The 111,811-nt window shown below is 62.8% G+C and carries 111 protein-coding genes, 1 tRNA gene and 1 riboswitch (2 of these 113 only partly in view); of the genes, 58 read left to right on the top strand and 54 right to left on the bottom strand.

The features are described 5' to 3' along the window. Positions 1-167, bottom strand: partial view of an ACT domain-containing protein gene (locus V7S54_RS10700; protein ID WP_065375646.1) — the 5' end (the start) only. 235 nt of this gene lie to the left of the window's left edge; the window shows 167 of its 402 coding nt (coding positions 1-167); it begins with the start codon at positions 165-167; the stop codon falls past the left edge of the window. Positions 168-319: 152 nt separating this feature from the next. Here V7S54_RS10700 and msrA point away from each other — a divergent pair, with 152 nt between their 5' ends. Continuing rightward, positions 320-1,042, top strand: coding sequence for a peptide-methionine (S)-S-oxide reductase MsrA (gene msrA, locus V7S54_RS10695; protein ID WP_419178171.1), 723 nt, complete (start codon positions 320-322; stop codon positions 1,040-1,042). 54 nt (positions 1,043-1,096) lie between these two features. On the opposite strand, the gene V7S54_RS10690 is transcribed toward msrA, so the two are convergent. Next, positions 1,097-2,011 carry an alpha/beta hydrolase gene (locus V7S54_RS10690; protein WP_065375737.1) on the bottom strand — a complete coding sequence of 305 codons (915 nt, stop codon included), beginning with the start codon at positions 2,009-2,011 and terminating at the stop codon, positions 1,097-1,099. A 159-nt stretch (positions 2,012-2,170) separates the two neighbouring features. Between V7S54_RS10690 and V7S54_RS10685 the strand changes: the two genes are divergently transcribed. The 10 genes from V7S54_RS10685 (at position 2,171) to V7S54_RS10640 (ending at position 12,220) form a co-directional block, all read left to right on the top strand. Next, a complete protein-coding gene (locus tag V7S54_RS10685) occupies positions 2,171-3,079 on the top strand; it encodes a LysR family transcriptional regulator (protein WP_029742595.1) in 909 nt (302 codons plus the stop codon). A 160-nt stretch (positions 3,080-3,239) separates the two neighbouring features. Then, a complete protein-coding gene (locus V7S54_RS10680) occupies positions 3,240-4,400 on the top strand; it encodes an ABC transporter substrate-binding protein (RefSeq protein ID WP_065375647.1) in 1,161 nt (386 codons plus the stop codon). Positions 4,401-4,620: 220 nt separating this feature from the next. Next, positions 4,621-5,619 (top strand): ABC transporter ATP-binding protein, encoded by a 999-nt coding sequence (locus V7S54_RS10675; RefSeq protein ID WP_065375648.1) that lies wholly within the window; start codon positions 4,621-4,623, stop codon positions 5,617-5,619. Then, positions 5,616-6,566 (top strand): ABC transporter permease, encoded by a 951-nt coding sequence (locus V7S54_RS10670; RefSeq protein ID WP_065375649.1) that lies wholly within the window; start codon positions 5,616-5,618, stop codon positions 6,564-6,566. The genes V7S54_RS10675 and V7S54_RS10670 overlap by 4 nt, the downstream gene beginning before the upstream one ends. Next, the gene (locus V7S54_RS10665; protein WP_065375650.1) at positions 6,556-7,371 is read left to right on the top strand and encodes an ABC transporter permease; all 816 of its coding nucleotides are present in this window, start codon (positions 6,556-6,558) and stop codon (positions 7,369-7,371) included. Before V7S54_RS10670 ends, V7S54_RS10665 begins: the two co-directional genes overlap by 11 nt. A 24-nt stretch (positions 7,372-7,395) precedes the next feature. Beyond that, positions 7,396-8,823 (top strand): gamma-aminobutyraldehyde dehydrogenase, encoded by a 1,428-nt coding sequence (locus tag V7S54_RS10660; protein WP_065375651.1) that lies wholly within the window; start codon positions 7,396-7,398, stop codon positions 8,821-8,823. 31 nt (positions 8,824-8,854) lie between these two features. Further along, complete coding sequence (locus V7S54_RS10655) at positions 8,855-9,346, top strand: ester cyclase (protein ID WP_065375652.1); 492 nt, start codon at positions 8,855-8,857, stop codon at positions 9,344-9,346. A 243-nt stretch (positions 9,347-9,589) separates the two neighbouring features. After that, positions 9,590-10,345: a siderophore-iron reductase FhuF gene (gene fhuF / locus V7S54_RS10650; RefSeq protein WP_065375653.1), complete on the top strand. Its 756-nt coding sequence runs from the start codon at positions 9,590-9,592 to the stop codon at positions 10,343-10,345. Positions 10,346-10,362: 17 nt separating this feature from the next. Continuing rightward, the gene (locus V7S54_RS10645; RefSeq protein ID WP_442892555.1) at positions 10,363-11,487 is read left to right on the top strand and encodes an ABC transporter substrate-binding protein; all 1,125 of its coding nucleotides are present in this window, start codon (positions 10,363-10,365) and stop codon (positions 11,485-11,487) included. Positions 11,488-11,695: 208 nt separating this feature from the next. After that, entirely contained in the window at positions 11,696-12,220 is a 525-nt protein-coding gene (locus tag V7S54_RS10640) for a hypothetical protein (protein ID WP_065375654.1), read from the top strand. Positions 12,221-12,337: 117 nt separating this feature from the next. Here the strand turns inward: V7S54_RS10640 and V7S54_RS10635 are convergent, their stop codons facing one another. Continuing rightward, positions 12,338-12,922: a cysteine hydrolase family protein gene (locus V7S54_RS10635; protein ID WP_058321558.1), complete on the bottom strand. Its 585-nt coding sequence runs from the start codon at positions 12,920-12,922 to the stop codon at positions 12,338-12,340. Positions 12,923-13,036: 114 nt separating this feature from the next. Here V7S54_RS10635 and V7S54_RS10630 point away from each other — a divergent pair, with 114 nt between their 5' ends. Beyond that, positions 13,037-13,480 carry an Lrp/AsnC family transcriptional regulator gene (locus tag V7S54_RS10630; protein WP_234793130.1) on the top strand — a complete coding sequence of 148 codons (444 nt, stop codon included), beginning with the start codon at positions 13,037-13,039 and terminating at the stop codon, positions 13,478-13,480. Positions 13,481-13,522: 42 nt separating this feature from the next. On the opposite strand, the gene V7S54_RS10625 is transcribed toward V7S54_RS10630, so the two are convergent. The 4 genes from V7S54_RS10625 to V7S54_RS10610 form a co-directional block, all read right to left on the bottom strand. Then, a complete protein-coding gene (locus V7S54_RS10625; protein ID WP_336408372.1) occupies positions 13,523-14,755 on the bottom strand; it encodes an aromatic ring-hydroxylating oxygenase subunit alpha in 1,233 nt (410 codons plus the stop codon). Between the two features lie 503 nt (positions 14,756-15,258). Further along, positions 15,259-16,803: a trimethylamine methyltransferase family protein gene (locus V7S54_RS10620; protein ID WP_336408373.1), complete on the bottom strand. Its 1,545-nt coding sequence runs from the start codon at positions 16,801-16,803 to the stop codon at positions 15,259-15,261. A 111-nt stretch (positions 16,804-16,914) separates the two neighbouring features. Further along, entirely contained in the window at positions 16,915-19,362 is a 2,448-nt protein-coding gene (locus V7S54_RS10615; protein ID WP_336408374.1) for a GcvT family protein, read from the bottom strand. Continuing rightward, complete coding sequence (locus tag V7S54_RS10610; protein WP_065375659.1) at positions 19,359-21,806, bottom strand: GcvT family protein; 2,448 nt, start codon at positions 21,804-21,806, stop codon at positions 19,359-19,361. Before V7S54_RS10610 ends, V7S54_RS10615 begins: the two co-directional genes overlap by 4 nt. A 123-nt stretch (positions 21,807-21,929) precedes the next feature. On the opposite strand from V7S54_RS10610, the gene V7S54_RS10605 reads away from it, so the two are divergent. Next, positions 21,930-22,811, top strand: a complete 882-nt coding sequence (locus tag V7S54_RS10605; RefSeq protein ID WP_065375660.1) for a LysR family transcriptional regulator — start codon at positions 21,930-21,932, stop codon at positions 22,809-22,811. Here V7S54_RS10605 and V7S54_RS10600 read toward each other — a convergent pair. The 3 genes from V7S54_RS10600 to V7S54_RS10590 form a co-directional block, all read right to left on the bottom strand. Then, positions 22,795-24,480: an alpha/beta hydrolase gene (locus V7S54_RS10600; RefSeq protein ID WP_065375661.1), complete on the bottom strand. Its 1,686-nt coding sequence runs from the start codon at positions 24,478-24,480 to the stop codon at positions 22,795-22,797. The two genes, V7S54_RS10605 and V7S54_RS10600, sit on opposite strands and share 17 nt — an antisense overlap. 146 nt (positions 24,481-24,626) lie before the next feature. Then, complete coding sequence (locus tag V7S54_RS10595) at positions 24,627-25,916, bottom strand: mechanosensitive ion channel family protein (protein WP_065375662.1); 1,290 nt, start codon at positions 25,914-25,916, stop codon at positions 24,627-24,629. A 203-nt stretch (positions 25,917-26,119) separates the two neighbouring features. Continuing rightward, on the bottom strand, positions 26,120-26,578 hold the full coding sequence (locus V7S54_RS10590) for an Lrp/AsnC family transcriptional regulator (RefSeq protein ID WP_065375663.1): 459 nt from the start codon (positions 26,576-26,578) through the stop codon (positions 26,120-26,122). A 126-nt stretch (positions 26,579-26,704) separates the two neighbouring features. On the opposite strand from V7S54_RS10590, the gene V7S54_RS10585 reads away from it, so the two are divergent. Then, a complete protein-coding gene (locus V7S54_RS10585) occupies positions 26,705-27,988 on the top strand; it encodes a cystathionine gamma-synthase family protein (RefSeq protein ID WP_065375664.1) in 1,284 nt (427 codons plus the stop codon). A gap of 46 nt (positions 27,989-28,034) precedes the next feature. On the opposite strand, the gene V7S54_RS10580 is transcribed toward V7S54_RS10585, so the two are convergent. Beyond that, positions 28,035-28,385, bottom strand: coding sequence for a VOC family protein (locus tag V7S54_RS10580; RefSeq protein WP_065375665.1), 351 nt, complete (start codon positions 28,383-28,385; stop codon positions 28,035-28,037). A 124-nt stretch (positions 28,386-28,509) separates the two neighbouring features. Continuing rightward, positions 28,510-29,124 (bottom strand): TetR/AcrR family transcriptional regulator, encoded by a 615-nt coding sequence (locus V7S54_RS10575; RefSeq protein ID WP_065375666.1) that lies wholly within the window; start codon positions 29,122-29,124, stop codon positions 28,510-28,512. An 83-nt stretch (positions 29,125-29,207) separates the two neighbouring features. Between V7S54_RS10575 and V7S54_RS10570 the strand changes: the two genes are divergently transcribed. Genes V7S54_RS10570 through V7S54_RS10560 form a run of 3 tightly spaced genes read left to right on the top strand, consistent with a single transcriptional unit; the run spans position 29,208 to position 30,999 of the window. Next, entirely contained in the window at positions 29,208-30,023 is an 816-nt protein-coding gene (locus V7S54_RS10570) for a crotonase/enoyl-CoA hydratase family protein (RefSeq protein WP_065375667.1), read from the top strand. A 50-nt stretch (positions 30,024-30,073) separates the two neighbouring features. Next, complete coding sequence (locus V7S54_RS10565) at positions 30,074-30,436, top strand: ArsR/SmtB family transcription factor (protein ID WP_065375739.1); 363 nt, start codon at positions 30,074-30,076, stop codon at positions 30,434-30,436. Further along, positions 30,433-30,999, top strand: coding sequence for an SRPBCC family protein (locus tag V7S54_RS10560; protein ID WP_065375668.1), 567 nt, complete (start codon positions 30,433-30,435; stop codon positions 30,997-30,999). The genes V7S54_RS10565 and V7S54_RS10560 overlap by 4 nt, the downstream gene beginning before the upstream one ends. Before the next feature lie 68 nt (positions 31,000-31,067). Here the strand turns inward: V7S54_RS10560 and V7S54_RS10555 are convergent, their stop codons facing one another. Next, positions 31,068-31,547, bottom strand: a complete 480-nt coding sequence (locus V7S54_RS10555) for an anthrone oxygenase family protein (protein ID WP_065375669.1) — start codon at positions 31,545-31,547, stop codon at positions 31,068-31,070. Continuing rightward, complete coding sequence (locus V7S54_RS10550) at positions 31,544-32,374, bottom strand: NAD(P)H-binding protein (protein ID WP_141679479.1); 831 nt, start codon at positions 32,372-32,374, stop codon at positions 31,544-31,546. The genes V7S54_RS10555 and V7S54_RS10550 overlap by 4 nt, the downstream gene beginning before the upstream one ends. A 103-nt stretch (positions 32,375-32,477) precedes the next feature. Here V7S54_RS10550 and V7S54_RS10545 point away from each other — a divergent pair, with 103 nt between their 5' ends. The 3 genes from V7S54_RS10545 (at position 32,478) to V7S54_RS10535 (ending at position 34,645) form a co-directional block, all read left to right on the top strand. Then, positions 32,478-33,170: a TetR/AcrR family transcriptional regulator gene (locus V7S54_RS10545; RefSeq protein WP_065375671.1), complete on the top strand. Its 693-nt coding sequence runs from the start codon at positions 32,478-32,480 to the stop codon at positions 33,168-33,170. Next, positions 33,169-33,431, top strand: a riboswitch (cobalamin riboswitch). It overlaps the preceding gene by 2 nt. A 42-nt stretch (positions 33,432-33,473) precedes the next feature. Further along, positions 33,474-33,650, top strand: coding sequence for a CbtB domain-containing protein (locus tag V7S54_RS10540; RefSeq protein WP_057253219.1), 177 nt, complete (start codon positions 33,474-33,476; stop codon positions 33,648-33,650). Between the two features lie 197 nt (positions 33,651-33,847). Continuing rightward, a complete protein-coding gene (locus tag V7S54_RS10535; protein WP_065375672.1) occupies positions 33,848-34,645 on the top strand; it encodes a CbtA family protein in 798 nt (265 codons plus the stop codon). Positions 34,646-34,696: 51 nt separating this feature from the next. Here V7S54_RS10535 and V7S54_RS10530 read toward each other — a convergent pair whose 3' ends face one another. Beyond that, positions 34,697-35,521 carry a (2Fe-2S)-binding protein gene (locus tag V7S54_RS10530; RefSeq protein ID WP_065375673.1) on the bottom strand — a complete coding sequence of 275 codons (825 nt, stop codon included), beginning with the start codon at positions 35,519-35,521 and terminating at the stop codon, positions 34,697-34,699. Positions 35,522-35,541: 20 nt separating this feature from the next. Then, complete coding sequence (locus V7S54_RS10525) at positions 35,542-36,855, bottom strand: glucoamylase family protein (protein WP_065375674.1); 1,314 nt, start codon at positions 36,853-36,855, stop codon at positions 35,542-35,544. Positions 36,856-37,013: 158 nt separating this feature from the next. Here V7S54_RS10525 and V7S54_RS10520 point away from each other — a divergent pair, with 158 nt between their 5' ends. The 3 genes from V7S54_RS10520 (at position 37,014) to V7S54_RS10510 (ending at position 39,102) form a co-directional block, all read left to right on the top strand. After that, positions 37,014-37,808 carry a DUF1194 domain-containing protein gene (locus tag V7S54_RS10520; RefSeq protein ID WP_065375675.1) on the top strand — a complete coding sequence of 265 codons (795 nt, stop codon included), beginning with the start codon at positions 37,014-37,016 and terminating at the stop codon, positions 37,806-37,808. A 202-nt stretch (positions 37,809-38,010) separates the two neighbouring features. Further along, positions 38,011-38,733 (top strand): GntR family transcriptional regulator, encoded by a 723-nt coding sequence (locus tag V7S54_RS10515; protein ID WP_083203743.1) that lies wholly within the window; start codon positions 38,011-38,013, stop codon positions 38,731-38,733. A 129-nt stretch (positions 38,734-38,862) separates the two neighbouring features. Then, a complete protein-coding gene (locus V7S54_RS10510) occupies positions 38,863-39,102 on the top strand; it encodes a DUF982 domain-containing protein (RefSeq protein WP_057253209.1) in 240 nt (79 codons plus the stop codon). Positions 39,103-39,205: 103 nt separating this feature from the next. Here the strand turns inward: V7S54_RS10510 and V7S54_RS10505 are convergent, their stop codons facing one another. Both V7S54_RS10505 and V7S54_RS10500 read right to left on the bottom strand, forming a co-directional pair. Continuing rightward, positions 39,206-40,234 (bottom strand): glycoside hydrolase family 26 protein, encoded by a 1,029-nt coding sequence (locus V7S54_RS10505; RefSeq protein WP_336408375.1) that lies wholly within the window; start codon positions 40,232-40,234, stop codon positions 39,206-39,208. A gap of 168 nt (positions 40,235-40,402) precedes the next feature. Next, on the bottom strand, positions 40,403-40,756 hold the full coding sequence (locus tag V7S54_RS10500; protein WP_083203737.1) for a hypothetical protein: 354 nt from the start codon (positions 40,754-40,756) through the stop codon (positions 40,403-40,405). Between the two features lie 1,637 nt (positions 40,757-42,393). Between V7S54_RS10500 and V7S54_RS10495 the strand changes: the two genes are divergently transcribed. Beyond that, the gene (locus V7S54_RS10495; RefSeq protein WP_210183810.1) at positions 42,394-44,031 is read left to right on the top strand and encodes a lytic transglycosylase F; all 1,638 of its coding nucleotides are present in this window, start codon (positions 42,394-42,396) and stop codon (positions 44,029-44,031) included. A 258-nt stretch (positions 44,032-44,289) separates the two neighbouring features. On the opposite strand, the gene V7S54_RS10490 is transcribed toward V7S54_RS10495, so the two are convergent. Beyond that, positions 44,290-44,365: transfer RNA gene (locus V7S54_RS10490), tRNA-Ile, on the bottom strand. 257 nt (positions 44,366-44,622) lie between these two features. Between V7S54_RS10490 and V7S54_RS10485 the strand changes: the two genes are divergently transcribed. After that, positions 44,623-45,363 carry an SIMPL domain-containing protein gene (locus V7S54_RS10485; RefSeq protein ID WP_065375678.1) on the top strand — a complete coding sequence of 247 codons (741 nt, stop codon included), beginning with the start codon at positions 44,623-44,625 and terminating at the stop codon, positions 45,361-45,363. A 467-nt stretch (positions 45,364-45,830) separates the two neighbouring features. On the opposite strand, the gene V7S54_RS10480 is transcribed toward V7S54_RS10485, so the two are convergent. The 5 genes from V7S54_RS10480 to V7S54_RS10460 form a co-directional block, all read right to left on the bottom strand. After that, a complete protein-coding gene (locus V7S54_RS10480; RefSeq protein ID WP_065375679.1) occupies positions 45,831-46,223 on the bottom strand; it encodes a hypothetical protein in 393 nt (130 codons plus the stop codon). Between the two features lie 366 nt (positions 46,224-46,589). Further along, complete coding sequence (locus V7S54_RS10475) at positions 46,590-46,895, bottom strand: hypothetical protein (protein ID WP_065375680.1); 306 nt, start codon at positions 46,893-46,895, stop codon at positions 46,590-46,592. 126 nt (positions 46,896-47,021) lie between these two features. Further along, entirely contained in the window at positions 47,022-47,426 is a 405-nt protein-coding gene (locus tag V7S54_RS10470; protein WP_065375681.1) for a ketosteroid isomerase-related protein, read from the bottom strand. Between the two features lie 105 nt (positions 47,427-47,531). Then, positions 47,532-47,954 (bottom strand): secondary thiamine-phosphate synthase enzyme YjbQ, encoded by a 423-nt coding sequence (locus V7S54_RS10465; RefSeq protein WP_065375682.1) that lies wholly within the window; start codon positions 47,952-47,954, stop codon positions 47,532-47,534. 115 nt (positions 47,955-48,069) lie between these two features. Then, positions 48,070-48,423: a DUF1428 domain-containing protein gene (locus tag V7S54_RS10460; protein ID WP_057254348.1), complete on the bottom strand. Its 354-nt coding sequence runs from the start codon at positions 48,421-48,423 to the stop codon at positions 48,070-48,072. Between the two features lie 150 nt (positions 48,424-48,573). On the opposite strand from V7S54_RS10460, the gene V7S54_RS10455 reads away from it, so the two are divergent. Further along, entirely contained in the window at positions 48,574-49,026 is a 453-nt protein-coding gene (locus V7S54_RS10455) for a VOC family protein (protein ID WP_065375683.1), read from the top strand. A 96-nt stretch (positions 49,027-49,122) separates the two neighbouring features. Here the strand turns inward: V7S54_RS10455 and V7S54_RS10450 are convergent, their stop codons facing one another. After that, positions 49,123-49,692: a transglycosylase SLT domain-containing protein gene (locus V7S54_RS10450; RefSeq protein ID WP_065375684.1), complete on the bottom strand. Its 570-nt coding sequence runs from the start codon at positions 49,690-49,692 to the stop codon at positions 49,123-49,125. 87 nt (positions 49,693-49,779) lie between these two features. On the opposite strand from V7S54_RS10450, the gene V7S54_RS10445 reads away from it, so the two are divergent. Further along, complete coding sequence (locus V7S54_RS10445) at positions 49,780-50,595, top strand: DUF2066 domain-containing protein (protein WP_141679481.1); 816 nt, start codon at positions 49,780-49,782, stop codon at positions 50,593-50,595. Between the two features lie 28 nt (positions 50,596-50,623). Here the strand turns inward: V7S54_RS10445 and V7S54_RS10440 are convergent, their stop codons facing one another. The 4 genes from V7S54_RS10440 to V7S54_RS10425 all read right to left on the bottom strand — a co-directional run bounded on the left by V7S54_RS10440 (position 50,624) and on the right by V7S54_RS10425 (position 54,113). Next, entirely contained in the window at positions 50,624-50,917 is a 294-nt protein-coding gene (locus V7S54_RS10440; protein WP_065375685.1) for a GYD domain-containing protein, read from the bottom strand. A 332-nt stretch (positions 50,918-51,249) separates the two neighbouring features. Beyond that, a complete protein-coding gene (rpoD, locus tag V7S54_RS10435) occupies positions 51,250-53,307 on the bottom strand; it encodes an RNA polymerase sigma factor RpoD (protein ID WP_065375686.1) in 2,058 nt (685 codons plus the stop codon). 89 nt (positions 53,308-53,396) lie between these two features. Continuing rightward, on the bottom strand, positions 53,397-53,621 hold the full coding sequence (locus V7S54_RS10430; protein ID WP_141679482.1) for a hypothetical protein: 225 nt from the start codon (positions 53,619-53,621) through the stop codon (positions 53,397-53,399). Positions 53,622-53,768: 147 nt separating this feature from the next. Continuing rightward, complete coding sequence (locus V7S54_RS10425) at positions 53,769-54,113, bottom strand: GFA family protein (RefSeq protein WP_065375687.1); 345 nt, start codon at positions 54,111-54,113, stop codon at positions 53,769-53,771. Positions 54,114-54,331: 218 nt separating this feature from the next. Here V7S54_RS10425 and V7S54_RS10420 point away from each other — a divergent pair, with 218 nt between their 5' ends. Next, a complete protein-coding gene (locus V7S54_RS10420) occupies positions 54,332-54,790 on the top strand; it encodes a hypothetical protein (RefSeq protein WP_065375744.1) in 459 nt (152 codons plus the stop codon). Between the two features lie 36 nt (positions 54,791-54,826). Here the strand turns inward: V7S54_RS10420 and tdh are convergent, their stop codons facing one another. From tdh to recQ, 3 genes are all read right to left on the bottom strand, one after another. Then, positions 54,827-55,861 carry an L-threonine 3-dehydrogenase gene (gene tdh / locus V7S54_RS10415; RefSeq protein ID WP_065375688.1) on the bottom strand — a complete coding sequence of 345 codons (1,035 nt, stop codon included), beginning with the start codon at positions 55,859-55,861 and terminating at the stop codon, positions 54,827-54,829. Positions 55,862-55,872: 11 nt separating this feature from the next. Further along, positions 55,873-57,060: a glycine C-acetyltransferase gene (locus tag V7S54_RS10410; protein WP_065375689.1), complete on the bottom strand. Its 1,188-nt coding sequence runs from the start codon at positions 57,058-57,060 to the stop codon at positions 55,873-55,875. A gap of 216 nt (positions 57,061-57,276) precedes the next feature. Further along, positions 57,277-59,154, bottom strand: coding sequence for a DNA helicase RecQ (gene recQ, locus V7S54_RS10405; protein ID WP_065375690.1), 1,878 nt, complete (start codon positions 59,152-59,154; stop codon positions 57,277-57,279). 201 nt (positions 59,155-59,355) lie between these two features. On the opposite strand from recQ, the gene V7S54_RS10400 reads away from it, so the two are divergent. Then, the gene (locus V7S54_RS10400) at positions 59,356-60,195 is read left to right on the top strand and encodes a glycosyl transferase (RefSeq protein WP_141679484.1); all 840 of its coding nucleotides are present in this window, start codon (positions 59,356-59,358) and stop codon (positions 60,193-60,195) included. A 55-nt stretch (positions 60,196-60,250) separates the two neighbouring features. Here V7S54_RS10400 and dnaG read toward each other — a convergent pair whose 3' ends face one another. Next, positions 60,251-62,275, bottom strand: coding sequence for a DNA primase (gene dnaG, locus V7S54_RS10395; protein ID WP_336408376.1), 2,025 nt, complete (start codon positions 62,273-62,275; stop codon positions 60,251-60,253). 213 nt (positions 62,276-62,488) lie between these two features. Between dnaG and V7S54_RS10390 the strand changes: the two genes are divergently transcribed. Then, positions 62,489-63,394, top strand: coding sequence for a hypothetical protein (locus V7S54_RS10390; protein ID WP_065375691.1), 906 nt, complete (start codon positions 62,489-62,491; stop codon positions 63,392-63,394). Between the two features lie 8 nt (positions 63,395-63,402). Here the strand turns inward: V7S54_RS10390 and V7S54_RS10385 are convergent, their stop codons facing one another. Then, positions 63,403-63,852, bottom strand: a complete 450-nt coding sequence (locus V7S54_RS10385) for a GatB/YqeY domain-containing protein (RefSeq protein WP_336408377.1) — start codon at positions 63,850-63,852, stop codon at positions 63,403-63,405. A 325-nt stretch (positions 63,853-64,177) separates the two neighbouring features. On the opposite strand from V7S54_RS10385, the gene carA reads away from it, so the two are divergent. Next, a complete protein-coding gene (carA, locus tag V7S54_RS10380; protein WP_065375693.1) occupies positions 64,178-65,383 on the top strand; it encodes a glutamine-hydrolyzing carbamoyl-phosphate synthase small subunit in 1,206 nt (401 codons plus the stop codon). Positions 65,384-65,505: 122 nt separating this feature from the next. Here carA and V7S54_RS10375 read toward each other — a convergent pair whose 3' ends face one another. Next, complete coding sequence (locus V7S54_RS10375; protein WP_065375694.1) at positions 65,506-66,396, bottom strand: LysR substrate-binding domain-containing protein; 891 nt, start codon at positions 66,394-66,396, stop codon at positions 65,506-65,508. Positions 66,397-66,619: 223 nt separating this feature from the next. On the opposite strand from V7S54_RS10375, the gene V7S54_RS10370 reads away from it, so the two are divergent. After that, a complete protein-coding gene (locus V7S54_RS10370) occupies positions 66,620-66,925 on the top strand; it encodes an XRE family transcriptional regulator (protein WP_336408378.1) in 306 nt (101 codons plus the stop codon). Between the two features lie 125 nt (positions 66,926-67,050). Here the strand turns inward: V7S54_RS10370 and V7S54_RS10365 are convergent, their stop codons facing one another. Next, the gene (locus tag V7S54_RS10365) at positions 67,051-68,253 is read right to left on the bottom strand and encodes a pyridoxal phosphate-dependent aminotransferase (protein ID WP_057253175.1); all 1,203 of its coding nucleotides are present in this window, start codon (positions 68,251-68,253) and stop codon (positions 67,051-67,053) included. Between the two features lie 461 nt (positions 68,254-68,714). Between V7S54_RS10365 and V7S54_RS10360 the strand changes: the two genes are divergently transcribed. The 3 genes from V7S54_RS10360 to V7S54_RS10350 all read left to right on the top strand — a co-directional run bounded on the left by V7S54_RS10360 (position 68,715) and on the right by V7S54_RS10350 (position 72,996). After that, positions 68,715-71,069 carry a marine proteobacterial sortase target protein gene (locus V7S54_RS10360; RefSeq protein WP_442892552.1) on the top strand — a complete coding sequence of 785 codons (2,355 nt, stop codon included), beginning with the start codon at positions 68,715-68,717 and terminating at the stop codon, positions 71,067-71,069. Then, on the top strand, positions 71,041-71,727 hold the full coding sequence (locus V7S54_RS10355) for a class GN sortase (protein ID WP_065375697.1): 687 nt from the start codon (positions 71,041-71,043) through the stop codon (positions 71,725-71,727). The genes V7S54_RS10360 and V7S54_RS10355 overlap by 29 nt, the downstream gene beginning before the upstream one ends. A 78-nt stretch (positions 71,728-71,805) precedes the next feature. Beyond that, positions 71,806-72,996 (top strand): PQQ-dependent sugar dehydrogenase, encoded by a 1,191-nt coding sequence (locus V7S54_RS10350; protein WP_083203739.1) that lies wholly within the window; start codon positions 71,806-71,808, stop codon positions 72,994-72,996. A gap of 25 nt (positions 72,997-73,021) precedes the next feature. On the opposite strand, the gene V7S54_RS10345 is transcribed toward V7S54_RS10350, so the two are convergent. Continuing rightward, on the bottom strand, positions 73,022-73,453 hold the full coding sequence (locus V7S54_RS10345; protein ID WP_065375698.1) for a hypothetical protein: 432 nt from the start codon (positions 73,451-73,453) through the stop codon (positions 73,022-73,024). Between the two features lie 88 nt (positions 73,454-73,541). Between V7S54_RS10345 and V7S54_RS10340 the strand changes: the two genes are divergently transcribed. The 3 genes from V7S54_RS10340 (at position 73,542) to V7S54_RS10330 (ending at position 75,944) form a co-directional block, all read left to right on the top strand. Further along, positions 73,542-74,438, top strand: coding sequence for a DMT family transporter (locus tag V7S54_RS10340; protein ID WP_065375699.1), 897 nt, complete (start codon positions 73,542-73,544; stop codon positions 74,436-74,438). Positions 74,439-75,140: 702 nt separating this feature from the next. Next, positions 75,141-75,356 carry a cold-shock protein gene (locus V7S54_RS10335; protein WP_057253168.1) on the top strand — a complete coding sequence of 72 codons (216 nt, stop codon included), beginning with the start codon at positions 75,141-75,143 and terminating at the stop codon, positions 75,354-75,356. 144 nt (positions 75,357-75,500) lie between these two features. Further along, positions 75,501-75,944: a BA14K family protein gene (locus tag V7S54_RS10330; RefSeq protein WP_065375700.1), complete on the top strand. Its 444-nt coding sequence runs from the start codon at positions 75,501-75,503 to the stop codon at positions 75,942-75,944. Positions 75,945-76,049: 105 nt separating this feature from the next. Here the strand turns inward: V7S54_RS10330 and V7S54_RS10325 are convergent, their stop codons facing one another. After that, on the bottom strand, positions 76,050-76,691 hold the full coding sequence (locus tag V7S54_RS10325; RefSeq protein WP_043618056.1) for an MBL fold metallo-hydrolase: 642 nt from the start codon (positions 76,689-76,691) through the stop codon (positions 76,050-76,052). A 169-nt stretch (positions 76,692-76,860) separates the two neighbouring features. Next, positions 76,861-77,025 carry a hypothetical protein gene (locus tag V7S54_RS10320; protein WP_176707586.1) on the bottom strand — a complete coding sequence of 55 codons (165 nt, stop codon included), beginning with the start codon at positions 77,023-77,025 and terminating at the stop codon, positions 76,861-76,863. A 149-nt stretch (positions 77,026-77,174) separates the two neighbouring features. On the opposite strand from V7S54_RS10320, the gene V7S54_RS10315 reads away from it, so the two are divergent. Both V7S54_RS10315 and V7S54_RS10310 read left to right on the top strand, forming a co-directional pair. Then, positions 77,175-77,798, top strand: a complete 624-nt coding sequence (locus V7S54_RS10315; protein WP_336408379.1) for a DUF1236 domain-containing protein — start codon at positions 77,175-77,177, stop codon at positions 77,796-77,798. Positions 77,799-78,127: 329 nt separating this feature from the next. Then, positions 78,128-78,394, top strand: coding sequence for a hypothetical protein (locus tag V7S54_RS10310; protein ID WP_034788698.1), 267 nt, complete (start codon positions 78,128-78,130; stop codon positions 78,392-78,394). Positions 78,395-78,472: 78 nt separating this feature from the next. On the opposite strand, the gene V7S54_RS10305 is transcribed toward V7S54_RS10310, so the two are convergent. Then, positions 78,473-79,363, bottom strand: coding sequence for a branched-chain amino acid aminotransferase (locus V7S54_RS10305; RefSeq protein ID WP_065375702.1), 891 nt, complete (start codon positions 79,361-79,363; stop codon positions 78,473-78,475). Positions 79,364-79,735: 372 nt separating this feature from the next. Between V7S54_RS10305 and V7S54_RS10300 the strand changes: the two genes are divergently transcribed. From V7S54_RS10300 to V7S54_RS10285, 4 genes are read left to right on the top strand one after another with little or no spacing between them, the layout of a single operon-like run. Further along, a complete protein-coding gene (locus tag V7S54_RS10300) occupies positions 79,736-80,212 on the top strand; it encodes a MarR family winged helix-turn-helix transcriptional regulator (RefSeq protein WP_065375703.1) in 477 nt (158 codons plus the stop codon). A 55-nt stretch (positions 80,213-80,267) separates the two neighbouring features. After that, a complete protein-coding gene (locus tag V7S54_RS10295; protein WP_065375704.1) occupies positions 80,268-80,969 on the top strand; it encodes a response regulator in 702 nt (233 codons plus the stop codon). A gap of 32 nt (positions 80,970-81,001) precedes the next feature. Beyond that, entirely contained in the window at positions 81,002-82,384 is a 1,383-nt protein-coding gene (locus tag V7S54_RS10290) for an ATP-binding protein (RefSeq protein ID WP_065375705.1), read from the top strand. Positions 82,385-82,439: 55 nt separating this feature from the next. Then, entirely contained in the window at positions 82,440-82,943 is a 504-nt protein-coding gene (locus V7S54_RS10285) for a tetratricopeptide repeat protein (protein ID WP_210183811.1), read from the top strand. Positions 82,944-82,946: 3 nt separating this feature from the next. Here the strand turns inward: V7S54_RS10285 and V7S54_RS10280 are convergent, their stop codons facing one another. From V7S54_RS10280 to V7S54_RS10255, 6 genes are all read right to left on the bottom strand, one after another. Further along, entirely contained in the window at positions 82,947-83,510 is a 564-nt protein-coding gene (locus V7S54_RS10280) for a dual specificity protein phosphatase family protein (RefSeq protein WP_065375706.1), read from the bottom strand. A gap of 5 nt (positions 83,511-83,515) precedes the next feature. Then, the gene (locus V7S54_RS10275) at positions 83,516-83,857 is read right to left on the bottom strand and encodes a tRNA-binding protein (protein ID WP_065375707.1); all 342 of its coding nucleotides are present in this window, start codon (positions 83,855-83,857) and stop codon (positions 83,516-83,518) included. A 36-nt stretch (positions 83,858-83,893) separates the two neighbouring features. Then, positions 83,894-84,853 carry a LysR family transcriptional regulator gene (locus V7S54_RS10270; RefSeq protein WP_065375708.1) on the bottom strand — a complete coding sequence of 320 codons (960 nt, stop codon included), beginning with the start codon at positions 84,851-84,853 and terminating at the stop codon, positions 83,894-83,896. A 340-nt stretch (positions 84,854-85,193) separates the two neighbouring features. Beyond that, positions 85,194-86,012, bottom strand: a complete 819-nt coding sequence (proC, locus tag V7S54_RS10265; protein WP_065375709.1) for a pyrroline-5-carboxylate reductase — start codon at positions 86,010-86,012, stop codon at positions 85,194-85,196. A 2-nt stretch (positions 86,013-86,014) separates the two neighbouring features. Further along, positions 86,015-86,515 carry a YbjN domain-containing protein gene (locus tag V7S54_RS10260; RefSeq protein ID WP_043618087.1) on the bottom strand — a complete coding sequence of 167 codons (501 nt, stop codon included), beginning with the start codon at positions 86,513-86,515 and terminating at the stop codon, positions 86,015-86,017. A gap of 448 nt (positions 86,516-86,963) precedes the next feature. Then, entirely contained in the window at positions 86,964-87,224 is a 261-nt protein-coding gene (locus V7S54_RS10255; RefSeq protein ID WP_065375749.1) for an accessory factor UbiK family protein, read from the bottom strand. A gap of 215 nt (positions 87,225-87,439) precedes the next feature. Here V7S54_RS10255 and lgt point away from each other — a divergent pair, with 215 nt between their 5' ends. Together lgt and V7S54_RS10245 are read left to right on the top strand one after the other, a co-directional pair. Beyond that, positions 87,440-88,276: a prolipoprotein diacylglyceryl transferase gene (gene lgt / locus V7S54_RS10250; protein WP_065375710.1), complete on the top strand. Its 837-nt coding sequence runs from the start codon at positions 87,440-87,442 to the stop codon at positions 88,274-88,276. Positions 88,277-88,334: 58 nt separating this feature from the next. Further along, entirely contained in the window at positions 88,335-89,438 is a 1,104-nt protein-coding gene (locus V7S54_RS10245; protein WP_065375711.1) for a class I SAM-dependent methyltransferase, read from the top strand. Positions 89,439-89,561: 123 nt separating this feature from the next. Here the strand turns inward: V7S54_RS10245 and V7S54_RS10240 are convergent, their stop codons facing one another. The 3 genes from V7S54_RS10240 to V7S54_RS10230 all read right to left on the bottom strand — a co-directional run bounded on the left by V7S54_RS10240 (position 89,562) and on the right by V7S54_RS10230 (position 93,290). Beyond that, on the bottom strand, positions 89,562-91,304 hold the full coding sequence (locus tag V7S54_RS10240; RefSeq protein WP_065375712.1) for a TRAP transporter large permease: 1,743 nt from the start codon (positions 91,302-91,304) through the stop codon (positions 89,562-89,564). After that, positions 91,301-91,969: a TRAP transporter small permease subunit gene (locus tag V7S54_RS10235; protein WP_057253142.1), complete on the bottom strand. Its 669-nt coding sequence runs from the start codon at positions 91,967-91,969 to the stop codon at positions 91,301-91,303. The genes V7S54_RS10240 and V7S54_RS10235 overlap by 4 nt, the downstream gene beginning before the upstream one ends. 178 nt (positions 91,970-92,147) lie before the next feature. Continuing rightward, positions 92,148-93,290: a TRAP transporter substrate-binding protein gene (locus V7S54_RS10230; RefSeq protein ID WP_065375713.1), complete on the bottom strand. Its 1,143-nt coding sequence runs from the start codon at positions 93,288-93,290 to the stop codon at positions 92,148-92,150. 371 nt (positions 93,291-93,661) lie between these two features. Here V7S54_RS10230 and pgeF point away from each other — a divergent pair, with 371 nt between their 5' ends. The 5 genes from pgeF to V7S54_RS10205 all read left to right on the top strand — a co-directional run bounded on the left by pgeF (position 93,662) and on the right by V7S54_RS10205 (position 98,184). Beyond that, complete coding sequence (pgeF, locus tag V7S54_RS10225) at positions 93,662-94,456, top strand: peptidoglycan editing factor PgeF (RefSeq protein ID WP_065375714.1); 795 nt, start codon at positions 93,662-93,664, stop codon at positions 94,454-94,456. Position 94,457: 1 nt separating this feature from the next. Then, positions 94,458-95,609 carry a M24 family metallopeptidase gene (locus V7S54_RS10220; protein ID WP_065375715.1) on the top strand — a complete coding sequence of 384 codons (1,152 nt, stop codon included), beginning with the start codon at positions 94,458-94,460 and terminating at the stop codon, positions 95,607-95,609. Positions 95,610-95,693: 84 nt separating this feature from the next. Further along, positions 95,694-96,518 (top strand): hypothetical protein, encoded by an 825-nt coding sequence (locus V7S54_RS10215; protein ID WP_065375750.1) that lies wholly within the window; start codon positions 95,694-95,696, stop codon positions 96,516-96,518. 207 nt (positions 96,519-96,725) lie between these two features. After that, a complete protein-coding gene (locus V7S54_RS10210) occupies positions 96,726-97,658 on the top strand; it encodes a ribose-phosphate pyrophosphokinase (protein ID WP_057253136.1) in 933 nt (310 codons plus the stop codon). Between the two features lie 94 nt (positions 97,659-97,752). Continuing rightward, entirely contained in the window at positions 97,753-98,184 is a 432-nt protein-coding gene (locus V7S54_RS10205; protein WP_141679485.1) for a hypothetical protein, read from the top strand. 73 nt (positions 98,185-98,257) lie between these two features. On the opposite strand, the gene V7S54_RS10200 is transcribed toward V7S54_RS10205, so the two are convergent. After that, entirely contained in the window at positions 98,258-99,286 is a 1,029-nt protein-coding gene (locus V7S54_RS10200; RefSeq protein WP_065375716.1) for an aldo/keto reductase, read from the bottom strand. A gap of 105 nt (positions 99,287-99,391) precedes the next feature. Between V7S54_RS10200 and V7S54_RS10195 the strand changes: the two genes are divergently transcribed. After that, positions 99,392-100,303 carry a LysR family transcriptional regulator gene (locus V7S54_RS10195; protein WP_234793133.1) on the top strand — a complete coding sequence of 304 codons (912 nt, stop codon included), beginning with the start codon at positions 99,392-99,394 and terminating at the stop codon, positions 100,301-100,303. Between the two features lie 6 nt (positions 100,304-100,309). Here the strand turns inward: V7S54_RS10195 and V7S54_RS10190 are convergent, their stop codons facing one another. The 3 genes from V7S54_RS10190 to V7S54_RS10180 form a co-directional block, all read right to left on the bottom strand. Next, positions 100,310-100,687 carry a DUF779 domain-containing protein gene (locus V7S54_RS10190; RefSeq protein WP_065375717.1) on the bottom strand — a complete coding sequence of 126 codons (378 nt, stop codon included), beginning with the start codon at positions 100,685-100,687 and terminating at the stop codon, positions 100,310-100,312. A 176-nt stretch (positions 100,688-100,863) separates the two neighbouring features. Continuing rightward, complete coding sequence (adh, locus tag V7S54_RS10185) at positions 100,864-102,372, bottom strand: aldehyde dehydrogenase (RefSeq protein WP_065375718.1); 1,509 nt, start codon at positions 102,370-102,372, stop codon at positions 100,864-100,866. A 396-nt stretch (positions 102,373-102,768) separates the two neighbouring features. After that, positions 102,769-103,725 (bottom strand): helix-turn-helix domain-containing protein, encoded by a 957-nt coding sequence (locus tag V7S54_RS10180; protein WP_065375719.1) that lies wholly within the window; start codon positions 103,723-103,725, stop codon positions 102,769-102,771. 248 nt (positions 103,726-103,973) lie between these two features. Here V7S54_RS10180 and V7S54_RS10175 point away from each other — a divergent pair, with 248 nt between their 5' ends. The 6 genes from V7S54_RS10175 to V7S54_RS10150 all read left to right on the top strand — a co-directional run bounded on the left by V7S54_RS10175 (position 103,974) and on the right by V7S54_RS10150 (position 111,243). Then, positions 103,974-105,155, top strand: a complete 1,182-nt coding sequence (locus tag V7S54_RS10175; RefSeq protein ID WP_065375720.1) for a benzoate/H(+) symporter BenE family transporter — start codon at positions 103,974-103,976, stop codon at positions 105,153-105,155. 156 nt (positions 105,156-105,311) lie between these two features. Then, on the top strand, positions 105,312-105,926 hold the full coding sequence (locus tag V7S54_RS10170; RefSeq protein WP_065375721.1) for a 50S ribosomal protein L25/general stress protein Ctc: 615 nt from the start codon (positions 105,312-105,314) through the stop codon (positions 105,924-105,926). 261 nt (positions 105,927-106,187) lie between these two features. After that, entirely contained in the window at positions 106,188-108,572 is a 2,385-nt protein-coding gene (locus tag V7S54_RS10165; protein WP_065375722.1) for a putative bifunctional diguanylate cyclase/phosphodiesterase, read from the top strand. 95 nt (positions 108,573-108,667) lie between these two features. After that, positions 108,668-109,402 (top strand): substrate-binding periplasmic protein, encoded by a 735-nt coding sequence (locus V7S54_RS10160; protein ID WP_065375723.1) that lies wholly within the window; start codon positions 108,668-108,670, stop codon positions 109,400-109,402. A 67-nt stretch (positions 109,403-109,469) separates the two neighbouring features. Then, positions 109,470-110,189: an aminoacyl-tRNA hydrolase gene (pth, locus tag V7S54_RS10155; RefSeq protein WP_065375724.1), complete on the top strand. Its 720-nt coding sequence runs from the start codon at positions 109,470-109,472 to the stop codon at positions 110,187-110,189. Between the two features lie 70 nt (positions 110,190-110,259). Beyond that, positions 110,260-111,243, top strand: a complete 984-nt coding sequence (locus V7S54_RS10150) for a squalene cyclase (RefSeq protein ID WP_065375725.1) — start codon at positions 110,260-110,262, stop codon at positions 111,241-111,243. 50 nt (positions 111,244-111,293) lie between these two features. On the opposite strand, the gene V7S54_RS10145 is transcribed toward V7S54_RS10150, so the two are convergent. Then, positions 111,294-111,811, bottom strand: the 3' portion of a protein-coding gene (locus tag V7S54_RS10145) for a TetR/AcrR family transcriptional regulator (RefSeq protein ID WP_234793134.1). The gene runs 112 nt beyond the window's last position; the window shows 518 of its 630 coding nt (coding positions 113-630); its start codon lies off the right edge, out of view; the stop codon is at positions 111,294-111,296.

Genomic DNA, 111,811 nt, shown 5'->3' with positions numbered 1-111,811 from the left:
GCAAGGACCAGCGTGAGCCCCTCATCCTCGCGATAGGTGGCAAGCGGCTCCAGCGCCTCGTAGCGCGCCTGATCGCGGTAGGCGACGGTGCAGTAGACATAGGTCTGCGGAAACAGCACCGGGTTCATCGTCGCCAGCAGTTTTGCGAGATCCGTTTCGCCGGCCATGACATTCCCTTTCGAACCGCTTCTTCTGCAGGGAGTGGTAGCGGATCGTCACGTTGGCGTGAAGCACGCGATCGCGATTTGACCATTGTCATTCCCGTGAAAACATGAGGTCATCAAGCGCCCGGAGTGGAAACCGGCTGGTGGAGGAAATGATGGCGTTGAGCAGCAAGCCGGCACATGCCTCTTACAGACCCCTCGGGATGCTGACGGCTACCTTCGCCGCGCTGCTGGCCGCGGTACCGCTCGCCGCCGCCCAGGAACCGGCCGTCGTCATCCCGCCGCCCTCGCTCGACGAGAAAGTGTCCGGCACGACGGAAATCGCCGTCTTTGCCGGCGGCTGCTTCTGGGGCGTTCAGGGCGTTTTCCAGCATGTCAAAGGCGTGAAAAAAGCCGTTTCGGGCTACTCCGGCGGCAGCGCCGCGACCGCCGACTACGAGACGGTCAGCGGCGGCAAGACCGGCCACGCGGAATCAGTGGAGGTCACCTACGATCCGCGCGAGGTGACCTATGGAGGACTGTTGCAGGTCTTCTTCTCCGTCGCCCACAACCCGACACAGCTCAATTACCAGGGCCCTGACCATGGCACCCAATACCGATCGGCGCTCTTTGCCGTCACGGATGAGCAGAAGCGCATCGCCGACGCCTATATCGCCGAACTCGGCAAATCACGAGCCTTCCCCGCCGCGATCGTTACGGAAGTCTCACCCTTTAGGGGATTCTACGCCGCCGAGGACTATCATCAGGATTTCCTGACGCGCAACCCGACCCATCCCTATATCGTCTACAACGACATGCCGAAGATCGAGAACTTGCGGGCGCTCTTTCCGCAGGCCTTCCGGGCAAACCCCGTGCTGGTGTTCAAGGCGAAAAGCTAGATCATAGAAATAGCGTGACGCAGCCTTCCGCCCGGAACGGCATCGCAGCAATTGTCAGCGGGTTCCTGCAAGCACCGCCACGCCCTCGGCCAGCCGCCGAAACCCTTCCCGCGCGCCCTCGCTCATGTGCCGTGCCCGCAGCCAGGCATGGATCATCTGCGGCTCCTCGCGGAAGGTGACGTTGACCCCGGCCATGGCAAGGCGCGCCGCATAGAGGCGCGCGTCATCGCGCAACGGATCGAAGAAGGCACCGGTGATATAGGTCGGCGGCAAGCCCGAGAGATCCTTTTCCGCCAAGGGCGCTGCGAAGGGATTGTCGACAGGCGCCTGCAGCATCTCGCGATAATAGCTGGTGTCGGCGGTCGTCAGCCCCGGCGCCTCGGCCATTTCGACATAGGAACCCGAGACCAGATCGCCGCCGAGACCCGGATAGATCAGCACCTGGCCGACGATGCCGGTGAGCCCCTCCGCCCGCGCCTTGAGCACGATGCCCGCCGTGAGGTTGCCGCCGGCGCTGTCGCCGGCAATGACGACCGGGCGAGCGTCGGCAAGCAACTCCTGCAGCACCGCATAACAATCCTCGAAGGCCGCTGGCCAGACATGCTCGGGCGCCAGGCGATAATCGACCGATACCAGCTCAGCCCCAGCAAAATCCGCCAGCTCGGCGCAGATCGCATCATGGCTGTTAAGCGAACCGACGACGAAGCCGCCGCCATGGATGTAGTAGATGCGGGTCTTCGTCGAAACCGTTGCGGGCCGGTAGCGCCGGACCGGAATGCGACCGTCAACAAGCGCATCTTCACGGGTGAGGCCGGCCGAGCTCGGCGCATCGAATTCGGCGCAAAGCGCGTCGTACCATTGGCGCTGCTGCTCGATCGAGGCATCGACCGCATCGGCCGGATAGAACGCCTCGCAGCGGCGGTGAAAGGCGAGGATCCCCTCCTCCGTCGGTATCGGCCGCTTCGTCATCTGGTCCACATCGTCCTCCTCTCATCCCGCTTTCGCGCCAGCTTAGCATCGGCACGCCCGCTCCCTGTTCGAAAATCGACATGACAGGAAAAAATCACCGACCGATCCGCTTGCGTTTCGGCGCTTGCCAGCCCTGCCCCGCACCTATTAACTCGCGCCATGGCCTTCACATTCCGCCAGTTGCAGTATTTCGTCGCCGTCGCCGAGCAGGGTTCGATCACCCGCGCGGCGCAGAACCTTTCGATCTCGCAGTCCTCGATCACCGAGGCGATCAAGGAGCTCGAAGGCGATCTCGGCGTCGAGCTCTTCGACCGGCATCCGCGTGGCCTGTCGATCACCCACAACGGCCACCAGTTCCTGCGCCACGCCACAAAGATCCTCTCCAATGTCTCCGACGCCAGACGCAGCTTTTCAGACAGCCGCGAGGAAACCGGCGGCAAGCTCAATCTTGGGGTCACTTCGCTCGTTGCCGGCTACGTGCTCTCCGATCTGCTTGCCCGCTATCGCCGCGCCTGCCCCGGCGTCGAGGTCAGCGCCATCGAGGACAACGGCTCCTATCTCGAACACCTGTTGATCGGCGGCGAACTCGATGTCGCCGTCATGGTCATCTCCAACCTGCGCGACCGCATGGCGCTGCAGGCCGAAATCCTCGAGACCTCGCCCTACCGCCTCTGGCTGCCGATCGGCCATCCGCTTGTCAGCGCCGATATCATCTCCGTCAGCGATATCGCCAAGGAGCCGCTGATCATGCTGACGGTGGATGAAATCGAGGAAAACACCGGCAAATTGCTGTCGGCGCTCGGCGCCCGCCCGCATGTCGCCTTCCGCACCCGCTCGGTGGAAGCGGTGCGCAGCCTGGTCGCAACCGGCGCCGGCATCGCGCTACTGCCCGATCTCGTCTACCGCCCCTGGTCGCTTGAAGGCGACCGCATCGAAAGCCGCGACGTCTCCGGCGCGCTTCCCGTCGTGCAGGTCGGCATGGTCTGGCGAAAGGGCTCTGGCCTGCCGCAATCGGCGCGCGATTTCGTCGGTATCGCCGAGGCGCTCAGAAGCGCCCGCCCGCGTTAACCCACTGGTTTTGCTTGCTTTCAGGCGGTTTCGGAGAGTTGATATCGGAAAAACCGAAAGCGACATTCTGTTTAATGAATTTGCGAATGCGGAGAAATCAAGGCACGCTTCAACCTGGGAACGAAGCCGCAAAACGCGGCTCAAAACTGGGAGAATTCAGATGAAGCAGATGCTCAAATCCTGCACGGCATTGACCTTGTCGCTCGGCCTTGTTGCCCCGGCATTCGCGCAGGAGCCGCTGAAGGAACTCGGCAAGGGTGAAGGCGAACTCTCCATCGTCGCTTGGGCCGGCTACATCGAGCGCGGCGACACCGACAAGAACTACGACTGGGTCACGGATTTCGAAAAGCAGACCGGCTGCAAGGTCTCGGTCAAGACGGCCGCCACCTCGGACGAAATGGTCGCGCTGATGAATGAAGGCGGCTTCGACCTCGTCACCGCCTCGGGAGACGCGTCGCTGCGCCTCGTTGCCGGCAAGCGCGTCCAGCCTGTTAACACCGACCTGATTCCCAGCTGGAAGACGATCGACGAGCGCATGCAGAATGCGCCCTGGCACACGGTCAACGGCGTCCACTACGGTACGCCTTATGTCTGGGGCCCGAACGTGCTGATGTACAACAAGGATGCCTTCAAGGGCGAAGCGCCGAAGAGCTGGAACGTCGTCTTCGAGGAAATGTCCCTGCCCGACGGCAAGTCCAACAAGGGCCGCGTCCAGGCCTATGATGGCCCGATCCATGTGGCCGACGCCGCCAACTACCTGATGACCCACAAGCCCGATCTCGGCATCAAGAATCCTTATGAGCTGAACGAGGACCAGTACAAGGCGGCCCTCGACCTGCTTCGCGGCCAGCGCAAGCTGGTCGGCCGCTACTGGCACGACGCGATGATCCAGATCGACGACTTCAAGAACGAAGGGGTGGTGGCCTCCGGCTCCTGGCCGTTCCAGGTCAACCTGATGGAAGCCGAGAAGCTGCCGATCTCTTCGACCATTCCGGAAGAAGGCGTCACCGGATGGGCGGATACCACCATGCTGCATGCTGAAAGCGCCCATCCGAACTGCGCCTATATGTGGATGGAGCATTCGTTGTCGCCGAAGGTGCAGGGCGACGTTTCCGCCTGGTTCGGCGCCAACCCGTCGGTCGGTGCGGCCTGCAAGGGCAACGAACTCCTGACCGACGCCGGCTGCAAGACCAACGGCTACGAGGACTTCGACAAGGTCAAGTTCTGGAAGACGCCCGTGACGAAGTGCGAAAGCCAGGGCGAATGCGTGCCCTATCACCGCTGGGTCTCCGACTACATTGGCGTGATTGGCGGCCGCTGAGCCGCAACCGCATAGCAAGCATTTGCCCCTCACCCTGACCCTCTCCCCGCACGCGGGGAGAGGGAACGCCCCCGGCCAAGCCTCGGGCGTGACCTTTGAGGCAAGCCGCCCGCCGCACGTCCCCTTCGCCCCGCCTGCGGGAGAAGGTGCCCGGCAGAGCGGATGAGGGGCGCTTTCCCTCACCGCGGGGATGAGGGGCCACATTTTCCGGAGTATCTCGATGACCACCGCCGTTCTCTTCGACAATGTTTCCCGCCACTTCGGCGCCGTGCGCGCCGTCGATGGCGTGAACCTCGAAATCGCCGAGGGCGAGTTCTTCGCCATGCTCGGCCCCTCCGGCTCGGGCAAAACCACGTGCCTGCGCCTGATGGCCGGGTTCGAGCAGCCGACTGGCGGCCATATCGAGATCTTCGGCGAGACGGCCGAGGGCGTGCCGCCCTACCGCCGCAGCGTCAACACGGTGTTCCAGGACTACGCCCTCTTCCCGCATCTCTCGATCCTCGACAACGTCGCCTACGGGCTGATGGTCAAGGGCGTCGGCCGCGAGGAACGCCGCAAGGCTGCCGAGGACGCGCTCGCCATGGTCAAGCTGCCGGGCTATGGCACCCGCCGCCCGGGCCAGCTCTCCGGCGGCCAGCGCCAGCGCGTGGCGCTCGCCCGCGCCCTTGTCAACAAGCCCAAGGTTCTGCTGCTCGACGAACCGCTCGGCGCGCTTGACCTGAAGCTGCGCGAGCAGATGCAGGAGGAACTGAAGAGCCTGCAGAAGTCGCTGGGCATTACCTTCGTCTTCGTCACCCACGACCAGGGCGAGGCGCTGTCGATGGCCGACCGCATCGCCGTCTTCAACGATGGCCGCATCCAGCAGCTCGGCAGCCCCGAAGACGTCTACAAGCAGCCGAAGACCCGCTTCGTTGCCGATTTCGTCGGCTCGTCCAACGTGCTGCCGGCGAAACTTTGCCAGCGGCTCGGCCTGAAGGCACCCTCCGCCAGCCTGCGCCCGGAGGCGATCTCCATCTCCACCCCGTGGACCGGCGCGCTCAGCCTCTCGGGCACCGTCTCGGCCCATAGTTTCCTCGGCGCCGTCAACCGCGTCGTCGTCGACGTCGATGGCGCCCGTGTCGCCGTCGCCAGCCCCGCAGCGCTCACCGTGCCTGCGGTCGGCAGCCCCGTCACCATCAGCTTCGCCGCCGACGAGCTGCACCCGATGGAGGACGCATGACCGCCTTTGCCGAACCCATCGTCTTGGCCGAACGCCGCGGCCCCGCCGGTCGCCTGTCGGACTTCTTCTGGAAGCACCCGCATCTGCTTCTGATGATAATGCTCGCGCCGCCGCTGCTCTGGCTCGGCGTCGTCTATCTGGGATCGCTCTTTGCGCTGTTGCTGCAGAGCTTCTTCTCGATCGACGATTTCTCGGGTCTCATCAACTACGAGTTCACGCTGGCGACCTATCGCCAGCTGCTCAGCGAAACCAATCTCGACATCATCCTGCGCACCGTGCTGATGGCGGCGACCGTCACGCTCGCCTCCGCCGTCATCGCCTTCCCGATCGCCTACTACGCGGCGCGCTACGCGCAGGGAAAATGGAAGGTGCTGTTCTATCTCGGCGTCATGCTGCCGCTCTGGTCGAGCTACCTCGTCAAGATCTATGCCTGGAAGCTGATCCTCGCCAAGGAAGGCATTCTCACCTGGATCTTCGAAAAGCTGCACCTGCTCTGGCTGCTCGACGCCTGGCTGGCGCTTCCCGTCGTCGGCGGCAACTCGCTCTCGGTCAGCTATACCGGCACCTTCATCGTCTTCGTCTATGTCTGGCTGCCCTTCATGATCCTGCCGATCCAGGCAGCGCTCGAGCGCGTGCCGGGCAACCTGATCGAGGCTTCGTCCGATCTCGGCGGCACGCCGGCCCAGACCTTCCGTCATGTGCTCTTTCCCTTAGCGCTGCCCGGCATCGTCGCCGGCTCGATCTTCACCTTCTCGCTGACGCTCGGCGATTACATCATTCCGCAGATCGTCGGCTCGTCCCGCCTCTTCATCGGCCAGGCGGTCTATGCCCAGCAGGGCACGGCCGGCAACATTCCGCTCGCCGCCGCCTTCACGGTGGTGCCGATCGTCATCATGGGCGCCTACCTGTTCATGGCCAAACGCATGGGGGCTTTCGATGCGCTCTGATCGCCTCAACCGCTCGCCAATGGGCCTGAAGATCGCCGCTGCCGCCGGCCTCGCCTTCCTGCACCTGCCGATCCTGCTGATCTTCCTCTACGCCTTTACGACCGAGGAAAAGAGCTACCAGTTCCCGCCGCCGGGGCTGACGACGCAATGGTTCGCCGTCGCCTGGAACAGGCCCGACGTCTGGGCGGCGCTGACGCTCTCGGTCAAGGTCGCCTCGATCGCGACCGCGGTCGCGCTGGTACTCGGCACGCTCTGTGCGGCCGCCGTCAGCCAGACGCGCTTCTTCGGCCGCGAGACGATTTCGCTGCTCGTCATCCTGCCGATTGCGCTGCCAGGCATCATCACCGGCATTGCGCTGCGCTCCGCCTTCTCGATGGCCGACATTCCCTTCTCCTTCTGGACCATCGTGCTCGGCCACGCGACCTTCTGCATCGTCGTCGTCTACAACAATGCGGTCGCCCGTTTCCGGCGGGTTTCCGGCTCGCTGATCGAAGCCTCGATGGATCTCGGCGCCGACGGTTTCCAGACCTTCCGCCACATCATCCTGCCGAATATCGGCACGGCGCTCTTGGCCGGCGGCATGCTCGCCTTCGCGCTGTCCTTCGACGAGGTGATCGTCACCACCTTTACCGCCGGCCAGCAATCCACCCTGCCGATCTGGATGCTCGAAGAGCTGATCCGCCCGCGCCAGCGGCCGGTGACCAATGTCGTCGCCATGGTCGTGGTGCTCGTCACCTTCCTGCCGATCCTCGGCGCCTACTACCTCACCCGCGACGGCGACCAGATCGCCGGCGCCGGCAAATAACTCGACTATCAAGGGAGAACAGACATGGACACCCAACTGCTGATCGGATCGCGCTTCGAGGCCGGCACCGAGGCCGACGAACACATCCTGAACCCGCGGACGGGCGGCAAGATCGTCGACCTGCCGGAAGCCTCGCATACCCAGGTCGAGGCGGCTGTGGACGCTGCCGAGCAGGCCTTCACCAGCTGGTCGCAGACCACACCCGCCGAGCGCTCCAACTATCTGCTCAAGATCGCCGATGCGATCGAGAAGGATGCGGACGGCTTTGCAGCCCTTGAGGCGCTGAACTGCGGCAAGCCGATCAACGCGGTGAAGAACGACGAACTGCCGGCGATCATCGACTGCTGGCGCTTCTTCGCCGGCGCCGTGCGTAACCTGCATGCGCCGACGGCTGGCGAATACCTGCCCGGCCACACCTCGATGATCCGCCGCGACCCGATCGGCATCGTCGGCTCGATCGCGCCCTGGAACTATCCGCTGATGATGATGGCCTGGAAGCTGGCGCCGGCGATCGCCGGCGGCAACACCGTCGTCTTCAAGCCCTCCGAGCAGACGCCGCTGACGGCGCTGAAGCTTGCCCGCGTGCTCGCCGACATTCTGCCGGAAGGCGTCGTTAACGTCATTTCCGGCCGCGGCGAAACCGTCGGCAATGCGCTGATCAACCACCCGAAGATCTCGATGGTCTCGATCACCGGCGACATCGCCACCGGCAAGAAGGTGCTGGCGGCGGCCGCCAAGACGGTCAAGCGCACGCATCTCGAACTCGGCGGCAAGGCCCCGGTCATCGTCTATGACGACGCCGACCTCGAAGCTGTCGTCAATGGCATCCGCACCTTCGGCTACTACAATGCCGGCCAGGACTGCACCGCCGCCTGCCGCATCTATGCCGAAGCCGGCATCTACGAGAAGCTGGTCGCTGACCTTACCTCGGCCGTCTCGACCATCCGCTACAACCACGCAGACGACACCGAAAACGAGATCGGCCCGCTGATTTCGCGCCGCCAGCGCGATCGCGTTGCAAGCTTCGTCGAGCGTGCCGCCGACCAGAAGCACATCGAGATCACCACCGGCGGCAGCGCCGGCAGCAGCGACGGCTTCTTCTTCCAGCCGACCGTGGTCGCCGGCGCTACCCAGGAGGACGAGATCGTGCGCCGCGAAGTCTTCGGCCCGGTCGTTTCCGTCACCCGCTTCACCGGCAAGGACGATGCGATCGCCTGGGCCAACGACAGCGACTACGGCCTCGCCTCCTCTGTCTGGACCAAGGACATCTCCCGGGCGATGAAGGCGGCTTCCCGCCTGCAATATGGCTGCACTTGGATCAACACCCATTTCATGTTGACCAACGAGATGCCGCATGGCGGCGTCAAGCAGTCGGGCTACGGCAAGGACATGTCGGTCTATGCGCTCGAGGACTACACCGCCGTTCGCCACATCATGATCAACCACGGCTGAGGCGCACTCGCGCGCCTGGGAGAAGTTTGCCATGTACCGTCGTCAACTGCTTGTCGCTGCAGGTGCTCTGGGGCTCAGCACGCTCGTGCTCTCGCCGGCGGCCTTCGCCGCCGACGCCGCGCCCGATGTGGTCGCGGCCTATGTCGCGGCCTGGAACGCCCATGACTCGGCCAAGGCCGCATCCTACTTCGCCGACGACGTGACCTATTACGACGCATCCGTCGGCAAGCCGGTCACCGGGAAAGATGCCGCCAAGACCGGCGTCATCGACAACTTCCTGAACGCCGTTCCCGATGCGGCCTGGACCATGAAGGGCGACCCGATCGCTGCCGGCGACAAGGTCTCCTTCGAATGGGAGTTCTCCGGCACCAACTCAGGCGCCTGGGCTGATGGCACGGCCGCGACCAACAAGAGCTTCAAGTTCACTGGCGCTTCGGTATTCACCATCACGGACGGCAAGATCGCCGCCCAGAACGACTATTACGATGCCCTGGGCTTCTACAAACAGCTCGGTCTGATGTAACGGGCGGCGCTTAGCCAGCGTTACGACGCTTCGATGGCAGCAAGCTCCCGCTTGCAGCCATCGCATCTTTTGCCTGCAAATCATGATTGCAAAACTCATAAATGACTTGCGCCGCAAAAAATCTTGAGTAACACGATCACCTTATGAGTTTCTGACCGCGCTCAGAAGGTGTCGCATGCTTGCAGGACGGCGTTCTTTTACGGCTGAGTTTCCGATCGGGCTTGCCCGGATGCGGATGACGTCATGACGGTTGCCGTTTCCGAACCGGTCGTCGCGACAGGCGGCCCCAAGGCACTGTCGGCCGCCTTTGCCGGCACCCATGCCTGGTGCAACGAGAAGATGGTGCTCTCGGACGAACTCTCCGACGGCGTTGCGCTGCCGGACTTCTTCGCCTCCGGCGCCTTCGACAGGGCGCTTGACATCTACACGGAAAAATCCGGAGCCAGCGATCGACGCGCCGTCGCTTCCATGTGGTCGCTCTATTATTTTTCGAGCCTCACTATCCCTTATCTGGTCGCGCGCGTGCTCGACCATCAGGTGCTCCCCGTCACCTTCAGCCAAATGAAAGTGGCGCTTGCCGAAGATGGCCTGCCCCGAACCTTCGGCGTCGCGACGTCGGGTGACTGGCAAGAAACCGATGACGACGATGTTTTCGCAACGCTTGGCCCCCTGATGCAAGGGCATCTGCGCGAGGTCGTCGGTTACCTCAAGTCCGTCGGCGGCATCGCCCCGAAACTCGCCTGGAACAATGCGCTCGTCTACATCGACTATGCGCTGCGGGCCTCCGGCATCGAGCCGCTGAACGCCCAGGCCGATGCCCTCATCGGCAGCAAATCCCTGCCGGACGGCACGCCCAATCCCTTCTTCGATTGCCTGCGTCACGAGGAAGAAGACGGCGCCCGCGTCTGCCGCCGCAAGATCTGCTGCCTACGCTACCTGCTGCCCGGCGTGCCGAGTTGCGGCAGCCTCTGCGCCCTTCCCAGCCAAAGGAACCAATAGGTTTGCTTCATCGCTGCATTTTCCAGACCGCCCGGCGGTTCCTGCTCGTCATCCTTGCTGCTCTGACGCTCGCGACAGCCGCCCAAGCCGAAGGCCAATGGCCGATGACCGTCACCGATGCAGTCGGCCGCGAGGTGACGATCCCGGCGAAACCCAAGGCGATCCTGCTCGGCAGCGGCTTCAATCTCGTCGCGCTGTCGCTGATCCATCCCGATCCCGTCAGCCTGCTGGCCGGCTGGTCGGGCGACATGAAGGGCGACAATCCGGAAATCTACGAGAGCTTTCGGCGGAAGTTTCCGGCAATCGCCGCCGTGCCGCAGATCGACGACGGAACCGGTCCGGGCCTTTCCTTCGAGACGCTGCTGACGCTGAAGGCCGACCTTGCGATCCTCGCCAATTGGCAGGCCGACACCGAACCCGGCAAGCGCGCGATCGACTATCTGTCCGGCATCGGCGTGCCTGTCATCGTCGTCGACTTCAACAATGATCCGCTGACGAGCACGCCGCGCATGATGCGCCTGCTCGGCAAGATCCTCGAACGGGACGAACAGGCAGACGCCTTCGCTCAGTTCTACGAGGACAAGCTGGCGCTGATCCGATCACGCGTCGCCGCCAAGCCCGAACCGCGGCCGCTGGTGCTGATGGACGCCTTCCCCCAGGCCGACCGCTGCTGCTGGGCCTATGGCACCGGTGGCCTCGGCGAGTTCCTGACGATGGCCGGTGGCCGCAACATCGCCGAAGGCGCGCTGCCGCGGCCGGGCGGCACGGTCAATGCCGAGGCGGTCATGGCCGCCAATCCCGACATCTACATCGCCACCTCCTCGCCCGGCGGCAAGTACGGCACGCTCTCGATCGGCCCCGGTATCAGCGAAGACGAAGCGCAGCAGACGCTCGCCCGCACGATCGAGGCGCCCGCCCTTTCGAGCCTCCGCGCCGTACAGGAAAAGCGCGTCCACGGGCTCTGGAACTTCTTCAACGCCATCCCGCTCAACATTGTCGCGGCAGAAGCCTTCGCCACCTGGATCCGGCCGGACCTCTTTGGCGATCTCGACCCGAAGAAGAGCCTTGCCGAGATCAACGCCCGCTTCGCCGCGGTTCCGTTCGAAGGCACCTATTGGGTGGATCTAAAGCCGGCGGACTAGCTTGCCGGCAAAAGGGTCCAATCCCTAGCCAACCGGAACCATCGGCTGCTGCCTATGGTCACGTGTTGTCAGCCGTCGGGCACCCTATATAAATGTCGTCACGGCCTTGCCCGGCGAGGGCAAGGACCGTCTAAAGCTTTGATCGGCTGCATGGTTTCCCTCTTGCATCGAATCCGATTCAAGGAATGATGCGCTGAGGAGGATCCGGATGCTTTGGTTGATTGCGTTACCGCTGGGTCTTGTCGTTGTGTATCTGGCAGCGCGCTTCAGCCGTTTTCGCCAATGGGCGGAACCGATCCTCTCGGTTGCCGTAGCGGTCGGCCTGCTCGTCGCCTTCGTCATCTGGTTCGGCGATCGCGACGGCCGCAAGCCCGCAGCACCTGAACCGGTCCAGACGACGCAGCCCGCGGGCCTGACCGCCGCCGACATTGCGCTTGATGGCCTGACCTTCGAGCAGAGCCAACCGGAACGAAGCTTCCGCCTGCGTGGCACGGTGACGAACAAGGGCCAGACGCTGCTCGAATATTTCCGCCTCTCCGTCACGCTGGAAAATTGCCCGGACGATGTCTGCCAGACGATCGGCGACGACGCGGCCCTCATTCTCGCCCGGGTGCCGGCCGGCCAGAGCCGGCCGTTCGAGACCTTCCTCACCTTTCCGAACCGCGAAGGCCAGAGCCTGACGGCGCCGAAATGGACGACCGACATCGTCGAGGTCCGCGGCACAAACCGGTGAACAGCCGGTGCAATGCCCGGAATGCGACACAATTCCGGCGGAAACCCGCTTCAAAGTTTATCAGGAATCGCTTGTGAACAGCGCGCGCTCGGCGATTCGACAGGAGAGTGGGACACTCTAGGCGGCGTCCGGACGGCGTAGGGCTTCGACGAAGGCAACCGTCGTCGTCACCTCGGCGAATTCGGCGCGCAAGGTCGCGACATGGGCCCGGTGGACATCCCGGGCCGCGATGACCGTTCCATCTCCATCCGGCTGGTCGAAGCAATCGCACGCATCCTCGACGAGGATCATGCGGTAGCCGAGATTGGCGCCAACGCGCACCGAGGTGGAGACACACATGTCGGTCGAGATGCCGAAGGTAACGACTGTATCGACGCCGAGACGCCGAAGCCTGAGGTCGAGATCGGTACCGATGAAGGCCGCGTTGACGCTCTTGGTGACGAGTGGTTCGCCGGCCTGCGGCTCGAAGCCGGGCCGGAAGGCGTTGCCGGGTGCACCGGCTCCAAGCGTCGAGCCCGGCATGACGCTGTCATGGCGAACATGGATCACCGGCCGGCCGGCCGCGCGCCAGGCGGCAAGCAGGGTGAGACCGTTCCGGTCGATATCGGCATTCCATCGGCGCGGCCAGGGGGCGCTGTCGAAAGCCTGCTGCATGTCGATCGGCAGCAGCACGGCATTGTCGGGCACGACTGGTATTTTCATCGCAAAGCTCCTTCGTTGCGAGAAGGAAGCTATCTGTCCTATCGTCCGGTTTCACTGGACAAGATGGCGCCAAACCGGACAAACGTCCGGACTTCGCGCAAAAGGAGATACAATTTGACGGAACTCGACGACAAGGATCGGCTGCTACTGGCAGCGCTTCGCCAGGATTCACGCCAGAGCCTGGTGGCGCTCGCCCGACATGCCGGCCTCTCGCGCAGCGGCGTGCACGAACGTCTGCGGCGCCTCGAAGCCAAGGGCGTCGTCGCCGGCTACACGATCCGTCTCGGCGTCGAGGACAAGAACCCGACGGTCAGGGCCTTGGTCGCCATCACGTTCCAGTCCGGCAAGAATTGCGACCACATCGTGCCGCACCTTTCCGCCCTGTCGCCGGTCGTCACATGCTGGTCGCTCGCCGGCTCCACCGATCTGATGGTGCTCGTCGAATGCACTACGAACGGCGACCTCGACACGATCCGTCGGCAGATCTCCCTGATCCCGGGTATCGCCACGGTGCAGACGCATGTGGCGCTCCGGACCCATTTCGATCGCAGAGATTAGGTAGGAACGCCTCGGCCAGTCTCGCTCAAATGAGGCGCCGTATCAGACCGGTCGGCTGATCTCGTCGAGATACCAGTTGATGTAGCGAAGCTCGTTGTGCTCCATCGGCGCGATCGGACCCGGCACGAAATAGTGCGAGCGCACGCCGCGCGACGTGTGCTCGATGATCGCCTTGTCTTCCTCGGTCGTCACTTTCCACAGCCACGTCAACTTTTCCAGATCGTAGTCGCGCCCCTCCTCGGCCTTGCCGTCGACGAGCCAGATCAGCTCCATCTCCGACGTGTCCGCCGTCTTCGGGATGAAACGGTAGATCATGCCGTGATCGGGATAGCAGACGAGGAAAGTGGTGCCGCCCAAGTGGATCGAGGTGACGCCGCCGTCGAAATCGGTGAAACGCCCCATCAGCCGGCTCAGCTGCTGGCCGTCCTTGCTGCCGGTCTTGGCACCGTCATAGAGCGGATAGCGGAAGGCGTGCACCGCCTCCTTCCCCGTGACAGATGTCTGCCAATGGTTGCCGGAGCCGACCTCGATGCCGAGTTCGCAGGTGCGCGCCTCCATGCGGGCGTTCAGCTCCTCGATCATGTGCAGCGGCTGCTCCAGCGCGTGTGTCTGCGAGTATTCCGGATGCGCCGGGCCGCAGTGATAGCACTCGACATAGTTCTCGACCGCGAGCTTCCAGTTGGCATCAACAGGATAGGTTTGGCGATGGGCGATCTTGGCCGAGCCCCAGCCATATTGGCCGCAGGTCGCGTGCAGCAGGTGCTCGACCTCGGAAAAATCGAGCGGTTCGTCGGCGAAGGATATGAAGATCAGCCCTTCGGCGACGCGCACATGCAGCTTCTTCAGCCCGTGATCCTCGCGCCTGAAATCCTTCGGCATCAGCCGCGCCGCCTTCAGCGCTCCGTCATTGCCGTAGGTCCAGGCGTGATAGGGGCAGACGAAGGCGCGGGCGTTGCCCTTGTCCTTGGTGCAGACCTCGGCGCCGCGATGGCGGCAGACATTCAGCATCGCATGGATCTCGCCGCTCGCCGTGCGGGTGACGATCACCTGCTCGGAGGCCATGCGGAACACCTCGAAGTCATTGACGTTCGGGATCGCGCTCTCATGAGCCACGCAGTGCCAGTGGCGGCGGAAAACCCGCTCGAGGTCGCGTTCATAGATTTCCGGATCGAGATAGAAGGCGCGGGCAAGCCCATGGCCGGGACGATGGGCAGCAACCAGCTGATCGATGCGGTCGCCGGTGACAGTCGTAGTCTTGAGCTCCGAAACGAGCATGGGGTTGAACTCCAACAATTGGACCGGAAGGACCGCGTTCCGGCGCGCGTGTACTCAATTTTCGTCGGCGCCAGATGGCGCCAATCCAGTCGTTGGAGCGAGGTCCGCCCCTCTCCTCGGGTTTAACCCGAGGACTGACCCTCTCCCCGCGCGCGGGGAGAGGGGAAAGCGGCCGTTTGCACGCGGCCCATAGTCAGGCGCCTGCATCACTGCACGTCTCCTTCTCTCCACCTCGCCTTTCTGAGGCACGGCGGTCACCACGCGTCTCCTTCTCCCCGCCTGCGGGGAGAAGGTGGCCGGCAGGCCGGATGAGGGGCGCTTCCCCTTACCGCGCGGGTGCGAGGCCGCGACAAACACCTGCGTCCCGTCCCCAGCGCATGCGCGATCGCCTGCGGGTTGGCGACACCTCAACCCGACGCTGTCCTGGCAACCTGTGAAAAACGAGCCGCGCCAGATCTGGCCGCCCGTTGCCCTCGCCCCGCAACCGGGGCGGAGAGCTAAACTCAGCAGAAGATCTGGAACTTCTCCCGGATGGCCCGATCGATATCCGGCGCGATCACCGAAGGGGCCGCTTCGGCCAGAATGCGGTTTTTCCTCTCGATCGCCCGCGCCACCAGATCGGGGCGGCCAATCTCGACCCACTCCTTCGGGCTCGTGCGATCGGCGACGGCCGGATAGATGTACTCCGTCTGCATCAGCCCCAGCGTCTGCGGGTGGCCGAGATAATGGCCGGGGCCATCGAGGCAGACCGAGCGCATGGTTTCGAGCGAGACCGAATCCTCCGTCACGTCGATGCCGCGGATGCAGCGCTGCACCTGGCCCAAGAGATCGTCGCCGAGCACCAGCGATTCCAGGCAGAAGCCGAGCAGCGAGGCATGCATGCCGACGGCTTCATAGACCATGTTGAGGCCCGAAAGCCCGGCCATGACATTGGAGATTGCCTGCTCCCAGCCGGCCTGCATGTCCGGCAGCTTGGCGTCGGCGATACCGGCCGCGGCCCCGCCCGGCAGGCGGTAGAACTGGTGCATCTGTGCGCAGCCGGCCGTCAGCAGCGCCTGCTCGCCGGAGCCGCCGGACATCGCCCCGGTCCTCAAATCCGAGACGAAAGGCCAGGTGCCGAACACCGCCGGGTGCCCCGGCGACATGGCGTTGACATAGACGACACCCGCCAGGCACTCGGCGACCGCCTGCACGATTGCGGTCGCAAGCGGCGCCGGCGCCGTCGCCCCCGCCTGCCCAGCCGAAAGCAGCAGGATCGGCATCCCGGCACGGATGCACTTCTCCATGGTGATGCAGCTTTCCTCGGCAAACTTCATCGGCGGAACGACGAAGCAGTTCGAGTTCGAAACGAAGGGCCGCGCCCGCCACTTGTCCTCGCCGCCGGCGATCATGTGGATGAGATCGAAGCAGCCGTCGACATGCGATGGATCCGAGAAGCTGGTGCCGACATGTTTCGTCGTACCGGCGCAGCAGGCATAGAGCGTGTTGACGTCCATCAGGAAGTTGTCGGCGACGTCCCGGCAGACCATGGCGCGCTGGAAGAAATGCACATTGTCGAGATAATGGACGAGCTGGGCAGCGTTCAAGAGATCCTTGGCGGTGGACTCGCGATACTCGCGTTTCTCGACGTCGACGATATGCACGGCAGCACCCGCCGTGCCGTAATATACGCGGGTACCGCTGAGCTCGAGGTCCTGCTTCGGATCGCGGGCATAGAGCGTGATGTCGCGGGCAGCGATCGAAAGCATGTCCTCGACCAGCGCCCGCGGGAAGCGAATGCGCCCGTCATCGCCGAGAATCGCGCCGGCACCGGTCATGATCTCGATGCCGGATTTCGGTGCGTTGGCAAGGCCGATCTGTTCCAGCGCATCGAGTGCCGCCTCATGGATGCGCTTCACATTGGCGTCGGTCAGCGGCTTGTACTGACCGCCGGAAAGGCCGGGACGCACCGGCCGGATGTTTTCGGCCAGGGGTGCCGCGCGCAGCGCCACCCGCGCCGCCCGTCCCCCGGACCGTCTCGGAGCCGAAACTGCGCAATCGTCAGCCATCATCATCTCCCAATGGGGCGAGTGTGTTTTCGCCCCTCATCCGCGCGGTGAGGGGCAATCCTCAATTCAAGCGCCGAACACGCTGCCCGACGCCTATCCCAACCACCTGCCCTACATCCGCACCCGCTCGGCCCGCGGGTCGTACATCGGTTTCAGCGACGCCTCGGCCTTCACCCGCGTCCCGGCGATCTCGATCTCGAAGCGCGAGCCGAGCACGTCGTCGGCGCTCTCGCCTTCCGACGGCACGTAGCCGAGCCCGATGGCGCCGCCGAGGTGGTGGCCGTAATTGCCAGAGGTGATCGTGCCGACGATCTTGCCGTCGCGCACGATCGCTTCGTTGTGGAAGAGCAGCGGCTCGGGATCGGCGAGGCGGAACTGCACCAGCCGGCGTGAAAGCCCGCGATTGTGCTTGGCGAGCACCGCCTCGCGGCCGATGAACTCGCCCTTGTCGGCTTTGACCGCAAAGCCGAGACCGGCTTCGAGCACATGGTCCTCGTCGGTGATATCGTGGCCGAAATGCCGGAAGGCCTTTTCGATGCGGCAGCTGTCGAGCGTATGGATGCCGCAGAGCTTCAGGCCCAGCCCCTCGCCTGCCGCCTCCAGCGCCTCGAAAACATGCGCCGCCTGGTCGGTCGAGACATAGAGTTCCCAGCCGAGTTCGCCGACATAGGTGACGCGGTGGGCGCGGGCGAGGCCCATGCCGATTTCGATCTCGCGCGCCGTGCCGAAGGGATGGGCCTCGTTAGAAAAGTCGTTGGGGCTCACCTTCTGCATCAACTCGCGCGCCTTTGGCCCCATGACGCAGAGCACGCTTTCGCCGGCGCCGACATCGGTGATGACGACAAACTCGTCGGCGAGATGTTTGCGCAGCCAGGCAAGGTCGCGCTGCAGCGTGGCGCCGGGCACCACCAGCAGGAACGCGGTTTCCGAGAGACGCGTCACCGTCAGGTCGCTCTCGATGCCGCCGCGGGCGTTGAGCATCTGGGTATAGACGATGCGGCCGGGCTCGACATTCATCTCGTTGGCGCAGAGCCGCTGCAGGAAGGAAAGCGCATCTCGCCCCTCCACCCGGATCTTGCCGAACGAGGTCATGTCGAACAGGCCGACGCCGTTGCGCACGGCGAGATGCTCGGCCTTCTGGTTCTCGAACCAGTTCTGCCGCTTCCAGGAATAGCGGTACTCGCGCTCCTGGCCATCCCTCGCGAACCAGTTGGCGCGCTCCCAGCCGGCGACTTCGCCGAAGACGGCGCCGCGCGCTTTCAGGTGTTCGTGCAGCGGCGAACGGCGCACGCCGCGCGCCGTCGCCATCTGGCGATAGGGGAAGTGATCGGCATAGAGCAGGCCGAGCGTCTCCGAGACGCGATCTTTGAGATAGGCGCGGTTCTTCTGGAACGGCTGCGCCCGGCGGATATCCACCTCCCAGAGATCGAAGGGCGGCTCGCCATCTTTCATCCATTGGGCGAGCGCCATGCCGGCGCCGCCGGAGGAAACGATGCCGATCGAATTGTAGCCGGCTGCCACCCAGTAGCCCTTCACCTCAGGCGCTTCGCCGAGATAGTAGCGGTCGTCAGGCGTGAAGCTCTCCGGACCGTTGAAGAAGGTATGGATGCCCGCCGTCTCCAGCATCGGCATGCGATTGACCGCCATCTCGAGGATCGGCGCGAAGTGGTCGAAATCGTCAGGCAACTGGTCGAAGCAGAAATCCTCGCGGATGCCGTCCATGCCCCAGGGCTTGGCCTTGAGCTCGAAGGCGCCGATCAGCATCTTGCCGGCATCCTCCTTGTAGTAGGTGCATTCGTCCGGCACGCGCAGCACCGGCAGGCGCTTGAGCTCCGGGATCGCCTCGGTGACGATGTAGAAATGCTCGCAGGCGTGCAGCGGCACGGTGACGCCGGATTGCCGCGCGAACTCCCGGCCCCACATGCCGGCACAGTTGACGACATTGTCGGTCTCGATCGTGAAGGTCTCGCCGTTCTGCTCGCAGGTGACGCCGGTGACCCGGCCGTCCTTCTTCAGCACGGTCGTCACCTTGACGCCCTCGATGATCGTGGCGCCGTTCTGACGGGCGCCCTTGGCAAGCGCCATGGCGATGTTGGCCGGATCGCACTGGCCGTCGAGCGGCAGATGCACCGCCGCCTTCACATCCGAGGTGTTGAGGTGCGGATACATCGCCTTCACCTCGTCGGGCGTGATCTCGCGCACGTCGACGTTGAAGGCCCGTGCCAACGAGGCCTGGCGGTAGATCTCCTCCTTGCGCTCCTCGGTCAGCGCCACCGTGATCGAGCCGTTCTGGCGCATGCCGGTGGAAATGCCGGTCTCGGCCTCGAGCTTGACGTAGAGGTCGGCCGAATATTTCGCGAGCCGCGTCATGTTCTGCGAGGCGCGCAGCTGGCCGATCAGGCCGGCTGCATGCCAAGTGGTGCCGGATGTCAACTGCTTGCGCTCCAACAGAACCACGTCGGTCCAGCCGAGCTTGGCCAGATGATAGGCGACCGAACAGCCGGAAACGCCGCCGCCGATAATGACCGCGCGGGCTTTCGAGGGAATAGGCTTTGTCATGCGCGCAGTCTTTCATTGGAGGGATCCCAGAGCGGCTGGTCCGCCTCGACCGTCGCCTTGAAGCGGTCGCCGAAGATCTCGACCTCGATTTCCTTGCCGGGCACGGCGAGATCAGCGCGCAACATGCCGAGCGCGATCGACTTGCCGACGCGGTAGCCCCAGTTGCCCGAGGTTGTCTCGCCGACCACCTGGCCGTCCGACCAGAGCGTCGACATGTAGGGCGCGTCGCAACCGTCGGCGGCGACCGTCAGCGTGACGAAGCGTTTGCTGACACCCTGCTGTTTCTCGCGCTCCAGCGCCGCCTTGCCCTTGAAGCCGGGTTTGCCCCAGTCGACGAAGCGTTCGAGCCCGCCCTGCAGAATGGTGTAGTCGGTCGAAAGATCGCCCTTCCAGGCGCGGTAGCCCTTCTCGATGCGCAGGCTGTCGAGCGCCTCCATGCCGAAAGGTTTCAACCCGTGCTTCTGGCCGGCGGCCCAGACGGCGTCGAAGATCGTGGCCGTATCCTCCACCTTGGTGTGGATCTCCCAGCCGAGTTCGCCGGCAAAGGAGACGCGCACCAGCTGGCAGTAGCGCCCGGCGATCTCAGCCGTCTGGTGTGTGAGCCAGCCCTTGGCGAGATCGGCGTCGCAGACCTCGGCGAGGATGTCGCGCGACTTCGGCCCGGTGAGGATCTGGCAGGAAAACGACTTCGTAACGTCGTCGATGGTGAAGGCGGCATTGGCCGGCCGGTGCTTCGTCAGCCACTCGAAATCGTGCCATTGCGCCGTCGCGGCGGTGATCAGGAAGAAGAAGTCCTCGTCGATCATCATGACCGACATCTCGGTGACGATGCGGCCCTTGTCGTCGGCGAAATAGGCAAGACCGATGCGGCCCGGCTTCGGCACGCGGCCGGTGATCAGGCCGGACAGCCATTCGGTCGCGCCCTTGCCCTTCACCCGGAAGCGCGAGAAGCCCGGCAGGTCGAGGATGCCGGCAGCGTCACGTACGGCCAGGCACTCCTCCTCAATGCGCTTCGCCCACGGCCCTTCGCGGCCCCAGGTCTGCGTTGCCTCTTCGGAAGTGTCGTCACCGGGCTTGGCGTACCACATGGCGCGCTCCCAGCCGTTATAGGGCTTGAACTGCGCGCCGAGGGCGGCGATGCGGTCGTGGATCGGTGACAGCTTCCTGTCGCGGCCTGCCGGCCAATAATGCTTCGGAAAATGCATCGCGTATTCGTGGCCGTAGATCTCCATGCCCTTGGCGATGCAATAGTCCTGGTCGGTATAGTCGGTGTAGCGGCGCGGATCGCAGGACCACATGTCCCACTCGGTCTGCCCCTCGGTGATCCATTCGGCGAGCACCTTGCCGGCACCGCCCGCCTGGCAGATGCCGAAGGTGAAGACGCAGGCCTCGAATGCATTGGGCACGCCGGGCATCGGGCCGATCAGCGGATTGCCGTCGGGTGCATAGGGGATCGGGCCGTTGATGATCCGCGAAAGCCCGGCCGTTCCGAGGATCGGCACCCGTTCGACGGCGTCGTTCAGATACCACTCCAGCCGATCGAGATCGTCGGGGAAGAGCTGGAAGGAGAAATCCTCCGGCATCGGATCCTCAGGCGTCGTCCAATGGGCGCGGCAGTTGCGCTCATAGGGGCCGAGGTTCATGCCGTTCTTCTCCTGGCGGAGATAGTAGGAGCTGTCGACGTCACGGAGCAGCGGCAGCTTGTGCCCCGCCTCCTTCGACCAGGCGGCGAGCTCCGGGATCTCGTCGAACAGGATGTACTGATGGCTCATCACCATCATCGGCACGTCGCGGCCGAACATCTTGCCGACCTCGCGGGCATAGTAGCCGGCGGAGTTGACGACATATTCGCAGCGGATCTCGCCCTGCGGCGTGGAGATCACCCACTCGTCGTTTTCGCGGCGCGCCGCCGTGACGGGACAGAAGCGGATGATCTTCGCGCCCATGTCGCGCGCGCCCTTGGCCAGCGCCTGCGTCAGCTGCGCCGGGTCAATGTCGCCATCATAGGGGTCGTAGAGCGCGCCGGTCAGCTCGTGCGTTTCGAGGAACGGGTAGCGGGCGCGCATCTCGTCGGGCGACAGGATATCGAGATCCATGCCCTGGTAGCGGCCCATGCCGACGACGCGCTTGAACTCCTGCAGACGCTCCTTGGAGTGGCCGAGCCGGATCGAGCCGGTGACGTGATAGTTCATCGGGTAATCGACCAACTGCCCGAGGTCGCGATAGAGCGACGCCGAATAGCGCTGCATGTTCATGATTGACCAGGAGGACGAGAAGGTCGGCACGTTGCCGGCCGCATGCCAGGTCGAGCCCGCCGTCAGCTCGTTCTTTTCCAGAAGCACGCAATCGGTCCAGCCGGCCTTGGCAAGATGGTAGAGCGAGGAGGCGCCGATCGCTCCCCCACCGATGATCACGACCCGTGCGTGCGACGGCAAATTCGACATCAATAGTTCCCTCGTTTTGGCGAATTCTTGCCGGGGAAGCCGCGCGCCATCAAGCAACGGAAACAGGCTTTATTGATCGATGAATTCGATTAGATTGACCTGAGAGAAACAGGAGTGCACGGCATGCAGGTGGAACTGATCGAGACCTTCCTCGACCTGATGGAAAGCCGCTCCTTCAACCGCACCGCCGAGCGGCTGAACATCACCCAGTCGACCGTCTCGCATCGGGTGAAGGCGCTGGAGGCGCAGTTCAACCGCAAGCTCTTCACCCGCAACAAGGGCGGCACCGTGCCGACGGCCGCCGGCCTGCGTTTTCTCGACTACGCAAAAGCCCTGCAAAACCAGTGGCATGAGGCGACACGCGCGGTTACCAGCGCCGGTGCACTGGAACGCTCGATGCGGCTTGGCATCCAGCATGATCTGGCCGAGGCCTTCGCCGGCGAATGGATGGCCGCGATCAGGCAGGATCTGCCCGCAACCGAGGTCTATATGGAGGCCGATTACTCCAACCAGATGAACCGCGATCTCGGCGCCGGCGACCTTGATCTGGCGATCCTCTACACGCCCCACTACCTGCCCGACCTCTACTATGAACGGATCGGCGATCTGCATTACGTGCTGGTCAGCACCGAAGCGCGCGAACTGGCCGAAGTGCGCTCCGAGAGCTACATCCGCTCAAGCTATTCGCCGACCTTCGATCGCGCCCACCGGCTGGCCCTGCCGCACCTTTCCGCGGCACTCGTCTCCGCCGGCCAGAACATGGCGATCACCCGGCTGCTCGCAGCGCTCGGCGGGGCAGCCTATGTGACGGCGGCAACGGCCGAGCGGCTCGCCGCGGACGGATTCGCCGATCGGGTGCAGGATGCGCCGGTCATCGCCCAGACCGTCTATGCCGCCACCAGCCTTCGAACACGCCACGCGCACCAGCACCGCAAGATCATCGGCGCCATGGGTGCGCTGCTGTCGACTTTGCCGGTGCCGGCGACGGTCAGTAACGGCCCTTGAGCATCGCCTTCAACCGCTCGACATCGGCCTCGGTCACACCGGGCGGTGCCACCACCTGCATCCAGGCGTCGATGTAGTGTTCCGGCGCATAGACGTGGCCGTAGCCGATCGGCGAGGTCGTCGCGAGCGCCATGTCGGCGAGCAGCTGGAACATGGTGACGACGGGGAACCAGCGGAGCGCCGGCGAGACGTCGGCGCCGCGCGGCGCCTTCATCCAGTCCGGCTCGCGGTAGAAGGAATAGGGATCGAAGAAGGTGATCGGGTCGCTCGCATATTGCAGGTAGACGATGCGCACATTGCCCCAGCGAGCACCCGGAATATCAAGCGCGTTTTCCTGGTTGGTGAAACGGATCACCGAACCGTCGCGATAGAGCGGCCGCCATTCGGGTGAGCCCGGATTGCGATTTCCCGTGATCTGCAGCCAGGTCTTGGTCGGGAACGGCGAGCCGACCCAGAGCGCTCCCTGGAACGGATCGCTGATGATGTCGAAGGGATCGACCGAACCTTGCGAGTTCATCGAGCCGAGGCTGAGGCCGTAGAGGTAGAGCCTCGGCCGCTTGTCCTTCGGCAAGGTAGTCCAGTAGCCATAGACCGCATCGAACAGTGCGTCCGCAGTCTCGGCACCGTATTCCGGCTCGACCAGCAGCGACAGCCAGCTCGTGAGGTAGGAATACTGCACGGCGACGCTGGCGACATCGCCCTTCAGCAGATATTCGAGCGAATCGAGACCGGGCGGGTCGATCCAGCCGGTTCCTGTCGGCACCACTATCAGCAGATTGGCGCGTTCGAAACCGCCGACACGCTTCAGTTCCTCCAGCGCCAGTTTCGCACGCTCCTTCGCCGTCTCGGCCGAATTGAGCCCAGCATAGACGCGCAACGGTTCCTGCGCCTCGCCGCCAAAAAACGTGCCGATGTCCTTTGCCGCCGGTCCGGAGGCAATGAACTGGCGGCCCTGCCGGCCAAGCTCGTCCCAGGTCATCAACGACGCGCTGCTGCCGGTCTTCAGGGGATCGCTCGGCGGCGCGACGTCGGGGTCGATCAGGGCGTCGAGCCGCTGGAACGAACTGTCCGCCGCATGCAGCGCGAAGCGGAAGATGACGCCATCGGTGGCTGACCAGAACAGCGCCAGCGCCGCGACCACGCCGGCGACCTTCGCCAACGGCCGGGTCAGCACATGCTCGAAACGACGGGTGAGAAACCGGAAGGTCAGCCGGAACAGGCGCGCCAAGAGTACGATGGCGACGAAGACAAGCGCCGCAATCAGCCCGAGCTTGAACGGCTCGGCGCTTTCGACCGGGTCGAGCCCCATGATCTGACGCACCGTGTTCTGCCAATAGGCCGTGCGCCAGAGAAAGGTGAGCGCAACGGCGATGCAGCCGAGCGCCGCTGCCACCTTCACGATCAGCCCGGTGCGTCCGCGGATTTCCGGCAGGTCGAGCAGCGACCAGACCCAGCGCAACAGCACGCCGATCGCGTAGCCGGCGCTAAGCGACAGGCCTGATATCACCGCCTGCACGACATAGGGACGCGGGATGAGGCTCGGCGTCAGCGACATCGCGAAGAAGAAGGCGCCGACGATCAGCCCGGTGGTCGAAAACGATGCGAGCAGCGTCGAGAGAAACCGTGGCACCGGCAACCTCGACAGCGGCGTCTGTTGAAGATGTTCCATGGCGTCGGGCCCCACTCATGCTGACACTGTCACCGGAAGACCATAGGCCGTTCCGCCGGCGGCAATGTCGCTTCCCCGACGTGTCCAGTCAATTGCCGCAACCGGAAGACGCACGGACGCAAGCTGGACTCTGACGGTCGCACCCCTCACGCGCGGGTCACCTCGATCGGTGTTTTCATGATGATTTCGCGGTGCGGGAATGGGATCGAAATACCGGCCGCCTTGAAGGCGTCCCACAGCGCCATCATCACCTGGCCGCGAATGTTCGTCAGCCCGTTGCCCGGATCGGAAATCCAGAACCTCAGCTTGAAATCGAGTGATGACGATCCGAACCCTGTCATCCAGCAGACCGGCTGTGCGTAGTTGCTCGCCACCCGCGGAAGCGATGCCGCGGTCTCGATGGCGATGCGTGCGACCTCGTGCGGATCGCTGTCGTAGGAGGTTCCGAAACTCACCTCGATGCGGACGAAATCGCTGGAGAACGACCAGTTCACCACCTGCTGCGAAATGAAGTCCTCGTTGGGAATGAGGTACTCCTTGCCGTCTCTGGTTATCACCGAGACGAAGCGCGAGCGCAGGTCGCGCACGGAACCGAAGGTATCGCCAAGCGTGATCGTGTCGCCTGGCTTTATCGATTTGTCGAGCAGGATGATGATGCCGGAGATGAAGTTGGAGACCACTTTCTGCAGGCCAAACCCGATGCCGACGCCGACCGCGCCCGAAAAAACCGTCAGCGCGGTCAAATCAATGCCGGTTGCCGACAGCGCGATTGCGCCGGCAAGGCTGATCAGTGCGATCTTGACCAATTTGCTGATCAGCACCTTGAAGGACGGCGTGAGTTCTGCCGACCGCTGGATCCAGTGCGCCGAGACGTTGCCCAACAGCACGGCAAGCCAGATCAGCGCGGACGAAAGCACGACGGCCTTCAGGACGAGCAACAGCGACAAACGAACGGCGCCGAGGTTGACGGCAACGCCGTCGAGTGTCGTCAGGATGACGCGGTCAAGCCCGACCGCATAGAGCGCAAAATAGATCCAGCCCACGACGGCGGTGACGCGCGCCAGCGTCTGGTTGCGGATGATGCGGGTGAGCACGGAAATCACGAACCACGCTGCCGTCAGGGTCAGCGCTGTCGCCACCAGCCAGCGATAAGAAGGCCAGCCGAAACGCAATATCATGCCATCGGCAATCCATAGCCAAACGATCAGGAAGAGCCAGCGCAGCCGTCGCATGAACGCGATGATGACGCGCAGCAGGTCCGGATTTCCCTTGATCGTCCGCGCGCGGGCTTCGACCCGTGGCTCGATCCGCTTTGCCAAAACGCCGCAGATCAGATAGCCGGCGACAATGATGGCGAGTTGATAGTACGTCCATTCGTTCAGGAGGACGGTCTGCAACCGGGAAGCGACGGCGTCGAGAGCTGGTGCGAGTTCCATCGTCTCTCTCCGAGAGCCGGGCGTCCGACCGAGCGTATGGGGACGCCCTAATCCCTTGAATCTAGGGCATCCCGGGCACTTTCAAAGCCGTCGCTCGAAGAGCTCGCATCGCAACCCCTTGGCCGAGATGCCCGGCACATCCGTCCCGCGGCAAACCGCTGAAGAAAATCAAACGTCTTCAGATGTTTACCGCGTGGCGGATTTTACACCCGCCGCTCCTTGATCGTGTTCATGACGAAGCTCGTCTCGATCGAGGCGACGCATTTGAGCCTGGCGATCTTTTCCTTGATGAAGCGCTCGTAGTGCTCGAGCCCGGCGCTCATCACCTTCAGCACATAGTCGCGCGAGCCGGTCACGAGATGGCATTCGAGCACCTCGTCCCAGCCGCGCACCGCCTCCTCGAACATCACGATCTCGTCCTCGTGCTGGCGACTGAGCCTGACGGTCGCGATCGCCGTCATCGTCCAGCCGTCGATCGACGGATCGACCAGTGCCGTGTAGCCGCGGATGACGCCGGTCTCCTCCAGCCGCCGCAGCCGGCGCAGACAGGGCGAAGCGGAGAGCCCCACCCGCTCGGCAAGCTCGTTGTTGGTGAGGCGCGCATCGGCCACCAGTTCCTTCAAAATCCTGCGATCCGTCTCGTCGGCAATTTTCTGCGCCATATCTTTTCATCTCAGCCAAATCTTTGCGCAACTCAAAGACATCGGACCGGAAATAGCAAGGATCGGTCCAAGCATCTGATATAATTTGCCAGTCAGTCGAGTCCGCTTCCCTTCAGGAGACAAGTCATGACCGCACCGCATCCCTCCAAGACCCATATCGGAAACCACAAGCTGCATCCCGAAACGCAGATGCTGAACTATGGCTACGATCCGGAACTGTCCGAGGGCGCCGTCAAGCCGCCGGTGTTCCTGACCTCGACCTTCGTCTTCCGCTCCGCCGAGGAAGGCCGCGATTTCTTCGATTTCGTTTCCGGTCGGAAGGAGCCGCCGGCGGGTGTCGGCGCCGGTCTCGTCTATTCGCGCTTCAACCATCCGAACAGCGAGATCGTCGAGGATCGCCTCGCCGTCTACGAGCGCACCGAGAGCTGCGCGCTGTTCTCGTCGGGCATGTCGGCGATCGCCACCACCCTGCTTGCCTTCGTCAAGCCGGGCGACGCGGTGCTGCACAGCCAGCCGCTCTATGGCGGCACCGAGACGCTGCTTGCCAGAACCTTCCTCAATCTTGGCGTTGCGGCCGTCGGCTTTGCCGATGGTGTCAATGAAGCAGCCGTCAGCGCCGCCGCCGAAGAGGCGATGGCGAAGGGCCGCGTCTCTGTGATTCTCGTGGAAACGCCAGCAAACCCGACGAACAGCCTCGTCGATGTTGCCATGATCCGCCGCGTCGCCGATCAGATCGGCAAGAAGCAGGGTCATACCCCCGTGGTCGCCTGCGACAACACGCTGCTCGGCCCGGTCTTCCAGCGACCGATCGAACACGGCGCCGACATCTCGCTCTATTCACTGACCAAATATGTCGGCGGCCATTCCGACCTCATCGCTGGTGCGGCTCTCGGCTCGAAGGCTGTGATGAAGCAAGTCAAGGCGCTGCGCGGCGCGATCGGCACCCAACTCGATCCGCATTCCTGCTGGATGCTCGGCCGGTCGCTGGAAACGCTGTCGGTGCGCATGCAGAAGGCCGATGACAATGCCCGCGTCGTTGCCGAGTTCCTGCGCGAGCACCCGAAGGTCGAGCGCATCCACTACCTGCCCTTCCATGACGAGGATTCACCGGTTGGCCGCACCTTCAGGGCGCAATGCACCGGCGCCGGCTCGACCTTCTCCTTCGACATATCAGGCGGCCAGGAAGCGGCGTTCCGCTTCCTCAATGCGCTGCAGATCTTCAAGCTCGCCGTCAGCCTCGGCGGCACGGAATCGCTGGCAAGCCACCCGGCGGCCATGACCCATTCCGGCGTTCCGATCGAGGTGCGCCACCGCATCGGCGTGCTAGAATCGACCATCCGCCTGTCGATCGGTATCGAGCATCCGGACGATCTCGTCGCCGATCTTTCGAACGCCCTGTCGCTGGCTTGATGCTTGCCTGACATAGCGGTCGCTAGGCGATACGGCGACCGCGACGTCAGTGGGAAAGAATATTGACGATGTTGCCGAACGGGTCGCGCATGAAGAAGCGGCGCACACCCCAGGGTTCGTTGGTGATGTCGTAGACAATCTCCGCACCCGCTGCCTTGGCGCGCGCATAGGTCCGGTCGACGTCGTCCACTTCGATCGAAAGCACCGGCACGGGCGTATTGTTGCCGCCCTCGCTGGCGACGCTCAGTTGCGGCTTCGCCGCCGCACCCTTGGCCGCAAAGGTCCGAATCCAGCCATGGTCCATCACCACGTCGAGCTCCAGCAGGTCGCCGTAAAAGGCTTGTGCCATCTGAGGGTCCGGAGCGTGGAGGTTGGAGACGATACGCAAGACGGTCATTGGTTCTTCCTTATCCGGCGAGCAACGAAGCGTTCTCCAGCGCTCACAGGTGTCGGTTTTCACGGCGGTGCGGCCATACTGCCTGCCAAACACGCCGGATTGAAGAGGGAATCGTCGGACAGCCTCAGGGTGTGGCAACCGCCGCCTGAGGTCGCAGGCCCGCACCGGCAAGCGCCACGCGCACCAGCGCCGCCGCCGCCTTGCCCGCCGTTTCCATATAGCTGGCATCCCGGTGCAGCAGCACCACAGCGAAGCTGCCGTCGAGCAGAAGCAGGATCTGCTTCGCCAGCATGGCCGACTCGGCGATGCCGGCTTCGGCAAAAGTCTCGGCCATCCACGCCTCGAACTTCTTCTTGTGGGCGGCACCGATCCGGATCGCCGGATGGCCCGGCATGTTGGCAAGCTCCGCCGAGGTGCGCAGGAAGCCGCAGCCCTTCCATTTCGGGTGACGTGCCGCCCGCGCCAGGTTGACGAAGATCGCCTCGACTTTATCGGCCAGTTCCCCTTCGGCCGTGTCGAACCACTTCCGGAAAAGCTTGAGATTGGGCTGGTCGCGGCCTTCGAGATAGGCGGCGATCAGTTCGTCCTTGCTTTCGAAATGGTAGTAGAGCGTGCGTTTGGTCACGCCCGCCGCTTCGGCCACGGCATCGACGCTGACGGCGCGGATGCCCTCCGCATAAAAGAGCTTTTCCGCCGCTTCGACGATCACATCCCGCGTCGATTTCTCTGCCTTCGCCATCTCTCAAGTATACCGACTAGTGAATATACATTTCATCTTCGCTCACCTAGCCTCTCCCCGTCAACCCTAGCCGGAGAGCGACTATGTCCAAGACCGTACTGATGCAGATTTCCGAGGGCATCGCCCTCCTCACTCTCAACCGCCCGGAGAAGCTCAACGCGCTGAACTATGAGCTGATCGACCGGCTCATGGTCCTTCTCGACACGATCGAAGTGAACGACACCGTCGGCGCCGTCATCATCACCGGCGCCGGCGACCGCGCCTTTTCCGCCGGCGGCGACATCCCCGAGTTCTCGGAAAGCGTGGCCGCGGGCGTAAACCCGGCGGTGCGCGATTTCGTCCGCCGCGGCCAGCTTCTGACGGCGCGGCTCGAAGCCTTTCCGAAGCCGGTCATCGCCGCGGTCAACGGGCTCGCCTACGGCGGCGGCTGCGAAATCACCGAGGCCGTGCATCTGGCGATCGCCAGCGACAGGTCGCGCTTTGCCAAGCCGGAGATCAAGCTCGGCATGCCGCCGACCTTCGGCGGCACCCAGCGCCTGCCGCGGCTTGCCGGCCGCAAGCGCGCACTCGAACTGCTGTTGACGGGGGAGGATTTTTCGCCGGAACGCGCGCTGGAGATGGGACTCGTCAATCACGTCGTCGCCCATGAGGAACTGATGCCCGCCGCCCGCGACCTGGCCAGCCGCATCATGGGCTATTCCCCGCTTGCCGTCCGCTCGATCATCACTGCGGTTACCCGCGGCCTCAACATGTCGATCGCAGAGGGGCTGCTGGTCGAAAGCGAACAGTTCGCCCAGATGGTCCCAACCGACGATCTCTCCGATGCGCTCGCCGCCTGGAAGGGACGGCACGTCCACGACGACCCGCCGCGCGACGGTTCCTTCTCGCGTTACTACTAAATTCAACCAAACGGTTGACAATCTTCGCAATCGAAGTGATATTCAACAACATGGTTGAATATGAGAACGAACATCTCGATGCCGTGTTCCACGCGCTTTCGGATCCGACGCGCCGCGCCATGCTCCAGAACCTTTCGCAAGGCGAGAGACTGGTCGGTGAGCTTGCGGCCCCCTTTTCGATCTCGCTGGCCGCGGCATCCAAGCACATCAAGGTGCTGGAAGGAGCAGGTCTCGTGCGCCGCGAAGTGAAAGGTCGCACGCATGTATGCCGCCTCGATGCAACGCCGATGCATGCAGGTATGGAGTGGATGCGCCACTACGAAGCCTTCTGGCGAACGCGCATTGACGCACTTGAGGCGCTGCTTCTCGCCGACGACGCAACTGTTCAAAACGATACGGAGGAAAAGCCATGACATCGCCTGCCACAGCCTTTGCCAGCGCCGATTACGGCCGCGTCATCGCCCCCGATGCGGTGCGCATCGAACGCTTGCTTCCCGGCCCGATCGAGCGGGTCTGGTCCTATCTGACAGAGGAAAACAAGCGCCGGCTCTGGATGGCATCGGGAACGATCGGCTCTTCCGAGGGTGCAGCGGTCGAACACGTCTTCCGCCATTCGGAACTGACGACAGAGGATGATCGACCGCCGAAAAAATACGCCGATCACGCCGGCGAGGTTCGCAAGCACGGGCATGTGCTCGCCTGGGAGCCACCGCGCCTGCTCGCCTATAGCTGGGACGAAGGCACGGATACGCCCTCCGAGGTCCGCTTCGAGCTCAGCCCGCGCGGCGACAGGGTGCTGCTCATCGTCACCCATACCCGCATCGCCAACCGCGGCATCATGACCAGCTTTTCCGCCGGCTGGCACGTGCATCTCGACCTGTTGCGCGACCTTTTGGAAGGAGAGCAGCCTTCAGCCTTCTGGAGCAAGTTTGCTGAGCTTGAAGAGCAGTACGACGCGCGCATCCCCAAGCGCTGACCGCCCGAGATGACGAGGCCTCAGAAGGGTGCACCGGCAGGGATTGACCGCCTTGCCGGCGCTTTTTGTCAAGTGCGGGCGAAACCGAGGATGAAGAGCGCCAGTGAACCGATCGAGGCGAAGGTGCGCACGTGGTTCCACCAGACCCAATCGGTGAGATAGCGCCCAAGCCACAGATCGGTCGCGGCCTGCCCGGGTGCAGCGGCCCCAAGCGCGTCGTTCATCGGCACGTTGAAGACGATCGTCACGATGAGCACGCCGACGACATAGACCAGGCCGCCCGCGGCCAGCAGCCATCGGCCCTCGCCGCCCGAAATGAACGCGACGACAATCAGCGCCAGGCCAAGCAGCGCCGTGCCCATGAAGGCGCTGAGGAAGATCGGGTTCTGGATGACGACATTGATCGCGTTCATCGCAGCGATCCCCTGCTCCGGCGGCAGCCGCGACAAGGCTTGCATGATGCAGACCGAGAAGATGAAGAACAGCCCGGCCATCAGGCCGGAACCGATCGCAGCGGCAAACGCCAGAGCGGGGATAAACGGGATCATGCGGCAAGACTCCATACACCGGTTGCTGCGGTCTCCCGGGCGTAAGTTTCAAAATCGCGCGGCCGGCGCCCAAGCACGCGCTCGACGTCGGATGTCACACTGGAATTGCGCCCGTCGAGCACGGAGGTGAAGAGATAGCGGATGAGTTCGACATAGTCATCAGGCACACCGTCCGCCTGCAATTGCGCCGCGAAGTCGGCAACCGGAATGGCCTGATAGGAGATCGGGCGATTGGCCGCCGCAGCGATCTCGGCCACCGCGTCGGCAAAGGTCATCAGCCGCGGCCCTGTCAGCGAATAGACCTTGCCGACATGACGATCGTCGAGAAGCGCTTCAACCGCCACGTCGGCAATGTCGTCGCAGCTGATGAAAGGCTCGGTGACTGTATCCACGGGCAGGAAGACCGAACCGCTTGAGACCCCCTCGGCCAGGAAGCCTTCGTTGAAGTTCTCAAAGAACCAGCTCCCCCGAATGATCGTCCAGTCGGCGCCGGAAGCCTGCAGTTCGCGTTCGGCCGCTTCCGCCTCGTCCTCGCCGCGCCCCGACAGAAGCACCAGCCGCTTGATGCCCGCGCCGACGGCAAGGTTTGAGAACTTGCGGATGATCTCGACGGCGCCCGGCACCGCCAGATCCGGTTGGTAACAGACATAGATACGATCGACGTTCTCAAGCGCCGGCGCCCAGGTCGCCTCATCCGTCCAGTCGAAGGACGGTGACGCCGAACGGGCGCCGATGCGCACCGCGACACCACGCTCTTGAAGGCGTTCGGCCACCCGCCGCCCCGTCTTGCCAGTACCGCCCAAAACCAGTGTGACTTTCTGAGACATCGTTTCCTCCTGAGGTTCACCAATAAACATGAGCATCTCTCACATTTGCAAATGTGATAAATCCTCGTATTTTAAGAGTCAAGTCAAAATGTGAGCAACACTCATGATTCCAGAAATAAGCCCATCCGCGGTCCCCGCCGAAGACGAGACCGCGCTGCGCCGGACACCCAGCCAGAAACGCAGCCGCGAGCGCGTCGAGCACATCCTCGCCTGCGCGACAGCGCTCATCCAGGAAAAGGGCAGCGACGCCATGCGCATGAGCGAAGTCGCTGAAAAAGCTGGAATTTCGATCGGCTCACTCTACCAGTACTTCCCCGACAAGGCGGCGATCGTGCGCACGCTGGCCGAGCGCTACAATGCCGTGTGCAACGAGTGCATCGCTGCCGAACTTGCCAAGGTCACATCGCTCGCGGAACTACGCGACGCTTTCTGTGTGCTCTTCGACATTTATTACGACATGTTCCTCGCCGAGCCTGTGATGCGCGACATCTGGTCGGCGATGCAGGCCGACAAGGCGCTGCGCGAGATCGATCTTCTGCAAAGCCGCGCCGGCGGCAAACTGCTTGCCGATGTCTGGGCCGGGCTTGTGCCCGAAACGCCGCGCGAAACCATCGACAGCGCCGCTTTCCTGATCATGCATCTCGGCGATTGCACCATGCGGCTTGCCGTTTCGGTCGATCGCGTCGAGGGCGACCGCATCGTCGAGGCCTACAAGCAGATGATCCTTCGCGATTTTGTCGCTGATGAAGCGGCGGGCGGCGCAGGCTCAATTGACAACGCCATGACACGCTCCTAATCATCTGGGATCGATTGGTTCCCGGGACGCGAACGTGTTTCGGGAGTAAACGGGAACGTGACGGATGGACCCATGCTGGGCATTCACATCACGGCCGACCCCGCGACTGTAGAGCGACGTCGATCTGCCATTCCGGAGTGATCCGGAAGAAGCCACTGGAGGAGACCACGAGAGGGTGGTCGATCTGGGAAGGCGAGGCAGATCAAGGGCATTCCGCCCAGCGCCGTGAGCCAGGAAACCTGCCACTCGATACGGGCATAGGGCCCACACCGGGAATTTCCCGATGCCATCACGGAGGTTGTCATGGCTACGTCTACTGTTTCGAGCATTCCGCTCTCCCTCAGCGATCGTCTGACCGCTGGCGTCATCGCGCTTTTCATCGGCGCATTCCTCGTCTTCGGCGCCGGCCTTGCCAATTCGGCCGTGCTGCACGACACCGCGCACGACACCCGCCACTCCTACGGCTTCCCCTGCCACTAAGCGATGTTCCGGAACGTCACCAACGTTCCGCATCGACAAAGCGGACCTGAACGCATCCGGCCTCAGCCGGATGTCGGTGCTTGTGCACGCCGCCGCTTCGGCCGGCGCACCGGCATGGTTCGCATGACACAGCGAATGGGAAGGCTTGCAAACCACGCCGCAGCGCGTGGCTTTTGCCGTTATCGAGGGACTTCAAGATGATTGTCAGAACGCTTCTGGCCGCGATCGTGGCTGGACTGATTGCCGGTGTCTTCATGACCGGTGCCCAGGAACTAAGGGTCACGCCTTTGATCCTGCATGCGGAGGAATTCGAAGGCGAGGCTCCGGCTGCAACCGAGCAGCCCGCTGCACAGCCTGGAACGACGCAACCCGCCGCCGAGGGTCACGACCAGCATTCGTCGCTGAAGGCGGTCTCGCCGGTTGGCGCCCTGCTTGATGCACTGTCGCCGATCACGCCGGCTTATGCCCATGAGGGCGAACACGAGGAAGGCGGCATCATGTTCGGCATGAGCCGCTTCTCCGGCACGCTGATCGCCAATCTCGTCACCGGCTCCGGCTTCGGTCTGCTCTTGGCCGGCGTCAGCCTGGTGATCGGCTATCCGATCACGCTCAGGAACGGCGCGCTCTGGGGCGCCTGCGGCTGGCTTGCCGTGCACATGCTGCCGGCAATCGGCCTGCCGCCGGAACTGCCGGGTTTCCCGGCCGCCGAGCTTGGCGACCGCCAGACCTGGTGGCTGGCAGCCGTCGCCCTTTCGGCCGTCGGCCTCTATCTCGTCGTCCTGCGCGAGGAGATCGTGTCCAAGGTCGTCGGCCTCGCGCTGATCGCAGCACCGCACGTCTACGGCGCGCCGCAGCCGGTCGATATTACGAGCAACGTTCCGGCCGTTCTCGGCGCCGAGTTTGCGGTTGCCGCACTCGCCACCACGCTCGCCTTCTGGATCGTTCTTGGCGTCGTCTCCGGCTTCATCAACGAGCGTTTCGCCAGAGCGAACTGATCCGGCGGATCACGCCCTTCCATGGGCACCTGAACAAACAGACGGCGGGGTTCAAGCCCCGCCGTTTTGCATGAGATGCGCGGCCAGTCGCGCGCGGCGATCGTCCGGTTCCAGCAGGACGCAGGTATCGCAGAAGCTGCCATCCTCCGTTTGGAAGTAGAGGCAACAGCCGCAACGGATCCGATACTGGCGCGACAGTTGCGCGCCGCTTGCCAAATCGACCGCGGAGATCTCCTCGTAGCAGAGCTCTTCCGAGAACAACCGCGAGCCCCGCCGCTTGACGATCGCGAGCGCCTCGGCCATGCCGCGCGCCTCGTCACCGATCGCGCGACCGATCTCCAGGAACGCTCCGGCAAGGGAATCCGCTGCCAGCCGCCACTGCGCCCCGGAAGAAAGCCCGGTGCGTTTTTTCAGGACCGCGATCACCGGCGCCAGATGGGCGGTGAAGCCGCGCTCGAAAGCGCTGACGCCTTCGGCATGTTGTGGCCCTTCCGCCAGACTGAGGCGGAAGTGATAGCGCTTGCCGGAAACTTCCCGGTCTTGGTAACCGCGGGTCCAGTCTTCAAAGCGAATGCCGGCGATCTCGACCTGAAAACCCGCGCCAAGGTAGAGCGCGCCGAGAACCACACTCAGCTGGCGGCTGTAGAAGGCGATCAGATGTGCCGCCCGGATGCGGTCCGTCATGCCGATTGCGAAAAAGTCCTGATAGGCAAGGCTCTCCTCGATCCCGGCCCCGCCAGCAGCCCAGAAAGCGGCCGGTGCGCTGATGGCACTGTCCGCCGACCCGAGCGAGACACCGGCGTCGGGGAACTGCGCGTGCAACCGCTCGACCACCACCTGCGCCTGCGGTGGATATCCCCCGACCGTCTGCGCCATTCGCTGGTGATCTCTCGAATTCATGCCGTCTCCGTCTCCGTCGCCAGCCAGCCGCCCTCATATCCCGCGCGCTCAAGACCGCGCCGGATCGCCGGCAGGCTGCGTGTCAGCTCCCAGACGAAGCCGCTCCGCCAATTCTCGATCATCATCACGACGAGCCCCTGGTCAAGGCCGACGACACGCTCGTCGATCCAACCCGCAGGGCCCTCGCCTACAAGGCTCGGATTGAAGCCGCCCGGAAAGCGTCCCTCTCTCAGAAGCCCGGGATAGCCGGCCGCGACATGGCCGAGGGCCGATAGTGACGCATCCGGATCGAAAGGCAGACAGGCCGCCGCTGCCCAGGGCACGAGCGTGCCGTCGTCCGGACCGAAGGGTGCGCCGCGGTTGACGTAGCCCAAAAGCCGCTGCCAGCGTCCGTCCTTGAGGCGCAGCCGGCCGCGTGGCGCATGGCAGGCACTGAGCCCCCAGAGATGTTCGCCATAGCCGGCGAAGCGGCCCGAGTTTCGCCGCGCATGGTCGCGCTGCAGCGCAATGGCGCGCCGGCTGTTCTCGAAGTAGTCCGTGCCCCTCTCGCGCATCGGCCGATCGCCGAGACCGCGAAGGTCAAGCCAGGCCTGCGGGAACAGGTGGATGAACAGCGGCGCCGCATGGAGATGAGGCCCGCCATCAACCGCGATCCAGTCGTAGCCCTCCGTAAAGGCGGTGTAGTGCTCCGGCTCGATCGCATGATCGGGCGCCCCGAGCGCCAAAACATAGAGCACCAGCGCCTCGCTGTACCCCCGCCAGCGATGCTTCAGGAACCGGCCGGGCGGGCGCCAGCCCATCGTCAGTGTGTCACTCCGGTTCAACGCCCAGCGCCAGTCGACCCGCGCGTAGAGCCTTTCGGCGAGCGTGCGGATGTCGCATTCACCCGCGTCCTCGCCGGAGAAATAGGCGGAGGCGGTCAGGCATCCGGCGATCAGCAGCGCCGTATCGACGGTCGAAAGTTCGCTGCGCCAGGTGCGCTCGCCGGTCCGCATATCGAGAAAGTGATAGTAGAAACCGCGATAACCGCTCGCCCGCTGGTCGCGCGACTGCGGGCTCTCGGCCAGGAAGCGCAGCGTGGTCAAAACCCGCGCAATCGCCTCGCAGCGCGAAATCCACCCGCGCTCGACGCCGATGGGATAACAGGAAAGGCCGAAACCGGTCGCAGCAATACTCGACGGCGCGCCCGGCAACGACGTATCCGCGATCAGCCCGGTGGCCGGATCGGCGTGATCGAGGAAGTATCCGAACGCCGCCTTCTGCAGACCATCGATTTGAAATAGCTCGGTATTTTCCGTCTGTTTCAGCATCCCGCTCTTCCGGACCCTGGCCCCAGTCATAAGTCCTTCTGAGCTGACGCCGGCAAAATCACTCTTTGTTGATGGCCAGCTACACCCAAATGGTCGCCGAAATCCAATCCTGTGTTACATTCTTCTAATCTGACCGCGCGCAATGACTGGTTGAAGCGATGTTGAGCGTGTTGGCGTTGATCCTCTCATTGAGTGGTGGCCCGAGCCCATCGACCGCCGCGTCGACGGATGTCGATGTCGAACTGGTCCTGGCCGTCGATATGTCCGGCTCGATGGATCTGGACGAGGCGCGCATCCAGCGCGCTGGTTACGTAGAGGCGCTCCGGCACCGCGATTTCCTCGATGCGGTCGCAAGCGGGCAACTGGGCAAGATCGCCATCGGCTACTTCGAATGGGCCGGAACGGTTAACGAATCCTCCGTCGTTGCCTGGCAAGTGATCTCCACCGCCGCCGACGCCGATGCCTTTGCCAAGCTGATCGAGGCGAGACCGGTCGGCACCCGGCGCGGCACGTCGATCTCGAATGCGATCACCTACGGTACGATGCTGATCGATTCGAACGCCTTCAACGGCATTCGCCGGGTCATCGACGTCTCCGGCGACGGCCCGAACAACATCGGCCCGCCGGTCATTCCCGCCCGCGAGACGGCGGTCGCCCGCGGCATCACCATCAACGGGCTTGCGATCCTCATCCGCCCCTCGGTCTCGACCGGCCCGCTCGACCAGTATTACGCCGAATGCGTCATCGGCGGCCCGGGGTCCTTCGTGCTGCCGGTGCACGAGCCCGAGGATTTTTCGATCGCAATTCGCCAGAAGCTGGTGCTCGAGGTCAGCGGTCTGCCGCCGCCGCCCACCGTTCGCCTGGCCGATGCCCTTCCGGCATCCGACTGTCTGATCGGCGAGAAGCTCAGGCCCGGCTTCCTCGACCGCGTCTATCCCGAACTCGACAAATAGCCCCTCGCCGCCCCGACGGCGCCGCGCGTCATATCAGACGCGCAATGGTCGCTGCAGCACGTTGAAGCGCTGCATGTTTCCTTAAATCGGGTACGATTTAAGGAAACATGCAGTTGTCGGCGCGCAACCCATGCGCGTCAGATTGTCGTTTCCCTTCGCTTCGCCCGGCGATAAGATGAGCCGTTATTTCGCGGATCGATTCATGTCCTTGACCACAACGCCTCCACCAGCCGACATGGCCACAGACACCGCCGCCGACACTGGCAGTCAGCATATCCGCGACACGTTGCGCGATGCGATCGTCGAGCGGCGCCTTGCGCCCGGCACCAAGCTTTCCGAAAGCGATGTCGGCGAACTCTTCAACGTCAGCCGCACGCTGGTGCGCGCCGCCCTGCAGGCGCTCTCCTATGAAGGGCTCGTCAGCGTCGAGAAGAACCGCGGCGCCTTTGTCGCCCATCCCTCGATCGACGAGGCGCGCCAGATCTTCGCGACCCGCCGGCTGATCGAGCCGGGCGTCGTGCGGGCTGCGGCGCCGAATATCGGCAAGGCCGAGCTCGCCGAGCTCAGGCGCATGCTGGCGGCCGAACGGCAGCTCACCGACCAGCGCGGCCACTCGGCCCGCCGTGCCGAGATCAAGGCATCGGGCGATTTTCACCTGGCGCTCGCCGATCTCAGCCGCAATGCCATTCTTCGCCGCTTCATGGACGAACTCGTTGCCCGCTCCTCGCTGGTGATCGCGCTTTACGGCCAGTCGACCGTTTCGAGCTGCGGCCACAACGAACACGACGAAATCGTCAACGCGCTGGAACGCGGCGACATCGACGCGGCCGCCAGGCTCATGGTCCACCATATCGACCATATCGAAGCCGATCTCGACCTGCGCGTCCACAAATCGACCGACCTCAAGGCAGCACTCGAGCTTTAGGGCCCGCTCCAAGCGCTCCGGGAATCACGAAAAGTTCACGGGCCGAAAAAAGTCCGCGATCCGGCGGAACCATTCCCGCGCCACAGCGTTGGCCTCGCGCTCGAAAAAGACTGTGAACGAGGAAAGCAAATGAGCGAGAAGTTCTTCGCCACCCCCATCCCCCTCCGGTTATCCGCAAAACGGCAGACCGTCGTCAGAACGGTCTTCGAAGCCGTCGAGTTGCTGCGGCAATGGCCGGGGCGGCGCGGACGGGAATACCGCGCGGCTCTCAGGCGCTGCCTGGACGCGCTGGATGGATTGACGAGTACGGACCGGGCCAGCCGCTGCTTTGCTGCCGCTGCCCGCGAATCGGGCCTGCTTCTGGCCTGACGTGGAAGTCCGAAAGGTCCGTAGATCGGGTCTCTTACGATGCGCCGAAGGACGATCGGCGCATCGCCCCCCCCCAAGAACGCTGCCAGACCCCGCGAGCGCGCTATCGCACTTCGTGACGCATGAGTTCGGCCGCTTCCTTCGACTGACGGTCGGCAAGCGTCTTCAGCGCTTCCTTGTCGAGACGCCAGTCCGGCGAGCCGTAGCCGAGCGGCCATTTGTAGGGCTCCTTGTCGTTGAAGAAAACGACAGCGGTCAAAAGCGGGAAGGACCGGCGATAGGTCTGTTGGTCGAGGATTTCCTTGTACCAGGCGCGCCTGTAGTCGGCCGAGCCCGAGACGCCGAGTTCGGCGATCATGACCGGTTTGCCGAAGCCCGCGACGCGCTGGTACTTTTCGTTCAGCGCCTCGCCGAAGCGGCGCTCACGCCCCCAATAGTCGACGTCCATCTTCTGCAGGCCCCAGACGGGGATCCCGACGACATCGACGACATCGTCACCCGGATAATAACCGGCGAGATTGCGGTGGCCCTTCGGCGACCAGACGAACCGCGCCTCCGGCGCCAGCTCCCGGCATTTGCTGACGAAATAGCGAAACGCCTTCTTGTAGCCCTCCTTGTCGCGGCGCGCCCAGGGATAGCGACCATCGGGGTCCTCCATCTCGTGGCCCCAGCGCACATAGACCGGGCCGTCGAAAGCGGCAGCATGGGCACAAACGTCGCCAATCTCGCGATCGAAGCGGCCTTTGCCGATATCGGCAAACAGCCTTTCGCCGCCGGCGCGCCAGTCGGCCGCGTGGGTATAGGGCTCGACCGAGAGCATCAGCGCCCGCCCCTGCCGCGTCGCGATCGCGATCTTGCGCTTCAACAGCGCCCGGTCCGGCTTCTGCCAATAGACGAACACATGTTCGAGCTCGAGCGCATCGCTGTCGGCAACGGCGTCATGCGGATCGTAGACGCCGATGGTAACCGCCCTCTCCGTCGCGCCCTTTGCCTGCGGCGCGATCGCCGCAGTCGTCAGCGCCCAGTCGATGCCATCGGCCGGATCACCCGCACGCGCCGCCGGCGTTCCGGCGACGGCAAAAAGCGCCAGAGTTCCCGCGGCAAGGGCTGATCTCAAAAGTCTGGCAGACAACGAACATTCTCCGGCGGATCGTCTCGCGACGCCGCGAATGAAACTGGACACATCACGCGTGCGGCGGTCAGAAGGTCACCGCCAAAGAGGGGATCGCCCCGATCCCCAAACGATCCGAGGCGGCTTCACCGCATCGGAATTACGCAAACGCGAACAGAGACAGTCCCGTTAGAGCGAAGCTCTCAGGAAGCAGTGCGACGTGCGGCCGAAGCCGCTCGGCGAACAGATATAGGGCGCGCGGCCCAGATAGCTGGCTGCGCTCTTTTTCACGGGCTGCGGCGCGACCACATCCTCATCAGCCTCGGCGACTCGCAACTGCTTCTCTTCCTTGCGGATCTTGACCGAAGGGCTTGCATAGGCGCTGGAATGGCTCGACGAAAACAGCGGCGTTTCACCGATGACCGTCGACGAGCAGCCGGCGGAAAGGAGCAGAAGGCCAAGAATGGAAGCGGTCGGTACGAGATACTTGAAACCCGAAATGGTGGTTCGGCTTTCGCCGGCACATGCGGTCTTATCTCGCATAAGCATCCTTTCGAATTGGCGGCAATGGCCGCCCGGTGCCTCCTTTGAGGGATATGGCGGCACAGTTCAAGCCCTTTTCCATTATAAATTGCTTAAATTAACAAATTCTTTCTTAGGCTTTTCTTCCAGTGGTTGCGCCTGAAGGCACGGTCCAAGTGCCAACGCGGCCGCAGATCGACCGCACCCTGCGCTCGGGAAGCGGCATGAGAACCGGGAAGACAAAGCAGGAAAACCAGATGCTTGCCCGACAGAAGGCGCGAGTGAGAACGCGCCCACCATCACCCTACCCACTCCGCCGGCCACCACGCCCGGTAGTAGATGCGGCAACGGCGATGCCGGATGGTCCGCACGGAAAAATCTCGCATGACCGCGGAAAATCGGCGGCGAAGACGCCGCAAACGCCGCGCCTACCGGTGAAACAGCACGCCATGGGAACGGAAGCAGCACCCCCATTCCTCATTTTTAGCCATCGCGCATTTACAGTTCGTTGACCTCTGGCAGCCACTTTGGTGCCAGGCGCAACATGTTTGAGCGTATGCGCCCACTCCAAAACTGCCCGCGTCCTGCGGGCATTTTTTTGGTCTGCGCCAAGTGGTCCCCTGAAGCTTGAGATCAGCGCCCATCTGCGGCCGATACTGCCCACTCGGAGCTGTACAGCCGTGAAGCCGCAGGCAAGCGGCTTGCACGCGACGCAATGATCCGACTCACCAGACGGGTTCACATAAAACTGGCTAACCCAGCTGGATAACCTGCATCTAACCAATTGAAATCGTGATATTTTGGTGGGCCCGGAGGAATTCCGAAAACACAACGAATTCAGGTACTTCTAAAAATGTGGGACAAAAAACCCACGCCTGAAGTCGTTATGCTTTTTACGGAGATTGTCCCGCGCGCGACGATGCTTGCAGTTAGGAATGCCGCCAAACCTTGACGGCAGAGATCTGCAAAGTCACAGCGAGGTCGGCAAAAGAATCCCGTTCGGCAGGACACCCAAAAGAGTACCACCTATGAAGGTGCCCACGGTCGGCTGAGGAAAGCTCACTTCTGACCAAGAACGGCAAAGCTCTAGTCCGGCTATATCGGGTACTCGTCTTCGCCCTGCTCAACGAGTGTTTCGAAGATGGCGTTCTCCGCAGACTGAGGGGAGACGGCTGACACCCATATCGGATCGGTAGCGGCAATCATCTTTTGACCGTCGCTGCCTGTATTCATGTCGGAGACAGCCTCGTAGATCGCGCACGCGCGTCGCGACTTTCCGTTGAACGCTATCTCAAACAGCCCTTCAGGCGGTCCGATACGATCCGCAAATACCTGAACCAAGTACGCCTTGAAATCGCGCCTATCCCCACAGCCACCAAACTGCCGGAGGATTGTAGGGTTCAACTCCGCCGGATCAACGGCAATCGGGGGAGACCAAAGGGGGCCAGAAGATGGAATGCTGCGACGCCGACCGTAAAAGGTGGTAAATTTCCTTGTGGGATCCCAGAGGAGGTTATGGGCAATCTTGAGGAAAGAACCTCTGTCGCTCCACCACCCTTCTCTGTGGGAAGGGCCATCGTAGGCAAAGTTCGCCAAACAACTGTGCGCTCATCGTTTTCGTACCCGTCGTTGTTCTCCTGGAATAGGAGTCCCCTGAGGTGCACGCGTTTTTGTTTCTCATGTCGCTCGTAGCTATCGTGCCCTCCGCTGCGCTTTTGAGCCGCGCAATCGAAGCGGTCGCCGTCAACACTGGCATGTTGAGGAATTCCCACCTGCGACCGCACCGCCTGGCTCCAACCCGCTCGCGGCTCAACCTCGTCGTCGCTGTGGCTCTCGCCTGTACCCTGTTTGCCGGCCCGTTCGCTACGATCGCCACAGCCGAGCCGTCGCCCCAGACACCGCCGCGTGAGCAACTCACCATCGTGCCCGAAGAAGCCATGAAGCCAATGACCGGCGATCTCGACGGCATGATCAAGCGGGGGACGATTCGAGTCCTGACGGTCTACAGCAAAACGTTTTACTTTGTGAACAAGGGCGTCCAGCGCGGCGCGACCTACGACCTCTTTCGCGTGTTCGAGCAAGATCTGAACAAGGGGCTGGCCAAGGAGAAGAAGCAGAAGCATCTCAAGGTGCGGGTAGTGTTCGTTCCGGTCGCACGGGGCGACCTGCTAGCGGCGCTGGCTGCCGGCAAGGGCGATATTGCGGCGTCCAACCTCACTATTACTGCAGAGCGACAGAAGCTGGTTGACTTCTCCACGCCCGTGTATCGCAACGTCAGCGAGCTCGTGGTCTCCGGTCCCGCCTCGCCCGTGGTGTCCAGCGTGGACGACCTGGCGGGGAAGATGGTCTTTGTGCGCAAGTCCTCCAGCTACTACGAAAGCCTGGTGGCACTCAACCAGCGCTTTGCCGCGGAAAACAGGCCTGCCGCGATCATCAAAGAGGCGCCGGAGGAGCTCGAGGACGAGGATCTGATCGAGATGGTGAGCGCTGGGCTGATTCCGCTCATTCTAGTGGACAAGCACAAGGCAGACCTCTGGAAGCAGATCTTCCCCAATATCACGGTGCATGACGCGGTGGCGGTGCGCACCGGCGGCGACATCGCGTGGGCGATCCGCAAGGGGAGCCCGCAGCTCAAGGCCGCCGTCGACACTTTCGTGGCTCGCCATGCCCAAGGGACCACGGCGGGGAACACGATCCTGAAGCGATACTTGAAGAGCGCAAAATATGTGAAGGACGCGGCGTCCGAATCCGAGCGCGAAAAATTCCTCGCCCTGATCCAGCATTTCGAGAAGTACGGCGACACCTACGATGTGGACTGGTTGCTGATGGCTGCCCAGGGCTACCAGGAATCCCAGCTCAATCAGGCCGCCCGCAGCAAGGTGGGGGCCATCGGCGTGATGCAGGTCATGCCCGCCACTGGCAAGGAACTCGGCGTGGGCGACATCACCGATGTCGACGCCAACATCCACGCCGGCATCAAGTACATGCGTTGGATAATAGACCAGTACTACGCCAAGGAGCCCATGACCAATCTGGATAAGGCCTTGTTTGCGTTCGCCTCCTACAATGCCGGCGCCGGCCGGATATCGCGGCTGCGCAAGGAAGCCGCCAAGCGCGGGCTGGATCCGAACATATGGTTCCACAACGTGGAGTATGTCGCCGCCGACAAGATCGGGGCGGAGACGGTGACCTACGTCGGCAACATCTACAAGTATTTCATCGCCTACCATCTGATCTTGGAAGCGAGGGCAGAGAGCGAGCGAGCAGCGCGGCAGATGAAGAGCGAGAGTCCATGAGCTTCCAGTTCGCAGCGAGGTGCTGCTCCCAGATGACAGATCGAAGTCCGCCTGTAGCGCATAGTTGTCATGCCTATTAAGGCCGTTGGTCCTCAACGCCGAATCCAGGATATTCTGTCAGGGACGTCCAAAAACCGGAAAAATAGTTATTCTTACCAAATAACAAAAGCTGCCTATCTGTCTCAAACCGATGCTGCATACCAAATGTGGGACAAAAACAGCAAAAAAAATCTAGCAAAATCAATGAATAAAGGTGATTGGTGGGCCCGGAGGGACTCGAACCCCCAACCAAGCGGTTATGAGCCGCCGGCTCTAACCATTGAGCTACAGGCCCACTCTGGATCTGCAGGCTTCCTCAAATCGTAACGATTCGAGGATAGGACATGCAGCAACTCTAAGTACTACAGCAACCTTTGCGCCTCTGATAAAAACGCGTGGCACCGTGGTGATCCAGGTGCGCGAACCAATGGCAGTTCGCGGTGGCAATGGCTCTAGCCGAAAACCTTTTTGCCGACAAGCCATTGCCGCAATGCTCACACAATCGCCGAGCATGAAGACGCCAGGGACGGAACAACCGGAGAGACATAGACCATGATTTCCACACGCACTGCCCGCACGCTTTCGATCGCCGCTTTCGCCGCCGCTTTTGCCGGTGTGGCCGCCGCTCAGGCGCAGGAGACCGACAAGGACAAGGCGACCATCGTCGTTGCCGGCGAAGGCCGCGCGACGGTCGCTCCCGACATGGCGGTCCTGCAGCTCAGCGTCGTCAAGGACGCCAAGACCGCCCGCGAAGCGCTGGACGCCAACAACAAGGCCATGGCCGAAGTGCTAAAGGCGTTGAGGGCCGACGGCATTGCCGATCGCGACCTGCAGACGAGCGGCTTTTCGGTGAACCCGCAATACAACTACCCGACCAATACCGACGGCGGCAATCGCCCGCCGGAGCTGATCGGCTACCAGGTGATAAACGGCGTCAGCGTCCGCGTGCGTGACCTCGCCAAACTCGGCGAAATCGTCGACAAGTCGGTGACGCTCGGCGTCAACCAGGGCGGCGGCGTGCAGTTCACCAACGACAAGCCGGAAGCCGTCATCACCGAGGCGCGCAAGGCGGCGGTCGCCGACGCCATCGTCAAGGCGAAGGTTCTCGCCGAAGCTGCCGGCGTCTCGATCGGCAAGATCCTCAACATCTCAGAACAGGGCTTCCGTCCCGAGCCGGTCCCGATGATGCGCGCCGGCATGGCCAAGGAATATGCAGCCGACGCCGTTCCGGTCGCAACCGGCGAGAACAGCTACAACGTCACGGTCAACGTGACCTTCGAAATCAAGCAGTAAGCTTGCAAGGCCCGCCGCAACCGCGCGCGGGATTTCACTTAATCCTCGCCCCTGGTGCCGGAGATCGGCCGCCGGGGGCGAAGTGTTTTGGGCGGTACGCCGAGTGTGCGTTTGCGGATGGATGTGGGCGTGCGAAGCAGGTGTTGCCGCGGTCGCGGCCACCGACAGTCCGACCGCCAAAGGAAGCCTTTGGGTCGAAACCAGCTCGGGCTACGCGCGTCATCCTCGCCCTTGAGGCGAGAACCAAGGTCGTCATCGCTGTGCGCATAGGCGCGGGTCATGCCCGAGGATGATGTTTGAGGACAGGCGTTTCCCCAAAATGGCTGGCGGAGCGGGCCGCCTCGGAGCGAGTGCCTGGGCACGACCACCCGTTGGCACAAACGAAAAAGGCCCCCCATGCCGAAGCATAAGGGGCCATTCTTCCGCCGGCCGGGGGAGACAAGGCGGGAAGATTTCAGGATCGAAGCTTACCAGCGGCCGATCGTCGGGCAGCCGCGGGCGTTTGCGAAGACGATCGTCTGGCGGTAGCCGTGGCGGCGGCCTTCGACGACGACGCGGCGCGGCGTGACGTCGGCGACATAGGCGCGGCGCAGGCCGCGATCGCGCGCCTTGTCGACGGCCATCCACGGGGCGCAGCGGCCGCGGCGATCACGATCCCAGTGGCGGTCACGGCCGCGGCCGCGACCCCAGTCGCGCTCGTCGCCATAGCCGCCGTTATAGTCGCGGTACTGCACGTCGATGCCGTCACTCGGGCCGAAGCCGAATTCGATCGAGTCCGCCGAAGCGGTGGAAGCTGCACCGAGCAGGCCAGTCAATCCAATGACGGCTGCGGCTGCGGCGTTAAAAAAGCGGTTCTTCATGACATCTCTCCAGGCTTGAAGGGTTCAATGGGGCAATCACCGTCCCAAGCGATTGAGCAAAGGATAGGTTTCCCAAGCTGAACGACAGCGGAACCTGGTGTTCATGGGAGGTTCAGAATGCCGGAGCGCGATCCGCCCCTCTTTGGCGCGAGATTCGCCTTGCAAGGAAGGCGGTCACACGGAGCGCTTGTGAATGATAAGCTACTGATCCAAAATGACTTCTTGCGATCAAGACGCGCTACGAAGCGGCTCGGAACGGAAGGGGCAAATCAGCCGCACGATCATCGCGGCAAAGGCAAATCAGGCGCCGCCGGGACGGCCGCGCCCAATGAACGCCGAGGTATTTTCTGGCGTCGAAGGTGGCAATCAGCCGATTCGCGGGCAGCCATAGGCATTGGCGAAGACGACCCGGCTCAAATACCCGCGGCGCCAACCGACCACGACGACACGGGAATGGGTGACCCGCTCGACCCGGGCGCGCTGGAAGCCCAGGCGCCAGGCCCGGCGCAGTGCTTCGCGCGGCGAGCAGTAGCCGCGATGGCGAGCGAGATCGACGTCGCCACGCTCCATCGTCGGCAGCGGCATCGGGGCCGCAGCCTCGGCCGGCAGGCTTGCGAAGCTCGTCACGGCGAGCGCAACCGCCAGAACCGAATTACGAAACATGGCTTTCATGGATCTTCTCCTGGTCAACGCAAAACAACAATCCGGTCGGCAACCGGTGCCATAGGACAGGCAGCCCGCGCGCGCCTGCCATCGTAAATTTCCGCTATCGCGCGTTTCTGTCAATCCGAGCGCTCGTCAGCTGGCGAGCGCCCGTTCGAAAACGCGGATGTTGCGATAATGGCTGAGGCGGGTGATGGCGCCGTCTTCGATCTCGAAGATCAGCACGCTTGGAATGGAATAGCTCTGGCCGGACGCGGCGGGGAAGCCCTCCATCGTTTCGCGATAGGTGCCGCGCGCCGTCAGGTCCGCCGCCACCCGCTGGCCGAAGGCATCGCGCATCAACACCACATCGCCGAACTGTTCGTCGAAACGGCGCAGATAATTCATCAGCCAGGCGCGCAAGGGGCCAACGCCGACGGTGCGCTGGCCGGTCAGCGAATCGAGCTCGACATCCTCATGGACGAGCCGAGCCAGCGCCTCGAAATCACGCTGGTTCAGCGCCTCGATGAAGCGATTGGCAATGGTCTGTGCATCCGTCATCCTGTTCCTCTCCGACGCCGCGCTGTAGCCCTTTGGTCTCCATGCTCTAACTAGAACGGATCCCGTTCCGGTCAATTGCGCCCTGTCGCATCGATCGGACAGGCATCAAGCGCCAAGGTGCAGCACGATCTCGCGGCGGTGCGGCCGGTCGCGATGTTCGAAGAGGTAGATCCCCTGCCAGGTGCCGAGCAGCATACGACCACCGGCAACGGGAATGCCGAGCGAAACCGGCGTCAGTGCCGCCTTGATATGCGCCGGCATGTCGTCCGGTCCTTCCTGGGTGTGCACGACCCAGCTCATCGAGGGATCGGAGGATGGCGGCACCAGACGGCGGAAAAAGGCGTCGAGGTCGCGTCTGACATCCGGGTCGGCATTTTCCTGGATGAGAAGCGAGCAGGACGTGTGCCGGACGAAGACGGTCAAAAGCCCCTCGCCGTCCGTATTGGCCCGCACGAAGGCGACCGCCTCGTCCGTGAACTCGTAGAGCCCCTGGCCGCGTGTGGAAATTGTGATGCTCGTCTGCGGCATGTCGATCTCCGGCGGGCAATGCAAGGCAGATGCAACGCGTTGATTTGCCCAACGCTTCTACCCCTGGACCGTTCCCGGTCCAAGGCAGTGACCGCAGGAAAAAGGCAACGCGCCGCTACATCTCCAGGAAGGTCTGGAAGCCGCCATAGATCATGCGCTTGCCGTCGAAGACTTCCTTCCAGGCATCGCCCTGCAGCCGCGGATCGGCCATCACCTTGGCGACGATCGTGTCGCGGTCGGCGCGGGACTTGTAGGCGATCCACGAGAAGACCACGGTCTCGTCGTCCTTGGCCTGCACCGAGCGGGGGAAGGACGTCACCTCGCCATAGGGCACGTCGTCTGCCAGGCATTCGTTGTAGGAGAGCGCGCCATATTCCATCCAGACGTCGCCGGCCGCCTTGGCCATCGCCTTGTACGCCTCGATATTCGCCTTCGGCACGGCAACGACAAAACCATCCACATAGTTCATTGAGAAATCCTCCTTGTTCTTTCGACCAGCATAGGACGCTCGGGGCATAAAGGTTCCGACACCACCTTCAATTTTTTCGAGCGGCGCCTGTCGGAACGGGCATCGCCCGTTCGTCCTTAGTTGGTACCAATCACCACGGGAGACATATCCATGCAGAAGATCACGCCTTTTCTCTGGTTCGACGATCAACTGGAGGAAGCCATCGGCTTCTACACCTCCATCTTCCGCAACGCCCGCGTTACCGACATCAAGAAAGGCCCCGATGGCAGGGCCTTCACCGCGAGCTTCGAACTCGAGGGGCAGCACTTCATGGGGCTGAACGGCGGCCCGCATTTCAAGTTCAACGAGGCGGTATCGTTTTTCGTGCGCTGCGCCGACCAGACGGAGGTCGACTACTATTGGGACCGGTTCCTCGAAGGCGGCACGCCGCAGCATTGCGGCTGGCTCAAGGACAAGTTCGGCCTTGCCTGGCAGATCATTCCCGACGCACTGATGCGGCACCTCAGCGATCCCGATCCGGCCCGCGCCGCCCGCGCCCAGCAGGCGATGATGGGCATGATCAAGATCGAGGTCGCCGAACTCGAGCGGGCGGCGGCCGGCTAAAGCAATTTCAGCTAAAGTGTGAAACGGTTTTGCGTCCGGAATTGCGTAAAAAATAGCTAGAGCCTTTCCGCGGGCCCGTTTTTGACCGGAAACGCTCTAGCTGCCGCAGCCGCGCAATTGCCGATTGTAGATCGAAGCCATACCGGCCGCCCGCTTGGCGCCGGTCTTGGCCGTATCGCTCCAGTTGCCCCGCGCATAGCCGGCGTGGCCGTGGTAATAGGCGATGTAGAGCCGGTAGGCGTCGTTGAGCGCGATGCCGTTCTGCTGTGCGCTCTCGCGGTGATACCAGGCAATGAAGCGGATGGCGTCGCCGAAGTCCGAGCGCCGCGCCGCCCAGCGGCCGGTCTCGCTCTGGTAGCGCGCCCAGGTGCCGTCGAGCGCCTGGGAGTAGCCATAGGCGGTCGAAACGCGCGTCCAGGGGATGAAGCCGAAGAGCTTGGTGCGCGGCGGCCGCGCATTATGGCGGAAGCCGGACTCGGTATAAACTGTCGCCATCAGGATCGGCACGGGCACGCCGTATTCGCGCTGGGCGCTGTAAGCCTCCCGGCGCCAGTTGTTGAACAGGCCGTCTTGCTGCTCGAAAACCGCACAGGCATTCCGGGTGTCTCTCGGCACCGTTCCGCAGCCGGCCAGCAACAGGAGGACGACGACAAATACGCAACGCATCGCAGAACCTCGGGTTTCCGAGAGATTGATAAAGTGTAAACCTTAAGGATCTCTTTTGATTCAAAGGCGAACGATCGGGAGAACGGCATGGCGATGTCACGGATGCTGCTGCCGCTCCTCTTCGCCGCGGGCCTTGGCAGTCCCGCAAACGCCGGCGACATCGGCCGGCTTTATCAGAGCGACGCGATCGTCACCGGCACCGGCGAGATCAACCGGCAGATCGGCTTTCGCGAATGCCTCAGTGAAGTTTTGGTCAAACTGTCGGGTGATCCGACGATCCTCGACGCGCCCGGCTTCGCAGCGCTGGTGGCTGAGGCCGGCAGCTTCGCCTCGTCCTTTTCCTACCGCGACCGGCTCGAAGGTATCCCGATCCACGACGAACAGGGCACTCACGATCGGCCGCACGATCTCACCTGCCGCTACGCGCCGGCGACGATTGACCCGCTTCTTGCAAAGCTCGGTCGAAAGCCATGGCTTGCGCCCCGCCCGGTGATCGCCGTGCTGCTGGCGGTCGAGGATCAGAGGCGCCGTTTCGTACTGGCGCGCGACGGCGACGAAAGCCCCTATATGGCCGACTCGCTCCGCGCCGCCGCGACACCGTTGGCGCTCTCGGTCGCCCTGCCGGACAGGGCGGCCGTCGCCGGTGGGGGGCTGGACTTTGCCACCATATCGCAAGCGGGCCCGGAGAGCTTCGCCAGGCTCGCAATGCTGAGCGAGGGGAACGTGACGCTTGCGGGCACACTGGTCTGGTCCGATCAAGCGCGCGGCTGGATCGCCAATTGGCGGATGCTGTCCGCCGGTAAAAGCTATGAATGGCATGTCAGCGGCGTCAGCTTCGACGACGCTTTCCGCAATGCGCTACGCGGAGCGGCCCGCATCCTTTCGGGAAACGGGTCGCCCTGAGCAGCTCCAGTGTCGCTGCCGGCTCGGCCTATCCGAGCGAGGCAATCAGTTCGCGATAGGCGGCCTCGGGAAAGGCTTTCAGCGTCTTCGAGCGCACGTTGCCGGCCATGCCGAGGGTGAGCGCAAAGCGTGCAGCGACGGCGTCATCGGGCGCCTCGACGACGGCCACCATGTCGTATTCGCCCATGGTCAAAAAGAAATGCTTGAAGGAGCCGCCCATGTCGGAAAGCACCTGCTTTGCCGCGTCGAGCCTTTTTGGAGACTCGCGCACATTCTTCACGCCCTGCTCTGTCCAGTTGAGGAGCACGACATAAGTGGTCATCCTACACCTCCACGGGGCACGCTTCACGCCCGCGGTGCGATTGCTCCCGCGACTTAGACGGGGTGCCCCAGATTGCTGCGAAAGCGCGACTATACTCCTGGGCGCAGAGCCTCACAATAAATCGCTTGGGTGAGGCAGAAACGAAAAAGCCGGGCGATCTGCCCGGCTCTTCTCATTTTCGATGTACCCGACTCTAGCTGACTACAGCGCCGCGCGTCTTATCAGACGCGCAAAGGTCGCTGTAGTACTTTGAATGGCTGCATGTTTTTGTCCTTTAACCGGCTACGATTAAAGGAAACATGCAGTAGGAACGAGCGCAGCTTGCGGCTTGCTTAGCTGTCCAGGAAGCTTCTCAGCTTCCTGGAGCGGCTCGGATGCTTGAGCTTCCTGAGCGCCTTCGCCTCGATCTGACGGATACGTTCGCGGGTGACCGAGAACTGCTGGCCGACTTCTTCGAGCGTGTGGTCGGTGTTCATGCCGATGCCGAAGCGCATGCGCAGCACGCGCTCTTCGCGCGGCGTCAGCGAAGCGAGAACGCGGGTCGTCGTCTCGCGCAGGTTCGCCTGGATGGCAGCGTCGATCGGCAGCAGCGCGTTCTTGTCCTCGATGAAATCGCCGAGGTGTGAATCCTCTTCGTCACCGACGGGCGTTTCGAGCGAGATCGGCTCCTTGGCGATCTTCAGGACCTTGCGCACCTTTTCGAGCGGCATGGCGAGCTTTTCGGCCAGTTCTTCCGGCGTCGGCTCGCGGCCGATCTCGTGCAGCATCTGGCGCGAGGTACGGACGATCTTGTTGATCGTCTCGATCATGTGCACCGGAATGCGGATCGTGCGGGCCTGGTCGGCGATCGACCGGGTGATCGCCTGACGGATCCACCAGGTGGCGTAGGTCGAGAACTTGTAACCGCGGCGGTATTCGAACTTGTCGACCGCCTTCATCAGGCCGATGTTGCCTTCCTGGATCAGATCGAGGAACTGCAGGCCACGGTTGGTGTACTTCTTGGCGATGGAGATGACGAGGCGCAGGTTGGCTTCGACCATTTCCTTCTTGGCGATACGCGCCTCGCGCTCGCCCTTCTGCACCATGGAGACGATGCGGCGAAACTCGGCGATCGAGATGCCGGTTTCGGTGGCGAGATTCTGGATCTCCTGGCGGATGTCGCGGATCGTCTGGTTTTCGCTCTTGGCGAATTCCTTCCAGCCCTTGCCGGCCAAGTTGCTGATCGACTTCATCCAGTTCGGGTCGAGTTCGGCGCCCGAATACTGTTCGAGGAACGAGTCGCGCTTGACGCCGTAGCTTTCGGCAAGGCGCAGCAGGCGGCCTTCGTTCTGCATCAGTCGCTTGGAGATGTCGTAGAGCTGCTCGACCAGGCTGTCGACGCGGTTCTGGTTGAGCGACAGCGACTTGACGGCCTTGATCAGTTCGTCCTTGAGCTCCTTGTAGCGGCGCTCCTGGGCGGGCGACAGCGTGCCGGTGGCGGCAAGACGCGCTTCCACCTGCTGGTCCTGCAGCTTGCGCAGCTTCTTGTAGGTCTCGGCGATGATGTCGAGGGTTTCCATGACCTGCGGGCGCAGTTCCGCTTCCATGGCGGCGAGCGAGAGGTTCGACTCGTCGTCGTCTTCCTCTTCCTCCTCGGTCGGCATGACATCGCCGCCGACATTGGTGATGTCGTCGTCGTTGGCGGCCGTGCGCACCTTGCGGGTCTTTTCCTTCTCCTCGGCAGCCTTGCGGTCAGCCTCGATCTTTTCCGGGCTCTGGAACTGCGGAGCAGCCTTGGCCTCAGGACCAGAATAGGTGGTTTCGAGATCGATGATCTCGCGCAGCAGCGTCTGGCCTTCGTTCAGTTCGTCGCGCCAGATGATCAGCGCCTGGAAGGTCAGCGGGCTCTCACAGAGACCGGCGATCATCGTCTCGCGGCCAGCCTCGATGCGCTTGGCAATCGCGATTTCGCCTTCGCGCGACAGAAGCTCGACCGAGCCCATCTCGCGCAGATACATGCGGACCGGATCGTCGGTGCGATCGGTCGGTTCCTTCTTCTTGCTGGTCGCAAGCGCCGTGCCGCCGGAAGGCGCGAGTTCGCCGCCTTCGCTCTCGCCGTCGTCGTCGCTCGCCTCGTCGTCACCGCCGCCGGCAGCCTCTTCGGCTTCCTCGTCCTCGATCACGTTGATGCCCATGTCGGACAGCATCGCCATCGTGTCTTCGATCTGTTCGGAGGTGACTTCCTCGGACGGAAGGACGGAGTTGAGCTCGTCCATCGTCACGTAGCCGCGCTTCTTGGCGGCCTTGATCATCTTCTTGACAGCGTCGTCGGAAAGATCGAGAAGCGGACCGTCCGGAGCACCTTCGCGTTCTACGTCAGCTTCTTCGTTTTCTTTGACTTTGGTTGCCATTTAGTTCGTCGCTTTCCTTGTCGCAACCGGCGTGAGCCCGGTGCAAATGCCGCTCGAAGGTTCGGGCACGCCGCGTACCCGCCACCGAATCATTTCCCCTGACGTAACGGGATGATGTTTAATTCCTGTTTAACCACGAGTGCGATCGTGGCAAAGCGGGCAAGCTCCGACAGTCCTGCCACTGAAACGCCTCTGGCATGATTCCCTAACCGCCGTGTCATTTCGCCATTTCTTATTCGGAAATGGTGATTCCCAGAATTTTCGATCCCGTCAAGCATTTCCGCTGAAAAACCGGCTGATTCGGCAAAAATCACCGTAACTATCGCTTTTTGGGGTTTATCAGCTTCCGCTGAAGATGTAGGCGCTGCCCGCCAAAAGACAAGGGTGCCCCCGATTTAATCGGCAAGGTCCCGTTGTGCCATATCCGCATCCGCAACCAGGGCTTCATCTTTTCCCTGCTCCTAAACCGAACGACCGTCGTATTTGACGATCCTGACCGCCTCCAGATCGAACTCCGGTAGGCAGCGCAGGTTGATCGCCGCCATCTTCCCATGCGGCCCCTCACCTTCGCCGAAAGGGGCGATGCCGGAGGTATCGCAAAAATGATGCTGGATGACATGCTTGTTGAAGAGATAGGTCGAGAGGCCCGTTTCCGGCGTCTTCATCGTCAGCCTGTCTCGGGCCACGAAGGCAAGCAGCCCGCCGCGGCGGCGGCATAGCGAACAATTGCAATCGACCGCCTCGGCGAAGTCCCCTTCCACCTCGAAGGCGATCTTGCCGCAATGGCAGCTTCCCTCATAACGCATGCACCGATCTCCCCTATTCCGCCAACAACCCTGATGGCCTCCGGCCAAGATAGAGCGGCGCCGCGTCCAAGCAAGCGGGTTTGCGCGCGGCGATATTCGCGCAAACCCATTCCCCACGACGCCAATTTCAGATGGAAATTCGCAAGATTATTCCGGTTTCTCGCTTGCGCCCGACCCGATCGCGGATGACCTTCGCCGCCGATCTCATGGAGGCTCAAATGCTCATCAAGGAAACCGACGCCATGCGCGTGCTATCGATCGCGCGGCGCCTCACCATTCCCGACGTCAAAAGTGAAAGCGTCGCGCTGGCGCCTGTCATCGAGGCGGAGATGGAACGCTCTCGCCTGGCGCCCGCGGGGCCCTGGATCTTCATCGCGCATAACCTGCCGAAAAATGCCAAGACCCTGTTCAACTGGCGCATCTGCCGCCCGGTCACCGGCGGTGACGACTATTGCGGCGACCTTGACCTGTTCGAGCTCGAGCCGATCATGGTGGCGTCCGCCCGGCATCAGGGGCCGATGCGCAGCCTGTTTACCCAGGGCTACGCGCCGCTGGTTGAGCAGATCGAGATGAGCAGGCACAATTTCTCCGGCGAGAGCCGCGAGATCTATCATCGCTGGGCCGGCCAAGGCGCCCGCTACCACGAAATCGAGATCCAGTTCGGCCTCGCCAACTGAGCCCGCCACGCATCACGCGTGCGGCCCCCTCTGGCCTTACCAGTCCATCACCACCTTGCCGGAATTGCCGGAGCGCATGGCCTCGAAGCCGTCGCGGAATTCGTCGATGGTGATGCGGTGGGTGATGACCGGGGATAGATCGAGCCCGCCCTGCACGAAGGCGATCATCTTGTACCAGGTCTCGAACATCTCGCGGCCGTAGATGCCCTTGAGGTTGAGCATCTTGAAGATCACCTTGTTCCAGTCGATCTCGAAGCCGGCCGGCGCAATGCCGAGGATGGCGATCTTGCCGCCATTGTTCATCTTGTCGATCATGTCGCGGAAGGCCGGTGCCGCCCCCGACATTTCCAGCCCGACATCAAAACCCTCGGTCATGCCGATCGCCTTCATCACATCGGCAAGGTTCTCCTTTGAGGCGTCGACGACGTAATCGATGCCGACGCTCTTGGCGAGCGCCAGCCGCGTCGGGTTGATATCGGTGATCACCACCTTGCGCGCACCCGAGCGCTTGGCAACGAGCGCCCCCATGATGCCGATCGGCCCGGCGCCGGTCACAAGCACGTCCTCGCCGACGAGATCGAAGGAAAGGGCGGTGTGCACGGCATTGCCGAACGGGTCGAAGATTGCCGCAACCTCGTCCGGCACGTCCTCCGGGATCGGCACGACGTTATACTCCGGCAGGCAGACGAACTCGCCGAACGAGCCCGGCCGGTTGACGCCGACGCCGAGCGTGTTGCGGCACAGATGGCCGCGGCCGGCGCGGCAGTTGCGGCACTTGCCGCAGACGATATGGCCCTCGCCCGACACCCGCTCGCCGACATGGTATTTTGTCACGGCCGAGCCGACCTCGGCGATCTCGCCCATGAACTCATGGCCGACGACCATCGGCACCGGGATGGTCTTCTGCGCCCACTGGTCCCAGTTCCAGATGTGCACGTCGGTACCGCAGATCGCCGATTTCTTCACCTTGATCAGCACGTCGTTCGGGCCGATCTCCGGCACCGGCACGCGCTCCATCCAGAGGCCTTCTTCCGGCTTCGACTTGACCAGCGCCTTCATCATGTTCGTCATCAGTCCCTCCCTCAAATCACGCCAAGCTCGCGGCCGACCGCTTCGAAGGCGGCGATCGCCCGGCGCACGTCGTTCTCGCTGTGGGCCGCCGACATCTGTGTGCGGATGCGCGCCTGGCCCTTCGGCACCACCGGGAAGGAGAAGCCGATGACATAGACGCCCTTCTGCAGCATGCGCGCCGCCATCTCCTGGGCGAGCGCCGCATCGCCGAGCATGACAGGGATGATCGGATGCCCTTCGCCGGCGAGCGTGAAGCCGAGCTTCGACATCTCGGTGCGGAACAGTGCCGAATTGGCATAGAGCCGGTCGCGCAGCGCAGCGCCGTTTTCGATCAGGTCGAAGACCTTCAGCGAGGCCGCGGCAATGACCGGCGCCAATGTGTTGGAGAACAGATAGGGGCGCGAGCGCTGCCTCAGCCACTCGACCACCTCGGCTCTGGCCGAGGTGTAACCGCCCGACGCGCCGCCAAGCGCCTTGCCGAGCGTGCCGGTGATGATGTCGATCCGGCCCTCGACGCCGCAATGTTCGGCCGAGCCACGACCATGTTTGCCGACAAAGCCGACCGCGTGGCTGTCATCGACCATGACCATGGCGCCGTATTTGTCGGCAAGGTCGCAGACGCCCCCGAGATTGGCGATGATGCCGTCCATCGAGAACACGCCGTCGGTGGCGATCAGCTTGAAGCGGCTGCCTTCCGACTTTTTCAGTTCCTCTTCCAGCGCCGCCATGTCGTTGTTGGCATAACGGAAGCGCTTGGCCTTCGACAGGCGCACACCGTCGATGATCGAGGCGTGATTGAGCGCGTCGGAGATGATCGCATCCTCTTCGCCGAGCAGCGTTTCGAACAGTCCGCCATTGGCATCGAAGCAGGAGGAATAGAGGATCGTGTCTTCCAGGCCGAGGAACGACGAGATCCGCGCCTCAAGCTGTTTGTGCTCCTCCTGCGTGCCGCAAATGAAGCGCACCGAGGCCATGCCGTAGCCGTAACGGTCGAGCGCCTGTTTGCCGGCCTCGGCCAGTTCCGCATTATCGGCGAGGCCGAGATAGTTGTTGGCGCAGAAGTTGAGCACACGGTCGCCCGAGGCAACCGCGATCTCGCCCGCCTGCTTCGAGGTGATGACACGCTCAGACTTGTAAAGCCCGGCCGTCTTCAGGCCCTCGAGTTCGGAACGAAGATGGGAGAGGAAGGCTGAAGTCATGGCGCTCTCGCTGTAAAATAACATCGCGTGCCTGACGAGTATCATGACGGCTTTTGACTTGCAGCAAAATCCCGCGGTCCCGCAGGTTACGGGCGCTCCGGCAGGCAAAAACGACAGGCCATTTCAACGCGAGACGGCGGCGCAGATATATTGTGTCGCCGAGCACGCCCTCACGGACAGATTCCTTCGCCGCTTTAACGCCCGCCCTGCCCGAACTCACCCATCCACATACCCGTCGATCACTGCCAGGAACGCCTCGCCGTAGCGCTCGCGCTTGCTCTCGCCGATGCCGGGGATGTCGAGCAACGCGTCGAAATCGCGCGGGCGTTCTTTGGCGAGCGCGATCAGCGTCGCATCCGGGAAGACGACATAGGGCGGTACGTTCAGGTCCTTGGCAATAGCGAAGCGCTCGGCGCGAAGGAGTTCGAACAATTCGAGGTCGGAGCCGGCAAGATCGGCGCGCTCGCGCTGCGAGCCCGACTTTCCGGCCCGCGCAGCCTTGCCCGAGGTCGGCCTGTCCTTGCGGAAGAACACCTGGCGTTCGCGCTTGAAGACGGCGCGCGCGTCCGGTTCGAGCTTCATCGCCCCGAAGGCTGCGTGATCGACGCTGATCAGCCCCGCCGCCAGCAACTGCCGGAAGACCGATTGCCAGGTACGAACAGGAAGATCCTTGCCCGCGCCGAAGACCGGCATATCGACATGACCGAAACGCTCGGTCTTTTCGTTGACCGTGCCCATTAGCACATCGACCACATGGCCGGTGCCGAAGCGCTCGCCAGTGCGATAAACCGCGGCAAGCGCTTTGATCGCGGCTTCCGTGCCATCCCAGGTCTCGACCGGTTTCAGGCAGGTGTCGCAATGGCCGCAGCGGCCGGGATGGGCTTCGCCGAAATGTGCGAGGATCGCCTGGCGGCGGCAGCCGGCGGTCTCGCAGATCGCCAAGAGCGCGTTGAGCTTACCGCGCTCGATGCGCTTGATGTCGTCCGCCGCCCCGCCCTCGTCGATCATGCGGCGGCGCTGCAGCACGTCGGCCATGCCATAGGCCATCCAGACGTCGGAGGGCTGGCCGTCGCGGCCGGCACGCCCGGTTTCCTGGTAATAGGCCTCTACCGATCCCGGCAGGTCGAGATGGGCGACGTAACGCACATCGGGCTTGTCGATGCCCATGCCGAAGGCGACGGTCGCGACGAGACAGAGGCTTTCCTCTTTCAGAAACGCGTCCTGATGCTTGTCTCTGAGCGTGCGGTCCATGCCGGCGTGATAGGGCAGCGCCCGGATCCCCTGCGCGTTCAGCCACTCGGCCGTATCCTCGACCTTCGCACGCGACAGGCAATAGACGATGCCGGACGAACCCTTGAAGCGCGAAAGAAAACGCAGCAATTGCTGGCGCGGCTGGTCGCGCTCGACGATTTCATAGGCGATATTCGGCCGGTCGAAGCTGGTGGTGAAGACCTTGGCATTGGTCAGCGCCAGCCTTTCGACGATATCGTCGCGCGTATGCGGATCGGCGGTGGCCGTGAGCGCGATGCGCGGCACGCCGGGATAACGCTCGGCCAAAAGCCCGAGCGCGCGGTACTCCGGGCGAAAATCATGGCCCCATTGCGAAACGCAATGCGCCTCGTCGATGGCGAAGAGCGCGATGCGGGCATCGCCGAGAAGATCGGCGAAGCCATCGGTGACGATCCGCTCCGGCGTCACATAGAGAAGGTCGAGCGTGCCATCGTAGATCTGGCGCCGCACGGCGATCGCCTCCTCGCGGGTCAGCGACGAGTTGAGGGCCGCGGCATTGACGCCGAGCTGTTTCAATGCCTCCACCTGGTCGCGCATCAGCGCAATCAAAGGCGAGACGACTACGCCAAGCCCGGGACGGCAGAGCGCCGGGATCTGGAAGCAGAGCGATTTTCCGGCACCGGTCGGAAAGAGCACGACGGCATCGCCGCCGCCGGTCACGTGCTCGACCACTTCCTGTTGTCTACCGCGAAAGGCGGAATAGCCATAGACGCGCTTCAGCACATCGAGCGGCGCCGGGCCGGCGTCGTCGAAGAGATGGCCGGCAGCGCTTGCGGCGCGCTTCGCCCTTTCGACAAACTCCATCATGTCTCCTTCACGGGAATCACTGCCTGCAATCATCGCAAGATGCGACCGCAATGCCATAGCCGTCAGGGCAAATGAAGAGAACGCGGTGATAATCCCGCGTGATCGGCAGGCTTTTCAAGGTCGGGGATTGAGCTTTTGCCAGCTTGACCTTGCCAACGCAGCAGTACTTTAGTGGCTCCCAAAAATCAGGAAGTCATCATGGCGAACATTTTAGCGGCGAGCGGCGGCGTCAAGCAGATCATCTGCATCAACTGGGGTACGAAGTACGGCGCTCCGTTCATCAACCGGCTTTATGCCATGGTGGCGCGCAACATCACCCCGCCCTTCACCTTCACCTGCTTCACCGACAATTTCGAAGGACTGCGTCCCGAAATTCTCTGCGAGGACCTACCGCCGCTCAACATCGCGGACATGCCCACGAACACGCCGGGCATCTGGCAGAAGTCGCGGCTCTGGGGACCGAAGCTCGCAAATCTCAAGGGCCCGGTTCTCTTTCTCGACCTCGACATCGTCATCGTCGGATCGCTAGATTCTTTCTTCGAGGTCGGCGAACCCGACGACGTGATCCTCGCCAGAAACCAGACGACACCCTTCGAGCGCCTCGGTCAGACCTCGCTGTTCCGTTTCCCGGTGGGCAAACTCGTGCCCCTGCAGCAGAAATTTGGTTCCAATCCCCAGGCGATTGCCGACGAGTACCGCTTCGAGCAGCGTTTCGTCACACGCAATGCGCCCGGCGGCGTGAAGCTCTTCCCAAGACGCTGGGTCCTGCATTACCGGCAGGACTGCCATTGGACCTTCCCGCTCAACTATTTCTTCACACCGCGCCTGCCGGCCGATGCGCGCGTGGTGCTTTTCCCGCGCAGCCTGCTCCCGCAACATGCGATCGACGGGCAATATGGCTATCGCGGACGCGTCGACACACCGCTTGGACATATTCGCCGCCTGTTCAACGGCGACCGCCGCGAGAAGAACCCGTTGCGCTACCTGCGCCACTATATCCGCCCTGCTCCATGGGTGGCCGAACATTGGCGCGAATAGTCGGCGTTCCGTTAAGATCGGGCGGGATTTCAGCGTGGCAGCGTGAGTTTTTAGATTAGCGCGCTGCCGGCCCCTTCACGCGACCCGAGAGCACCCCGAAACCCTCGATAATCGCTTCCTGGTTCTCAAGCCGCGTCACTTCGAGCTGCACTTCCTGAAGCGTGCGCAGCAGTTGCGGCACCGCCTCGAGGTCGCCTTCCTCCGTCGCATGCGCAAGCTCACGCTCGAGTTCACGCCGCTGCCAGTGCAGCGCCTTGGACCGCTGGTGCAAAGCCAGAGCCTGCAGATAACCTTCGCGCGCATCCTCGGGGGCTGCGGCCGTCGTCGCGGTCCAGAGCCGCGCATAGCGGATCTGCTGGTCGATCGCGGCGAGCAGTGCGCCGAAGCCTTCCCCATCCAGTTGCTCGATCAGGCCCTCGCGCGTCAGGCGCGGCCCCTGCGCGGCAGCAGCATTCAGCACCGCCGCCCAGCAGCGCTGCAGGTCGCGATGGTCGAACTCGATCGTCGAGATTTCGTCATACTCGTCGAACAGCAGCTGCGGGTGGTTGACGATGGTGAACGCCAGCACGCTTTCGCGCAACTCTGGCGGCCTCGTTGAGCGGTCAGCTTTCAACAACTGATTAAGCTTCGAACTGGCAGCAGTCCCCGCCTCGACAATAGCGCCCTTCAACGCGTCCGCGGGCTGCATCGACCGTTTGCCCCCTACGCGGCCGCCGCCACGCTCGAATGGGCGACGCTCGCCCCCCCGCCCCGGTCCTGACGATTGCAGGAAAGCGTTCAGCCGGTCGCGCATGTCCTGGCCGTAGTGGCGGCGCACGCTTTCGTCGGCGATGACGGCAGTGACCTGCTTCAGCCGCGCTTCGAGCTCGGCGCGTTTTTCCGGCGTGTCGAACGATCCACCCTGGATCTCGCGCTGCCAGACCATGTCGGCAAGGGACCGCGCATTGGCGAGCACCTTGTCGAAGGGCGCGCGACCCTCGTGGCGCACCAGATCGTCCGGATCCTTGCCGTCAGGTAGCATGGCAAACCGCACCGAGCGGCCGGGCTTCAGGTGCGGCAGCGCCAGGTCGACGCCACGATTGGCGGCACGGATGCCGGCGCCATCGCCGTCGAAGCAGAGCACCGGCTGCGACGTCATCTTCCAGAGCAGATCGAGCTGGTTTTCAGTGAGCGCCGTGCCCAGCGGTGCAACCGCGTTCTCGACGCCCGCCTGATGCAGCGCGATCACGTCCATGTAGCCTTCGACGGCGATGATCGTTCCGGCGGCATCGTCCGGCCCGGCGTCGCCCAGGCGGGCGGCCCCCTGCGAGGCCCGGCGGGCGCGGGCGAAATTGTAGAGCACGTTGCCCTTGTGGAAGAGCTCGGTCTCGTTGGAGTTCAGATATTTCGCCGGCGCATCCGGCGACATCGCGCGGCCGCCGAAGGCGATGACCTTCTCGCGTGACGACAGGATCGGAAACATGATGCGGTCGCGGAACCGATCATAGGAAACCGGGACGTCCGGCCCATGCACGACGAGGCCACAGGCCTCGATCTGCTCCTTGCCGACGCCCTTGCCGGCCAGAAATTCCTTGAGCGCATTGCGGCTGTCGGGTGCAAAGCCGAGACGGAAGGTCTCGATCGTGCGGGCCGTCAGGCCGCGCTCGCGCAGATAGGCACGCGCCTTGGCGCCGCCCGCGGTCTGGAGCTGATCCTCAAAAAACGCGGTCGCCAGCTCCATGACGTCGAGAAGGCTGGTGCGCTCCTTCTCGCGCCGCTCGGCCTGCGGGTCGGGCTGCGGCATGGCAACGCCCGCCATGTCGGCGATCTGCTGCACGGCTTCGGGGAAGCTCAGGCCTTCGAGATCGGTCAGGAAGCGAAAATGGTCGCCGGAGACGCCGCAGCCGAAACAATGATAGCGGCCCTTGCGATCCTCGCAGTGGAAGCTCGGCGACTTCTCCCCATGGAAGGGGCAGCAGGCCCAATAGTCGCCGCGCGAAACATTGGTCTTGCGCCGATCCCAGGTGACGCGCTTGGCGATCACGTCCGAAATCGGCACGCGATCGCGTATCTCGTCGAGAAAGGATGGTGAAAAGCGCATGAAAACCTCTGGTCGATCCTCCATATAGGCGGCAAGGCGGCCGGACGCCACAAGAGTGATCCGGCTTGCCCGCTATTCACAGGACGGAAACGGGAATCACGCCCGCTACCGCAAGCAAAGGACGCAGCACAGGCCTTCCAAAGACCAAAAGTAGCGCTTGACTCGCCGAAGGTGAATGACATCAATTCGGCGTCCCGAACTGGAACACCCATCATGGCCATCGCCGTCGAAGCGCTTGCGTCCAGTCCCGTCTTCTTCAGCGCCGTGCTGGATTACGCCCGCGGCATGGTCTCCATGTACGGGGACAACCCGCGCCTCGCTTCGATCTTTGCCTCGCAGCAACGCTGGCTGATGGCCCAATCCGGCCTTGCCCTCCATCACGACCGCGATCCCGATGTTCTGTGGAGCGGCCTCTATAGCGGTCGTTTCATCAACTATGTCGTCGCCAACGATATCGCCAGCCGCAACACCGCGGCCTCTTTCGTGCAGGAGATGATCGCCTATCGCTTCGCGCAATATACGCCGTCACCACCCACCAAGCGCAATCGGCCGATCGAGCCCACGGAAGCCGCGCTCGATTATGTCTGGAAATGGATGCTGGCGCACCTTGCCATTCTCGACGTGCTCGACGGGCAGCCGCGCGTGGCAACGCTCACTGAGGACGCGACGCGGTTTGGCCGGCTGCAGGCGGCAGTCGCCCACGCGCTCGTCGGAAGCGAAAAGGTCCGCCGTCCAGGCCCGACCTTCGATCTCTTCACCTGGGTCAATTCCGGCGGCGTGGTGATGGACGATCTGTTCTCGCGCATCGGGAGCTTCAACCCTGAGGCTGACCGGCTGGCGATCGGTTCGGTTTCACCCGGCGATCTCAGCGAACGCTTCATGATCTCGAAGACGCACCTCAAGCGGATCTTCGACAAGGCGGCCCTGTTGGGCAGCATGGGGTGGGAGCGAACGCCCGGGCGCGGCGGCGTCTGGCTGTCCAGGGATTTCATCCGGGAGTACTGGGACTATCAGGCGGAGAAGTTCGCACTGATCGATCGCGCGTTCGAAAACGAAATCCTTGCGAACGCCGCGGAGGCGACGCCCGTCACCTATGGACGGGCGTGCGCAGTTACTTGAGGGAGCTCTTACTTGAGCAGTTCCTTCACGAGACCGGACGCCTTGGCGAAGTCCATCTGGCCCTGATAGCGCTCCTTGAGCACGTTCATGCACTTGCCCATGTCGCGCAGGCCTTGCGCGCCGATCTCCTGAATGACAGAGGCGCAGAGTTCGCGCACCTTCTCTTCCGGAAGCTGCGCCGGAAGGAACTGGTTGATGATCACGATTTCCTGGCGCTCCTGCTCGGCAAGCTCCGGCCGGCCGCCCTCGTCATAGATGCGGGCAGACTCTTCGCGCTGCTTGATCATCTTGGCGAGGATCTGCAGGATGTCGTCATCGCTGACCGGGTCCTTGCCAAGGCCGCGATTGGCGATGTCCCGGTCCTTGATCGCCGCCTGGATCAGCCGCACGGTCGAAGTACGCCGTGCGTCCTTGGCTTTGAGGGCTTCCTTCATTGCGTCAGCGAACTGGTCGCGCATGTCCATACTCCATGTCGAAACCGGCCCGCGGTGCTCTGCCCGGAACCGGTTCGAAACCATCATTGTTGTCGTCGTCTTAAACCAGTGTGACAGGCGCAATCAAACGGAATACGCAACCGCTTGAATTAAAAGGAATTTTATTTCCTGACAATTCACAGCGGCCGGTTGACCCGGAAGAGCGCTTTGGCTATTTTCCCGCACCTGCACGACATCGGCATGAGAGCACTTTCCGCGGGGATTCCGCGCGTCCATGCCTGAGCACATGAAATGGCGATCGACCGCCGGGCTTTCAAGCCCCGCTTCACGCCGCAACGGGATAGGAACGATGACCGCGACACCCGCATGGACCACTGAAAAACCAACCGCACTGCTCATTCTGGCCGACGGCACCGTGATCGAAGGCAAGGGCATCGGCGCGACCGGCAAGGTGCAGGCGGAGGTCTGCTTCAACACGGCGCTGACCGGCTACCAGGAAATCCTGACGGACCCCTCCTATCTCGGCCAGATCGTCACCTTCACCTTCCCGCACATCGGCAATATCGGCGCCAATGACGAAGACATCGAAGACCTGACGCCGGCAGCACGCCACGGCGCGGTCGGCGTCATCTTCAAGGCCGACATCACCGAGCCGTCCAACTACCGCGCCGCCAAGCACCTCGACGCCTGGCTGAAGGCACGCGGCATCATCGGCCTCTGCGGCATCGACACGCGCGCGCTCACCGCCTGGATCCGCGAAAACGGCATGCCGAACGCCGTCATCGCCCACGACCCCGCCGGCGTCTTCGACATCGACACGCTGAAGGCCGAAGCCAAGGCCTGGAGCGGCCTTGAAGGCCTCGACCTCGCCAAGGTCGCGACATCGGGCCAGTCTTCGCGCTGGGATGAGAAGCCCTGGGTCTGGGGCGAAGGCTATTCGACGCTCGGCGAAACCGATGCCGCCTACCACATCGTCGCGCTCGACTATGGCGTGAAGCGCAATATCCTGCGCCTCTTTGCCGGCCTCAACGCCCGCGTCACCGTCATGCCGGCCTCGACCAGCGCCGACGAAGTGCTGGCGCAGAAGCCGGACGGCATCTTCCTCTCGAACGGCCCGGGCGACCCGGCGGCGACCGGCGAATATGCCGTGCCGGTCATCAAGGACCTGCTGAACACCGACATCCCGGTCTTCGGCATCTGCCTCGGCCACCAGATGCTGGCGCTGGCCCTCGGCGGCAAGACCGAGAAGATGCACCAGGGCCACCACGGCGCCAACCATCCGGTCAAGGATCACACGACAGGCAAGGTCGAGATCGTCTCGATGAACCACGGCTTCGCGGTCGATTCGAAGTCGCTGCCGGAAGGCGTTGAAGAGACTCACATTTCGCTCTTCGACGGCACGAACTGCGGCCTGCGCGTCGCCGGCAAGCCGGTGTTCTCGGTCCAACATCACCCGGAAGCCTCGCCCGGCCCGCAGGACAGCCACTACCTCTTCCGCCGCTTCATGAACCTCGTGCGCGAGAAGAAGGGCGAGCCGGCCTTGGCCGAGCGCTGAGCGCAACAAACATTCGGACAAAAGGCCCGCCTCGCGCGGGCCTTTTCTTTGGCGGCTCGGCGTCGGCCGATATCGCCGATCGCGTCCGCCAAGGCGGGAGTACAGCTCGTCGTTTTTGTCCGTCAGCCGTCGGCGAGACGGTCGGCAATGAAGTCGACAACCGCCCGGACCGACGGGAGCTGGCCGCGGCGATGCGGCATCAAAAGCGTCGTCGTGACCAGCCCCGCCTGCCAGTCGGGCAGCACCCGCACGAGGCTGCCATTGTCGATCTCGGCATGACAGAGCTTGCGCGGCAGCGCGGTGATGCCGAGCCCGGACAACGCCGCCTCGAGAAGCACACGCGATTCGTCTGCGACGAAGCGTGGCGGCGGCTTCACCGAGATGGTGGCGTCGTCCGCGTTGCGCAGCGTCCAACCATCGCTTGCGAGCGACGTGAGCAGGCCATCATGGTCGTCGACGTCAACGGGCTCGGCAGGCGTGCCGCGCCGCGTGAGGTAGCCGGGTGCTGCCACCAGCCAGATGGCTTCGGAGGCGACCCGCCGCTGGACGAGACCGGAATCGGGCAAGGGCGCGAAATGATCGCGCACGGCGATATCGAAGCCTTCCTGGATAATATCGACGAAGCGGTCTGTCGCATGCAGCACGACCCGCATCTTCGGATAGGCTAGAGCCAGCTGAGGCAGCAGCCCCGAAAGCGTCATCTGCGCCGTCGGCACCGAAGCGGTGATGCGCACGGTTCCGCTCGGCTCTGCGAGCCTGCCCTTGACCACCGCCTCCGCGGCTTCCGCCTCGATCAGCATCGCGGCCGCGTGGCGATAGAAGTCCTCGCCGATCTCGGTCACCGTGAAGCGCCGGGACGTCCGATTGATGAGCCGGACGCCAAGCATCTTCTCAAGTTCCGCCACGCGCTTGCTGAGCGTCGACTTCGGCACGTTCAGCACGCGCGCGGCCGGTGCGAAGCCCCTATGGTCGACCACATGGGCGAAGATGATGAAGTCGTTGAGATTGCGCATCGCGGCTCCCGATGTCCACGCCTATGGATGACATGTCCGTATTTGGCCAATTTTCAAAAGACCGTCCACAAATTCATCTCCCCGCATTGAATCCAAACATCCGGGGAGAGGCAGGGCCCCTCGCAATGCTGACCCGCTGCCGGCACCGATGAGGTCACGGACGTGACTTGCGGTTGACCCTCAGCCGGGCTTCGCGCATCCTCCCCTGCAACTGGAGGTGACGATGATTACAGGTCCACAGTGCCGCGCCGCCCGGGTGCTGATCGAAATCTCGCGCGAGATGCTGGCAAGCTTTTCAGGTGTCGATGAAGACACGATCCTCAGGTTCGAACGCAAGCTCGAGACGCCTGGCGACGAGGTGATCCTGTCGCTGAAGCACGCGCTGGAAAATGCCGGCGCGGTGTTTCTGCCGGAAGGCGAACGCGGCATCGGCGTTCAGCTGAAGTTCACGCGCTCCGAGGCTCGGCGCCTCTCGATCCTGGAAAGCGAGGGTGGTGTCGTCGGTGACGACGAGGTTCCCGGAGCGTGAATTTCTGACAAGATTTCAACGGCTTGGCCGATGCGCCTGAATCAGATTGGCCACCGCTTGAATCGATCTGCGAACAAAAAAGCCCGCCGTTTCCGGCGGGCTTTTTGTGATGCGATTGCTAGCGCTTACTTGCAGGCGGCGCAGAAGCGCTGGATGCGGCGGCAAGCTTCTTCGAGCTGCGCTTCCGAGGTCGCATAGGAAATGCGGAAGTTCGGGCCGAGGCCGAAGGCCGAACCATGCACGACCGCAACGCCTTCGGATTCGAGCAGCTCGGACACGAAGTCTTCGTCCGTCTCGATGACCTTGCCAGACGGCGCGGTCTTGCCGATCAGGCCGGCGCAGGACGGGTAGACGTAGAAGGCGCCTTCCGGCGTCGGGCACGCAATGCCCTTGGCCTGGTTCAGCATCGACACCACGAGATCGCGACGACCTTCGAAGATCTTCTTGTTCTCGGGGATGAAGTCCTGCGTGCCGTTGAGCGCCTCGACGGCAGCCCACTGCGCGATCGAGGTGGCGCCCGAGGTCTGCTGGCCCTGGATCATGTCCATGGCCTTGATCAGTTGCAGCGGACCGGCAGCGTAGCCGATGCGCCAGCCGGTCATGGCATAGGCCTTGGAGACGCCGTTCATCGTCAGCGTGCGGTCATAAAGGCCGGGCTCGACTTCGACCGGGGTCGCGAACTTGAAGTCGCCATAGGTCAGGTGCTCGTACATGTCATCGGTCAGCACCCAGACATGCGGATGCTTCATCAGCACGTCCGTCAGCGCCTTCAGTTCGGCATGGCTATAGGCGGCGCCCGACGGGTTGGACGGCGAGTTGAAGACGAACCACTTGGTCTTCGGCGTGATCGCCTTGTCCAGGTCCTCCGCCGTGAGCTTGAAGTTGTTTTCCTGCGTGGCCGAGACGAACACCGGCGTGCCGCCGCACAGCGCCACCATTTCCGGGTAGGAGACCCAATAGGGCGCCGGGATGACGACTTCATCGCCGGCGTTCAGGGTCGCCATGAACGCGTTGAAAAGAATCTGCTTTCCGCCGGTGCCGACGATCGTCTGGGCGGCGGTGTAGTCGAGGTTGTTCTCGCGCTTGAACTTCTTGGCGATCGCTTCGCGCAGTTCCGGAATGCCGGAGACCGGCGTGTACTTCGTCTCGCCGCGGTTGATCGCGTCGATCGCCGCCTTCTTGATATTGTCGGGCGTATCGAAGTCCGGCTCCCCGGCGCCGAGGCCGATCACATCGCGGCCTTTCGCTTTCAGCTCGCGGGCTTTCTGCGAAACGGCGATGGTGGCGGAAGGCTTTACACGGGAGAGGGCATCGGCAAGGAAGGCCATGGGTGAAGGTCCTGATCGTTTCGAGACGAGGTGATCGCTACGGAACGTAAAAAGCCAGGCTCCATAGCGGTTAGGTCTATGTCGAAAGACGCCCGGCCTTGCAAGCGCCGGATCACGAAAAACGCCGGAAACGCGGGCAAAAAGCGTCACCATGACAAAGTTTCATGAGTGCGATCAGCGTTGTCGATCGCCAGTCGCGCTCGTCAGGCGATCCTCCCCCGCACGTCCAGCGCCGAAAAAAGGAATTGTGGCGGTCGCTTGATCGACCACGAAACGTATCAGTCGGAAACGGTTCTTGATCGCCATTTATTCAAAAAAATCAGCGGCGTTCGGCATTTTTCGAAATGCCATAATTTGGCCATCACAACTGTCGCGGTCCGCCGCAATTCCGTCCTGTAACAGCCGGTTTCCGGGCCTCTTCTTCGATCATCCGAACACATTCGCATTACGGGGGTTATGCAATGTTTCTCGACGACGAAATCGCCTCATTGAAGACCGGACGGAGCGAAGCGCGCTGGGGCATGTACCTGGCGATCGCAGCGCTCGCCGCCTGTATTCTGATGTTCATCGGTCTGATGACTCAGGCTGCCGCCGAAACGGTGGCCGCCAAGCCGCAGCAGATGGCAGGTTATGTTCGCCCCAACGATATCGGCGCGGGCGCCCTGCTCTTCCCGTCGAAGGAACCCGGCTATTTCGTCGAGGCGCCGCGGCTGGCGACGGACGTGACGATCGACGTCAACGGCCCGATCATGCGCACCCGCGTGACCCAGCGCTTCGAGAACCCGAGCAAGGGCTGGGTCGAAGGCACCTATGTCTTCCCCCTGCCCGAGGATTCGGCGGTCGATACGCTGAAGATGCAGATCGGCGACCGCTTCATCGAGGGCCAGATAAAGCCGCGCCAGGAAGCCAAGGAGATTTACGAACAGGCGAAGGCCGAGGGCAAGAAGGCGGCACTTCTCGAGCAGCAGCGCCCGAACATCTTCACCAACCAGGTCGCCAATATCGGCCCCGGCGAAACGGTCGTCATACAGATCGAGTACCAGAGCGCGGTCCGTCAATCGAACGGCCTCTATTCTCTCCGTTTCCCGATGGTGGTCGCGCCCCGCTACAACCCGCAGCCGATCGTTCAGACCGTCGACCTCGACAGCCGCACCGGCTATGCCGTCAACGACCCGGTTCCCGACCGTGAAAAGATCGAGGCGCCGGTTCTCGACCCCAAGGAAAACGCTAAGGTCAATCCCGTCACGCTGACGGTGAACCTGAAGGCAGGATTCCCGCTCGGCGAGGTGAAATCCGGCTACCATGACGTCGATATCGCCAACCTCGACGATCTCAGCCGCCGCGTGACGCTGAAGGGCGACAGCGTGCCGGCCGACCGCGACTTCGAGCTCACCTGGAACGCGATCGAGGGCAAGAGCCCCTATGCCGGCCTCTTCCGGGAGACGGTCGGGAACAAGACCTACCTGCTCTCCTTCGTCACGCCACCGGCTGCCGCAAGCGAGACCGATGCCAAGCCGGTCAAACGCGAGATCGTCTTTGTCATCGACAATTCCGGTTCCATGGCCGGCCCCTCGATGGAACAGGCGAAGGAGAGCCTGGCGCTGGCGATCTCCAGGCTGAAGCCCGAAGACCGCTTCAACGTCATCCGCTTCGACGACACGATGTCGGTGCATTTTCCTGATCTCGTCGAGGCGACGCCGGACAGGCGCGAGGATGCGATCGCCTATGTCCGCGGTCTCACCGCCGATGGCGGCACCGAAATGCTGCCGGCGCTCGAAGCGGCCCTTCGCACCCAAGGCCCGGTCCAGGCCGGCGCCCTTCGCCAGGTCGTCTTCCTGACCGACGGCGCGATCGGCAATGAGGCGCAACTCTTCGACGAGATCCAGAAAAACCGCGGCGACGCCCGCGTCTTCACCGTCGGCATCGGTTCGGCCCCCAACAGCCATTTCATGACCAAGGCTGCCGAATACGGCCGCGGCACCTTCACGCTGATCGGCTCGGAAAGCCAGGTGGCGACACGCATGGGCGAGCTCTTCACCAAGCTCGAAAGCCCCGCCATGACCGATATCTCCGCAAGCTTCGAGGCCGCATCGGCAAGCGACATCACCCCGAACCCCATGCCCGATCTCTATCGCGGCGAGCCGGTGGTGCTGACGGCCGAACTCGATGGCACCGCACCCGAAGGAAAGCTGCAGATTCTCGGCAAGGCTGGCGACCAGCCCTGGCGGGTCGAGATGGATATCGCCAAGGCTTCAACCGGCGAAGGTATCGCCAAGCTCTGGGCGCGGCGCAAGATCGATGATCTTGAGGCAAGTGCCACTTCGATTGCCGATTCCGCCACGCTCGACAAGCAGATCGAGACCGTCGCGCTTGCCCATCACCTCGTCTCCCGCGTCACCAGCCTGGTTGCGGTCGACGCTACGCCGTCGCGTCCGGCCGGCGAGCCGCAGGCCGAAACCAGGCTGCCGCTCAATCTTCCGGCCGGCTGGGACTTCGGCAAGGTCTTTGGTGAAATGCCCGCTGAGAGCGCCCCCGGAAAGGTCGACGAACGCGACGCTGCGGTCGAGAGCCGGACCAAGCTTGCCATGGTGACGGCGGACCGCATGCTGGCGGCACCAAACGCACGGGCAGCAGGCCTGATCGCCGAGGCCAACAACCAGGTCACGCTGCCGCAGACGGCAACGGAGGCGGACAAACAAATCCTGATCGGTCTGATGCTGTTGGCCTTTGCCCTCTTCGCCGGCACGACCTTCGTCTTCTGGCGCGCGCCGATCGCCGCCGTCGTGCTTGCCGGAGTGCGCCGCCGTGGCCGCTGACAACGAGAGGCCCGAGCCAAGCCCGGGCTTTCTCGCCCGCCTCTCGGCGGTCGAGACGATCGTGCTCGCGATCATCGCGCTCATTGCCCTTGCCGGTCTCCTGCTGATCGGCAAAGGTTTCTACATGAAGGCCAAAGCCGAGGTCTCGCAGGTGCTTCTGAAACGCACGTTCGAGGCGCAGTTGCACGGCAACCCTGAGGGTAAGCCCTGGCCCTGGGCCGACTTTCAGACCACCGCCGAGATCACCGCGCCGCGATTGAACCGCTCCGCCGTCGTGCTCGAAGGCGCGAGCGGCGAAGCGCTCGCCTTTGGCCCCGCCTGGCTGACAACGACGCCCTTGCCCGGCAACGAAGGCACCTCCGTCATCGCCGCTCACCGCGACACGCATTTCCGTTGGCTGAAGGACGTCAACCCCGGCGACCTGCTGGTGCTGACGCGCAAGGATGGTCGCCGCTTCCTGTTCCGGGCCGGCGAAAGCCGCGTCGCCCGCTGGGACGAAAGCGGCATCAACGCATCGGCCACCGGCCACCATCTGGCGCTTGCCACCTGCTGGCCCTTCGATGCGATCGAACAGGGGCCGATGCGCTACATCGTCAATGCCGAACTCATCGGCGAACAACGCCCAGTGCCGCTGACGACGGGCTCGATCTCAAAATAAACCGCTTTTGATCGGAAGTGACTTGAACCCGCCCACCGATCGCTCCAGCTTCCTTTAAAGGCGAGATCGGAGAAGCGCATGCAGCGAGCGGATGCAAGATCGTCGAAATCGACAAAGGCCAGGTCGAAGCGGATTGCGACCCTGACGATGCTCGGCGCTTTGGCAGCGGTCATCGCCCCGGCCGGGGCTTACTCCCAGGAGGCCCGCGAATTTCCGAGCCAGCACGGTCCCCTGCGCGTCGAGACCTTGGCGAAGGGCCTCGAACATCCCTGGTCGGTGGAAGCGCTTCCCGACGGCGGCCTGATCGTCAGTGAGCGCCCCGGGCGGTTGCGGATCGTGCGCGCCGGCAAGGTCTCGAAGCCGCTGACCGGCGTACCCAAGGTCGTCGCACAGGACCAGGGCGGCCTGCTCGACATCGCACTCGATCCCGGCTTTGCCGACAACAGAACGCTCTATCTGACGTTTTCGGCCAGCGGCAAAGGCGGTGCCGGCACCGCAGTCGTGCGAGCAAAGCTTTCCCCTGACGATCGAGGGCTGACCGACGTCAAGCGAATCTTTCGGATGAGCAAGTTTACCCGCAAGGGCCAGCATTTCGGCTCGCGCATTGCGATTGCGCCCGATGGCAGCCTGTTCTTCGGCATCGGCGACCGCGGTGAACGCGATCGAGCCCAGAACCCGCGCGATCATGCCGGCGCCATCCTGCACATCAACGCCGATGGCAGCGTTCCCGGATCGAACCCCTATCGCGGCGGCACCGGCGGCCTGGCGGAGATCTGGTCGAAGGGTCACCGCAATCCGCAAGGGATCGCCTTCGACCCGAAGGACGGCACGCTTTTGACGGTCGAGCACGGCGCGCGCGGCGGCGACGAGGTCAACAATCCGCAGGCCGGCCACAACTACGGTTGGCCGGTCATCACCTACGGCAAGGACTATTCCGGCGCCGAGATTGGCGAAGGCACGGCGAAGGAAGGCCTCGATCAGCCCCTCTTCTATTGGGATCCCTCGATCGCCCCCGGCGCGCTCGCCATCTATCGTGGCACGATGTTTCCCGAATGGGACGGAGACCTGCTGGTTGCCGCGCTGAAGTACCAGCTTCTCGCGCGGTTGGAGCGTGACGACAACGGTGCCATCGGCTCCGAGGAACGGCTGTTCGACGGCGAGTTCGGCCGCATCCGCGACGTCGTCGTCGCGCCAGATGGCGCATTGCTGATGGTGACCGACGAGAAAAACGGCGCCGTTCTCCGCGTCTCCAAGGGCGCAACGCAATAGCAATTGAGCCCGTCGCTGCCGCGCCTCACGGCAACTGGCCGCGGAAGGCCTTGCGGAACATGAACTTCAGTCCCGACCAGACGGCATCGACGGCGCAAACCTTCACGTCGACGAGGCCAAGCGGCAGGAAGACATCGCGCAGCACGTCCTCGCTCAGCGTGGTCGCCACCTTCGAGGCCTTCTTCGGCCAGGAAACCCAGAGCATGCCGTCAGGCCTGAGCCGGGCCGCAACCTCAGGCGCGAGCCCGTCCAATTCGGACCTCTGCGTCTCGAACACATGGACATAGTCGTAGCTGCGCCCGCCAACCGGACCGGGCACGGTTTCGCACGTCGAGAAGCCGGAAAAGTCCGTGATTTCGCTGAGCCCGGGCGGAACGCCGAGAAGCAGCGCCGCCTGCCCGTCCTTCAAACCCAGCTTGCGGGCAAGCGGCGTGCCGGAATATCCGCTGTCATTCATCGCCATCTCCGAGCGCCGAGACGCTGACGATGAGCCTTGCCCGCCCAGAACGCAACTGCTAGACGGCGCCTGTCCGAGGAGAACCGACTTGCCCCGCATTCAGGCCAATCTGCTGCTGTTGATATCAGGCGCGATCTGGGGCGCCGGCTTCGTTGCGCAGTCGACGGCCATGGATGCGATCAGCCCGCTGTGGTTCATCACGCTCAGATTCGCGATCGCGACGCTGGTTGCCTTGCCCTTGGCCATCATGGAAACGAAGCGGGCGGCCGAGCCGCTCAAGCTGACGACCGTGCGCAATTTCATCTTCATCGGCCTGGCACTCTTTGCCGGCGCAGCGACTCAGCAGTTCGGCCTCCTTGACACCAGCGTCACCAATTCCGGCTTCCTCACCGGGCTCTATGTCGTCTTCGTGCCCGTGCTGACAGTCATCTTCCTGGGCCGCAAGCCGCATTGGGTTATCTGGCCCGGCGCGCTGATGGCTCTCTTCGGCATTTTCCTTTTGAGCGGCGGCACCTTGTCGGCGCTGACCGGCGGTGACTACCTGACGATCCTGTGCGCCCTGTTCTGGGCGGTGCAAATGCTGCTCGTCGGCCTTTTCGCGCCCAGCAGCGGCCGGCCGATGTTGCTGTCGATGACGCAGTTCGCCGTCTGCGCCGTGCTCGGCTTGCTTTTCGCGGTGAGGATGGAGCCGTTGAGCTTTGCGGCCGTCGAAGGCGCGCTCTTTGAAATCCTCTATGCCGGCATCTTCTCGAGCGGCCTCGCCTTCATCCTGCAGGTGGTGGGCCAGCGCTATACCACGGCGCCGCAGGCTGCCATCTTCCTGTCGAGCGAGGCGCTCTTTGCTGCCCTCTTCGGTGTCCTGTTGCTCGGCGAGATCATCACCCCGATCGGCTATGCCGGCTGTGCAATCATCTTTGCGGCAATGCTTGCCGTCGAGATCATTCCCGAACTGACCAAAAATCGGCGCGCGGAAGCTGCAATCTGAAACCGGCCCTTACGAGCGCAACGGACACTGCGACACGAACTATATCAGCGACCCACCCAAACGTCGGACTGGCGCTTTACTTGTTATTGTGCCGGGTCACGAAATCGTTGCTTCACCGCGTGGCGCAGCGGGGCACGATCGACAGGTCCAATTCAATACCTCTAGATTTTCTGCAAGATTCTTGCGTAAGAAACGTACGACGCGAGAAGCATCAAACATATCAGAGAGTTGCGAATACCGAACGGCGCCGGCATTCGACCGGCCTCCTTGCGGCTGCATCGTAAAACAGCAAAAACCCACTCAATTTTGCGGCGTTCATTTTCAAAAAGCTGTGATTTCAACAGCTTGCGATATATCTTGAAGAAGCGGCAACAACCGCCGAATTGACCGATTTTTGAGCAATGACAAGACGCAATACCACGCTCGAAAAGTTTTGCTTGCCAATTCAAAATAAACCCATCACTCTTACTCTGTTCGGGCAATCTGCGAACACGGGAAGATCTTGAAATAAAAGCGGGCCGGAGACGCAAAACTCCGGGCGGCCAGACCGGGAAGACGCATGAAAATGCAACTTCTCCAATGGCTGGCTGCGGTAACAGGACCCTTTCCTCAAACGTCGAGAACTGCCTGCCAACGCCCATTTTGGGCAAAACTGCAATGCTGCCCGTCCGTCAAACGGGTGGAGAGAAAAGGACCTGACGCATGGCCGAAACTGGCACTGTAAAATTCTTCAACACCGACAAGGGCTTTGGTTTCATCAAGCCTGACAACGGTGGTGCAGATATCTTCGTACACATTTCCGCAGTCCAGGCCTCTGGCCTGAACGGTCTGACGGAAAACCAGAAGGTGAGCTTCGACACCGAACCGGATCGCCGCGGCAAAGGCCCGAAGGCGGTCAACCTGCAGATCGCCGGCTAACGCCGACATCCGCTGACAGATTCAAAGTTGAAGCCCGGCAGACTTGCCGGGTTTTTTTTGTTCAGGCTCGGTTCACAGTGGCGGCATTAACGTCCTCTCATGAAATCCGGATTGATCCGGTCCATGCGATAGGATTTGAAGCCCATGAACAAGTTCATCAAAGCCGCCGTTCTTTCGGTCGCCGCAGCCGCCATGGTCATCCCGACGTTCGGCGTTGCTGAAGCGGGCGGCCGTCATCACCACAACAATGACGATGCGTGGGCGGCTGGCGCAGCGGGGCTCGTCGCCGGCGCATTGATCGGCGGCGCGATCGCCTCGCAGCCGCGTTACAACAGCGGCTACGGCGAACGCGTCTATATCGATCCGGAACCGGAATACGATTATTACGAGCCGCGCCCGGTCTACCGCGCTCAGCCCGTCTACCGCGCACGTCCCGTCGTCGACAGCTATGGCGGCGGCTACCGCTCGCTCGAGCCCTGGACGCCGGCTTGGTACCGCTATTGCTCGCAGCGCTACCGTTCGTTCGATTCGGACAGCGGCACCTTCGTCGGCTATGACGGCCGCAGCCATTTCTGCACCGCCGGCTGATCGAAGCCGAACCTAGGAATCAAAGCCTAATAATCAAAAAGCACATGCCTCATCCGAGGCATGTGCTTTTTTCATACTCGCAGGAGCGTGCGCTTTGAGACGCTCTCAGAGCCCGCGCAGATAGGGATTGGTGCGGCGTTCCTCGCCGATCTGGCCGCCCGGGCCGTGGCCGCAAATGAAGCCGACGTTGTCGCCGAGCGGCAGGATCTTATCACGAATGGAATCGAGCAATTGCTGGTGATTGCCGCCCGGCAGGTCGGTGCGCCCGATCGAACCGTGGAAGAGGACGTCGCCGACATGGGCGAAGTTCTGTGCCCGGTTGAAATAGACGACATGGCCTGGTGCGTGGCCTGGGCAATGCAGGACCTCGAAAACATGGTCGCCGAAGGAAACGGTATCGCCCTCTTCGAGCCAACGATCCGGAATGACGTTCTGGACCTTCATCGCCAGCCCAAAACGCTCGGCCTGGCTCTCGAGCCTTTCGAGCAACGGCAGATCGTCCTTGTGCGGGCCGATGATTTCAAGCCCGAGCGCATCCTTCAATTCCTTGGCGCCGCCGGCGTGGTCGATATGGCCATGGGTGATCCAGATCGCCTTCAGCGTGATGCCGTTCTCGCGGACCGTCTGCAGGATGAGGTCGACATCACCACCGGGATCGACGATCACGCCTTCCTTGGTCTCGCTGTCGAACAGCACCGTACAATTCTGCTCGAAATGGGTAACCGGAATGATGCCCGCCTGTAACATGTGCGCCTGCCTCTATAGGATCTGCTGCATGTTTCCTTCGATCGTCGACGATTGAGGGACAACCCATGCAGGACTTCAAAGTTCTACAGCGACCTTAGCGCGCCCGGCAGGACGCGCGACGCTGTCGTAACTCTCCTATAGCGGCAATTGGTGCCGGTGACAGCGCCAATCAGCGCAGAACGGCGACTTGGCTGGTGGCCGGTTGTGGTGCGGGCCATTGCACTGTGGTCATCAGCAGCGCCGAAATTGCCAGTTCCGCGGCAACAACGATCCTGACCACGGGCTTGAGGCTGCGGGCAGTGAAATTGTTCTGATCCGGCTGAATGTCCTGCATCTTCGTCGCCTCTCCCGCTGCTTGTTTCTTCGGGCCTTGGGCCGCGGCAGCAGAGGAAGAATGTCACGGCGTCACATTTCGTGACGTTCCCGGGGGAACATCCGCGCGCGCGGGCGCGTTCCGCCTTCATCAATAAGAGGAGAAAGATGATGGTGAAGCTTACCCGCCCCCTGTTGCGAGCCGCTGCGACCGCGGGTTTGGTGTTGACGGTCGGCATACCGGCCGCCTTTGCAGCCATGACCGCGACCACAGTCACGGACCTCAACATCCGCACGGGTCCAGGCCCTCAATATCCGACAGTCGGCCTGGCGGCCCGTGGTAGCACCGCGGTCATCGACGGCTGCATCGAAGGCAGCAAATGGTGCCGCATCGACATCAATGGCGTGCGCGGCTGGGTCTATGCGCAATATCTGACGACTGACTTCGGCGGTTCGGCCGTCGTGGTTCAGGAACGTCGCGCCGACCTCGCCATTCCCGCCGTCACCTATGAGGCGCAGCCGAACGATCCTGTCATCGTCAGCAGCGGCGATGAGTTGATCGGCCCGGTCGAAGAGATCGATCCGATCGTGCCGCCGGACACCGTGCGCACCTACATCACGTCGAACCCTGGCGAGACCGTCTATCTCGACGGCGAAGTCGTGGTCGGCGCAGCGCTGCCGCAGACCGTCACGGTCCGCCGCGTGCCTGACTATAACTACGACTATGTCAGCATCAACGGCCAGCCCGTCCTGGTCGAGCCAGCGACCCGACGCATCGTCTACGTCTATCGATAGGCATTGATTCTCCGGCGACCGAGGGGTCGCCGGAGCCTACGGTGCTTTCCGCACCTCTTCTCCCACGGTTTGGTGCATGCACGAATCATCCGCTTCATCGTGCGAAGACTGAAACCGATCCTTCTCGACGCCGGCGCAAGCTTCTCTGTCTGGCGCCACGAAACGCCGCTTCCAGCTGAAATCAAACCATTTCAATGGGCTAGGATCCGGCCACCGGGGCGGTCATTTCATTCAAATTGACAATAATCCAGATTCGGCCTCAACCTATCGGTGCCGGATCATCGGCTTTTAGTGGCCCGTCCACGACGAGCCACGACACGGAGGGATCAATGGAAGCATTAATGCCTATCATTACCCAATTGATCGCGGGGGCGGCCGGCGGCAACGCGGCCAGCGCAGTGTTGAAGCAGCAGGCATTCGGTGTCGTCGCACGGACCATCGTCGGCGCGATCGGCGGCCTGGGCGGAGGTTTCCTCATTCAGATGCTCGGCGGCGAAGCAGCCGCGACAGGCCTTGCCATGCAGGCCATCGGCGGCCTCGTCGGCGGCGGCGTGCTGAGCGGTATCGTCGGGCAGTTCTTGGGGAAGACCGCCTAACTCTGCGATCATATCCGTAGCAAGACAAAAGGCGGCCCAGGGCCGCCTTTTCTGCATTCTGAACTTACCCTGACGGGCTCACTCGGCGGCCGCGGCAACCGGGTAGACTTCCTTCATATAGTCGTTCATCAGCGTTTCGCAGATCGTCGCCGGCGTGAAGCGATGGGGACCGATTTCGGAAACCGGCGTCACTTCGGCAGCGGACCCCGTGAGGAAGCACTCGCTGAAACCGGACAATTCCTCCGGCATGATCGCCCGCTCGACGACCTCGTAGCCGCGGCGCTTGGCAAGCTCGATGACCGTACGGCGGGTGATGCCGTCGAGGAAGCAATCCGGCACCGGCGTGTGGATGACACCGTCCTTGACGAAGAAGATATTGGCGCCCGTCGCTTCGGCCACCCGGCCGCGATAGTCGAGCATCATCGCATCCGCATAGCCCTTGGCTTCCGCCGCATGCTTGGAGATGGTGCAGATCATGTAGAGACCGGCTGCCTTGGACTTCGAAGGTGCCGTCTGCGGATCCGGGCGGCGATACTCGGCGATGTCGAGGCGAATGCCCTTCAGTTTCTCCGCCGGGTTGAAATAGCTGCCCCACTGCCAGATGGCGATGGCGACATTGATGCGGTTGTTCTGCGCCGAAACACCCATGCTTTCACTGCCGCGCCAGGCGATCGGCCGCACATAGGCCTCGGAGAAGCCCTGGCGTTTCAGAAGCTCGACGCTCGCAGCATCCAGTTCTTCCACCGAATAGGGAATCTTGAAGCCGAGGATATCGGCCGAGTTATGAAGGCGCTGGTTGTGCTCGTTCAGCTTGAAGATACGTCCGCCATAGGCGCGCTCGCCCTCGAAGACCGCGCTGGCATAGTGCAGGCCGTGGGTCAGCACATGTACCTTGGCGTCCTTCCATGCGACGAACTCGCCGTTGAACCAGATCTCTCCGTCCAACTGATCAAAAGGAACCGCTGCCATGGTGTCATCCTCCGGCGCATATGCGCCATTCTTAGTTGATTATCGTCCTGCTTTCAGTTTATCGGCAAACTGATTGAGGGAAAATTCAATTTCGTGATTTTGGATTTGCGATCGGAACGGCGCGGCATATCCTCCTACAGCGCCGCGCGTCTTACGAGACGCGCAAAGGTCGCTGTAGCACTTTGAATTGCTACATGTTTCTATCCCTAAATCGGATAGGATTTAAGGGAACATGCAGTGAGGTGTTGCCAACGCCAAATGTCTCGCTTACCGAGCAAGGACGCTAACGATGCGGTAAAAATATGTCAATAAAGCTGACGTATTTTTTCGAATGTTTCGCAAGTTGCAATCTGGCTGAAAGGAAATGACCGCGTGGCCGGCCAATCCAAAGAGAACACCCGGTATCTCACCGATGCCGCCGCCGATGATGACACGATCGATTTCGAGATCATCGAGCTGCTCTTCTTTGCCTATCGCGACTTCACTTCCGACCCGGACGCGATCCTCGAGAAGAGCGGCTTCGGACGGGCGCATCACCGGGTCGTCCACTTCGTCGACCGCGAGCCCGGCATGACCGTCGCCGACCTCTTGGACACGCTGAAGATCACCAAGCAGAGCCTCGCCCGTGTGCTCAAACAACTGATCGACTCCGGCTACATCCGCCAGGAGACCGGCCCTGAAGACCGGCGCCAGCGCATGCTCTATACGACAGAGGAAGGCAAGGCGCTGGCGCGTGCGCTGGCCGAGCCACAGTCCCGCCGCATAGCCGATGCATTGGCAAGTACGGGTCCGGGCGCGCGGGAGACGGTCAAACGCTTTCTCGCCGGAATGAAGAACGCCGCAGACTGACACGAGGCTCGCCGCCGGCAGACGGCTCCGGAGCCTGGAACCAGGGAAGCGTGGAATGACGACAAAAGCGACTGTCTCGGACGATGCGGCTCACCTTCTGGTCGTTGACGACGACCGGCGCATCCGCGATCTCCTCAACCGCTATCTGGTCGAACAGGGATTTCGCGTGACGACCGCGTCCGATGCGGACGAAGCGCGGCGCAAGCTCGTCGGCCTCGACTTCGATCTTCTGATCGTCGACGTGATGATGCCGGGCGAAAGCGGCATCTCGCTGACCAATAGCCTCCGCCAGATCAAGACCGTGCCGATCCTGATGCTGACGGCGCTGGCGGAATCGAATTCGCGCATCGAAGGCCTCGAGGCCGGGGCCGACGACTATCTGTCGAAGCCCTTCGAGCCGCGCGAACTGGTGCTGCGCATCAACAATATCCTGCGCCGCAACCAGCCGGCCCAGGCTCCCAAGGTCGATCAGGTGATCTTCGGCCCCTACACCTTCTCGGTGGTGCGCAAGGAACTCAGGCGCGGCGCCGATCACATCCGGCTGACCGACCGCGAGCAGGAGATCATGGCGCTCTTTTCCCAGCGCGCCGGCGAGACCATTCCGCGCCACGAGCTGATCGGCGACGACGCCGAGGTCGGCGAGCGCACGATCGACGTGCAGATCAACCGTCTGCGGCGCAAGATCGAGGACGATCCGTCCAATCCCGTCTGGCTGCAGACGGTGCGCGGCATCGGCTACCGACTGAGCGTGGACTGAGATGATAGCCCTTCCGATGAGTGCAGAGTCCCATGGCAAGCTTTGACGGCATTGAGAGCGGAGCGGCGGGCTCGAGCGACAATGCTTGGAGGCGCATCACACGTTGGCTGCGCCGCCGCCTGCCGATGGGTCTTTATGCCCGTTCGCTGCTCATCGTCATTATCCCGATGGTGCTGCTGCAATCGGTCGTCGCCTTCATCTTCATGGAACGCCACTGGCAGCTGGTGACGCAGCGCCTGTCGGCCGCCGTCACCAGCGATATCGCCGCGATCGTCGATCTGATCGATACCTTCCCCGACGACCGCAACATTGCCGAGATCATCCGCATCGCCCGCGAGCAGCTCGACCTCAGCATTTCCGTCGAGCCGCCGGGCGAGCTGCCTCCGCCTCGGCCGAGCCCCTTCTTCGAAATCCTCGACCAGATCCTCGGCGAGGAGATTTCCAACCAGGTCCGCCGCCCCTTCTGGATCGATACGGTCGGCAACTCCAAGCTCGTCGAGATCCGCATCAAGCTCGATGACGGACGCATCCTGCGTGTCTATGCCCGGCGAAACCAGGCCTATGCTTCCAACACCCATATCTTCCTCGTCTGGATGGTGGCCGCATCGCTGGTGCTGCTGGCGATCGCAATCCTGTTCCTGCGTGGCCAGATCCGGCCTATCCTGGCGCTGACCAAGGCTGCCGAGAGCTTCGGCAAGGGTCAGAAGATCGACGACTTCGCGCCGCGCGGGGCCGACGAGATCCGCCGCGCCGGCCTTGCCTTCATCCTGATGCGCGAACGCATCGAGCGCCAGATCGAACAGCGCACCGCGATGCTGACCGGTGTCAGCCACGACCTCAGAACCATCCTCACCCGCTTCAAGCTGCAGCTGGCGCTCGCCGGCAACAATCCGGATCTCGAAAGCCTGAACCAGGATGTCGAGGACATGCAGAACATGTTGGAGGGCTACCTCGCCTTCGCCCGCAGCGAAGCGGAGGAAGATGTCGGCCAGCTGAAACTCAGCGACCTGATGACCCGGCTTGCGGCGGAAGCCGAACTGCTCGGGAAGACGCTGACCACCTCGGTCGAGGGCGAAGATGAGGTTCGGGTCAGGCCAAACGCCTTTACCCGCCTCGTCGCCAATCTCGCCTCGAACGCCTATCGCTACGCCAACACCGTCAACATCGACGCCCGCCACAGCGCCAAGTGGGTCACCATCACCGTCGACGATGACGGTCCGGGCATCCCTGAGCGATCGCGCGAGGACGTGTTCAAGCCGTTCTTCCGTCTCGACGAGGCGCGCAATCTCGACAGCTCCGGCACCGGCCTCGGCCTTGCGATCGCCCGCGACATCGCCCGCAGCCACGGCGGCAACGTCACCCTTGGCGACAGCCCGCTCGGCGGCCTCCGGGCAACGGTGCGCGTACCGGCTTGACGACACGGCGCAGACGGGCCACTGCTCGCCAGGGGAATGGACGAGGGAGCGGGCCGTGTCGGACGGTATCGACTGGAACGACTGGGAACGACAGTTGGCCGAACTGTGGGCTGCCTTCGATCCCATCGACGCAGAGACCTTCATCGCTCGCATCGAGGCACTTGCAGCCGAACTGCCGGCGGGACACGCCGTAGGCCTGTTCGAACAGGCCTCGGCGCAGGATTCGACCGGCCATGAGACGGAAGCCGAGCCTCTCTATCGGCAGGCGCTGGAAAACGGCCTCAAGGGAATTCGCCGGCGGCGCGCCACGATCCAGCTCGCCAGCACGCTGCGCAATCTCGGCCGCGCTGGCGAAGGCGTCGCCTTGCTCACCGCCGAACAGACCAAGCCGTCGGACGAGCTCGACGATGCGGTTGCCGCATTCCTGGCGCTGTGCCTGGTCGACGCCGGTCGCGCGAAAGAAGCGGCCGCGCTTGCGCTCGGCAGCCTGTCGCGCCACCTCCCCCGCTACAATCGTTCGCTCAAGCGCTACGCCGAGACGCTGCTGTCAGATCAGTAGACGCTAGCGCTTGTAGATCGACGTCAGGCCGCGGCGTTCGTTGAAGCGGCGCCAGGCGTCGATGCGGCGCGGATGGCGGGCGCGCATGACATCAAGCGGCGCGAGCAGTCGGCCCTCGTGGCCAAGCGCTGCGTCGAGGATCTCGATGATCCGCCGGTTCGGCCAGGGCTTGCGGGTGATCGTCAGCAGCGCCCGGAAGGCTTCGTCCTCGCGGCCGGCACCAAGCTGATGGGCGATCAACCCATAGGCAAAGGCAGTGGAGCGGCTGACGCCGGCGTGGCAATGCACGAGAATGCGGCTCTCCACATCCTCCGCCGCCGGCCGCATCGTCTCGAACACTTCGAGGACCAGATCCGGGAAATGCTGGGTGGCGGTCAGGTTTTCCTGGTCGCGCATGCGCACGACCCGGTGGCTCGCATCGGTAATGACTGGCACGTTGGCGTCCGGCAGTTCCGGATCGAGCAGCGAGAGCACGTGGCTCGCGCGCCAATCGCGCGCGGCGTCGGCAGCGCGCCACAGGCACGAGACCTTGACGCGCTCGGGGATCACTTCGAAGGCAATGGTCATTGGGATCACATCAATTTTTTGCCGTTGGGAACCGGCCGTTCGGTGGCAGCCAGCACGATCGCGCCGGCCTCGTCTGCAAAACCCAGCGTCAGCACTTCGGAGCGAACCGGGCCGATCTGGCGCGGCGGAAAATTGACCACGCCCAGCACCTGCCGCCCGACGAGATCTTCCGGACGATAGTGCACCGTGATTTGCGCCGATGACTTTTTCATGCCGATTTCCGGACCGAAATCGATTTTCAGCTTGAAGGCCGGCTTGCGTGCCTCGGGAAAAGGCTCGGCCTCGACGATCGTGCCCACACGAATGTCCACGCGCTCGAAATCAGCAAATTCAATAGTTTCAGCCATAACAATTCCCGTTGTGAAAAGTCTGTGCCGCCGGGCTTAAAGCATCGGGGGAGATTCCGGAAGCGCGCCGATATCGGCAGGTCCCCCGCGAAATCTTGCCTCTTCCCAGGGGCGGCGCGCGAACTGCTCGGCAAGGAAATCGACGAAGACGCGCACACGCGGCGGCAGGAAACGCCGGTGCGGGTAAACCACGGTGATTGGTTCCGCCTCGGCATAATTGCAATCGGTCAGAAGCGGCACCAGCAAGCCCGCCCGGATATCTCCACCGACAAGAATTTCGGAGAGCCGCACGATCCCAATGCCGGCGAGCGCGAGGTGCCTCAGCGCTTCCGTGCTGTTGGCTTCGACGGAACCACGAACACGGATCGCATGCCGGCCGTTGCCATCCTGGAACTCCCAGACGTTGAGGCGGCCATGGGCGGTAATGGCAAGGCAGACGTGCCGTTGCAGGTCATCAGGCATCTTGGGAATGCCGTGCCTTTCGAGATATCCCGGCGCCGCACAGATGACACGACGGTTCGATGCCAGCCGCCGCGTCACCAGCGTACTGTCGCTTTGCGCGGCAACCCGTATGGCGACATCCGCGTCACCGTTCATGAGATCGACGATCGCGTCGCTGAAATCGAGCTCCAGATCGATCGCGGGGAACCGCTCGATGAAGGTCGGCAGCATGGGCACGATCAGGCGATGACCGAAGGCGCTCGGCAGACTGACCCGCAGACGGCCGCGCGGCTCGGCGCCCGGTTGGATCGCAAACTCGGCATCCTCGATATCGCCGAGGATACGACGGGCCGACTCCGCATAGGCGCTGCCTTCGCTGGTGAGGCTGATGCTGCGCGTCGATCGCTGCAGCAGCCGCACGCCGAGGCGCGCCTCCAGCCGGCCGATGATCTTGCTGACGGCCGATGGTGTCATGCGCAGCCGCCGCGCCGCCGCCGAGAAATCCCCCTCCTCGACGACGGTGAGAAACACCGCCATGGCTTCCTGTCGGTCCATCGCATCTATTCCATTTCGTCACAGATGAACGGAACTTAACATGGATTATCGCGGCCGACGATAGGCTGTAGCTTGGACCTGGAACTCAGACAGGGGAGCCCGAGCGGTGACGGAAATGGATGAGCAGCGGATGGATATGCCGGCGAGCTACCAGCTACATTCCTGGGCGAGACGTCAGCGCAACGCCGCGATCCGCGACATGTGTCGCCGGGCAATGGGCGCGATCTGGAGGTGCCTGTTCGACCGGCATAGAAGCCCTGGACAAGGCGCAGGCGCTCCCCCACGCGCGCCGTAGAGCGACCTCACGCCGGCGCCATTGCGGCACCCGGGTTTCGTGAGCTCAGCCCGCCAGCTCTTCCGCCCGCTTGCGCGCGGCGGCGATCGCCTTGTCGAACAGCGGCTGCATGCCGTCGTCGGCCATCAGCACGGAGAGCGCTGCCGCTGTCGTACCGCCGGGCGAGGTCACGTTCTGGCGCAGACGCGCCGCCTCGTCCGGGGACTGGTGCAGCAGTTCGCCAGCGCCTGCGACGGTTTCCCGCGCGAGCCGCATGGCGAGGTCCGCTTCGAGGCCGGCCTTGCGGCCCGCCTCCGCCATGCACTCGACGAGGTAGAAGACATAGGCCGGGCCGCTGCCCGAAACCGCCGTCACTGCGTCGATCTCGGCCTCGGTCCTGACCCATTCGACGGGCCCGCTGACCTTCAACAGATCGTGAACCTGGCTGCGCTGCGCTTCGCTGACACGCGCATTGGCAAAGGCACCGGTAACGCCCCGGCCGATCATCGCCGGTGTGTTCGGCATGGCGCGAACCGTGGCGGCAGCACCCAAGTGGGTTTCGATGAAGGCGAGCGTCTTGCCGGCGGCAACCGAGACAATGACGGTATCCGGACCGACGAGCGGCTTCAACGGCGGTAGCACGGCGTCCATCACCTGCGGCTTGACCGCGAGGAAGATCACGCCCGCCTGAACACCGGATGGCGCCGAGGCCGCATATGTCACGCCGTTGTCGGCAATGAGCTTGGCCATGGCCGGTGGCGGGCCGGGATCGACGACGAGCACGTCGGCACCCCTAACGCCGCTCTTCAGCCAGCCGGAAAGCATGGCGCCGCCCATATTGCCGGCGCCGACGAGGACGATGGGACCGGAAGCGGCATTCGTCATGATCAAGCCTCTCCAACCGTTTCGAACAGGACCGCATCGACGGCGCGCTGCGCGTCCATGCCGGACCAGACGACGAATTGAAACGCCTGATAATAGGATTCGCAAGCGTCGAGTGCGCTCGAAAGCAGAACTTCGACCTGCTGGTTGGTCGGCTCGGCACCGCCGGCAAGCAGCAGCGACTGGCGGAAGATCACCACTTCCTCCTGGCGCCACAGGTCGAAGTGGCCCATCAGCACCTGCCCGTTGATATGGGAGAGCAGGCGGATGACTTCGTTGACCCGGCTTTCCGGCACCTTGATGTCGAAGGCGCAGGCAAGGTGCAGAGCCTCGAACTCCTCCATCCAGGAAAAGGAAACGTGGTAGTCTGCCCACTTGCCTTCGACCGTCATGGCGATTTCGTCTTCGCCGGATCGCTCGAACGACCAGTCGTTATTTGCGGCCACGAACTCGATCATATCGACCGGGTTGGATTGGCGCTCGACTTCCATTTCCAAAAGGCTCATGCATCACCCTGTATAGGTGTGGCGCAGACGTGCATCATCACGCTCACAAGACGCAACGCTGCAAACCCAACACCGATTACAAACACACTATGATTGCTGAACTCACATCCATCCTGGCTGACTTACCCTGCCCGGAGCTTGCGTGGTTCGTTTCGAATCATCATTTAAAATCAGTGTATAATGGCGGAGTCAGGCTGCCAGCCCCCGGGCCGAAAAATAGCCGGGATGAATCGCGTCCACGTTGTCATTTGGATGAAGCGCGAGAGCTTAACCGACTCTGCCATAAGGGTTTTTCGGCAGTGTCCACAGGTGGAAAACTTTTCACGTTTTATTAACCTGCCTTAACGCCCTCTCCAACGGTGACAGATAAGCGACAGCAAAACGCCCGCGAAATCGATCCGCGGGCGCAGCAAAAACGCTGGAATGCCGTTATTTCGAGGGAATCGCGTTACTTGCCAGTATCAACGAGACGCGCTTCCAATGCCTCAATGCGGGCGAGCAGCGCATCGTTTTCCTCGCGCGCCTTGATCGCCATTTCCTTGACCATCTCGAACTCCTCGCGCTTGACCACGTCGAGCGAGTTCAGTGCGCGTTCGGCCTGTGCGCGGAAGGCGGTCTCGACCTCGCGGCGCACGCCCTGGGCGGCACCTGCGGCATCGGTCATGATCTTGGCAAAGTCATCCAGAATGCGGTTTGCGCCTGTGCTCATCGTCGCGATCTCCATTTCAGCCATCGCCTCGCATTGCGATGCGGTCATGAATTTCAGGTAGGGTCAGCGGCGAGCGGATGCAAGGAAAATCACATGCCAAATCACGCCGGTGTGTCCGAACCGCCCCCATCGGCGCCTTGACCCGGCGGAAATCGCTCGCCATGTTCCGCCGAAACGACCGGCCCCTGCACGAGAAATAGGCACGAGAACATATCTTGGAAACTCTAGCGACCCGTCTCGCCATCCTTCCCTTCCCCGAAATCGACCCCGTCATCTTCCAGATCGGGCCTCTCGCCGTCCACTGGTACGGGCTCGCCTATGTTGCGGGCATCCTGATCGGCTGGTTCTATGCGCGCCGCCTGGCGATGAACGCAGCGCTCTGGCGCACCGAGACCCCGGCGGTCACGCTGCAGCAACTCGACGATTTCCTGCTCTGGGCGGCCGGCGGTATCGTTCTCGGCGGCCGCATCGGCTACATCCTCTTCTACGATCTCGGTTCCGTTCTCGCCAATCCGATCCGCGCCATTGAGATCTGGAACGGCGGCATGTCGTTCCACGGCGGCTTCCTCGGCACGACGCTCGCGATGATCATCTTCGCGCGGCGCAACGGCATCGTTCTCTGGAGCCTGTTCGATATCGTCGCCGCCGTCGTCCCGATCGGCCTGTTCTTCGGCCGTATCGCCAATTTCATCAACGGCGAGCTCTGGGGGCGCCTCTCCTCGATGCCCTGGGCAATCGTCTTCCCGACCGGCGGGCCCTTCGCCCGCCACCCGAGCCAGCTCTACGAAGCCGCCCTTGAAGGCCTCGTGCTTCTGTGCGTGCTTGCCTGGTTCATCTACCGTCGCCAGGCGCTGAAGTCGCCGGGCCTCGTCACCGGCATCTTCGTGCTTGGCTATGCCTCAAGCCGCATTTTCGTCGAATTCTTCCGCGAACCGGACGCGCAGATCGGCTATCTTGTCGGTGGCTGGCTGACGATGGGCATGCTGCTTTCGGTGCCGATGGCGCTCGCCGGCATCTGGGCGGTTGCCCGGGCGCGGCGCGCAGCCGCCTGAGAGCGGATAAGGCAAGGGCGTGCGGCTTCCGGCCGCCTCCCGCTAACTGGACGAAGGCATGACGACACCACTTGCGGACAAGATCAAGGCGCTGATCAAGGCTCACGGGCCGATCAGCGTCACCGATTACTTCTCGCTTTGCCTCGCGGATCCTGAGCACGGCTACTACCGGGTTCACGAACCTTTCGGCAAAGAGGGCGATTTCACCACGGCGCCGGAGATCAGCCAGCTCTTCGGAGAGATGATCGGCGTCTTTCTGGTCCACGCCTGGCAGCAACACGGCAAGCCCGAAGGCGCGGTGATCGCCGAAATCGGCCCCGGCCGCGGCACGATGATGGCCGATATGCTGCGTGTGGTGCGCCGCCTCGCGCCGGAGCTCTATGCATCCGCCGGCGTGCACCTCGTCGAGACCAGCGAGCGCCTGCGCAAAATTCAGTCCGAAACCCTGGTCGCCCATGGCAACAAGGTCGAGTGGCATGCAAGCTTCGAGACTTTGCCTGAAGGCTTCCTGCTGCTTGCCGCCAACGAGCTGTTTGACGCCATTCCGATCCGGCAATTCGTGCGCACCGCGCAAGGGTTCCGCGAGCGCGTGGTCGGGCTTGATGCCGATGACCAACTGACCTTTGCTGCCGGCGTCGCCGGCATCGATCCGGGCCTCTTGCCGACCCCGGCGCAGGGTTTGGCCGAAGGCACGATCTTCGAGATCGCTCCTGCCCGCGATGCTGTCATGTCCGCGCTTTGCGAGCGGCTGAAGATCAGCGGCGGCACAGCGGTGATCATCGACTACGGCCATCTTGCCACCGGCTATGGCGATACGCTGCAGGCCGTTCGCGATCACGAATATGATCCGCCACTCGCCAATCCGGGCCGGGCCGATCTCACCAGCCATGTCGATTTCGAGCAACTCGCCCGCCGCGCCAAGACTGACGACGTGCAGATCAACGGCCTTGCGCACCAGGGCGATTTCCTGGTCGGTCTCGGTCTTCTGGACCGCGCCGCGGCACTCGGTCGCGACAAGGATGCGCTCACCCAAGAGGGCATTCGCCAGGACGTGGAAAGGCTCGCCGGAGCCGGTGTTGGAAAGATGGGGGAACTGTTCAAGGTTCTCGCCGTCAGCAGCCCTCCGGTGCCGCTGTCGCCCTTCCGCAAGCCGAAGCCCTGAGCGCACAGCCTACAGCGCCGCGCGTCTTATCGGACGCGCAAAGGTCGCTGTAGCACTTTGAGTTGTTGCATGTTTTTATCCTTAAATCGGCTAGGATTTAAGGAAACATGCAGTAGCGCACGGTCAGCCGTAAAGATAGTTCGGGAGCCAGAGGGTTATGCCCGGCCACAGATACATGATGACCATGCAGAGCACGACGATCAGCATATAGGGCATCATGCCCGCGAAGATCTGGTTGATCGTCACATGCGGCGGCGCGACACCCTTCAGATAAAAAGCTGACATCGCGACTGGGGGCGACAGAAATGCCGCCTGCAGGTTGACGAAGACGAGAACGCCCCAAATCACCGGATCGATGCCGAAGTGCTTTAGCAACGGCAGAAAAATCGGCACAAAGATGATGATGATCTCGGTCCACTCGAGCGGCCAGCCGAGCAGGAAGATGATCGCCTGCGAAAGAATCATGAATTGTACCGGCGTCAGATCGAGCGATAGCACCCATTGCTCGATCAGCGCCTGGCCGCCAAGTATCGCGAAGACGGCGGAAAACAAAGCCGAGCCCACGAAGAGCCAGCACACCATGGCCGTGGTCTTCGCTGTTAGAAACACCGCTTCCTTTGTGCGCTTCCAGTTGAGCGTCCGGGCCTGGAATGCGAGCAGGAAAGCCCCCGCCGCACCGACGGCTGCAGACTCGGTCGCCGTGGTGATCCCGAAGAGGATTACGCCGAGCACGACTATGGTGAGGATGGCGAGCGGCATGACGGAGGAGATCAGAAGCTTCACGACCTGCAGCCGCTCGGCACTCATATTGCGGTAGTAGCGGACGAGCACCACCGCAGCGATCGTGGCAATCAACCAGAAGGACACGAGGAAGCTTGTCGCCGGCCCGTTGATCGCGGTCGGCGCGGCATCCGCCGCCGGTGCCCCGAGCTGTTCCAGCCCTTCCGGCGCCTCCGCCTCCGCCGATGCCTGCGGATGGATGACGACATACCACCATACGAGCGCCATCGTGAAAGTCGTCAGTGCTAGCGGTACCAAGGCAGCGCAGAAATTCTTGACGAGAGCCCAATAGGTGAGAGAGCCCTCCTCGGTTTCGAGAGCCAGCGCCCTTGCCGGTGAGACTAGTGCGCGAGAGAGCCCCGCCAGCATGTTCTGCGAGTACGACGCTTGCAGGCCCCGCATCCACGCTCTGACGGGCACCTTGGTCTGCTCCGCAGGCAGCGGCGGAGCGATCTTCGGGCTGATGAGCGCCCAGCCGAGAATATAGGCGAGGTAGAGCAGCGCGAGGAAGAACCCGGGGAACATGGCAGCGGCGTAGAGTTTCACCACGGATTGTCCCGCGACTGCGGCATAGACGATGATCATCACCGAGGGCGGGATCAGGATGCCGAGGGTACCGCCCGCCGTGATCACACCGGAGGCAAGCTTCACGTCATAGCCGGCGCGTAACATCGGATTGAACGCAATCACGCCCATCAGCACGACCACCGCACCGACGAGGCCGCTGGCGATGCCCCAGAAGGTACAGACGATGAGGGTAGCGACGGCGAGCGACGCAGGCACCCGTTTGAATGCGAGCTGGATGCTGTAGAACATCTTGTCGACCAGCGCACCCCGCTCCATCACGTAGCCCATGAGCACGAACAACGGGATCGAGATCAGAACGTCATTGGTCATCGCCCCATAGGTACGCTGCACCATCAGGTCGAAGACGCGATTGTCGATCCAGTGCTCGGCCGGATTGTAGAAGGCGTAGAAGCCGAAGAGCATGCCAAGCCCCATCAGCGTAAACGCCGTCGGAAACCCCATCATGATGACCACCACGATGAGCATCAGCATCGCCAGTCCGAGGAGTGGATCGCTCACGTCTCGCCGTCTCCCCCCATTCCCCGTTGCCGCGCCGCCCTGTCGATCGCCTGCGCACGCTCGATCGCAGCCTCGCGCGTTTCCGCGTCGACATGCTCGCTGTGCTCGAGCTGCTCGGCGACGACGTCGAGCTCCTCCACATCCTTGAGCCGACTTGGCCATTCGCCGGTCCGCAGGCAAACGATGCAGCGCGTGATCTCGGCCAGCCCCTGAAGCAGGACGAAGCCGCCAGCGACCGGAATGACGGTTTTGAAATAGTAGATAGGCGGCCCCTCCGCCGTCACGGTCGAATGCTCGCCGATCCGCCAGGAAAGTGCTGCATAATCGTAGCCGGCGTAAACGAGCGCGGCGACGCCGGGCAGGAAGAAGAGGACGTAGAGGACCAGATCGAGGGCGGCTTGCGTGCGCGGCCTCATGGAGCTGTAGAGGAAGTCGCCGCGTACATGAGCATTCTGCGCCAAGGCGTATGCCCCCGCGAGCATGAACAGCGAGCCATAGAACATGTTGCTGGCATCGAATATCCAGGCCGTCGGCATGTTCAGGATGTAGCGTTTGACGACCTCTACGCAGACCATCGTCATCAGCCCGATAATCAGCCAGGCTGCGGCTTTGCCGATCCACACGCTGGTCGCATCGACCCTGAGCAGAAAATGCTGAACGTTCACGCATGCCCCCCGCTGCAAGAGGGGCGCTACAGCGGCGCGCCTTTCAAGAACGCACAGAGTTCGCTGTAACGCTTTGATTTATCGAATAGTGTGATCCTTCGACTGTCTCCGATGTGCGAAATGAGATGAGCCGGTCTTCCGCCTGAATCCCGTCTGATTGACGCGAAGCGGCCGTGCCTTAGAGATCCTTCGCCACGCCTTCCTGTCCGAAGTAGTGGTCGAATGCCAGCCGCCGACTGACGACGGTGTCCTGTTCCCAGCGCGTGGCCCGCTCGGCAAAAACGAGCTGGGACTGGAGCACTTCCTTGAACAGCGGGTTTTCCGCTGCCTTCTTCTTCACCACCTCGTCGTAGACCTCCAGTTGCTTCTTGAGAATTGCCTCCGGGGTCTTGTAGAACTTGACCTTGTCGACGGTCTGCATCTCCCGGTAGTCCGTGGAATAGCGATCGATCGCCTTCCAGGCCATATCCTGAGATGCCGCCTCGACGGCGTTGGTGATGATCGCCTTCATCTGATCAGGCAGACCGTCGTACTTCGGCTTGTTGAACATCACTTCGAACTGCTCGCCATTCTGGTGGTAGCTCTGCAGCATGCAAATCTTCGATACATCCGGGAAACCGAGCACCCGGTCGGACGAGGCGTTGTTGAACTCGGCCGCGTCGATCAGGCCTCGATCGAGCGCCGCAACGATTTCGCCGGCCGGCAGCGCGTTGACCGCCGCGCCGAGGCCGGTGAAGACATCGATCGAGATGCCCACGGTACGGAACTTCAGGCCCTGAAGATCCTCGGGCTTTGCGACTGGCTTCTTGAACCAGCCAAGCGGCTGGGTCGGCATCGGCCCATAGGGGAACGAGACCACGTTGGCGCCAATGGATTCATACAGTTTTGCGAGTAGTTCCTTGCCGCCGCCGTATTTGTGCCAGGCGAGCAGCATGTTGGCATCCATGGCGAAACCCGGGCCAGAGCCCCATAGCGCGAGCGCCGCCTGCTTGCCGTAATGGTAGACGAGGACGCCGTGACCGCCGTCCAACGTTCCTTGCGATACGGCGTCGAGCAGGCCGAAGGCCGGCACCACGGCACCAGCGGGCAGCACTTCTATCTTCAAATCGCCACCGGTCATATCATTGACCTTCCTGGCGAAGTCGAGCGCGAATTCGTGAAAGATGTCCTTGGATGGCCAGGTGCTTTGCCAGCGCATGCTGATCGGCCCCTGCGCCTTGACAACGCTAGGCGCGGCGACCGTTGCGACCCCCGCTATTGCCGCACCGCCCAGGAATTTGCGACGCGAAATCCGTCCCTCGATATGGGTTCTTCGCTTCATATGCTCCTCCCGAAGGCACAAGCATTTCTTGCTATATTAGATAATACTCTTATGCAGAGCCCCACGCAAAGATTGCACGCAGCGTCGCTCAAAAGCCTGCAGGTAAGGCGCCATCCCGACCTCTTGTTTTTCCGCGGGCCTCGTGCAGATGCGGGCGTCGAAGGAAGGCGTTTTCGTCAGCGCGTAGCGGCGGTGGCCGAGCGATGACTGCCCCTCGAAATCACAGGCCGCTGGCTCCCCCTATCGTTCGGGAATTGACAGCCCAGCCATCGCGGGTCAACATCGCGCCGGCAAATCAGCCGCCAGTCGCCGGGCCGGAGCGCGCCCCCAAACCCATTGAATTTATTCATAAAGCAAAGGCAAATATACCGATGCAGCATGACGCCGCGCTTTCTCCCGTGCAGAGCTCGCTTTTCGGCGAGAAGGTCGGGCCGGCAATCGCCCATGGCTATTTCACCCGCCAGGGCGGCGTTTCCGAAGGGCTCTATCGCGGCCTCAATGTCGGCCTCGGTTCGAAGGACGAAAGAGCCCATGTCAACGAGAACCGCACCCGCGTCGCGGGCTGGTTCGGCGCGCCGCTGGAACGGCTGGCGACGGTTCATCAGGTCCATTCCCCCAACGCCATCGTGGTCGACGAAAGCTATGACGGTAGCCGCCCTGAGGCTGATGCGTTGGTGACGGCGACGCCCGGCATCGTGCTCGGCGTGCTCTCGGCCGATTGCGGCCCGATCCTCTTTGCCGACGCTGAAGCCAATGTCATCGGCGCGGCCCATGCCGGCTGGAAGGGCGCGCTTGGCGGCGTGCTCGAAAGCACGATCGACGCGATGGTCTCGCTCGGCGCCCGGCGCGAGCGCATCGTCGCCTGCCTCGGCCCGTCGATCAGCCATCGCAACTACGAAGTCGGTGCCGAATTCGTCGAGCGCTTCGTCTCGGCGAACGACAGCTACACAACCTATTTCAGGCCGTCCGACCGCGACGGCCACGCAATGTTCGACCTGCCGGGTCTCACGATCCGGCGGTTGACCGAAGCAGGCGTAACAGCCGAAAATCTCGATATCTGCACCTATGCCGACGAGGAGCGCTTCTTCTCCTACCGGCGGACGACACACAGGCAGGAACCGGACTACGGCCGGCAGATTTCCGCCATTTGTATACGGGGGACCTGACATGGCGCTTCAATTTGCCCAGGAAGAATATGCAAGCCGTCTCGAGCGGCTGACGGAGAAGATGCGCGAGGAGAAGCTCGATGCCGTGCTGCTTTTCGCCCAGGAGAGCATGTACTGGCTGACGGGCTACGACAGCTTCGGCTACTGCTTCTTCCAGACGCTGGTCGTGAAGAAGGATGGCTCCATGGTCTTGCTGACGCGCTCGGCCGACCTGCGCCAGGCACGCCACACCTCCAATATCGAGCGCATCGAGATCTGGGTGGACCGGGCCAATGCCGATCCGACCCTGGATCTCAAGAACCTCTTGAGCGAACTCGACCTGCTCGGCTGCCGCATCGGCGTCGAATACGACACGCATGGCATGACCGGCCGCGTCGCCCGCCTGCTCGACCGCCAGCTCCAGACCTTCGGCGAGATAATCGACGCCTCTTACCTCGTCAGCCGTCTGCGGCTCATCAAGAGCGACGCCGAGATCGCCTATGTCGAGAAGGCGGCAAGTCTTGCCGACGATGCGCTCGATGCCGCGCTGCCGCTGATCCGTCCCGGCGGCAACGAAGCCGACATCCTCGCGGCGATGCAGGGCAAGATTCTGGCCGGCGGCGGCGATTATCCGGCCAACGAATTCATCATCGGCTCCGGCGCCGATGCGCTGCTCTGCCGCTACAAGTCCGGGCGCCGCGTGCTCGACAGCCAGGACCAACTCACCCTCGAATGGGCCGGCGTCAGCGCCCACTATCACGCCGCGATGATGCGCACCGTTGTCATTGGCGAGCCGACCAACCGTCACCGCGAACTCTACAGCGCCTGCCGCGAAACCATCCAGGCCATCGAGATGGTGCTTCGTCCCGGCAACACCTTCGGCACCGTCTTCGACATGCATGCCAAGATCATGGACGAGCGCGGCCTCGCCCGTCACCGCCTTAACGCCTGCGGTTACTCGCTCGGCGCCCGCTTCTCGCCCTCCTGGATGGAGCACCAGATGTTCCATCTCGGCAACCCGCAGGAGATCGAGCCGAACATGTCGCTGTTCGTGCACATGATCATCATGGATTCCGACAGCGGCACGGCCATGACCCTCGGCCAGACCTACCTCACCACCACGGATACGCCGCGTGCGCTGTCGCGCTATGGCCTGGACTTCATTTCTGCTTAGGGAAATCCGCCTAGAATTGCTTTGAACTGGCAGACGACAGGAGACGTTTCAAAAACTGCCGCGAAGAAAACGGACGGTTTGAACATGCGAAAGCTCACCACGCCTATTGTTGGCCTCGGCCTCCTCGTTGCCCTGGCCGGCTGCAACAGCACCGACATGCTGACGCCGCAGGTCGACGTCGGCGCGGGAACCTTTCGCTCGCCGCCGGTGACGCAATCCGACCTCGACGCCATGTCGAACCAGACCGCCGTCGCCCCAGTGCAGCGCGAACCCGTCAGCCAGACCACCGCCTACTCTCCTCAGCCCGTCGCTTCGAACACGCCGACGGCCTATGCCAGCGGCGATGCGACCTATACCGATCCGGCCGGCACGTTCGAGGCCCAGGCGAGCCGGCTTGCCGCCGGTGCAGCACCAGCCCAGAACACGATCCAGAGCCAACCGACCCCGGTACAACAGACGCCAGTGCAACAGACGGCAGCCGCTGCCGAAGAGATCCAAGACCAGCCGAGCGTCGCTTCGCTGCCAAAGGCAAGTGCCGCCACCAGTGGAACGATCCGGTTCCTGCCGATCATCGGCGCGCCGGTCCAAGCGGTCACGCCGCTCTCCAAGCAGCTTGGGGCCGAAGCGCGCGCACACGGCCTGACGATCAAGGGCTCTGGCGATGCCAGCAGCGAACATATCCTCAAGGGCTACTTCTCTACGCTCAAAGACGGCGACAAGACCACCGTCGTCTATGTCTGGGACGTGCTCGACGGCAGCGGCAACCGCCTGCACCGCATCCAGGGACAGGACTCGGTTCCCGGCGGCGGCGCCGACTTGTGGAGCGGCGTGCCGGCGGCAACCATGCAGGGAATCGCGACGAAAACCATCAACGCCTACCTCGAATGGCGGCAATCTCAGGCCGGTTGATGCAAAGTTTTTAGGATATTGGCCTTCGCGGCGCAGCATTCCCCTTGCATTCAAGTTCAGTCTCGCTAAAAAGCGGCCGATCAGCTCTGAACGGCGGCCATCCGCAAAGAATGTCCGCGATTGGAATGGCTCTCGGAATCTGCGCGGAACACACCGCTCCCGGAAAAGTACCGGACGGTGACCGCGCCAGCTCAAGGCGGTCCGTCAATGAAGGTTTTCGCAGGCAATTCGAACCGGCTGCTGGCCGAAGCGATCTGCAACTATCTCAACCTGCCTCTCGGCAAAGCGGCGGTACGCCGGTTCGCCGATCAGGAAATCTTCGTCGAGATCGGCGAAAACGTGCGCGGCGAGGATGTGTTCATCATCCAGTCGACTTCTTTCCCCACCAACGATCACCTGATGGAACTGCTCATCATGATCGACGCGGTGCGCCGCTCTTCCGCTCGCCGCATCACCGCAGTGCTTCCCTATTTCGGCTATGCCCGCCAGGATCGCAAAGCCGGTCCGCGCACGCCGATCTCTGCCAAGCTCGTCGCCAACCTGATCACCGAAGCCGGCGCCGACCGCGTGCTGACCCTTGATCTTCACGCCGGGCAGATCCAGGGCTTCTTCGACATCCCGACCGACAACCTTTATGCGATCCCGATCCTGGCGCGCGACGTCAAGGAAAACTACGACCTCAAGAACGTCATGGTCGTTTCGCCCGACGTTGGCGGCGTGGTGCGTGCCCGCGCACTCGCCAAGCGCCTCGACTGTCTGTTGGCAATCGTCGACAAGCGCCGCGACCGTCCGGGTGAATCGGAAGTCATGAACGTCATCGGCGACGTGAAGGGCAAGGACTGCCTGCTGATCGACGACATCGTCGACTCGGGTGGCACGCTCTGCAACGCGGCCGAAGCGCTCCTAAAGAACGGCGCCACCAGCGTCACCGCCTACATCACCCACGGCGTTCTCTCCGGCGGCGCGGTTGCCCGCGTCACCTCGTCGATGCTGAAGGAACTTGTCATCACCGACTCGATCCAGCCGACCACGGCCGTCCAGTCCGCCCACAACATCCGCGTGATCACCACCGCTGGCCTGCTTGGCGAAGCCATCAGCCGCACCAGCCAGGAAGAGTCGGTCTCGAGCCTCTTCGACTGAGTTCGTTGCGAACGCGCGAATTGATGGAAACGCCGGCGTCAAAGCGCCGGCGTTTTTCGTTGAGCGACAAGTACCGCGAACAAGGCGAGCCTGAATGAAAGCTGCAACAATCTATGAGCGTGAGGGCATGCTTTACGTTCACAGTTCATCAAAGACGACTGTAGGGCTTTGGATTCTCAATGCTCCAGTTTTGAGTATCGACAAGACTGATGTCGGAGAAGTGGGCCGCGCGATTAGGAAGTGCCTGGCAGCATCTTGCGAGAATGTCCCGCACCCGAGGTCGCTCACAAACCTATTCGATCCAGTGCTCGTTCTAGCGGGGGTAAAATCGTTCGGTAGATTCTTGAAAGCAGCTAAATGCCTAGAGGTCGAAACGAGCTGTGAGGCAACGGTAAGGTTGATCCCGACACGAAATGAAGGCGTCAAGAGCGGGTTCGTTCCGCTAACGGGCAAAACTGTAAGCGTCATTGGTTCAGATGAAGATCTAGGTTCGGCAGCGATTGAGGCGCTCGCAACATCGGAATGACGAGACAAGCTCGCGAATTCCCCCCAAATTTACGCCGGCGCCATGCGCCGGCGTTTTTCTTTGTGGGAGGCGATTACCTGCCCAGCGCCTGCACCACCGGCTGGTCGACGAGGTTGTCGATGAACCAGTTGGGATAAACCGGCATCGGCACCGTCTCGGCATCGAGCGCCGAGATTTCCGCCTGGGTCAGAACAAGATCGGCCGACCCAAGATTGTCCTTGAGCTGGTGCGGCTTGGAGGCTCCGAGGAGCACGCTCGTCACCGCCTTCTTCGAAAGCAGCCAGGCGATCGCTACCTGCGCCACGCTCGCGCCATGGTGATCGGCGATCGCCCGCATGCGCTCCACCAGCTTGAACCCGTGTTCCTTGTCGAAGGGCAGGATGTCGAAACCGGAATAGCGGTTGTTCGGATCGCCGAGATTTTCGCGCGTGTACTTACCCGAAAGAAAGCCCGAAGCGAGCGGGCTCCAGACAGTCAGCCCCAGCCCGTATCGCTGCAGCATCGGGATGATGTCACGCTCCACGTCGCGACCAAGCAAGGAATAATGCATCTGGCCATGAGTGAAGGGAGCGAGGCCGTTGGCCTTTTGGATTTCGAGAGCGGCCGCAACCTTCCAGGCCGACCAGTTCGAAAAGCCGATGTAGCGCACCTTGCCGGACCGCACGACCGCATCGAGTGCCAGCAGCGTTTCTTCGAGCGGCGTGTGCGGATCCTCCTTGTGGACGATGTAGGTATCGATCCAATCGGTACCGAGGCGTTTGAGGCTCTCGTCGACCGACCAGAGGATATGGCGGCGCGAAAGGCCGGCCTGGGTCAACGGCGTTCCGGTGCGGAAGCCGACCTTGGTGGCGATCACCACCTCGTCGCGACGGGACTTGAGCGCCGCGCCCAGGATCCGTTCCGATTGCCCGGAGGCATAGGCGTCGGCCGTATCGAAGAAGTTGATGCCGGCATCCAGCGCCTGTCCGACAAGGGCATTGGCCGCTTCGGCATCGGTCTTGTAGACGGCGCCGAGGCTGCGGTCGCCGGCGGTGAAGGTCATGGCGCCGAAAGCAAGGCGCGAGACCACCAGACCGGTGTTTCCAAGCGTCGTGTATTGCATGTCGCTCTCCATTGCTTGAAGGAAGCGGTGTGAGGAGACCATGCCAAAGTTGATTGCGATGAAAAATAGCTGTTATCTTTAAGGCTTCAGAAGCAGAGCTTCATAATGGCAATGACACGCGATCCGTTCAACGGGCTAAGAGAATTCCTGGCGGTTGCCGAGAGCAGCAGCTTCACGGCCGCGGCAGCGACGCTCGGCGTCACGCCGAATGCAGTCAGCCAGACGATCCGGGCGCTCGAAGCGCGTCTCGGCCTCCAGCTCTTCGTGCGCACCACACGGCGCGTCGCCCTCACCGAAGCCGGTAGCGCCTTCCTGAAGCGCGTGCGTCCCGCTGCTTTCGAGATCACCGATGCCTATGAGTTGCTCGGAGACTTTCGCGACCGGCCCATGGGCAATCTCAGGCTGACCGTGCCGCGCATGGCGATCCCGCTGGTGCTGACGCCGCTTTTGCCGCGCTTCCGCCAGGCCTATCCGGACGTTTCCGTGGAAATCTCGATCGATGATGCCGCTGTCGATATCACTGAGCGCGCCTTCGATGCCGGCATCCGCATCGGCGAAGCGGTCGAACGGGACATGATTGCGGTTCGGCTGACGCCCGACATCACCTGGGCCGTGGTCGGGTCACCTTCGTACTTTACGAAGCGAGGTCGGCCGCAAACGCCCGAAGAGCTGACACGCCACGAGGCGATCCGTTATCGCTACCCGGCATCCGGCACGATCTATCGCTGGGAGTTCGAGCGGGAGGGACGCGACTTTTCCGTCGACGTACCCGGCGGGCTGACCGTCAATGATTTCCAGATGCTCATGGAGATGGCGGAAGCCGGCACTGGGCTCGCCTACCTGCCGGACCTTTCGGTGCGCGACGCTGTCGCAACCGGCCGTCTCGAGCGGGTGCTCGAAGCCTACCTGCCGACGTCGCCAGGCCTCTTCATCTATTTCCCCGCCAAGGCCCAGACCCAGCCGAAATTGCGGGCCCTTCTCGATCTGGCAGCAAAGATCGCGCGAGAGCGGAAGTAGGTCGCGTCAGCGCCCTCGAAAGATCACGGCGCACGCCTCGCCACCACCAAACAGGCGCGAGCGCGTAAGGAAACGTTTCTCCCGCCCATTGTCGAGTGAGAACATGCCGCCCCTGCCCGGCACCACGTCGATGATCAGTTGCGTGTGTTTCCAGACCTCGAACTGGCTGGCGCTGATATAGACGGGGACGCCGCCGATCTCGCCGAGCTTCACGTCGTTGTCGCCGACGATGTAATCATCCGCCGGATAACACATGGGCGACGAGCCGTCGCAGCAGCCGCCGGACTGGTGAAACAGGATATCGGGGTGGTCGCGTCGGATTTCGGCGATCAGTTCGAGCGCCGCATCCGTCGCGAGTACGCGCGGTTCGTTGACCTCGGTCATTCCTGTCAGTTCGCTGGACAAGGCGAGCCTCCCATTCGATCGCGCATCCCGTATTGGTCGGCTGAGGCGCGGGTGGAGAGCACACCTCAGCCGCCGGTCGAGCAAGAGGAAAGGTGGAGATTATCTTCCCTCCCGCTCGTGTCGCCTTCCCCAGCGGCGGGGAAAGCAGGGTCCGATCAGAAGAAGCCGAGCGCCTTCGGGCTATAGCTCACGAGCATGTTCTTGGTCTGCTGGTAGTGATCGAGCATCATCTTGTGGGTCTCGCGGCCGATGCCGGACTGCTTGTAACCGCCGAAGGCCGCATGAGCCGGATAGGCGTGGTAGCAATTGGTCCAGACGCGGCCGGCCTGGATTTCGCGACCGAAGCGATAGCAACGGTTGGCATCGCGGCTCCAGACGCCGGCACCGAGGCCGTAGAGCGTGTCGTTGGCGATCTCCAGCGCTTCCGCCTCGGTCTTGAAGGTGGTGACCGAAACGACCGGTCCGAAGATTTCCTCCTGGAAGATCCGCATCTTGTTGTGCCCGCGGAAGACCGTCGGCTTGACGTAGAAGCCTTCGGCCAGCTCGCCCTCAAGCACGTTGCGGCCGCCGCCGGTCAGCACTTCGGCGCCTTCTTGGCGACCGATGTCGATGTAGGAGAGGATCTTTTCGAGCTGTTCACTGGAGGCCTGTGCGCCGATCATTGTCGCGCTGTCGAGCGGGTTGCCCTGCCGGATCGCCTCGACGCGTTTTACCGCCCGTTCCATGAAGCGGTCATAGATGCTTTCCTGAACCAGAGCGCGGCTCGGGCACGTGCAAACCTCGCCCTGGTTTAGCGCGAACATGGCAAAACCTTCGAGCGCCTTGTCGAAGTAATCGTCGTCCTCAGCGAGCACGTCGGCAAAGAAGATGTTCGGCGATTTGCCGCCGAGCTCCAGCGTCACCGGAATGAGGTTCTGGCTGGCATATTGCATGATCAACCGGCCGGTCGTCGTTTCGCCGGTAAAGGCGATTTTGGCGATGCGCGGGCTGGTGGCGAGCGGCTTGCCCGCTTCAAGCCCGAAGCCGTTGACGATGTTGAGTACGCCCGGAGGCAGGAGGTCGCCGATCAGCTCCGCCCAGACGAGGATCGAGGCCGGCGTCTGCTCGGCCGGTTTCAGGACGACGCAATTGCCGGCGGCCAGCGCCGGTGCCAGTTTCCACGCGGCCATCAGGATCGGGAAATTCCAGGGAATGATCTGCCCGACGACGCCCAGCGGCTCATGGAAATGGTAGGCGACGGTGTCGTGGTCGATCTCACCGATCGAGCCTTCCTGGGCACGGATGCAGGCGGCGAAATAGCGGAAATGGTCGATGGCAAGCGGAATGTCGGCCGCCATGGTCTCGCGGATCGGCTTGCCGTTGTCGAAGGTTTCGGCGCGCGCCAGCAGCTCGAGATTGTCCTCCATGCGGCCCGCGATCTTCATCAGGATGTTGGAGCGCTCGGCGGCCGACGTCCGGCCCCATTTCTCTCGGACGGCGTGGGCGGCGTCGAGCGCCAGTTCGATATCGGCGGCGTCCGAGCGCGCCACCTGGCAAAGCACGCCCCCGGTCACCGGCGTCGTGTTGTCGAAATAGCGCCCGGCCACCGGCTCGCGCCATTCGCCTCCGATGAAGTTGCCGTATTTCTGCTTGAACGGGCTTTCGACGATCTTCTGATGCAACATGGTCTTTCCTCCCTGAGAACCAGCAACGGGGCTGTGAGAAGGAAGGTGCGACTGAACGTGCGTCTTCGATAGTGAGGCGCAAGCACCAGCGACGCGATGTGTTTCAGAATTGAGACAGGTAGGCTTGGATCCCGTGCTGCGGTGCAGCAATCAAAAGAAATTAGGCATCAGCGTCTGCCCCTCATCCCCCTGCCGGGACCTTCTCCCCGTTGTCACGGGGAGAAGGGGCAAGCCGCGAGCACCGAGTTCCTCCCGCAACAGAGGTGGATATTGTCGCTCGGCCGCCTTCCTCAAGCCGACGTAAAGCTGCTCCGCGAAGGCCGGTAGCGGCCACGTCCCCTCTCCCCGCCTGCGGGGAGAGGGTTAGGGTGAGGGGCATCTTTCACTATGAGATAATCAGTTGACCTGGAGCCGCTTCATCTTGCGGTAAAGGGTGGCGCGGCTGATGCCGAGCAGGTCGGCCGCCATGGAGACGTTGCCGCTGGCGCGCGAAAGCACCCGCCGGAGCGCCGCGCGCTCAGCATCGGGAAGCTCGGCGGCATCGCCTGACGTGTCCTCTCGAAGAAGGTCGGAGGCCGGAACCCCGGCGGCGATGCGCCGGTCGTCGAGTTCGAGCCATTGCCGTGCGGCACGCGTGGCACCAAGCACGAGATCATCGCGGTCGACGGCAAGGAGCGCCGGCCCGGCACGATCCACCGGCACCAGCACGATGCGCGCACCGGCGAAGGCACGACGGAAAAGGCCGGCCTCGATACGCGCGGCAGCGTCACGCACCGCCTGCGACAGGATCGACATGGTGATCTCGGAAGCATCGTCGCGGCAGGTGGAAATGTCGATTGCCGCCGCCAACCGCCCGCGATGATCGCGGATCGGCGCGGTGGCGCAGCTCAAGCCGATATTGCTGCTCAGGAAATGCTGATCGCGCTGGATGACGACGGCGCGCTCATCGGCGATCGCCGTGCCGATGCCGTTGGTGCCCACACTCGCCTCGCTCCACACCGTTCCCGACCAGAGCCCGACGCCGCGGAATTCAGCGTCGTCGCCGACCGCTCCGCGCCGCTCGAGCGCCACGCCGTCATTGTCGGTGAGGAGCAGGCAGCAGCCGGCCCTGCCGACGGTCGCAAACAACCGGTCGAGTTCGATACCGGCCTCCGCCAGCAGTTCACCGGAGCGCTCGCGGACGGAGCGAAACTCGCTGTCCGACAGCCGAAGCGGCGTACGCGCTTCCTCCGGAGCAAGCTTGTGCAGGGTCATGCAGCGCCGCCACGACGCGGCCACCGGTGAGCTCGCCGCCGCCGAAGACTGGTGCGCGACCCGATAGACAAGTTCCGAATGATCCCTGACGGCAGGCATCGGCTTCCTCCCTGAAAGCGTCGACCGGCGAAGGCGGATGCGACCGATCTCCCAAACGGCGCACCTGCTTGGGCGGCACTATAGCCAACGATCTCCGCAAAGGTCCAGCCAGACGAAGGTTCGAGGGCCAGCCCCCCTCAGCGAGTTTGATCGGTGCATCACGCGGCCGATATCGACAGCGCGCCCGAATGTGATACGCGAAAGGATCATATCGCCGCGACTCACCCCCACAACAGCCGGTTGCCGCCATGTTTCGTGACTTCTCGCTCCAGAGCCTCTTCATGGGCCTGCTGATCGCCTTCGTCGGCTTCGCCAGTTCCTTCGCCGTCGTGTTGCACGGCCTGACCGGCGTCGGCGCCAGCGAAGCACAGGCTGCCTCCGGGCTGATGGCGTTGTCGATCTCCATGGGCGTGTGCGCGATTGTCATCAGCGCCGTCACGCGGCTGCCGGTCAGCATCGCCTGGTCGACGCCGGGTGCCGCACTGCTCGCCAGCGCCGGTGTCGTCGAAGGTGGCTTCAACGCTGCCGTCGGCGCCTTCCTCGTCTGTGGGCTGCTCGTCGTCGTCGCCGGCCTCTGGAAACCGCTCGGCCGCCTAGTTTCGGGCATTCCTGCCCCGCTTGCCAATGCCATGCTCGCGGGCGTGTTGCTCAGCCTCTGCTTCGCGCCGGTGAAGGCGATCGCCTTCAATCCGCTTCTCGGCTTGCCGATCCTGATTGCCTGGGCGGTCGTCGGCAGCGTCAACAAGCTCTATGCCGTTCCGGCCGCACTCGTTGCCTTCGTGCTCGTCATCGCCTTTGGCGTCGAAATCCCGGCAGGCGCCTTCTCTGCCCTTTCCTCGGCGCTGGTGCCGACCGTCGAATTCGTGACCCCACAGTTCAATGTCGCAGCCATGGTCAGCATTGCGCTGCCGCTGTTCATCGTCACCATGGCCTCGCAGAACATCCCCGGCATCGCGGTGTTGAAGGTCAACGACTATCACCCCGCCCCCGGGCCGCTGTTTGCGACCACCGGCCTCTTTTCCATGCTGAGCGCGCCCTTCGGCGGCCATGCGGTCAATCTGGCGGCGATCACCGCCGCCATGTGCGCCGGCAGCGATTCCCATCCCGATCGCAACCGACGCTACTGGTCGGCGATCAACGCCGGCGCCTTCTACATTCTCTTCGGGCTGCTTGCCGGCGCCGTCACCACCTTCGTCAGCCTTGCGCCTTCCATCCTGATCGAGGCGGTGGCCGGTCTCGCGCTCGTCGGCGCCTTCGCCAGTTCCGCGATGGCCGCCTTCACCGAGGCGAAGACACGCGAGGCGGCCGCCATCACCTTTCTGGTGACCGCGTCGGGCGTCAGTTTCGGCGGTGTTTCCGGCGCCTTCTGGGGTCTGATTGCCGGTGGGCTGATGCTGGCGCTTGCGCGCCTGACCCAGAAAAAGGCCTGAATCCGCGGCAAAGCTTGCATTCGCGGGTGATCTCGTCTATGGAGCGCCCGTCCGCGTAGACACCCTTGGAGGCAACGCGGATGAAGCCCTTGTGGCTTCGGTTCTTCTGCCATTGCGGACGAACTCTCCAAAATTAGACATTAGAAAGGTCTATCCATGAGCCACGCAACTTATGAGCTCAAGGCCGAGACGCGCGAACGGGTTGGTAAGGGGTCCTCCCGTGAACTTCGTCGCAACGGTCTTATCCCGGCTGTCATCTACGGTGACAAGCAGGCCCCCGTTTCCATCGCACTCTCCACCAAGGAAGTGACGATGAAGATCCACGCCGGCGGTTTCATGACCACCGTCGCGGTCATCGACGTCAACGGCGAAAAGATCCGCGTCCTGCCGAAGGACTACCAGCTGGATCCGGTCCGTGACTTCACCATGCATGTCGACTTCCTGCGCGTCTCCAAGGACAGCCAGGTTACCGTTGAAGTTCCGGTTCACTTCGAAAACGAAGAAAAGTCCCCGGGCCTGAAGGCTGGCGGCGTTCTGAACATCGTTCGCCACGAAGTCGAACTCAACGTTTCGGCCAACGACATTCCGGAATTCCTGAGCGTCGATCTCTCCGGCCTCAAGGTCGGCGACGCGATCCACATCTCCGACATCAAGCTGCCGAAGGGCGCGACCCCGGCTATCGCCGACCGCGACTTCACCGTTGCGACGATCGTCGCTCCGGCCGGTGGCGTGAAGGAAGAAGAAGCTGCCGAAGGCGAAGCAGAAGCCTGATTGGCTTTTGGGTGACTGGCGAAAAGCCAGTCCCGCCGCACTTCATCGAGAGCCCGTCCCATTCGCGTGGGGCGGGCTTTTTGTATTGGTCCACAGGCCTGTCGCCACACAGCGCCTGCATCGCGTCTCATCATTTATCACGAAGCGATTTCAGCAACATTTAAGGTTTTGATGATGTTCTTCTGTCGGGGAAACTGGGGCTCAGACTGAAGAGAATCCGAATATGAAATGCGTGGCAGCACCTTCTAAGGCGTGCATCCGATGATGCATTCCGTGGAGAACCGATTTATTGCGATTGTCTGTGGCGCAATGCTCGTTTTCATTGCCCCGCTGCTCGTTCTCTTCCTGAGCATCTCCAGCGACCGCATCGCACGCGAGCGGATTCACAACATCGAGCTGCTGATGGCGGCAAGTGCCGAGGCGCTGGGCAAACCCATCTGGGACTTCGACAGCGACGGCATCAAGCACATCGCCCGCTCTCTGATAAACGGCACCGATATCCTCTCCGTCACCGTCCGCGACCAGACCGGCTCGATCCTCGCCCAGATGCCCTTGGGCGGCGCTGTGCCCGGCACCAGGGACCGGATCCTCAGCCTGCCCATTTCCTATCAGTCCATGGATGGGATGAAGGAGATCGGGCGCATCGAGGTGAGAGTGCCGACGCCCGGCCTTCTGTCGCAATTCAGCAAGGACGAATTGGCGATCCTCGCCATCCTGCTCTTCGCCGTCGCTATCGTCTTCGCCGCGGCGCTCGTCGGCAATCGCTTCACGGTGATGCGCCCGCTGATGCGCCTGACGGCGGCGATCGAGGCGACGCGCCGCCTCGGCTCACGCCACCGGGTCGACTGGACCTCCGACGACGAAATGGGTGCGCTTGCCGCCAACTTCAACGAGATGCAGGACCGGCTCGAGCGTGAAGAGACCGAACTGAAGAATGCGCACGAACGCGTCACCGATATCTACAACCTGACACCCGCCATGCTCTTCTCGCTCGACGTCGACGGGCGCCTGCTCGCCGTCAGCGACTACTGGCTGCTGGCGACCGGTTACGATCGTGACGACGTCATCGGCCGCGACTTCGTCGATTTCATCGATCAGCACTGGCACGAAACCTATCGCACCCATGCCAAGACGATCGCGGTCGGCGACCATGAGATCCGGGAGGTCACCGTTCCTTTCCGCAAGGCGGATGGCGAACTGATGACCGTGCTGATCCAGGAGACGAAGGCGACCGGTGAAGGCAGCCTGTCGCTCTCCGTCATGACCGATGTCACGGCACTGAAGCAGGCGGAAAGCCGCAACCACACCCAGGCGATCACCGACCACCTCACCGGCCTGCTCAACCGTCAGGGGTTCGAAGCGGCACTCGACGACGCGATCCGACAGGCCGACGAATGTGGCATGCAGCTTGGCTGCCTGTTCATCGATCTCGACCGCTTCAAATGGATCAACGACAATTTCGGCCATGCGGCCGGCGACGAAGTGCTGCGCCACACGGTCGACCTCATCCATAACGCGCTGAGCCCCGGCGACATCATGGCCCGCCTCGGCGGAGACGAATTCGCCATCCTGATTTCCGACCGGGATGCGGCTGCGCTCGCAAGCGAGATCGGCGAACGCATCGTTTCGGCGCTGCGCGAGCCGATGCCGATTGCCGGCAACGAACTCCTCGTCAGCGCCAGCGTCGGCATCTCGGTATACCCGGCCCATGCAGAAAACGCCTCCGACCTCTTGCTCAAGGCGGATATGGCCATGTATGCGCGCAAGCACGATGGCAAGAACGGCCTGCAGCTCTTTGACGCCAGCATGCTCGACGCATCCCGCGAGCGCCATGAGATCGAACAGTGCATCGAGGCCGGGCTGAAGGACGACCACTTCGAGGCCTGGCTGCAGCCGATCGTCAGCCTTGCCGACGGGCAGATCGCCGGCTTCGAGGCGCTAATGCGCCTCAACCACCCGGAAAAGGGCCTGATGCCGCCCGGCAAGATCATCGGCATTGCCGAGGAAACCGGCACGATCGCCCGCATCGGCGACCGCATCCTCGAAAAGGCGATCCGCCATCTGGCTGCGATCTCCGAGCTGGACGGCACGCAGAACACCTATCTGGCCGTCAATTTCTCGCCGCTGCAATTCGAGCTGACCCTGCCGCACAAGCTCGCCGCCCTGCTCCTGAAGCACCATATTTCGCCAAGCCGGATCGTCGTCGAGATCACCGAAGCCGTGCTCATGCTCGACAATCCGGAAGTGCACGCGGTGCTGAAGCAACTCAACGAATTCGGCTGCCGCATCGCGCTCGACGATTTCGGCACCGGCTATTCGTCGCTGAGCTACCTCAACCGTTTCCCGGTCGATATCGTCAAGGTCGACCAGTCCTTCACCCGTTCGCTGAGTTCCGGCACCGCCGACATCAGGCGCAAGAGCCGCATGCTGATCAAGGGCATCCGCACCATCTCGCACCAGATGGGCTGCACCGTCGTTGCCGAAGGCATCGAGACGAAGGAGCAATGGCAGCTGCTGCGCAAGCTGGGCGTCGATTGCGGCCAGGGCTATCTCTTCAGCCGGCCGATGCAGATCGACAGCATGCTGAAGATGCTGGAAAGCGACTCGGAGGCAAAGACGGCGGCGGTGGCAGACAGGCGGGCATGATGTTCTCTGCCAGCGGTCGCGCTCTCCGATGGAGGTTCGGGACGCGGAAGCACTGCGCGGATACCGCAAGGCATGCAGCAAAAGGAGGAAAGCACGTGAAGGCGCTGATCCCAATATTTTTCCTCGGTCTCTTCACGACCGCTGAGGCGCAGGCGATCAAGTTCGTCACCGAGGAGTACCCCCCTTACAATTTTTCGACCGAGAACGGTCCGAGCGGTGCTGCGGTAGACCAGGTCAAGCGGATCATGGAGCGGCTGAAACAGCCTTACACGATCGAGGTTCTGCCCTGGGCGCGGGCCTTCATGCTGGCCGAAACCGATCCCGCCTATTGCGTTTTCACCACCGGCCACGACGCCGAACGCGACAAGAAGTTTCTATGGGTCGAACCCCTGCTGGTCGATCATATGGTCATGGTTCGCCACGCCGGCTCGGACATAGCACCGGCTTCGCTGGAAGCAGCACGTCAGTACACCGTGGGCACCCAGCGCGAGGATTTTTCCGCAACCTATCTCAGGGCGCATGGCTTTCCGAAGATCGACTATGCCGCAAACCTCGATTCGAGCGTCAAGAAGCTGATCGCCGGACGCGTCGATCTGCTTATGACGTCAGAGAAAACCTTCCAGAGCATGCGCGCCGAGGGCAAACCGGTTGAGGCGGCGCTGGTGCTTGAAGGCAAGCTCTACGGTATCGCCTGCCACCGCGATGTATCGCGGGCAACCATCGCCGCGATGCAGCGCGAGCTGGACCGGTTGGTCGGCAACGGCACCCAGGACGAGATCTTCAAGCACTACGGTCTCACGCCGAATGCCAGCCTGCGCGCCGAGAAATAAGCGTTGACTTCCCCCGGGCACGATGATTTTGGATGGCCCCACCCCGAAATCATCGACGCGTGACGACATGCTGATCATCGTAGGACTTGGCAATCCAGGTTCGAAATACGCCACCAACCGGCACAATATCGGCTTCATGGCGGTTGACGTCATTCACCGCCGGCACGGCTTTTCCTCCTGGTCGAAGAAGTTCAAGGCCGAGATCGCCGAAGGCGAGATCGCCGGCGAACGCGTGCTCCTGATGAAGCCGCAGACCTTCATGAACCTCTCCGGCGAAGCGGTCGGTGAGGCCATGCGCTTCTACAAGCTGCAGCCGAAGGACATCACCGTCATCTATGACGAGCTGGACCTGCCGGCCGCCAAGGCGCGGCTCAAGGTCGGCGGGGGCCATGGCGGCCACAACGGCATCAAGTCGATCGACGCTCATTGCGGCAAGGAGTATCGCCGCCTGCGCCTGGGCATCGGCCACCCCGGGGTCAAGGACCTCGTTCACGCCCACGTTCTCGGCGATTTCGCCAAGGCCGACCAGGCCTGGCTGGTACCGCTGCTCGACGCCATCGCCGACAATGCCGACATGCTGGTGCGCGGCGAGGATAGCCAGCTTCTGAACAAGATTGCGCTCGCGACCGGCAGCAAGCCGGAAGTGGACAAGCCCGATGCTCCGAAGAAGCAGGGCGCGCAATCGCACATCCATCAGGCCCGCAATTCAGCCCAGCCGAAGAAGCTGCCGGCGACCGGCCCGATGGCCGACATGCTGAAGAAGATGTTCGGCTCGAAGAACGACTAGCTTCCCGTTTCCGGAGCGAGCACTAGTTTTCGCTCAGGTCGGCTTTGAAGACCGACCTGGAGCACGCCCCATGAGCCACCCGGTGATTGACTGGCTTCTCGCTTCGGATCCTTCGATCCGCTGGCAAGTGATGCGTGACCTGCTGGATGCCCCGGAACCTGTGTGGAGGGCCGAGCGAGCCAAGGTGGAGACCGAAGGCTGGGGCGCCAGACTGCTGTCGCATCAGGACGACGACGGCCAATGGGCGGGCGGCGCCTTCATTCCGGCTGGTTTTGACGCGCGCGAGTGGTCCGAGCGCGGTCAGCCCTGGACGGCCACGTGCTTTTCGCTGTCGCAGCTCAGGGAATTCGGCCTCGACCCAGCATCGGGTCGGGCCAGGCGAACCGTTGAACTGATCGGCGCCAACGCCCGCTGGGACGAAGGCGGCCAGCCCTATTGGCAAGGCGAGGTCGAGGAGTGCATTAACGGCCGAACCGTGGCTGACGGCGCCTATTTCGGCGTCGACATCGCGCCCATCGTCGAAAGGCTCGTTGGCGAACGGCAGCCCGATGGCGGCTGGAACTGCGAGCGGGCGAATGGCTCAACCTGCTCATCCTTTGCAAGCACCATCAATGTGCTGGAAGGACTGCTGGAGTTCGAAAGGGCGACCGGCGGCACACCGCAGTCCAAGGCAGCGCGGGAGGCTGGTGAGGACTATCTCCTCAAGCGCAACCTCTTCCGCCGCCTGAGCACCGGCGAACCGGCGAGCAATCGGTTTCTTTGCCTCTGCCATCCGAACCGCTGGCACTACGACATCCTGCGCGCACTCGACTATTTCCGCGCGTCAGCGCTCCAGACCGGCGCCGCACCTGACCCGCGCCTCGGCGAGGCTATCGAACATCTTTCTTCGCGACGCCTTGACAACGGCACCTGGCCGCTCGACTGGAGCCCCGCCGGACGGGTGTGGTTCGATGTCGACGACGGAGCCGACGTACCGTCGCGGTGGGTGACACTCAAGGCGATGCGCGTGCTCAAATGGTGGAATGCGTCCTCACCGATGAGCAAGGCGCACTGACGTCTTCCGCATCAAACGGATAGCCGCGAACCAGAAAGAGACCCGAACGCCTAGGCGGCCCTATGCGCTGCCAGAAAAATCCGCACCGCCTCGGCCGCATGGGCCTGCAGAACCTCCGGCGCCGGAATGGCGCCGTCGCCGAGCAGCATGGCATCATTTACCGGTCCACCCATGACGAGCCAGTTGAAGAAGCCGCCAGCGACCTGCACATCCCTCACCCGGATGTCGCCCTTCTCGCTATAGCGCTTGAAGGCGACGGCAAGCCGCCTGATCGAGCGCATGGGCCCGCGCTCGTGCAGGGCTTCGCCAAGCTGCGGAAAGCGCTCGACCTCGGCAATCACCAGGCGCCGCACCTGCATCAGCCGCGGCGTCATCACGATCGCCAGCAGCTGGGTGGCATAGTCGAGCAGAAATTCTTCGATCGGCTCATCGCCATCCGGGTCGGCGACCTGCTCCTGGAACTCATCGCCGGCGCCGCCCGTCATGCTGCGCACGACCTCCAGAAACAACGCCTCCTTGCTCTGGAAATGGGAATAGACGGTTTGCTTCGACACCTCCGCGGTCGCCG

It is taken from the genome of Ensifer sp. CCNWLY38, assembly GCF_037120565.1.
Classification (GTDB): Bacteria; Pseudomonadota; Alphaproteobacteria; order Rhizobiales; family Rhizobiaceae; genus Ensifer; species Ensifer adhaerens_H.
The sequence above is the reverse complement of the archived record's forward strand: the minus strand, read 5'-3'. Positions and strand labels throughout refer to the sequence as shown.

Bases quoted from the DNA above. Each gene is read 5' to 3' on its own strand.
- V7S54_RS10255 (WP_065375749.1), bottom strand. From the start codon at position 87,224: ATGAGCACAGGCGCAAACCGCATTCTGGATGACTTTGCCAAGATCATG.
- V7S54_RS10335 (WP_057253168.1), top strand. From the start codon at position 75,141: ATGGCCGAAACTGGCACTGTAAAATTCTTCAACACCGACAAGGGCTTT.
- carA (WP_065375693.1), top strand. From the start codon at position 64,178: ATGACCGCGACACCCGCATGGACCACTGAAAAACCAACCGCACTGCTC.
- V7S54_RS10270 (WP_065375708.1), bottom strand. From the start codon at position 84,853: ATGGACCGACAGGAAGCCATGGCGGTGTTTCTCACCGTCGTCGAGGAG.
- V7S54_RS10595 (WP_065375662.1), bottom strand. From the start codon at position 25,916: ATGGAACTCGCACCAGCTCTCGACGCCGTCGCTTCCCGGTTGCAGACC.
- V7S54_RS10190 (WP_065375717.1), bottom strand. From the start codon at position 100,687: ATGACCGAGGTCAACGAACCGCGCGTACTCGCGACGGATGCGGCGCTC.
- recQ (WP_065375690.1), bottom strand. From the start codon at position 59,154: ATGGAGTTTGTCGAAAGGGCGAAGCGCGCCGCAAGCGCTGCCGGCCAT.
- V7S54_RS10590 (WP_065375663.1), bottom strand. From the start codon at position 26,578: ATGGCGCAGAAAATTGCCGACGAGACGGATCGCAGGATTTTGAAGGAA.
- fhuF (WP_065375653.1), top strand. From the start codon at position 9,590: ATGACGGTTGCCGTTTCCGAACCGGTCGTCGCGACAGGCGGCCCCAAG.
- V7S54_RS10220 (WP_065375715.1), top strand. From the start codon at position 94,458: ATGGCGCTTCAATTTGCCCAGGAAGAATATGCAAGCCGTCTCGAGCGG.
- V7S54_RS10330 (WP_065375700.1), top strand. From the start codon at position 75,501: ATGAACAAGTTCATCAAAGCCGCCGTTCTTTCGGTCGCCGCAGCCGCC.
- V7S54_RS10475 (WP_065375680.1), bottom strand. From the start codon at position 46,895: ATGAAAGCCATGTTTCGTAATTCGGTTCTGGCGGTTGCGCTCGCCGTG.
- V7S54_RS10365 (WP_057253175.1), bottom strand. From the start codon at position 68,253: ATGGCCTTCCTTGCCGATGCCCTCTCCCGTGTAAAGCCTTCCGCCACC.
- V7S54_RS10635 (WP_058321558.1), bottom strand. From the start codon at position 12,922: ATGAAAATACCAGTCGTGCCCGACAATGCCGTGCTGCTGCCGATCGAC.
- V7S54_RS10425 (WP_065375687.1), bottom strand. From the start codon at position 54,113: ATGCGTTATGAGGGAAGCTGCCATTGCGGCAAGATCGCCTTCGAGGTG.
- V7S54_RS10510 (WP_057253209.1), top strand. From the start codon at position 38,863: ATGAGCGAGAAGTTCTTCGCCACCCCCATCCCCCTCCGGTTATCCGCA.
- V7S54_RS10615 (WP_336408374.1), bottom strand. From the start codon at position 19,362: ATGACAAAGCCTATTCCCTCGAAAGCCCGCGCGGTCATTATCGGCGGC.
- V7S54_RS10410 (WP_065375689.1), bottom strand. From the start codon at position 57,060: ATGACTTCAGCCTTCCTCTCCCATCTTCGTTCCGAACTCGAGGGCCTG.
- V7S54_RS10620 (WP_336408373.1), bottom strand. From the start codon at position 16,803: ATGGCTGACGATTGCGCAGTTTCGGCTCCGAGACGGTCCGGGGGACGG.
- V7S54_RS10400 (WP_141679484.1), top strand. From the start codon at position 59,356: ATGGCGAACATTTTAGCGGCGAGCGGCGGCGTCAAGCAGATCATCTGC.
- V7S54_RS10600 (WP_065375661.1), bottom strand. From the start codon at position 24,480: ATGGAACATCTTCAACAGACGCCGCTGTCGAGGTTGCCGGTGCCACGG.
- V7S54_RS10450 (WP_065375684.1), bottom strand. From the start codon at position 49,692: ATGCGTTGCGTATTTGTCGTCGTCCTCCTGTTGCTGGCCGGCTGCGGA.
- V7S54_RS10165 (WP_065375722.1), top strand. From the start codon at position 106,188: ATGATGCATTCCGTGGAGAACCGATTTATTGCGATTGTCTGTGGCGCA.
- V7S54_RS10150 (WP_065375725.1), top strand. From the start codon at position 110,260: ATGAGCCACCCGGTGATTGACTGGCTTCTCGCTTCGGATCCTTCGATC.
- V7S54_RS10570 (WP_065375667.1), top strand. From the start codon at position 29,208: ATGTCCAAGACCGTACTGATGCAGATTTCCGAGGGCATCGCCCTCCTC.
- V7S54_RS10320 (WP_176707586.1), bottom strand. From the start codon at position 77,025: ATGCAGGACATTCAGCCGGATCAGAACAATTTCACTGCCCGCAGCCTC.
- V7S54_RS10180 (WP_065375719.1), bottom strand. From the start codon at position 103,725: ATGCCTGCCGTCAGGGATCATTCGGAACTTGTCTATCGGGTCGCGCAC.
- V7S54_RS10375 (WP_065375694.1), bottom strand. From the start codon at position 66,396: ATGCGCAATCTCAACGACTTCATCATCTTCGCCCATGTGGTCGACCAT.
- V7S54_RS10685 (WP_029742595.1), top strand. From the start codon at position 2,171: ATGGCCTTCACATTCCGCCAGTTGCAGTATTTCGTCGCCGTCGCCGAG.
- V7S54_RS10460 (WP_057254348.1), bottom strand. From the start codon at position 48,423: ATGAACTATGTGGATGGTTTTGTCGTTGCCGTGCCGAAGGCGAATATC.
- V7S54_RS10280 (WP_065375706.1), bottom strand. From the start codon at position 83,510: ATGACCATTGCCTTCGAAGTGATCCCCGAGCGCGTCAAGGTCTCGTGC.
- V7S54_RS10675 (WP_065375648.1), top strand. From the start codon at position 4,621: ATGACCACCGCCGTTCTCTTCGACAATGTTTCCCGCCACTTCGGCGCC.
- V7S54_RS10485 (WP_065375678.1), top strand. From the start codon at position 44,623: ATGATTTCCACACGCACTGCCCGCACGCTTTCGATCGCCGCTTTCGCC.
- V7S54_RS10195 (WP_234793133.1), top strand. From the start codon at position 99,392: ATGGCAATGACACGCGATCCGTTCAACGGGCTAAGAGAATTCCTGGCG.
- V7S54_RS10260 (WP_043618087.1), bottom strand. From the start codon at position 86,515: ATGAGCCTTTTGGAAATGGAAGTCGAGCGCCAATCCAACCCGGTCGAT.
- proC (WP_065375709.1), bottom strand. From the start codon at position 86,012: ATGACGAATGCCGCTTCCGGTCCCATCGTCCTCGTCGGCGCCGGCAAT.
- V7S54_RS10310 (WP_034788698.1), top strand. From the start codon at position 78,128: ATGGAAGCATTAATGCCTATCATTACCCAATTGATCGCGGGGGCGGCC.
- V7S54_RS10575 (WP_065375666.1), bottom strand. From the start codon at position 29,124: ATGGCGAAGGCAGAGAAATCGACGCGGGATGTGATCGTCGAAGCGGCG.
- V7S54_RS10535 (WP_065375672.1), top strand. From the start codon at position 33,848: ATGATTGTCAGAACGCTTCTGGCCGCGATCGTGGCTGGACTGATTGCC.
- V7S54_RS10440 (WP_065375685.1), bottom strand. From the start codon at position 50,917: ATGACCACTTATGTCGTGCTCCTCAACTGGACAGAGCAGGGCGTGAAG.
- V7S54_RS10565 (WP_065375739.1), top strand. From the start codon at position 30,074: ATGGTTGAATATGAGAACGAACATCTCGATGCCGTGTTCCACGCGCTT.
- V7S54_RS10640 (WP_065375654.1), top strand. From the start codon at position 11,696: ATGCTTTGGTTGATTGCGTTACCGCTGGGTCTTGTCGTTGTGTATCTG.
- tdh (WP_065375688.1), bottom strand. From the start codon at position 55,861: ATGACGAACATGATGAAGGCGCTGGTCAAGTCGAAGCCGGAAGAAGGC.
- V7S54_RS10445 (WP_141679481.1), top strand. From the start codon at position 49,780: ATGGCGATGTCACGGATGCTGCTGCCGCTCCTCTTCGCCGCGGGCCTT.
- V7S54_RS10175 (WP_065375720.1), top strand. From the start codon at position 103,974: ATGTTTCGTGACTTCTCGCTCCAGAGCCTCTTCATGGGCCTGCTGATC.
- V7S54_RS10275 (WP_065375707.1), bottom strand. From the start codon at position 83,857: ATGGCTGAAACTATTGAATTTGCTGATTTCGAGCGCGTGGACATTCGT.
- V7S54_RS10305 (WP_065375702.1), bottom strand. From the start codon at position 79,363: ATGGCAGCGGTTCCTTTTGATCAGTTGGACGGAGAGATCTGGTTCAAC.
- V7S54_RS10580 (WP_065375665.1), bottom strand. From the start codon at position 28,385: ATGACCGTCTTGCGTATCGTCTCCAACCTCCACGCTCCGGACCCTCAG.
- V7S54_RS10545 (WP_065375671.1), top strand. From the start codon at position 32,478: ATGATTCCAGAAATAAGCCCATCCGCGGTCCCCGCCGAAGACGAGACC.
- adh (WP_065375718.1), bottom strand. From the start codon at position 102,372: ATGTTGCATCAGAAGATCGTCGAAAGCCCGTTCAAGCAGAAATACGGC.
- V7S54_RS10360 (WP_442892552.1), top strand. From the start codon at position 68,715: ATGTTTCTCGACGACGAAATCGCCTCATTGAAGACCGGACGGAGCGAA.
- V7S54_RS10660 (WP_065375651.1), top strand. From the start codon at position 7,396: ATGGACACCCAACTGCTGATCGGATCGCGCTTCGAGGCCGGCACCGAG.
- V7S54_RS10670 (WP_065375649.1), top strand. From the start codon at position 5,616: ATGACCGCCTTTGCCGAACCCATCGTCTTGGCCGAACGCCGCGGCCCC.
- V7S54_RS10530 (WP_065375673.1), bottom strand. From the start codon at position 35,521: ATGGCGCAGACGGTCGGGGGATATCCACCGCAGGCGCAGGTGGTGGTC.
- V7S54_RS10665 (WP_065375650.1), top strand. From the start codon at position 6,556: ATGCGCTCTGATCGCCTCAACCGCTCGCCAATGGGCCTGAAGATCGCC.
- V7S54_RS10210 (WP_057253136.1), top strand. From the start codon at position 96,726: ATGAAGGTTTTCGCAGGCAATTCGAACCGGCTGCTGGCCGAAGCGATC.
- V7S54_RS10230 (WP_065375713.1), bottom strand. From the start codon at position 93,290: ATGAAGCGAAGAACCCATATCGAGGGACGGATTTCGCGTCGCAAATTC.
- V7S54_RS10610 (WP_065375659.1), bottom strand. From the start codon at position 21,806: ATGTCGAATTTGCCGTCGCACGCACGGGTCGTGATCATCGGTGGGGGA.
- V7S54_RS10550 (WP_141679479.1), bottom strand. From the start codon at position 32,374: ATGTCTCAGAAAGTCACACTGGTTTTGGGCGGTACTGGCAAGACGGGG.
- V7S54_RS10540 (WP_057253219.1), top strand. From the start codon at position 33,474: ATGGCTACGTCTACTGTTTCGAGCATTCCGCTCTCCCTCAGCGATCGT.
- V7S54_RS10525 (WP_065375674.1), bottom strand. From the start codon at position 36,855: ATGCTGAAACAGACGGAAAATACCGAGCTATTTCAAATCGATGGTCTG.
- V7S54_RS10315 (WP_336408379.1), top strand. From the start codon at position 77,175: ATGGTGAAGCTTACCCGCCCCCTGTTGCGAGCCGCTGCGACCGCGGGT.
- V7S54_RS10520 (WP_065375675.1), top strand. From the start codon at position 37,014: ATGTTGAGCGTGTTGGCGTTGATCCTCTCATTGAGTGGTGGCCCGAGC.
- V7S54_RS10170 (WP_065375721.1), top strand. From the start codon at position 105,312: ATGAGCCACGCAACTTATGAGCTCAAGGCCGAGACGCGCGAACGGGTT.
- V7S54_RS10690 (WP_065375737.1), bottom strand. From the start codon at position 2,011: ATGACGAAGCGGCCGATACCGACGGAGGAGGGGATCCTCGCCTTTCAC.
- V7S54_RS10385 (WP_336408377.1), bottom strand. From the start codon at position 63,852: ATGCGCGACCAGTTCGCTGACGCAATGAAGGAAGCCCTCAAAGCCAAG.
- V7S54_RS10200 (WP_065375716.1), bottom strand. From the start codon at position 99,286: ATGCAATACACGACGCTTGGAAACACCGGTCTGGTGGTCTCGCGCCTT.
- V7S54_RS10325 (WP_043618056.1), bottom strand. From the start codon at position 76,691: ATGTTACAGGCGGGCATCATTCCGGTTACCCATTTCGAGCAGAATTGT.
- V7S54_RS10480 (WP_065375679.1), bottom strand. From the start codon at position 46,223: ATGAAGAACCGCTTTTTTAACGCCGCAGCCGCAGCCGTCATTGGATTG.
- V7S54_RS10605 (WP_065375660.1), top strand. From the start codon at position 21,930: ATGCAGGTGGAACTGATCGAGACCTTCCTCGACCTGATGGAAAGCCGC.
- V7S54_RS10370 (WP_336408378.1), top strand. From the start codon at position 66,620: ATGATTACAGGTCCACAGTGCCGCGCCGCCCGGGTGCTGATCGAAATC.
- V7S54_RS10420 (WP_065375744.1), top strand. From the start codon at position 54,332: ATGCTCATCAAGGAAACCGACGCCATGCGCGTGCTATCGATCGCGCGG.
- V7S54_RS10655 (WP_065375652.1), top strand. From the start codon at position 8,855: ATGTACCGTCGTCAACTGCTTGTCGCTGCAGGTGCTCTGGGGCTCAGC.
- V7S54_RS10455 (WP_065375683.1), top strand. From the start codon at position 48,574: ATGCAGAAGATCACGCCTTTTCTCTGGTTCGACGATCAACTGGAGGAA.
- V7S54_RS10205 (WP_141679485.1), top strand. From the start codon at position 97,753: ATGAAAGCTGCAACAATCTATGAGCGTGAGGGCATGCTTTACGTTCAC.
- V7S54_RS10515 (WP_083203743.1), top strand. From the start codon at position 38,011: ATGTCCTTGACCACAACGCCTCCACCAGCCGACATGGCCACAGACACC.
- V7S54_RS10625 (WP_336408372.1), bottom strand. From the start codon at position 14,755: ATGCTCGTTTCGGAGCTCAAGACTACGACTGTCACCGGCGACCGCATC.
- V7S54_RS10585 (WP_065375664.1), top strand. From the start codon at position 26,705: ATGACCGCACCGCATCCCTCCAAGACCCATATCGGAAACCACAAGCTG.
- pgeF (WP_065375714.1), top strand. From the start codon at position 93,662: ATGCAGCATGACGCCGCGCTTTCTCCCGTGCAGAGCTCGCTTTTCGGC.
- V7S54_RS10290 (WP_065375705.1), top strand. From the start codon at position 81,002: ATGGCAAGCTTTGACGGCATTGAGAGCGGAGCGGCGGGCTCGAGCGAC.
- V7S54_RS10500 (WP_083203737.1), bottom strand. From the start codon at position 40,756: ATGCGAGATAAGACCGCATGTGCCGGCGAAAGCCGAACCACCATTTCG.
- V7S54_RS10465 (WP_065375682.1), bottom strand. From the start codon at position 47,954: ATGCCGCAGACGAGCATCACAATTTCCACACGCGGCCAGGGGCTCTAC.
- V7S54_RS10215 (WP_065375750.1), top strand. From the start codon at position 95,694: ATGCGAAAGCTCACCACGCCTATTGTTGGCCTCGGCCTCCTCGTTGCC.
- V7S54_RS10680 (WP_065375647.1), top strand. From the start codon at position 3,240: ATGAAGCAGATGCTCAAATCCTGCACGGCATTGACCTTGTCGCTCGGC.
- V7S54_RS10245 (WP_065375711.1), top strand. From the start codon at position 88,335: ATGACGACACCACTTGCGGACAAGATCAAGGCGCTGATCAAGGCTCAC.
- V7S54_RS10555 (WP_065375669.1), bottom strand. From the start codon at position 31,547: ATGATCCCGTTTATCCCCGCTCTGGCGTTTGCCGCTGCGATCGGTTCC.
- V7S54_RS10390 (WP_065375691.1), top strand. From the start codon at position 62,489: ATGGCCATCGCCGTCGAAGCGCTTGCGTCCAGTCCCGTCTTCTTCAGC.
- V7S54_RS10470 (WP_065375681.1), bottom strand. From the start codon at position 47,426: ATGACGGATGCACAGACCATTGCCAATCGCTTCATCGAGGCGCTGAAC.
- V7S54_RS10560 (WP_065375668.1), top strand. From the start codon at position 30,433: ATGACATCGCCTGCCACAGCCTTTGCCAGCGCCGATTACGGCCGCGTC.
- V7S54_RS10295 (WP_065375704.1), top strand. From the start codon at position 80,268: ATGACGACAAAAGCGACTGTCTCGGACGATGCGGCTCACCTTCTGGTC.
- dnaG (WP_336408376.1), bottom strand. From the start codon at position 62,275: ATGCGCTTTTCACCATCCTTTCTCGACGAGATACGCGATCGCGTGCCG.
- V7S54_RS10350 (WP_083203739.1), top strand. From the start codon at position 71,806: ATGCAGCGAGCGGATGCAAGATCGTCGAAATCGACAAAGGCCAGGTCG.
- pth (WP_065375724.1), top strand. From the start codon at position 109,470: ATGCTGATCATCGTAGGACTTGGCAATCCAGGTTCGAAATACGCCACC.
- V7S54_RS10345 (WP_065375698.1), bottom strand. From the start codon at position 73,453: ATGAATGACAGCGGATATTCCGGCACGCCGCTTGCCCGCAAGCTGGGT.
- rpoD (WP_065375686.1), bottom strand. From the start codon at position 53,307: ATGGCAACCAAAGTCAAAGAAAACGAAGAAGCTGACGTAGAACGCGAA.
- msrA (WP_419178171.1), top strand. From the start codon at position 320: ATGGCGTTGAGCAGCAAGCCGGCACATGCCTCTTACAGACCCCTCGGG.